Genomic DNA, 95,730 nt, shown 5'->3' with positions numbered 1-95,730 from the left:
CCCGAAGGGCCTTTCCGCTCGACTTGCATGTGTTAAGCACGCCGCCAGCGTTCGTCCTGAGCCAGGATCAAACTCTCCAAACAATGCTTGGAAAAGTGGTTGAATCCCAACCAAAAAGGAATCCGTCCATCCGAAGATGTGACGGGGTTATGCATGGTTTTCATGCACTGGCTTTTAAACACACTGTTGAGTTCTCAAGAAACGGACGCGTACTTCCTCACCAGAACCCGTTCCCGGATCCTCGTTCAGAGGCGTTCGTTCGTGTTCTTAATCTTAGCAGACCCGGTGATTTCGTGTCAAATCCGGAGACTTGAACAAAACCAACCAAACCTGTCTAGGATTGGATGCCTCGCTTCCGAGGCAACCCTCGTAACTTACCGTGTCATCCGGCACCTGTCGAATCAACCGATTATTCGGCGTGGTTCGGGCGCCCGAGGACAACCCATGCCAAAGCGCGTGGAAGCGCCTCGGCCGAGGTGGCTTGTCATCTCAAGGGGCTTGCCCTGGGGGCCCGTCCGCCTGGTGGGCGTCCGGCTCACTCCCGGGGCGAAGTGAAAGATTAGGTCGCGATCCACGACACGTCAAATCGCCGGGCGCGAGCATGGCGCAACAGGGACGGAACGGCGACCGACCGTGCCCTGCCGCAGCGCCCCGCACGCCGTCGCTGCGCCCCGCGCGGGCCAAGCGCGCAAGCGGGGCTTCCCGCCCCGACGAGCCATGATGCGTGGGGGCACATATGGGGATCGGCCGGCTCATGGTGGCGGGTGGTCGGCCTTCCGTGGCTCGCGCATGCCTGGGCTCGCATGCCTGGGCTCGCATGCCTGGGCTCGCGCGCCAACGCTCATGGGCCAAGGCTCGCGGGACGGGGCTGGCCGACAGGGGCTGGCCTACAGGGGCTGGCGTTCGGGGTTTGCGTGCCGGCAGGAACGGTGTCGGCGGGTGGGGTTGCTGCGTGGCTGTCCGGAGTGGGGGACGGCGTAGGCCAAGGACTTGCCGCTCCCAATGCGCCGGCGGGAGGAGCCCTCGCGGCATGGCCCACTGCATCGCGGTGTCGTACGAGGCCGGGACGGGCTCGTACGGACTGAAAGGGGCGGTGGGGGCGCGTATTCTGCCCCGGTGACCACTGCCGCCACAATTGTTCCCCCCGCCCCACCGGCGACCCGCACTCGCGCCTCGACCCCCTGGTGGATGGCCTTGGCCGCAGGGGCGGCGGCGTTCTCGGGGTCGGGGGCGGCCACCCTGAACGGTGACGAACTGGCCACCATCAGCGCGGCCTCCCGGTCGATGGCGGGATTGTGGGAGCTGGCCCGGAACATCGACGGTCACTTCCTCCCCTACTACCTGTTCATGCACTTCTGGGTGAAAGCCGGCACGTCCGAGCTGTGGTTGCGGCTGCCTTCGGCGGTGGCGATCGGCGTGGCGGCCTGGTTCCTGGTCGAGCTGGGGAGGCGGCTGCACAGTACGCGGGCTGGGGTCATCGGGGCGGCGCTGTTCGCGATCCTGCCCTCGGTCTCCTATTACGGGGCTTTCGCCAGGTCATACGCCTTCGCGGCGGCCGCGGTGGTCTTCTCGTTCTGGGCACTTCACCGGGCGGTGGAGCGGCCGGGCGGGCGGCGCTGGGTGACCTACGGCGTGGCGGTGGCGCTGGTGTGCTGCACGCACCTGTTCGCGGTGCTGGTGTTGCCCGCGCATCTCGCGCTGGCCCGGCGCGGGCTGCTGCTGCGGATGGCGGCGGCGCTGGCCGTCGGAGGTCTGCCCGCGGTCGTGCTGGGGGTGGTCGGGTTCGGGGAGCGGCATGCGATCAGCTGGATCCCGCAGCGGGGTCCGGAGGTGTGGCTGAAGTTCCCCAAGATGGCGGCGGGCGCGACCGGGCTCGGGGTGTTGCTGTTCGCGGTCGCGCTGGCCGGGGTGGCGGTGTTGTGGAGGTCGGAGGGGCGTGGCGAGGGAGGCCGGTGGGCCCTGGCGGCGCTGGGGTGGCTGGTATTGCCGCCGCTGCTGCTGCTCGCGGTCTCGCATCTGGTGACGCCGGCGTACGTGGACCGGTACCTGTTCGTGACGGCTCCGGCGCTGGCGCTCCTGGCGGGGGTGGCCGTGGCGGGCGTGCCGCGCTTCCCGGTGCCGGCCGGGGTGGCGATCGTGCTGGTGGGGGGCCTGCTCGGGGTTTCCGACCACATGACGGTACGCGAGGAGAACGGCCGGTTCGACAACGTCCCGTGGGCGTTGCGGGTGGTACGGGCCGAGCCCGGGGACGCCATCGTGTACGGGCAGAGCCAGCTGCGCGCCGGGTTCGGCTACTACGCGGACTCGGCGATGCCCGACGACGTGCTCAAGGCCGCTGACGCGCCCGAGCCCGACGGCTTCGGCTACCCGGAAAGGTCGGATGTCGCGGCGGCGTTGAAGGGGCGCGAACGGGTGTGGGTGGTGTGGCGCGGCACCAAGCAGTCGGGGCTCCAGGGAAACTCCGTGCCGCGGGTGGGGCAGGTCGAGCGGGCGGGGTTCGAGGCCGTGTCGGTCAAGCACTCGGCGGATCTGCCGGGGCTGACGGTGGCCCTGTTCGTACGTAAATGAGCGGAGAGGCGGGCTCATCACGGAGAGCCCGCCTCGCCGGTCAGCCGACCTCGACCCCGCCGATCGACTTCTTGCCGCGGCGCAGGACCATGAACCGGCCTGCGAGCAGGTCGGAGACCGCGGGCACGTACGACTCGTCGGTGATCTTGACGTTGTTCAGGTACGCGCCGCCCTCCTTGACCGCGCGCCTGGCCGCCGACTTCGACTCCACCAGGCCGCTGTCGGCCAGCAGGTCGACGAAGGCCGCGCCGAGCTCGGGGACGGCGGCCTTGGGGACCTCCGCCAGGGCGGCCGCCAGGGTTGCGGCGTGCAGCTCGTCCAGCGAACCCTGGCCGAACAGCGCCTTGGACGCGGCCACCACGGCGTCGAGCTCCGCCCGGCCGTGCAGCAGCTCGGTGAGGTCTTCGGCCAGCGTGCGCTGGGCCTCGCGGGCGAAGGGCCGCTCGGCGACCGCCTTCTCCAGCTCTTCGATCTCCTCGCGGCTCCGGAACGTGAACACCTTCAGGTAGTGGATCACGTCACGGTCGTCGGAGTTGAGGAAGTACTGGTAGAAGGCGTACGGCGAGGTCATCTCGGGGTCGAGCCAGAGCGCGCCGCCCGCGGTCTTGCCGAACTTGGTGCCGTCGGCCTTGGTGATCAGCGGCTGCGTGAGGACGTGCACGTGACCGCCCTCGACGCGGCGGATCAGGTCGGCGCCCGCGGTGATGTTGCCCCACTGGTCGCTGCCGCCGATCTGCAGGGTGCAGTCGTAACGGCGGAACAGCTCCAGGTAGTCGTTGGACTGCAGGATCTGGTAGCTGAACTCGGTGTAGCTCAGCCCCTCCCCCGCCAGCCGGGCGGAGACCGACTCCCTGGCCAGCATGCGGTTGACCGGGAAGTGCTTGCCGATGTCGCGCAGGAAGTCGATGGCGCTCAGCTCGCCGGTCCAGTCGAGGTTGCTGACCAGGCGGGCCGGGTTGGCCTCGGCGTCGAAGTCGAGGAACTTGCCGACCTGGCCGCGCAGCCGTTCCACCCACTCCGCGACGATCTCGGCGGAGTTGAGCGAACGCTCGGTGTTGCGTCCGCTGGGGTCGCCGATCAGGCCGGTGGCGCCGCCGACGAGCCCGATCGGGTGGTGGCCGGCGTCCTGGAGGCGGCGCAGCGTGAGCAGCGGCACGAAGTGACCGATGTGCAGGGACGGCGCGGTGGGATCGAAGCCGGAATAGACCGTGATCGGCGCCTTGGCCATGGACGCGCGCAGGGCGTCGAGGTCGGTGGACTGGGCGATCAATCCTCGCCACGCGAGGTCGTCGATGATGTCGGTCACGGTGATGGCTTCCCTGGGTCGGATGTCGGTGCCTTTAGCCTGCCCGATCGGTGCGTGTGCGCGCCACTTGGATACGCTCGGTGTCCATGTGGAGGGTCCGTCGCGAGCTGGCCGTTTTCAAGATCTTAGGGGCTCTGGTGTGCGCCGGGCTCGCCGTGTTCTGGTGGGCCGCCGGGGACGTGCGCGGGGTGATCCTGGCGGTGCCCGCCGCCGTGCTGGTGGGCGGGATGGGGCTGCGTGACCTGCTGGTGCCGGTGCGGCTGGCCGCCGACGCGAGCGGCATCACGGTCGTGCACGGGTTCGCCGGACGGCGGCACGTGCCGTGGGAGGCGGTCGAGGACGTCAAGGTGGACGTGCGCAGGCGGTACGGGCTGCGCAGCGAGATGCTGGAGATCGACACCGGCGACCATCTGCACGTCTTCAGCGCTCACGAGCTGGGCGCCTCCCCGACGGAGGTGGCCGCGGAGCTGCGCCGGCGCGGCACGTGAACGCGGTACGGCGAGACGGTCGGGTCGTCGCCGACCCAGAACCGCCACGGGGTGTCCTTGGCGGTCGACACGCCGGTGCGCGGGCCTGACCTGATCGTGCCGGGGCCGGCGGGGCGGCCTTCGAGGACGGCCGCGAAACCGTGGGGCAGTCCGGTGAGCCAAGCGGCGTGCCCGGTGCCGTGCCCGGTCCCGTCTTCGGTCCCGTGCCCGGTCCCGTCTTCGGCGAGGGGTGGGAGGGCGGCGGGTGAGCCTTCCCAGATCGCGTCGAGGCCGTTGTGCTCGCGCAGCAGGCCCAGCGCGACGGCCAGCCTGGCGGGGCCGCGGGCCAGGTCGCGGTCCGGCACCACCTTCGCCTTGCCGGTCGCGGGCCCGCGGCCGTCGGGAGCGAGGGCGGGGGCGCGCCGGGCGCGGGCCTCGTCGAGACCGGTGATGATCTCGCCGGCGCGAAGCAGCACGGCCGAGCCGGACCCCTCGGGCAGGCAGACGAGGTTCGCGCAGAAGTGCATGCCGTAGGTGAAGTAGACGTACAGGTGGCCGGGCGGGCCGAACATGACGGCGTTGCGAGGGGTCCTGCCGCGGTAGGTGTGGGCCGCCGGGTCCTCGCCGGGGCCGCCGTACGCCTCGACCTCGGTGAGGCGTACGGCGACCGGCCCGTGCACGAGGACGCGGCCGAGCAGGTCGGGCGCGACCTCGTGCGAGGGCCGGTCGAAGAAGCTCCGCGGCAGCGGCGCGGCGCTCAGCTCCCCGCGGCCCATGCCGCCTGCGCGTCGACCGCCTCGCGCAGCGCGACGAGCTGGTCGCGTACGCGGTCGGGCGCGGTGCCGCCGTGGGCCTTGCGGGCGGCCAGCGCGCCGGGCACGCTCAGCACGTCGCGTACGTCGGGCGTCAGGTGCGGCGAGACCTTGGCCAGCTCGTCGTCGGTGAGGTCGCCGAGGTCCTTGTCGTTGACCTGGCACCAGACCACCAGGTGGCCGACGGCCTCGTGCGCCTCGCGGAACGGCACCCCACGCCGCACCAGCAGCTCGGCCAGGTCGGTGGCCAGGGCGAAGCCGTCGGGCGCGGACGCCTCCATGCGGGCGGTGTTGACGCGCATGGTCGCGACCAGGCCGGCCATCGCGGGCAGGACGAGCAGCAGCGTGTCGACCGAGTCGAACACCGGCTCCTTGTCCTCCTGAAGGTCACGGTTGTAGGTCAGCGGCAGGCCCTTGAGCGTGGTCAGCATCGACATCAGGTTGCCGATGAGCCGCCCGGACTTGCCGCGGGCCAGCTCGGCGACGTCGGGGTTCTTCTTCTGCGGCATGATCGACGAGCCGGTGGAGTAGGCGTCGTCCATCTCGATCCAGCGGAACTCCTGCGAGGCCCACAGGACGATCTCCTCGCCCAGCCGCGACAGGTGCACGCCGACCATGGCCGCGTCGAACAGGAACTCGGCGGCGAAGTCGCGGTCGGCGACGGCGTCCATCGAGTTGGGCGCGGCGGCGGAGAAGCCCAGCTCGTCGGCCACGGCCTGCGGGTCGAGCGGCAGCGAGGAGCCCGCCAGGGCGCCGGCGCCGAGCGGGGAGACCGCGGCGCGCTTGTCCCAGTCGGTGAGCCGGTCGACGTCGCGGGTGAAGGCGTGCACGTGGGCCAGGAGCTGGTGGCCGAAGGAGACCGGCTGGGCGTGCTGCAGGTGGGTCATGCCCGGCGCGGCGGTCTCGGCGTGCTGCTCGGCCTGGGCCATCAGCGCGGTCTCCAGCTCGACCAGGCGGGAGACGATGGTGCGCACGTGGTCGCGGAGGTAGAGGCGCAGGTCGGTGGCGATCTGGTCGTTGCGGCTGCGGCCGGCGCGGAGCTTGCCGCCGAGCGAGCCGAGACGCTCCAGCAGGCCGCGTTCCAGCGCGGTGTGGACGTCCTCGTCGGCCACGGTCGGGCGGAACTCGCCCGCCTTGCAGGCGGCCTCCAGGTCGTCGAGCGCACCGATCATGCGCTCCAGCTCCTCGTCGGTCAGCAGCCCCGCCCTGTGCAGCACGCGGGCGTGCGCCCTGGACGCCGCCAGGTCGTACGGCACCAGCCGCCAGTCGAAGTGCACACTCACCGAAAGCCGGGCCAGCGCGTCGGACGGACCGCTCTCGAAGCGTCCGCCCCACAGCCGCATCGGCTTGCCATCACTCACCGTCATCTCCTCCATTTCCCACGCGACCATAGTGCAACTCAGTCCTTCTTGGCGTCAGGGCAGGCCGTGATCCCGGCCGGGTCAACCACGTCGGTCCGCCACGCGCAGCAGCGCCTCCGCGACGGCCTGGCCGCCCGACGGGTCCCGGCTGATGACCAGGATCGTGTCGTCGCCCGCCACCGTGCCGAGGATCGACTCCCAGTCGGCGTGGTCGATGGCGGAGGCGAGGAACTGGGCGGCGCCCGGCGGGGTTCTGACGATGACCAGGTTGGCCGAGGCCTCGGCGGCGACCAGCAGTTCCTCGGCGATGCGGTGCAGCCGTGCCGCCGGGGTCTCGCCGCCGCCGCCGGTCCTGGTGAGGGGGATGCGGTCGCCGCCCTCGCCGGGCAGCGCGTACACCAGGGAGCCGTCGTCGGCGCGCAGCTTGAGCGCGCCGAGCTCGTCCAGGTCGCGGGAGAGGGTGGCCTGGGTGACCTCGACGCCGCTCTCGGCCAGCAGCTTGGCCAGCTCGGGCTGCGAGCGCACCGCCTTCCGCTGCAGCAGGTCGGTGATCCTCGCCTGCCGCGCGGCCTTGGTCATCGGGATGGTCATCCGCGCGTCACCAGCCAGTGGAGCAGGGCCTTCTGGGCGTGCAGCCGGTTCTCCGCCTGGTCCCACACGACGCTGCGCGGGCCGTCGAGGACGTCGGCGGTGATCTCCAGGCCGCGGTAGGCGGGCAGGCAGTGCAGGACGATCGCCTCGGGCGCGGCGTGCTCCAGCAGCTCGGCGTTCACCTGGTACGGCATGAGCGCGGCGACCCGCTCGTCCTTGCCGCTCTGTCCCATCGACACCCACGTGTCGGTGGTGACCACGTGCGCCCCTTGGACGGCGGCGGCCGGGTCGGTCAGCGCGACCACCGAGCCGCCGGTCCTGGCCGCGATGGCGGCGGCCTGGCCGAGGATCACGGCGTCGGGCTGGTAGCCGGCGGGGGCGGCGATCCGTACGTGCATGCCGGCCGTGGCGCCGCCCAGCAGGTAGGAGTGGGCCATGTTGTTGGCGCCGTCGCCCACGTACGTCAGGGTCTGCCCCGCGGCGCTGCCCAGCCGCTCACGGACGGTCTGCAGGTCGGCGAGGATCTGGCAGGGGTGGAAGTCGTCGGTGAGCGCGTTCACGACGGGCACCGACGAGGCGGCGGCCATCTCCTCGACGAGGTGCTGGCCGGTGGTGCGCCAGACGATGGCGGCCACCTGCCGGTCGAGCACGCGGGCGATGTCGGCGGCCGGTTCGCCCCTGCCCATCAGCACCGAGACGTTGTCCACGACGAGCGGCAGGCCGCCGAGCTCGCCGATGCCGGTGTGGAAGGAGACGCGGGTCCTGGCCGACGGCTTGTCGAACAGGACGGCGACACTGCGCGGCCCCTCGAACGGCCGGTAGCCGAGCCGGTCCTTCTTCATGGCGGCGGCCAGGTCGAGGACCTCCGCCTGCTCCTCGGGTGTCAGGTCGTCGTCGCGCAGGAAGTGTCTGGTCACGCCGCGGCCTCCGAGAGGATCGCGGGGAACGCCTCGACGAAGGCGTTGACCTCCTCGTGGGTGACCACCAGTGGGGGCGCGAGGCGTACGGCGTCCGGCTGGAGGGCATTGACCAGGAAGCCCGCCTCGGCGGCGGCCTGCTGGACCTGCGCCGAGCGCTCCTCCTTCAGGACGGCGGCCAGCCACAGGCCGCGCCCGCGCACACCCTTCAGCAGCGGGTGGCGGATCGCCTCCAGCCCGCCGCGCAGCCCGGCGGCCACCGACTTGACGTGGCCGAGGTCGAGGTTGTCCAGGACGGCCAGCGCCGCCGCGCACGAGACCGGGTTGCCGCCGAAGGTCGAGCCGTGGTCGCCCTTGTCGAACAGCCGGCCGGCCTCGCCGAACCCGACGCACGCGCCGATCGGCAGGCCGCCGCCCAGGCCCTTGGCCAGGGTCAGGATGTCGGGCGTGACGCCGTCGGCCTGGTGGGCGAACCAGTGGCCGGTACGGCCGATCGCCGACTGGATCTCGTCGGCGACCAGCAGCGCGCCGGTCGCGTCGCAGATCTGGCGGGCGGCCTCGAAGTAGCCGTCGGGCGGCGGGACCACGCCGGCCTCGCCCTGCGTCGGCTCCAGGAACACCGCGATGCAGTCGCCGGTCACGGCCTCCTTGAGCGCGTCGGCGTCGCCGTACGGGACGAAGCGCACGTCCACCGGGAACGGGCCGAACTGGTCGCGGATGGCCTTCTTGCCGGTCAGCGACAGGGCGCCGATGGTACGGCCGTGGAAGCCGTTCTCGGCGGCGACGAAGTAGGAGCGGCCCTCGCGCTTGCCGTACTTGACGGCGAGCTTGTAGGCGGCCTCGTTGGCCTCGGTGCCGGAGTTGGCGAAGAAGATCCTGGCGGGGGCGTCGAGCAGGCCGAGCAGCCGCTCGGCGAGCAGCACCTCGGGCTCGTGCAGGAACAGGTTGCTGGTGTGGGCGAGCGTGGCGACCTGCTTGGAGACCGCCTCGACCAGGGCGGGGTGGGCGTGGCCGAGCGAGCTGACCGCGATGCCGCCGATGAAGTCGAGGTACTCCCTGCCGTCCACGTCCCACACGCGGGTGCCCTCGCCGCGGGCCAGGGCGATCGGGGGAACGCCGTAATTGGGCATGAACGCCTGCTCGAACCGCTTGTGGAGGCTCATCAGGGCATCACCATGGTTCCGATTCCTTCGTTGGTGAAGATTTCCAGCAGCATCGAGTGGGGCACCCGGCCGTCGAGGACGTGCGCCTGCGGCACTCCCCCGCGTACGGCCGTCAGGCACGCCTCCATCTTGGGCACCATGCCGCTGGACAGGGCGGGCAGCAGCTTCTCCAGCTCGCCGGCGTCGAGCTGGTCGATCACGTCGGTGTCGTCGGGCCAGTTGGCGTACAGGCCCTCGACGTCGGTGAGCACGATCAGCTTCTCGGCCTGCAGGGCCACGGCCAGCGCGGCGGCCCCGGTGTCCGCATTTACATTGTAGATTTCTCCGTTTTCGCCGGTGGCGACGCTGGAGACGACCGGGATGCGGCCGTCGTCGATCAGCGCGCGCACGGCTCCGGGATCGACCTTGACGATCTCGCCCACCTGGCCGATGTCCACGGGCTCGCCGTCGACGATCGCGGGTTTGCGCTCGGCGGTGAACAGGCGGGCGTCCTCGCCGGACATGCCGACGGCGAACGGGCCGTGCCGGTTGACCAGGCCGACGATCTCGCGGCCCACCTGGCCGACCAGGACCATCCTGACGACCTGCATGGCCTCGGGCGTGGTGACCCGCAGGCCGGCGGTGAAGGTGGACTCGATGCCGAGCCGGTCGAGGGCGCTGCTGATCTGCGGGCCGCCGCCGTGCACGACCACCGGGCGCAGGCCGGCGTGGTGCAGGAACACGACGTCCTCGGCGAAGCCCTCCTTGAGCGCCTCGTCGGTCATGGCGTTGCCGCCGTACTTGATGACGACGGTCGCGCCGTGGAAGCGGGTCAGCCAGGGCAGGGCCTCGATCAGCGCCTCGGCCTTGGTCGCGGCGGTGACGGCCCTCACGAGGAGTACGCCGAGTTCTCGTGGACGTACTCGGCGGTCAGGTCGGTGGTGTGGATCGTGGCGCTGTGGCGGCCGGCCGACAGGTCGATGGTGATCGTCACGTCCCTGGGGCGCATGTCCACCTTGGAACGGTCGTCGCCGACGGCGCCGTCGCGGCAGATCCAGATGCCGTTGATGGCGACGTTGACGCGGTCGGGCTCGAAGACGGCCTTCGTCGTGCCGACGGCGGCCAGGACGCGGCCCCAGTTGGGGTCCTCGCCGTGGATGGCGCACTTGAGCAGGTTGGAACGGGCGACGGTGCGGCCGACCTCGACGGCGTCGTCCTCGGAGGCGGCGCCGACGACCTCGACGGCGATGGCCTTGGAGGCGCCCTCGGCGTCCACGAGGAGCTGCCTGGCCAGGTCGGCGCAGACCTCCTGCACCTTCTGCCCGAACTCCGCCAGGTCGGGCCTGACCCCGGCGGCACCGCTGGCCAGCAGCAGCACGGTGTCGTTGGTGGACATGCAGCCGTCGGAGTCGAGCCGGTCGAACGTCCTGGCCGTGGCGGCGCGCAGGACCGTGTCCAGCTCCTCGCTGGTCAGGTCGGCGTCGGTGGTGATCACGCAGAGCATGGTGGCCAGGGCGGGGGCGAGCATGCCGGCGCCCTTGGCCATGCCGCCGACCATGTAGCCGTCGGCCCGCTTGAAGGAGATCTTGGAGACGGTGTCGGTGGTGCGGATGGCGTCGGCCGCGGCCAGGCCGCCGTCGCGGCTGAGCTGGCCCGCTGCGGTCTGTACGCCGGTCAGCAGGGCCTCCATCGGCAGCCGCTCGCCGATCAGGCCGGTGGAGCAGACCGCGATCTCGCCCGCGCTGTCGTCGAGGACCTCGGCGACCTTCTCGGCGGTGGCGTGGGTGTCCTGGAAGCCCTCGGGGCCGGTGCAGGCGTTGGCGCCGCCGGAGTTGAGCACCACCGCGCGCAGCCGTCCGCCCGACAGGACCTGCTGCGACCACAACACGGGGGCGGCCTTGACGCGGTTGGCGGTGAAGACGCCCGCGGCGGCGCGGCTGGGCCCGTCGTTGACGACGAGGGCCAGGTCGCGCGCGTCGCCGGACTTGATGCCCGCGGCGATGCCGGCGGCCCGGAAGCCCAAGGGGGCGGTGACACTCATGGTGCAACTCCTGTCAGGGGAAGGCCGAGCTCTTCCGGCAGGCCGAGGGCGAGGTTGACGCTCTGGATCGCGCCTCCGGCCGTGCCCTTGGTGAGGTTGTCGATGGCGATGACGGCGACCACGCGGCCCGCGCGCTCGTCGAGCGTCACCTGAAGGGCGGCGGTGTTGGCGCCGTACGTCATGGAGGTGGCCGGCCAGACGCCCTCGGGCAGCAGCCGGACGAACGGCTCGGCCTTCAGCGCGACCTCGTAGGCGGTGCGCAGCGACTCGCGGGTGAGGCCGGGGGCGGCGGGGGCGGTGCAGGTGGCCAGGATGCCGCGGCTCATGGGGGCCAGGGTGGGGGTGAAGGAGACGCGTACGGGGGCGCCGGCGACGGCGGACAGGCCCTGCTCCATCTCGGGGGTGTGGCGGTGGACGCCGCCCACGCCGTACGCGCTGACCGAGCCCATCACCTCGCTGCCGAGCAGGTGGGTCTTGGCCGACCTGCCCGCGCCGCTGGTGCCGCTGGCGGCCACCACGACGACGTCGGGCGCGGCCAGGCCCGCGGCGAAGGCGGGCGACAGGGCCAGCAGGACCGAGGTCGGGTAGCAGCCGGGTACGGCGATGCGCCGGGCCGTCTTCAGCACCTCGCGCTGGCCGGGCAGCTCGGGCAGGCCGTAGGGCCAGGTGCCGGCGTGGTCGCCGCCGTAGAACTCCTGCCAGGCGGCGGGGTCGGCGAGCCGGTGGTCGGCGCCGCAGTCGACCACGATGGTGTCCTCGCCGAGCTGGGCGGCGACGGCGGCCGAGTGGCCGTGCGGCAACGCGAGGAAGACCACGTCGTGCCCGGCGAGCACGCCGGGGGTGGTCTCCTCCACGACGCGGTCGGCGAGTTGCGGCAGGTGGGGCTGGTGGGCGCCGAGCCGGCTGCCCGCGCTGGAGGCGGCGGTGAGCGCGCCGATCTCGAACTCGGGATGGCCGAGCAGGAGGCGGAGCAGCTCACCTCCGGCGTAGCCGCTGGCTCCCGCGATCGCTGCCCTCATTCGACCCTCCTGCATATTTATGCACCCTATCTCATGACTTTACTTGTGAAGATGATGCACTCAAGAGGATGATTATGCAAGCTGAGACGGCCCGCGCCGCCGAAGGGGCCATATCCCAGTGCCTTCCAGGCCAGCCCCAAGTGGCGGGCGGGATGCTGGCGGGCATGAGCGACTTCCTGCCCGATCTCACGTTCGTCACCCCCGCGCGCGGGCGCGGCCCCGGGCCGTTCGGGCGTGCCGTCCTCGTCCTGCTCTGGGTGGGGATGTGCGTGTTGCCGGCCGTGCTCGCGGTGCCGGACCTGCGGCTGGCCACCGGCCGTACGGGCACGCCGGGGACGCTGACCGTGCTCTCCTGCGCCGACCTCGGCCACGGCCGTTACGACTGCAAGGGACGTTTCACCCCCGACTCCGGCGGCCCGGCCGTCGCGGTGGACGCCTCCCCCGACTCCGAGGCGGGCGACGTGCTGCGGGCGCGGCTCACACCCGAGGGCGACCGGGCGGCGCCGGACGGGACCAAGGGCGTGCTGGCCGCGCTGGCGCTGCCCGCGGTGGGCCTGGGCGGGATCGGGTTCCTGCCCTACGTGCTGCTGTACTGGTCCGGGGCACGGCGGCGGGCCAGGCGGACCGCCGTCGCGGCAGGCTGCGTGATCACCGCCGCCGGGGCGCTGCTGACGGTCGTGGGGATGGTCGCGGCCTACTCGTGAGGACGTCGCCATGGACCGGTGACGGCGAAGACGTGGCCGGGGGACTGGACGCAGGCGTACAGGGTCGAGCCGCCGGCGTCGAAGGTGGGGCCGGTGAACTCGCTCTCGTTCAGCTCGTTGCGGGCCAGGGGGTAGGGCGTGCCCCGCCTGGTGACGCCGACCAGGTGGCTGACGCCCTCGCCGTCCTCGGCCAGGATCACGCCGCCGTACGGGGAGACGGTGATGTTGTCGGGGCCGTCGAAGGCGGTGTCCTGGGCGGGGTCGGGGTTGAGGCCGAAGACGGTCTTGAGCGTGACCGTCCGCGCGTGGGGGTCGTAGAACCACACCTGGCCGTCGTGCTCGTTGAGGCTGCCGTCGGCGGCGCGGGCGTAACTGGCCACGAAGTACGCGCCGCCGTCGCCCCAGTAGGCGCCCTCCAGCTTGCGTGAGCGGGTCACCTGGCCCTCGGCGAACTGGGAACGCACCGAGACCGTACGGGCGTCGCGGTCGGGGACGTCCACCCAGCGCACCCCGTACCGGGTGCCGGGGGCGGTGGCCTGCGACAGGTCGGCGATCTGGCGGGAGCCGTCGTAGCAGCTCATCGCCTGGAAGCGGCCCGCCGTGTCGCCGCCGGGCGCGGTGGCAAGGGCCCGCAGCGCGCCCTTGCCGCCGCGGAACCCGGACGGCGGGGTCCAGCGGAAGTACAGGCCGTGCGGGGTGTTGGCGTCCTCGGTCAGGTAGATCGCGGAGGTACGGGGGTCCACGGCGACGGCCTCGTGGGAGTAGCGGCCCAGGAACTTCAGGGGGACCGGGTCCTGGTTGGCGCGCTGGTCGAAGGCGTCCACCTCGAAGACGTACCCGTGGTCGCGCTGGAAGGCGCCGCCGGCGCGCTGCTCGGTCTCCTCGCAGGTCAGCCAGGTGTTCCAGGGGGTTCGGCCGCCGGCGCAGTTGTTGTGGGTGCCGGCCAGGCTGACGTACTCCCTGAGGCGTGCGCCCCGGCGGCTCACCTCGATGGTGGTGGTGCCGCCGCCCGCGCCGGGGTCGTAGGTGAGGCCGGGCAGGGCGGGCACCCGGTACGGCTCGCTCCCGCCGATCTCGTGGTTGCAGACCAGGGCCGTGCCGTTCCGGCCGGTGAAGCAGGCCATGCCGTCGGGGTCGCTGGGGGTGGGCTCGCCGCTGTCCAGGAGGGTGCGGCCGCTCTCGGCGACGAGGGTGTAGGAGAACCCGGCGGGCAGGGCCAGCAGGCCGGCGGGGTCGGGGACGAGCGGGCCGTAGCCGGCCTCGCCGCGGGTGGCGGCGCGGGCGGGGCCGGGGCCGGCGATGGCCTCCACGCTGCCCGCCAGGGCCAGGCCCAGGCCGCCGGCCGTGCTTCGGTGGAGGAACGTGCGACGGGACAGCGGTGCTGACACGAGGGTTCGCCTTCTCTGTGCGGGGCTGGGGGGCACTTCTCATGTCTCGCACAGATGCGGGGGTGAATCCACGGTTTACGCATTTCGGCTATTTCGGTTATTTCCCCTTCGTACGGCAGTGCAGGAACGGCGGGGGTGAAGGTCCCTTTGAGAGGAAGGGCGCGCGGGCGGCGGGGTGGCGGGCCCTTTGAGGAGGGTCTTCGCGGCCCGCCGCCCGGCGGTTGGTGGAGGGGTACGTCAGCGGAGGAAGGCGGCGGGGACGCCGGCGTCCACGGGGATGTGCAGGCCCGTGGTGTGGGTGAGGTCGGCGCCGGTGAGGGCGTAGACGGCGGCGGCCACGTGGTCGGGCAGCACCTCGCGCTTGAGCAGGGTGCGCTGGGCGTAGAACTCGCCCAGGCGCTCCTCCTCCACCCCGTACACCGCCGCGCGGTTGGCGCCCCAGCCGGAGGCGAAGATGCCGGAGCCGCGTACCACGCCGTCGGGGTTCACGCCGTTGACGCGGATGCCGTGCTCGCCCAGTTCGGCGGCCAGGAGGCGGACCTGGTGGGCCTGGTCGGCCTTGGCCGCCCCGTACGCGAGGTTGTTCGGCCCGGCGAAGACGGCGTTCTTGGAGGAGATGTAGACGATGTCCCCGCCCATCCCCTGCTCGACGAGAACGCGCGCGCACTCCCGGGAGACCAGGAACGAGCCCCGCGCCATCACGTCGTGCTGGAGGTCCCAGTCGTCCAGGGTGGTCTCCAGCAGGGAACGCGACAACGACAGGCCGGCGTTGTTCACCACCAGGTCCACGCCCCCGAAGGCGAGTACGGCCGCCCGTACGGCCCCCACGACCCCCTCCTCGGACGTGACGTCCACCCGTACGGCCACGGCCACGTCGGACGTCCGGTACGCCCCGGCGCCGATCTCGGCGGCGACCTTCTCGGCGGCGGCCAGGTCGCGGTCGGCGAGCACCACGCACGCGCCCTCGGCCGCCAGCCGCCGCGCGGTCGCCGCGCCGATGCCCGACCCGGCCCCGGTGACCAGCGCCACCCGGCCGGCCAGCGGCTTCGGCCGCGGCATACGCCGCAGCTTGGCCTCCTCCAGCTCCCAGTACTCGATGCGGAACTTCTCCGACTCCGGGATCGGCTCGTAGGCCGAGACGGACTCGGCGCCGCGCATGACGTTGATCGCGTTGACGTAGAACTCGCCGGCCACGCGGGCGGTCTGCTTGTCCTTGCCGAAGGAGAACATGCCGACGCCGGGCACCAGCACGATCGCCGGGTCCGCGCCGCGCATCGGCGGCGAGTCCGGGGCGGCGTGGCGCTCGTAGTAGGCGGTGTAGTCGGCGCGGTAGGCGGCGTGCAGCTCGCGCAGCCGCTCGACGGCCCGGTCCAGGGGCGCGTCCGGCGGCAGGTCCAGGACCAGCGGGGCGACCTTGGTCCGCAGGAAGTGGTCGGGGCAGGACGTGCCGAGCGCGGCCAGGCGCGGGTGCTCGGCCCGCGACAGGAAGTCCAGCACCTCCGGGGTGTCGGTGTAGTGGCCGACCTGCCGGACGTCGGAGGAGGCCAGCCCGCGTACGACGGGGAGCAGCGCGGCGGCGCGCTCGTGCCGTACGGCCTCGGGCAGCGGCGCGGAGAGCACCGGCCCGAACGGGTCGGGGCGGCCATGGGCGGCCAGGTACTCCTCGGCGGTACGGATGATCTCCAGGGAACGGGCCTCGCACTCCTGCGAGGTGGCGCCCCAGGCGGTGATGCCGTGGCCGCCGAGCACGCACCCGATGGCCTGCGGGTTGGCCTCCTTGACGGCGGCGATGTCCAGGCCGAGCTGGAAGCCGGGCCGCCGCCAGGGCACCCACACCACGCGGTCGCCGAAGACGCGCCGGGTCAGCTCCTCGCCGTCGCGGGCGGTGGCCAGGGCGATCCCGGCGTCGGGGTGCAGGTGGTCCACGTGCGCGGCCTCGACCAGGCCGTGCATGGCGGTGTCGATCGAGGGGGCCGCGCCGCCCCGGCCGTGCAGGCAGTAGTCGAAGGCGGCGACCATCTCGTCCTCGCGCTCGACGCCGGGGTAGACGCCGGCGAGGGCGCGCAGGCGGTCCAGGCGCAGGACGGCCAGGCCGTCCTCCTTGAGCGTGCCGAGGTCGCCGCCCGAGCCCTTGACCCAGAGCAGCTCGACGTCCCGGCCGGTCACCGGGTCGGGGGCGTGGCCCTTGGCCGAGGTGTTGCCGCCGGCGTAGTTGGTGTTGCGCGGGTCGGCGCCCAGGCGGTGGGAGCGGTCCAGAAGTTCGTCGATGACGTGGTCCATGGTGGTCAGGCCCCCCAGCCGGCCTGCGTGCCGCCGACGCGCTCGGCAGCGATTTTCTCGAAATATCCGGACTTGGCGTACGCGGCCATCGGGTCGGGCGCGAGGCCCGCCTCCTCGCGCATCTCGGCGAGCAGCGGCCGCACGTCGGTGTTGTAGGCGTCCATGAGCACGGCGTTCGCGCCCAGTACGTCTCCCCCGGCCTGGGCCGCGGCCAGCGCGTCCCGGTCCACCAGCAGCGCCTTGGCCGTGGCCTCCTGGACGTTCATGACCGAGCGGATCTGGCCGGGGATCTTCGGCTCGATGTTGTGGCACTGGTCGAGCATGAACGCGACGCCCGCCTCCAGCCCGCCGCCGCGCGCGACCTCGTACATGATGCGGAAGAGCTGGAACGGGTCGGCCGCCCCGACCATGAGGTCGTCGTCGGCGTAGAAGCGGGAGTTGAAGTCGAAGCCGCCGAGCTTCCCCTCGCGCAGCAGGAACGCCACGATGAACTCGATGTTGACGCCCGGCGCGTGGTGGCCGGTGTCCACGACGACCTGCGCCTTGGGGCCGAGCCTGAGGCAGTGGGCGTACGCGGTGCCCCAGTCGGGCACGTCGGTGGTGTAGAAGGCGGGCTCGAACAGTTTGTACTCCAGCAGGAAACGCTGGTCGGCGCCGAGGCGGTCGTACACGGCGGACAGGGCCTCGGCCAGGCGGTCCTGGCGGGCGCGGATGTCGTCCTGGCCGGGGTAGTTGGTGCCGTCGGAGAACCAGAGCTTGAGCGTGCCGGAGCCGGTGGCGTCCATGATGTCGACGCATTCCAGCAGGTGGTCCAGGGCCTTGCGGCGGACGGCCGGGTCGGGGTTGGTGACGCTGCCGAGCATGTAGTCGTCGTCCTGGAAGACGTTGGAGTTGATCGCCCCGATGCCGACGCCCAGGTCGCGGGCGTGGGCGGCCAGGTCGCCGTAGTCGGCCACCTTGTCCCACGGGATGTGCAGGGCGACCGTGGGGGCGGCGCCGGTATGGGCGTGCACCTGGGCGGCGTCGGCCAGCTTCTCGTACGGGTCGCGCGGCACTCCCCGCTGCGCGAACACCTTGAACCGGGTGCCGCTGTTGCCGTACGCCCAGGACGGCGTCTCGATGTGCAGCGCGCGCAGGGCGGCCTTGATGTCAGTGGTCATGACTTCCCGATCAGTCCAGGTGGAACACTTCGTCCAGCGGGCGCATGCCCTCGTCGGGGCGTCCGTCGAGGTCTTCGAAGAAGGGCGCCATCTCGGCCTGCCAGCGGGCGTTGACCTCGGTCGCGGCCATCGCCCGCTTCGCCGCCTCGAAGTCGGCGGTCTCCAGGTAGCCCACGAGCAGGCCGTCGTCCCGGAGGAAGAGGGAGTAGTTGTGCCAGCCGGCGCGGCGCAGCGCGTCGAGCATGTCCGGCCACACCGCCCGGTGGCGCTCGCGGTACTCCGCCAGCCGCTCCGGACGGACCTTGAGCAGAAAGCAGACACGTCGCACAGGCGCTCTCCTTCAAAACGTTTTAATGCGCTGCCGAGGAACCTACGATCAGCGCCGACCGCTGTCAATGCGTGACGTACGGCACGTAGCCGAACCGGCGCTGGCCATCCGATCGTTAGTACGTTTTAATGAGGCGCCATGGCCATGGTCAGCATCAAGGACGTCGCCGCCCGCGCCGGCGTCTCCCCCGGCACGGTCTCCAACGTCCTGAACCGGCCCGCGAAGGTCGCCCCCGACACCCGGGAACGGGTGGAGGCGGCGATCCGGGAGCTCGGGTTCGTCAGGCACGGCTCGGCCTCGACCCTGCGCGCCGGGCACAGCAGGACGATCGGCCTGAGCGTCATCGACATCGGCAACCCGTTCTTCACCGAGGTCGCAGCCGGCGTCGAGGACGTCGCCAGCGAGCTGGGCTACGCGGTGATCCTCGGCAACTCGGCGGGCTCCACGGACAAGGAGGAGCGCAACCTGCGGGTGCTGGCCGAGCACCGGGTGCGCGGCGTGCTGATCACGCCGTCCGACGAGGACCCGGCCCGCCTGGAACGGCTGCGCGAGCGCGGCATCAGCGTCGTGCTGGTCGACCACCCGGCCCACCGGCCCGACCAGTGCGCGGTCGCGGTGGACGACGTCGCCGGCGGGCGGGCCGCGATGGCCCACCTGCTGGCCGGGGGCGCGCGCGAGGTCGCGTACGTGACCGGGCCGCTGACCATCCGGCAGTGCGCCGAGCGGCGGCAGGGGGCGGCCGAGGCGCTCGCGGCGGCCGGGCTCGACCCGGCCGCGCTGCGGGTGGCCGAGACGGCCACGATGACGGCCCGCGCGGGCGAGCAGGCCGCGGCCGACCTGATGGCCCGGGGCCTGCCCGAGGCCGTGTTCTGCGCCAACGACCTGCTCGCGCTGGGCGTGCTGCGGGCGCTGCTGCGCGCCGGGGTGCGGGTGCCCGGCGACGTGGCGCTGATGGGCTACGACGACATCGACTTCGCCGCCGCCTCCGCCGTGTCGCTCAGCTCGATGCGGCAGCCGACGTACCAGCTCGGCCGCATCGCCACCGAGCTGCTGCTGGACGAGTGCGACAACCCAGACACACATCCGCATCAACACATCATGTTCCAGCCCGAACTGGTCGTGAGGGAGTCCACCCAGTGAGCCGATTCGCCGCCGTGGACCTGGGCGCCTCCAGCGGGCGCGTGCTGGTCGCCGACCTGTCGGAGGGCCTGGCCACGACCGAGGTCCACCGCTTCCCCAACGGGCCGGTCCGCCTGGCCGGCCGCCTCCACTGGGACATCCTGGGCCTCTACCGCGAGATCCTCACCGGCCTGCGCGCGGCCGGTCCGGTCACCTCGATCGGGGTCGACTCGTGGGCCGTCGACTACGGGCTGCTCGACGAGACCGGCGCGCTGCTGGGCAACCCGGTGCACTACCGCGACGACCGTACGCGCGGGGTGGCCGAGCAGGTCGCCGCCACGGTCGGGGCCGAGGCGCTGTACGAGGTGTCCGGGCTGCAGGTGCTCCCGTTCAACACGGTCTACCAGCTCCTGGCCGACCGGCTGGACGACGCCGCGACGATGTTGCTCGTCCCCGACCTGATCGCCTACTGGCTGACCGGCGAGATCGGCGCGGAGGTGACCAACGCCTCGACCACGGGCCTGCTCGACGTGCGCACGCGGTCCTGGGCGGTCCCGCTGATCGACCGGCTGGGCCTGCCCGCGGGGCTCTTCCCCCGGCTGCGGCAGCCCGGCGAGGCGATCGGCGGGCTGCGCCGCGACGTCGCCGGGGAGATCGGCTTCTCGGCGCCGGTACGGGCGGTGGCCTCGCACGACACCGCCTCCGCCGTGGCCGCCGTACCCGCCGCCGGATCGGCCTTCGCCTACATCTCGTGCGGCACCTGGTCGCTGGCCGGGGTGGAGCTGCCCGCCCCCGTGCTCACCGAGGCGGGCCGGGCCGCCAACTTCACCAACGAGGCCGGGATCGACGGCACCGTGCGCTACCTGCGCAACGTGATGGGGTTGTGGTTGTTGCAGGAGTGCCTGCGGGCCTGGCCCGGCTCCTCGCTCGGCGACCTGCTGGCGGCGGCGGCCCGGGAGCGGCCCTTCGCCGCCGTGGTCGATCCCGACGTGCCGGCGTTCCTGCCGCCGGGCGACATGCCCGCGCGCATCGCCGCCGAGTGCCGGCGTACCGGGCAGCGGCCGCCGTCCACTCCGGCGGGCTTCGTACGGTGCGTGCTGGAGAGCCTGGCGCTGGGGCACCGGCGGGCGGTGCGGCAGGCCATGGAGCTGTCGGGGCGCGAAGTGGAGGTCGTGCACCTGGTGGGCGGCGGGTCGCGCAACGAGCTGCTGTGCCGGTTCACGGCCGACGCGTGCGGCCTGCCGGTCGTGGCCGGGCCGGCCGAGGCGACCGCGCTCGGCAACGTCCTGACGCAGGCGCGGGCGGCCGGGCTGGTCGCCGACCTCGGCGCGATGCGCGACCTGGTCGCCTCCACACAGGAGCTGCGCCGGTACGAGCCGTCCGGTGACACCGCCGCCTGGGCGGAGGCCGCCGCCCGCCTCACCTGATCCCGGCCTGTCCCCAAAATGCGCCTTTGACCTGGGACTTCGGTTTTCCTGCCGCTCGCCAGGGGCAGGACCGAGACCAGGGGCACGGGCGCCGGGGGGAACGATGCCGAGCAAGGAGCAGGTGCTGCGGCTGCTGTCGCAGGGGCTGGACTACGCCGAGATCGCCAGGCTGCTGGGCGTGCCGCCGGGGCGCGCGTACCTGATCGCGACGGGCGTGCCGGCCGACGGGAGCGACGCCGTCGCGCGCCGCCGGGGACGGCCGGGCCTGCTGGCCGGGCGCACGCAGCAACTGGTCAACCCGCGCGAGGTCGGGCCGGTCGAGCGCGGCGACGTGCACGCCTGGATGCGCGAGCGGGCCTGGCGCGACCGGCGCATGCGCCAGGCGGGGGCGTGAGCGGCATGGAGTTCTCCTGGCCGCTGCTGCGGCAGCTCACGGGCAAGGACAGGCTCGGGCGGGCCGCCGCGGCGAAGTCCCCCCGTACGGGCTCCCGACCGGCCCGTACGGCCGCCGCCGACCGGGTGGTCAAGTCGGTGTGCCCGTACTGCGCGGTGGGCTGCGCCCAGAACGTCTACGTCCGGGACGAGAAGGTCGTGCAGATCGAGGGCGACCCCGACTCCCCGATCAGCAGGGGCCGGCTGTGCCCGAAGGGGGCCTCCAGCCTCCAGCTCACCACCGGCTCCGGCCGGCTGCGCAAGGTGCTCTACCGCCCGCCGCACGCCGCCGACTGGCAGGAGCTCGACCTGGACGCCGCCATGGAGATGGTGGCCGACCGGATCATCGAGACCCGGCGGGCGACCTGGGAGTGGGAGAACGCCGGCCGCCGGGTGGCCCGCACGATGGGCGTGGCCAGCCTGGGCGGCGCGACGCTGGACAACGAGGAGAACTACCTCATCAAGAAGCTGTTCACGGCGCTCGGCGTGGTGCAGATCGAGAACCAGGCGCGGGTGTGCCACAGCTCGACCGTGGTGGGTCTCGGCACGTCGTTCGGGCGCGGCGGGGCCACGACGTTCCTCCAGGATCTGCAGCACTCCGACTGCGTGCTGATCCAGGGGTCGAACTTCGCCGAGGCGCATCCGGTCGGGTTCCAGTGGGTGATGGAGGCCAAGGCGCGCGGCGCGGTGGTCATCCACGTGGACCCGCGGTTCACCCGTACGAGCGCGCTGGCCGACCTGCACGTGCCGATCAGGGTGGGCTCGGACGTCGCCTTCCTCGGCGCGATCGTCAACCACGTGCTGGAGAACGAGCTGTTCTTCCGCGACTACGTCCTGCACTACACCAACGCCTCGACCATCCTGCGCGAGGACTACCGCGACGCCGAGGACCTCGACGGCCTGTTCTCCGGCTTCGACCCCGAGACCCGCGACTACGACGACGACACCTGGCAGTACGAGGGCATGCGCACGGTCGCGGCCTCCGGCGAGCGGGACGAGCACTACGACCGCCCGGCGGGCACCATGCCGCCCGGCCGCGCCGAGGTGCAGGGCGGCACCGGCGTCCCGCTGCACGGCGAGCCGGTACGTGACGAGACGCTGCGGCACCCGCGCTGCGTGCTGCAGGTCCTGCGCCGCCACTTCGCCCGCTACACGCCGGAGATGGTGCAGCGGGTGTGCGGGGTGCCGCCGGAGCTGTTCGCCCAGGTGTGCCGCCACCTGACGGAGAACTCCGGCCCGGACAGGACCGCCGAGTTCGTCTACGCGGTGGGCTGGACCCAGCACAGCGACGGCGCGCAGTTCATCCGTACGGCCAGCATCCTGCAACTCCTGCTCGGCAACATCGGCCGGCCCGGCGGCGGCATCCAGGCGCTGCGCGGGCACGCCAGCATCCAGGGTTCCAGCGACATCCCGACGCTGTTCAACCTGCTGCCCGGCTACATCCCGATGCCGCACGCGCACGAGCACGAGCGCATGCGCGACTTCCTGCGCGCCGACTCGCCGTGCCGCGGCTTCTGGGCGAACATGCCCGCCTACCTGGTGAGCCTGCTCAAGGCGTGGTGGGGGCCGTCCGCGACGCGCGACAACGACTTCCACTTCGACTACCTGCCCCGCCTGACCGGCTCCCACAGCACGTACGACACGGTGCTGGCGCAGCTCGACGGCACGTGCAAGGGCTACCTGCTGCTCGGCGAGAACCCGGCCGTGGGGTCGGCCAACGCCCGGATGCAGCGCCTCGGCATGGCCGAGCTCGACTGGCTGGTGGTGCGCGACCTCAACCTGATCGAGAGCGCCACCTGGTGGAAGGACGGCCCGGAGATCGAGACCGGCGAGCTGACCACCTCCGAGATCGGCACCGAGGTGTTCTTCTTCCCCGCCGCGGCCCACACCGAGAAGAGCGGCAGCTTCACCAACACCAACCGCTGGCTGCAGTGGCACCACCGGGCCGTCGAGCCGGAGGGCGACGCGCGCAGCGACCTGTGGTTCATGTACCACCTCGGCCGGATCATCCGGCGGAAACTGGCCGGTTCCGGCGACCCGATGGACCGGCCCCTGCTCGACCTCACGTGGGACTACCCGGTCGAGGGCGAGAGCGCCGAGCCGGTCGCCGAGGCGGTGCTCGCCGAGATCAACGGCTGGGACGCCGAGGGCCGGCCGCTCGACGCCTACAGCCAGCTCAAGGACGACGGCTCGACGGTGTGCGGCTGCTGGATCTACTGCGGCGTGTACGCCGGCGGCGTCAACCGGGCCGCCCGCCGAAAGCCGGCCGCCGAGCAGGACTGGGTCGCCGCCGAGTGGGCCTGGGCCTGGCCCGCCAACCGGCGGGTGCTCTACAACCGGGCCTCGGCCGCGCCCGACGGACGTCCGTGGAGCGAGCGCAAGAGGCTCGTCTGGTGGGACGAGTCCGCCGGCCGGTGGACCGGCCACGACGTGCCGGACTTCGAGGAGGACAAGCCGCCGTCCTACCGTCCCGAGCCGGGGGCGCAGGGGCCGGCGGCGTTGTCGGGGATCGATCCGTTCATCATGCAGTCCGACGGCAAGGGCTGGCTGTTCGCCCCCTCCGGGGTGGTGGACGGCCCGCTGCCCAGCCATTTCGAGCCGCAGGACTCCCCCGTGGCCAACCCGCTGTACGGACACCAGCGCAATCCCGCCCGCAAGCTCTACCGGCACGAGGACAACCGGTACCAGCCGAGCGGCGAGGAGCCGGGCGCCTCGGTCTACCCGTACGTGGTGACCACCTATCGGCTGACCGAGCACTTCACGGCGGGCGGCATGAGCAGGCACACGCCGTACCTGGCCGAGTTGCAGCCGGAGATGTTCTGCGAGGTCTCGCCGGAGCTGGCCGCCGAGCGCGGGCTCGTGCACGGCGAGTGGGCCACGGTCATCACCGCGCGCAGCGCCATCGAGGCGCGGGTGCTGGTCACCGACCGGATCGCGCCGCTGCACCTGAACGGCAGGGTCATCCACCAGATCGGGTTGCCGTTCCACTTCGGGCCCAACGGGCTGGCCAGGGGCGACGCGGCCAACGAGCTGGTCTCGATCTCGCTCGACCCCAACTCCCACATCCAGGAGGTCAAGGCCCTGTCGGCCGACATCCGCCCCGGGCGCCGGCCGCGCGGCCCGGCCCTGCCGGAGCTGGTGCTGAGCTATCGGCGGCGGGCGGGCGTGACCGAGCACACCGGAACGGAGGTGTGAGCCGTGGCCTTCGACCTCGATCAGGCGCCGCTCGACGCCGGGTACGCCGACCCGCCCCCGCGCATGGGCTTCTTCACCGACACCAGCATCTGCATCGGGTGCAAGGCGTGCGAGGTGGCCTGCAAGGAGTGGAACGCCGTGCCGGAGGACGGGCTGTCCTTCACCGGCATGTCCTACGACAACTCCGTCGGGCTCGGCGCCGACACCTGGCGGCACGTCGCGTTCGTCGAGCAGCGCAAGCCGCTGGGCCACCAGGAGACCGGCGCCCGTGACCTGGACTTCCGCTGGCTGATGGCCTCCGACGTGTGCAAGCACTGCACGCACGCGGCCTGCCTCGACGTCTGCCCGACCGGCTCGCTGTTCCGCACCGAATACGGCACGGTCGTCGTCCAGGAGGACATCTGCAACGGCTGCGGCTACTGCGTGCCCGCCTGCCCCTTCGGGGTGATCGGCCGGCGCGAGGCGAGCGGCACGGCGGCCAAGTGCACGATGTGCTACGACCGGCTGGAGGTCGGCCAGGAGCCGGCCTGCGCCAAGACGTGCCCGACGGACTCCATCCAGTTCGGCGAGCTGGACGAGCTGCGCGAGCGCGCCGCCCGCCGCCTGGAGCAGGTGCACGCGGCGGGCACGTCCTCGGCCCGCCTGTACGGCCACGACCCCGCCGACGGCGTGGGCGGCACCGGCGCGCTCTTCCTGCTGCTGGACGAGCCGCAGGTCTACGGCCTGCCGCCCGACCCCGTGGTGACGACGGCGGACCTGCCGTCGATGTGGCGGCACGCGGGCGCGGCGGCGCTGGCCCTGCTGGCCGGGATCGCCGTGGCGGCCTGGAGGAGGGGCAGATGAGCAGCCAGACCGACGTTCGCCTGGACGACGCGCCCGACCTGCGCACCGAGCGCGAGGCGACGCCGGGCTCGGCGGGCCGCGGCAGCCGTTCCCTGCGGCCGGGCGAGCGGGACGCCGGCTCCTACTACGGCCTGCCGGTCCTGAACCGGACACCCTGGAGCGACCACGACATCGCCGGCTACCTGTTCCTCGGCGGCCTGGCCGGCGCCTCCTCCACGCTGGCCGCCGCCGCCGAGCTGACCGGACGCCCGGCGCTGGCCCGGGCCGCCAAGGTCGCCGCCCTGGGCGCGGTCGGCGGCTCGTTGTACGCGCTGATCCACGACCTGGGCAAGCCGTCGCGTTTCCTGAACATGTTGCGCGTGTTCAAGGTGACCTCGCCGATGAGCGTCGGCACCTGGATCCTGACCGCGTACGGGCCGCAGGCCGCGACGGCGGCGGCCACCGAGCTGACCGGACTGTTCCCCCGGCTGGGCCGGGCCGCGACCGTGGGCGCCGGGCTGGCCGGGCCCGCGCTGGCGACCTACACCGCCGCGCTGATCTGCGACACCGCCGTACCGGCCTGGCACGACGGGTTCAGGGAGATGCCGTTCCTGTTCGCCGGCTCGGCCGCCGCCTCGGCGGGCGGGCTCGGCATGCTGGCCGCCCCGGTCGCGCAGGCGGGCCCGGCCCGCCGGGTGGCGCTGGCGGGCACTGCCCTGGAGTGCGCGGCGACGGTCCGCATGCGGCGCCGCATGGGCATGACCGCCGAGCCGCTGCGGCGCAGCCGCCTGCTCAAGGCGGGCATGGCGCTGTCGGTGACGGGCGCCCTGCTCGGGCAGGCCCTCGGCCGCCGCAGCCGGGTCGCGGCGATGGCCGCGGGCGCGGCCCTGCTGGCCGGGTCGGCGTGCACCCGGTTCGGGATCTTCCACGCCGGGATCGCCTCGGGCGACGACCCCCGGTACACCGTCGAGCCGCAACTCGCGCGGCTCGCCACGTCGAGAGCGGAGCGTGATCTCAGATGAGAAGAGTCGCCGAATACCTGCCGTTCATGGGCATCGTGCTGGTCATCTGCACGGCGTCGTGGTTCGCGGGCCGCGGCCGGCCGCCCAGACGCGGCTGAGCGCCCCGGCGGACCCGGTCGCGCCGGGCCCGCCGGTACGTGACCGGCCGGTGGGGCGTACGGCGCCGGGGACGGTCGGGGGCATACGATCGGCAGATGACCGAAAAGACCGAAACCGCGCCTGGATGGCTGGCCCCCGAAGAGCTCGAATCGGTGCGCGGCCAGTTGCCGATCCTCTACCTCGACGCCGTGCCGGTGCGGGTGGACGAGACCGGCGTGGTGACCCGCGTGGGCCTGCTGCTGCGGATCGCGGCGGACGGGACGGTCAGCCGGGCGCTGGTCTCGGGGCGGGTGCTGCTGCACGAGCGCATCCGCGACGCGCTGCTGCGCCACCTGGAGAAGGACCTCGGCCCCGTGGCCCTTCCCCGCATCCCCGTCTCGCCGCAGCCCTTCACCGTCGCCGAGTACTTCCCGACGCCGGGTGTCACGCCGTACCACGATCCGCGGCAGCACGCGGTGTCCCTGGCCTACATCGTGCCCGTCGCCGGTGACTGCCGGCCCCGGCAGGACGCGCTGGACCTGGTCTGGTTCACCCCGGAGGAGGCGGCCTCGCCGGCGGTGCAGCAGGAGATGACCGGCGGGCAGGGAGTGTTGCTGAAGCAGGCGCTGGCGCACGTGGGCCGGCTGGTCTAGGGGCGTTCGGCGCCTCCTCGTACCCAGTGGTAGAGAGGGTCGCCGGGGCAGTCGGTGTCGTAGCCGTCCCGGTGGCCCTTGACCTCGTGACCGGCGTCGCCGTGCTCGCGCAGGTACTCGATGGCGTCGACGAGGGCGTTGAGCAGGTCGTCGTTGGGCTCGGTGAAGCCGGTGTTGCCGAGCAGGGCGAGCACGGCGTAGTGGCCGGAGTTGAGCCCGGGGCCGTTGGCGGCGGGCAGGACGTGGGGACCGCGGCCCATGAAGGTGCGCCGGTGCGGGCAGCACACCATGTTGTAGCCGAGGTCGATGTACGTCTCGCCGCGCCCGCCGGACATGTGCATACGCTGGATGTCCCGCACCAGGTCGACACATTTCTCGTGGTTGTCGGCGTCGGGCAGGTCGGCGGGCACCTTGCCGCCGGTGTAGTGGATCTTGACGCCTTTGGTGGAGGCCAGGCGCGTGTAGCTGGTGCTGGGCTTCTTCGCGTGCCAGTCGGCACGAGTGATCAGCTGCATGTGGTGTCTCTCCTGGTAGACGATGCCTCGCCACCAGAATGTCAACCTAAAGTAGCCGTGTCATCACTTTTTGTCACTAGATTCACGTGCCGTCAAAGTGAGACTTCTCTGCTGGTCAGGCCGCCGCGGACCACTGTGAAGGTGTGCGAGCGGCCCTCCGCCCGGAAGCGGGCCCGTACGGTGACCGGGCCGGCGATCGGGCCCGCGGCGGGCAGGGGGAAGGTCGCCTCGGCGGCCGTCCCGGGGTCCACGCGGGCGACCGGCGGGACCTCGTGCCGGTGGGGCGCCCGTACGCCGAGGCGCACGTCGTGCCAGGGCACGCCCGAGCCGTTGCGCAGGGTGACGACGAGCCGCCCGTCCCGTACGCGCGCCCGCAGCCCGTACGGGGTCCGCGGGTCGGCCCCGATCTCCCGGTCGAGCAGGGCCAGCAGCTCCCCCGCCAGGGCGGGCCGTACGGCGGCCAGGTCGTGGCGTTCGGCGGGGTCGGCGGCCAGGTCGTACAGCTCGGTCCGGCCGCCGGGCCCGGCGCCGGCGATGTGCGGGGCGAACCTGATCGCCTTCCACCGGCCGCGCCGGATCGCCTGGCTCTTGCGCGGCCGGTTCCACACCAGGTGGTCGTGGGCGGGCGCGCCGGCCCCGGTGAGCAGGCCGCGGAAGGAGCGGCCGTCCAGGTGGGCCGGGACCGGGATCCCGGCCAGGTCCGCCAGCGTGGGCAGCACGTCCCAGGAGGCCACCGGCTGCTCCTCCACGCGCGGGCGCAGCGCGGGCGACCAGGCGATCAGCGGGACGCGGATGCCGCCCTCGTACAGGTCGCGTTTGTCGCCGCGCAGCGGGCCGTTGGAGTCGAACAGCTCCGGCGTCACGCCCTTCTCGCTGTGGGGGCCGTTGTCGCTGGTGAACAACACGAGTGTGGAACGGGCGACGCCCTCCGCGCGCAGCGTGCGTACGAGGGCGGCGACGTCGGCGTCCAGGCGGGAGACCTGCGCGGCGTGCCGGCGGTTGGGGCCGCTCCAGGGCTCGTCGCGGTAGCGGCCCGCGTCGCCGGGGACCACGCTCGGCGAGTGGGGCAAGATGTCGGCGAGGTAGAGCAGGAAGGGCGCCCGGCCGCGCCGCCTGATGAAGTCGGCCGCCCGCTCGCGGAACAGGTCGGGCGCGTACGAACGGCCGCCGAGCCAGACCTTCCTGCCGTTGTGCCACAGGTAGCGGGGATAGTACTGGTGGGCGTGCTTGTGCCCGATGTAGCCGAAGAACTCGTCGAAGCCGCGGGCGTTGGGATGGGAGTCCTGGCCGGCCCGGTCGGGGCCGAAGCCCCACTTGCCGATGCAGGCCGTCCGGTAGCCGGCGAGCCGGAGCAGTTCGGCGAAGGTGAGGTCGGCGGCCGTCAGCGCGCGCTGCTCGCCGCCCTCGGGGTTCTCGCGGACCGTGCCGTGCCCGGCGTGCAGGCCGGTGAGCAGGGCGCAGCGCGAGGGCGCGCACAGCGGCGCGCCCGAGTACGCCGTCGTGAAGCGCACCCCCTCCCGGGCCAGCCGGTCCAGGTTCGGGGTGTGGATCAGGCGCTGCCCCTGGCTGCCGATCTCGCCCCAGCCCAGGTCGTCGGCCAGGATGACGACGACGTTGGGCCGGTGCGGGAGCCCGGCCTCCGCCTCAGCGGGAGGCGCGGGCACGGCGAGGGAGGCGAGGGTTCCGGCGAGCATGGCGCGACGCGAGGGCCCGGTGATCACGGGGGCAACCTATCGAGCCCGTGCCGGAACGCACGGCGAACGCGAGGCGAACTCTCGCCCCGGCCCGGCTACGCGAAGGGGCCGTAGCCCCACAACCGGCAGATCTCGTGCAGCTCGGCGGGCACCTCCTCCGGGGTGGGCAGCGGGCGCGCCTCGACGACCGTGCCCGCGCGGATCTTGTCCCGCCAGTCGCCGATGCCCTTGACGAACGCGCCGTGGTCCTGGGCGCCGTACTCCAGCATCGCGGGCTCCCACGGCACGCCGAGGAACGCGCACACCCGGCGCAGCTCGTCTTCGGGGCGGGCGACCAGGTCCTCGTAGCGCAGGGTCAGCCCGGTCAGATGCGTACGGGCCTCCTGGAGGTAGGTCATGTAGCTCAGCGTGCGCGGTACGGCCTCCTCCATGGGCCGCCGCCCGGGATCGGCCTCGTGCCAGGACTGCGTGATCGAGGCCGGGTGCCGCAGCAGGAACACGAACCTGGCGTCCGGCCAGCAGGTCGCGATGCGCCGCCAGGCGAACACGTTGCTCGGCGTCTTCTCCACCAGGATCGGCTTGCCGCTGCGGCCCAGCTCCCGGTGCAGCAGCCGGTCCCAGACCAGGTGTTCCAGGTCGCTGTGGGTGTGGCCGAGCAGTTGCGCGGCCTGCCGTACGGGCTCGGTGGGCAGGCCGACGGTCATCCGGCGGAAATGCGTCTCGATGGGCGAGTGCACCCGCGTGTGGCTGTTCAGCATGACCCGCAGCAGGGTCGATCCCGACCGTACCGACGACAGCAGGAAGACGGGCTCACGCAGCAAGCGGTCGTGAACCCCGTCCACCGGCCCTCTGACCACGTCCCCCGGCAGCCGTTGCAGTTCCAGCGGCACCTTGGGCGGCGGTTTGGGCGTCTCCCTGCGCAGCCGCCGGCTCAGGGTGTAGCCCGTCAGCCCTTCGAGCGTCGCGTTGGCCTTGTACCTCCAGCTCATGCGCCCTCAAGCTAGACAGACCCCGTGAACCGCAGGTGAATCCGGCCTGTGAACATCACCCCCGTTTGTGCACGGTCCGTTCGTGCACGACCGCGTACGTGTTGCGCAGGGCCGCCATCGACTCGTCGTAGCTGGCCTGGGCGACGCCGGTGAACAGGCAGTCGACGACCATGAGCTGGGCGATGCGGCTGCCGAGGGCGCCCGAGCGGAACTGCGTCTCGCGGGCGGCCGTCGTCAGCGTCACGTCGGCGGCGCCGGCCAGCGGCGAGTCGCGGAAGTTCGTGATCGCCACCGTGGCCGCGCCCGACCGGCGGGCGATGGCCAGGAACTCGACGGTGTCCACCGTGGCGCCGGTGTGGGAGACCGCGACGGTCACGCAGGAGGCGTCGAGCGTGGCCGCCGACGTCCAGGCGGAGTGGGAGTCGTGCCAGTTGATCGCGGTACGCCCGATGCGCGAGAGCTTCTGTTGCAGGTCGAGACCGACCAGGGCGCTGGCGCCCACGCCGAAGGTGTCGATCCGGCGCGCGGACAGCAGCAGCGAGACCGCGCGGGCCAGGGCGTCCATGTCGAGGGAGCGGGCGGTGTCGGCGATGGACAGGGTCTCGTTCGTCGCCACCTTGGAGACGATGCCCTCCAGGCTGTCGTGGCGGTCGATGTCGCCCGACACCTCCGGCAGGCTCGACGTGGTCAGCTCCTCCCGGGCGGCGGCCCTGGTCAGGGCGATCCGGAAGTCCTTGAAGTGGGCGTAGCCCATGCGCTGGTAGAAGCGCACGACCGAGGTGGTCGAGGTGTCGCAGCGGGCGGCCAGTTCGGCGATGGACAGATTGGCGGCGGCGGCCGGGTCGCCGGTGAACGTCTCGGCGATGCGCCGTTCCGAGGGCCGCAGTGCGGGCATGGCCGCGCGGATGCGGATCAACAGGCTGCCGTCGTCTTCCACCATGCGTCATCCATCCCTGTTGAGGAAAGTTAGTACCTGAGTGGTAGGGTCTGCGTAATTTTATGACCTACTGCCCTGAGGAGACCACATGCCCCGTGGCGCGCTCTCCGCGATCGGCGCCGCCGCTGTGCTGTCCATCGCCCTGACCAGTTGTTCATCATCCTCCGGGCCCGCGACCAGCACCGGTGAAACGGGCAAGTCCGGCGGACCGCTCGTCGTCGGCGTGACCTCCGACCCGGACACGCTCTTCCCGTGGAAGGCCACCCAGTTCACGGCCGTGAACGTGCTGCAGAACATCTACGGCACGCTCACCGAGTTCGACAAGGACCTGAACGTCGTACCGGGCCTGGCCGAGTCCTGGCAGGCGTCCGAGGACGGCAAGAAGCTGATCCTCACGCTCCGCAAGGGCGTGACGTTCGGCGACGGCAGCGCCTTCGACTCCAAGGACGTCAAGGCGTCCCTGGAGAAGATCATGGACGAGAAGACGGCCGCCGTGGCGCGGGCGTCGCTCGCCTCGGTGAAGTCCGTCGAGGCCCCTGACGAGAACACGGTCGTGCTGGAGCTGACCGGGCCCGACGCCGCGCTGCCGGCGAACCTGGCCACCGTCAACATGGCCATGCTCTCCTCCGACGACACCGAGGAGAAGCTCAACGCCACCCCCAACGGCACCGGCCCGTTCACCCTGGGCAAGCGTGTCCCGAGCCAGTCGCTGACGCTGGCCAGGAACGACAAGTACTGGGGCGCCGAGAAGCCGAAGGTGGCAAGCGTCGAGTTCCGGGTGATCCCCGACGAGTCGTCCATCGTCTCGGCCATGCAGTCGGGCAACGTGCAGCTCGCGGTCTTCAACGACCCGCTGGTCGCCCAGACCGCGCAGGGCGGCGGCACGATCACCGTCACCAAGACGCCGCAGCTCAGCTACCACGCCCTCCAGCTCAACGCGCAGCACGGCGACCTCAAGGACGTCAACGTGCGCCTGGCGATCCAGTGCGCGATCGACCGCAAGCAGGTGCTCGACACCGCCGCGCTCGGCGAGGGCGAGGTGACCGGGCCGATCACCGCCCCGGCCTTCAAGTCCGACCCGGCCAAGCGTCCCTGCCCGCAGCGCGACCTGGCCAAGGCCGCCGAGTACCTGGGCAAGGCGGGCAAGTCCGGCGGCCTGACCGTCAAGGCCATCGTCTCCCAGGGCGAGTACGCCACCTCGGTCAACGAGGCCCAGAACCTCAAGGCCCAGCTCTCCGAGGCGAAGATCAACCTGGACCTGGAGGTGCTGGAGTCGGGCGCGTTCGTGGACCGCTGGGTGGCGGCCGACTTCGACGCGGCCGTCGCGCTCAACGGCGGGCGTCCCGACCCCGACGGCTCCTACGGCCGCTACTTCACCAGCAAGGGCAACCTGAACAAGGTCGCCGGGTACAGCTCGCCGGAGCTGGACAAGCTGTTCGCCGAGGGCAAGGCCACGACCGACCCGGCCGCCCGCAAGGCGATCTACGAGAAGGTCTCGGCCGAGCTTGAGGCCAACGCGCCCTGGATCTGGCTGTTCACCAGCTACACCTACACCGGCACCACGTCCAACGTGTCCGGGTTCGTACCGATGGTCAGCGGGTCGCTGCAGTACCTGCGTACGACGTCCGTCGGCTGATGCGCCGGATCCTCGCCAACCGGGCCGTCCGGCGCGTGGCCGCGACGATCGGCACCCTGTTCGGGGTGGCCGTGTTCGTCTTCGTCATGCTCCGGGCGATCCCCGGCGACCAGATCACGGCCGGGCTCGGCACCGAGGCCGCCGCGCTCACCCCGGCGCAGCGCGCGGCCCTGGAGCAGTACTACGGGCTGGACCAGTCGCCGGTCACGCAGTTCTTCTCCTGGCTGGGCAACATGCTCACGGGCAACTTCGGCTACTCGGCGCGCTCGCAGCAGAGCGTGCTGGAGATGACGCTGCACTCGCTGCCGGTGACGTTCGAGCTGGCGGTGTTCTCGATCGTGCTGGCGCTGCTGCTGGGCGTGCCGCTCGGCATGTTGTCGGCGTCCAGGACGAACTCGCCGCGGGACGCCTTCGGCCAGGTCGTGAGCCTGGCCGGGTTGTCGGTCCCGGCGTTCCTGCTGGCCACGACGCTGCTGTCGGTCTTCGCGGCGTCGTTCGGCTTCAACCCCAACGGCCAGGGCTTCGCCTCGCTCACCGAGAACCCGCTGCTGAACCTCCAGCAGATGTTCCTGCCCTCGCTCGTGCTCGGCTTCGGCATCGCCGCGCCGATCCTGCGCACCACCCGTACGGCGGTGCTGGAGGTGCGCTCGGAGGACTTCGTGCGCACCGCCCGCGCCAAGGGCGTGCCGCCGCGCCGGTTGCAGGTCAGGCACGTGCTCGGCAACGCGCTGGTGCCGATCGTGACGATGACCGGGCTGCAGTTCGGCTACCTGCTCGGCGGCGCGGTCGTGGTCGAGCAGATCTTCTCCGTGCCCGGCGTGGGCCGGCAGGTGCTGCTCGGCATCCAGCAGAAGGAGTACGCGGTCGTGCAGAGCACGGTCCTGGTCATCGCGCTGGCGTTCGTGCTGGTCAACCTGCTGACCGACGCGCTGTACCGGATCATCGACCCGCGGGTGAGGGCGTCGTGACCGCGCTGCGCAGGAGCCCCGCCATGCTGGCGGGCACGATCGTGCTGCTGGTCCTGGCCGTGCTGGCGGCGCTGTCGTACGCCGGGCTGCTCCCCTACGACCCGATCGCGCAGAACCCGCCCCAGCGGTTCCTGTCACCGTCGGGCGCGCACCTGTTCGGCACCGACCAGTTCGGCCGGGACGTCTTCTCCAGGGTGGCGGCCGGGGTCGGCAACTCGGCGCTCATCGCGGTGGTCGCGGTGGCCTTCGCCACCGTGGTCGGCACGCTGGGCGGTCTGGTGTCCGGCTTCTACCGCGGCTTCGCCGACGGCGCCATCGGCGGCGTGACGAACGTGTTGTTCGCGTTCCCGCCGCTGCTGCTCGCGCTCTCGCTGGCCTCGGTGCTGGACCGCAACTGGTTCACGGTGGCCGTCGCCATCGCGATCGTGTACGTCCCCATCTTCATCCGTGTCACGCGCGGCCCGGTGCTCTCGCTCAGGGAGATCGAGTACGTCAAGGCCGCGGTCTCCACCGGCCAGAGCCGCTGGCAGATCATGTTCAGGCACGTACTGCCCAACATCACCTCGATCATCGTCATCCAGGTGGCGCTGTCGTTGTCGTGGGCGGTGCTGACCGAGGCGTCGCTGAGCTTCCTCGGCCTGGGCACGCCGCCGCCCGCCCCGTCCCTGGGCTCGATGATCTTCGAGGCGCGCAGCCTGGTGTTCATCGCCCCCTGGACGCTGATCGCGCCCGGCGCGGTCGTCGTCCTGCTGGTGGTGGGCCTGAACCTGCTCGGCGACGGCCTTCGTGACACTCTCGACCCCAGAACCCGAGGCAAGCGGTGAACCTCTCAGAACTGACCACGGAATCGGCCGACCCGCGTTTCGCGGGCATCGACACCATGAGCGTGGCCGAGCTCGCGGAGACCATGAACACGGCCGACGCCACCGTCCCCGGCGCGGTCGCGGCGGCGCTGCCGCAGATCACCCGGGCTATCGAGGCCGCCGCCGAGCTCGTACGGGCCGGCGGCCGGCTGGTCTACGTGGGCGCCGGGACGCCCGGCCGGCTCGGCGTGCTGGACGCCTCCGAGTGCCCGCCCACCTTCAGCACCCCGCCCGAGCAGGTCTTCGCCATCATCGCCGGCGGTGAGCGGGCGATCGTGCACCCGTGCGAGGGGGCCGAGGACGACGCCGGGGCCGGCGCGGCCGCCGTGGACGCGGCCGGCATCGGACCGCTGGACACGCTGGTGGGCATCGCCTCCAGCGGGCGCACGCCGTACGTGCTGGGCGCCGTACGGCGGGCCCGCGAGCGCGGCGCGCTGACGGTCGGCCTGTCGTGCAACCCCGGCACCCCGCTCAGCGAGGCCGCCGAGCACGCGATCGAGGTGCTGGTCGGCCCCGAGGTGGTCAGCGGCTCGACCAGGCTCAAGGCGGGCACGGCGCAGAAGCTCGTGCTCAACATGTTCTCGACCATCGTCATGGTGCGGCTCGGCAAGACGTACGGGAACCTCATGGTCGACGTCAAGGCCAGCAACGGCAAGCTGCGCGAGCGGGCGATCAGGATCGTGCGCACGATCGCAGGAGTGGACCGCGAGGAGGCGGAACGGGTGCTCGACCAGCACGATTTCAACGTCAAGCAGGCCGTGCTCGGCGCCCGGCTCGGCCTCGGGCCGCAGGAGGCCGCAGCGATGCTGGCACGCAGCGGCGGACGGCTGCGCGCGGCCCTGGGAGAGTCGGCATGAGAGTTCTCGGCATGATCTCCGGCACCTCGCACGACGGCATCGACGTGGCCGTGGTCGACTTCGACCTCGGGTCCGGCGACGGGGGCGACGTCCTGACGGGCCGTGTGCTGCACACCGCGAGCACCCCGTACCCGGACGAGCTGCGCGCCCGGCTGGTGGCGGCGCTGCCGCCCGCGCCGGTGACGCTCGCCGAGGTGTGCGTGCTCGACACGCTCATCGGCCAGTGCTTCGCCGAGGCCGCCGAGGCCGCGGTCGAGCAGGCCGGGCCCGTGGACCTGATCGTCTCCCACGGCCAGACGGTGTTCCACTGGGTGGAGGGCACGCACGCGCGCGGCACCCTGCAGATCGGCCAGCCCGCCTGGATCGCCGAGCGCACCGGCGCGCCCGTGTTGTCGGACGTGCGCATCCGCGACATCACCGCGGGCGGGCACGGCGCCCCACTGGTCTCCGTGCTGGACGGCCTGCTGCTGGGCGGGCACGAGGGCGGCGCGGCGGCGCTCAACCTGGGCGGCATCTCCAACATGACCGTCGTGCGCGGCGCGAGCCTGAGCGCCTACGACATCGGCCCGGCCAACGCCCTCGTCGACGCCGTCGTGTCCGCCCGGGGCCTGAACCCGCGCGGGTACGACGAGGACGGCCGGATCGCGGCCTCCGGCCAGGTGGACGAGCGCCTGCTGGCCGTGCTGCTGGACGAGCCGTACTACGGGCTGCCGGCGCCGAAGAGCACCGGCAAGGAGCTGTTCCACCTGGCCTACGTCGAGGAGGCCGTCGCCAGGGCGGGCACCGGGCCCTCCGACGCCGACCTGGTGGCGACGCTGACCGAGCTGACGGTCCGCACGGTCGCCAGGGACGTCGCCGCGGCGGGCGTGGACGTGCTCGTCGCCTCCGGCGGCGGTTGCCGCAACCCGGTGATCATGGACGGCCTGCGTGCCGCCCTGCCGGGGGTGCGGGTGTCGCTCTCCGACGAGCTGGGCGCCCCGGCCGACGACAAGGAGGCCATCGCCTTCGCGCTCATCGGCTGGCTGACCGCCCACGGCCTGCCCGGCACGGCCCCCGGCGGGACGGGCGCGCGGGCCGCCCGCGTGCTCGGCACGCTCACGCCGGGCGCGGACCCGCTCGTCCTGCCCGCGCCGCTGCCCGCCCCGCCCCGCTCGCTGGTGCTGCGCCGATGACCCCGGCCCCCGGCGCCGCTGCCGCCCCGGCAGGCCCCGACGGGCCCGCCGGGCTGGTACGGGCGGCTCGTACGCCGTGGTTCGAGCTGACCGAGTGCACCGGCCACCGCACCGTGCGGTGGGCGGACGGCGTACGCGCCGGCGAGGCGCCCATGACGCTCGGCACATGGCACGACCTGGCCTCGGTCACCAAGGTCATGGCCACCACGACGGCCCTCATCCGGCTGGTCTCCGACCGCCTGGTGGACCTGGACGGGCGGGCGCGGGCGTACCTGGCGGCGGGTTGCCCCGAGGACGTCACCGTGCGCGACCTGCTCCTGCACCGGGCCGGGTTGTGGGAGTGGTGGCCGATGTACCTCGACCCGCACGTGCCCGCGCCGCGCTACCGGCCAGGCCGCGAACGGCACTACTCCGACCTGGGCTTCATCCTGCTCGGCCGGGTGGTGGAGGCCGTCACCGGAACGTCCCTGGAGCGGGCGGTGGCCGAACTGGTCACCGGCCCGCTCGGCCTGGCGGACACGACGTACGCGCGGCCCGCCGGGCCCGAGGTCGCCATGAGCGCCCTGGACGACCGGGTCGAGATGCGCATGCTGGACACCTCGGAGCCCTACCCGGTGCCCTTCCGCAGCGCCGGCTTCACCGGCTGGCGGCACGCGCCCGTGCTCGGCGAGGTCGCCGACGGCAACGCCTACCACGCCTTCGGCGGCGTGTCGGGCCACGCCGGGCTGTTCTCCACCGTGCCCGACCTGCTGCGCTGGGCCACCGCGCTGTCCCGCTACGAGGAGCACGACCGGCTGTGGCGGCCCGAGGTCGCCCGCGAGTTCTTCCGCCCCGGCCCCGACCCCGGCCAGGCGCTCGGCTTCCGCACGTACGAGCTCGCCCTGCGGGACGAGACCGTCACCGTGCTCGGCCACCCCGGCTACGTCGGCTGCGCCGTCGGGTTCGTCCCCGGCCGGGACGTCGCGATCGCGCTGGCGAGCAACCGGCTGCTGACCGAGGCCGCCCCCACGCCCACCGACGCCCTCTGGACCGGCCTGCTGCAGGCCATCACCCACCGATCGAGGACCGCATGACCCCGCTCCTGGAGATCCGCGACCTCTCGGTCGCCTTCCGTACCCGCAAGCAGGACGTCACCGTCGTGCAGAACGTCTCCATGGAGATCATGCCGGGACAGACCGTGGCCGTGGTGGGCGAGTCGGGCTCGGGCAAGTCCACCACCGCCGCCGCGGTCAACCGGCTGCTGCCCGCGGGCGGCCGCATCACGACCGGCCAGGTGCTGTTCGACGGCCGCGACCTGGCCGGGGTGAGCGAGCGGGAGATGACCGCCGTCCGGGGCGCGGGCATCGGCCTGGTGCCCCAGGACCCGATGTCCAACCTCAACCCGCTCATGCGCATCGGCGACCAGATCGCCGAGGCGCTGGAGGTGCACGGCATCGCCGCGGGCAGGTCCGCGCGGGCGCGGGTGACCGAGCTGCTGGAGATGGTCGGCATCCCTGACCCGGAGCGGCGGGCCGGGCAGTACCCGCACGAGTTCTCCGGCGGCATGCGGCAGCGGGCGCTCATCGCCATGGGCCTGGCCTGCCGCCCGAAGCTGCTCATCGCCGACGAGCCGACCTCCGCCCTGGACGTGACCGTCCAGCGCCGCATCCTCGACCAGCTCGAACAGCTCACCGCCGAGATGGGCACGGCCGTCTTCCTCATCACGCACGACCTGGCGCTGGCCGCCGAACGGGCCGACGTGGTGGCCGTCATGTACCGGGGCCAGATCGTGGAGACGGGCCCGGCGGCCGAGATCCTGGCCGACCCGCGGCACGAGTACACCCGGCGGCTGCTGAAGGCCGTACCCAGCCTGTCGTCGGTACGGGTGTCCGAGCCCCCGGCCGGGGAGCCGGCCGACGATCTGGTCGTGGTGGAGGACCTGCGCAAGGTGTTCCCGCTCAGGGGCGGCGCCGGGGAGTTCACCGCGGTGGACGGGGTCTCCTTCACGATCCCGCGCGGCCGTACCGTGTCGGTGGTGGGCGAGTCCGGCTCGGGCAAGTCGACCACCGCCAACCTGCTGCTCGGCCTGGACGGCATCACCTCGGGCCGGATCCTGTTCGACGGCACCGACCTGACCTCGCTCGGCCGGCGGGAGCTGTTCGCCTTCCGCCGCCGGGTGCAGCCGGTCTTCCAGAACCCGTACGCCTCGCTGGACCCCCGCTACACGGTGGAGAAGTCGATCGCCGAGCCGCTGCGCGTGCACCGCGTGGGCACCCCGGCCGAACGCGCGAGGACCGTGGCCGAGCTGCTGGAGAAGGTGTCGCTGCCCGCGTCGCTGGCCGAACGGCTGCCGCACGAGTTGTCCGGCGGCCAACGCCAGCGGGTGGCCATCGCGCGGGCGCTGGCGCTCTCCCCCGAGCTGGTCGTGCTCGACGAGGCCGTCTCCGCCCTGGACGTGCTGGTCCAGGCGCAGATCCTGGAGCTGCTCGCCGAGCTGCAACGCGATCTCGGGCTCAGCTACCTGTTCATCAGCCACGACCTGGCCGTCGTACGGATGATCTCCCACCGGGTGCACGTGATGCAGGCGGGCCGGATCGTGGAGAGCGGCACCGCGGCCGAGATCTTCGGCTCGCCGCGGGCCGACTACACCCGCGAGCTGCTCGCCGCCATCCCGGGGCAGGCCGCCTGATGGTAAGTTGGAAATCCGGACCTACCTGAGCGGAGGCGCTGTGTCCCGCCCGAGAGAGTGCTCGATCGCCAACGCGCTGGCCGTCGTGGGCGAGCGGTGGAGCCTGCTGGCGATGCGCGAGATCATGCTCGGGGTGCGCCGCTTCGACCAGATCGCCCGCAACACCGGCGCCAGCCGCGACATCCTCACCGCCCGCCTGCGCAAGCTGGTCGAGGTGGGCCTGCTGGAGCGGGTGCCGTACGAACGGCACCCGCCGCGCCACGAGTACGTGCTCACCGAGGCGGGCCAGGCCCTGCACACGGTCCTGCTCGCCCTCATGGACTGGGGCGACCGGTACGTCACCGAGGGCGAGCCGCCCACCGTGTGGCGCCACTCGTGCGGCGAGCCCCTGGAGCCGCTCACGGTGTGCGCGAGCTGCCGGGAGCCGGTACGCCCGGAGGACCTGACCGTCATCCGCGTGGACCAGCCACAGTAGAGGGGTGAACGTCCTCCTGGTCCAACCCCCCGCCTGGTCCCCCGACGGCCACGCCAACTTCGACGCCATCGAGGAGCTGGCCGCCCGCGAGCCCGTGCGCGGGGGCGTGCTGCTCCTGCCCGAGCTGGCCGGATCCTCCTTACCGCGCGCCGACTACCTGGCCCGGGTCGCCGCCCTGGCCGCGGGCACCGGCGCGACGGTCGCCGGCGGCTCCCACTACGACCGCACCGAGGCCGGCCTGGTCAACCGGGGCGCGGTGATCGACCCGTCCGGCGCGCTGGTGGCCGAGTACGACAAGGTCCACCCCTACGACGTCGAACGCCGCTCGGGCGTGGTGCCCGGCCGGGCCGGCGGCGCGTTCGAGCTGGCCGGCCGCCGCCTGCGCGTGCTGCTCTGCGCCGACCTGTGGTACTCGGCGACCCTGGCCGGCCAGGACGACCTCGACGCCGTGCTCGTCGCCGCCTTCTCCGTCACCCGCTGGGACGGCCCGGGACCGGCCCGCGCGCTGTGGCGGCACATGAGCGTGGCGCGGGCGTACGAGTTCATGACGTACGTCGCGGTCAGCGACTGGCATCACGAGGCCGCCTACCAGGGGCGGCCGTGCGCGGGCGTGACCGGGTTCGCCAACCCCTGCCCGGACACCGCCGACGGCTTCTTCACCGCCTGCCCGGACGAGCCGCTGTCCTCCTGCCGGCTCGACCTCGACCGCCTCGACGCCTTCCGGCTGGACCGCGCGCACCGGGGGTTCCGGTAGGGCAGGCCCTACCATGGACAGGGCCGCGGCCAGGATCGATCATGCCGCGCCGGATCCGTAACGTCATGGGCATGACATCCCTCCGGCACCGCGTCGCCGCCGACACCCGATACGTCCTGCTCGGCCTCCCCATGGCCGCCGCCTCCTTCACCCTCACCGTCGCCGGCGTCTCGGCCGGCCTGGGCTCGGCGGTCGCCTTCGTCGGACTGCCCGTCCTGGCCGCCACCGCCGCCATGGCCCGCAACTTCGCCGACCTGGAGCGCGCCGCGCTCCCCGGCGTCCTGGGCCACCCGATCGCCCGCCCCCGCTACGCGCAGGCCCCCGCGGGGGCGGGTACGTTCCGCCGCATGATGAACCCGCTGGCCTCCGGCCAGGCGGCGATGGACCTGCTGCATGCGATCATCACGTTCCCGGTCTCGCTGGCCGCCTTCGTCCTGGGGGCGGTGTGGTGGGCGGGCGCCGTGCTCGGGCTGACCTTCCCGCTGTACGGCTGGGCGATCGCCGCCATCCCCGGCGTGGACGGCGGCCTGCCCGCCCTGCTCGGCCTGGGCACCGGCACCGTGCCGTTCGTGGTGTTCAACACGCTGGCGGGCGTGCTGTTCGCACTCACGCTGATCCCGGTGTTGCGGATCGCGGCCCTCCTCAAAGCGGGCGTTTCCCAGTCCCTGCTGACCCGCGCTCACGACCCGGCCCTGGACTCCCCCTCCGCCGCCGCCTGGGTGACAGTCCGATAGGGACGGGGCTACCCTCCCAATTGCCGAATCTCCGATCTTGTGAGGGCAGGGAAGCCGTGTCGTCGTGGGCAGAGCTGCCGATCGGCCAGGTGGTACGGCTCGATGCCGACCCTGACGCCGTGGCGCTGGCCCTCGATCCCCTGCCGGACGACGCCCCGGCCGTCGTCACCTACTTCGCCGCCGAGGAACGTTCCGTCGCCGATCTGGCCGCCTCCGTCCTGCGTGAGCTGGACAAGGCGGCCATCGCGCTGTTCCCGGCCTGGTTGCCGGGCGCGGAGGGCATCGAGGGCCCGTCGGGGGTGAACATGGCCGCGGTCCAGGTGCTGGCACTGCGCAGATCCTCGGTCACCGGCCACTTCGGACCGTTCCTCGCCGAGCTGGCCCAGCGCGCTCTCGCGGGCGGCCCCAGCGTCTTCACGCCGGAGGTACGCGCGGCCGGGCTGGTGAGAGTGCTGGCCGACAGCTTCGGCCGGGCCCGGCTGGCGGTCCTTGTACGGGTGCCGGAAGGGCTGGGCACGGCGGGACAGGAGGTACTGGTCGCCGGGTGCGAGTGGCTGGCGCACCGGGGCAGAGCCGGCGTCTGGCTGACGGGCCCGCCCCTGCACGACGACGACCACGTGCGCACGCTCCCCGCCCCGGCCTCTTTCCCGGTGGGCACAGCCCCCGGCGCCCCGGAAACCGTCACGGCCCCAGTCCCGCTGCCCGCGACGGCCGATCGGGCTCCTGCGGTCGCGTACCCGCCGGTCGCGGGCAGGCCTCATCCGGGCAGCCCGAGCGAGCGGGCGTTGGAGGCGGCCTTGTCGTCCCGGGCGTGGGCCGGAGGACGGGCGTGGAACCAGACGTACCGGCCGCGTCCGCTGGCCGTCCCGATCCGGGTGGACCTGCTCTGGGAGAGCGAACGCTGCGTCGTGGAGATCGACGGCCCCGACCACCGGACGCCTGCCAAGTTCGCCGCCGACCGGCAGCGGGACGTGCTTCTGCAACTCGATGGTTACGCCGTGCTGCGCTTCACCGATTCTCAGGTGTTGACTGACATGGACACTGTGGTCCGTCAGATTGGCCGGCTTCTGCGGAACCACCGCAGAGCGGAAGGATGAGATATGCCAGAAAAAGGGCTGTCGCTGCCCGAGTTCACTGCCCTGCTGGTGCTGGCCGTCGAAGCTCGCGAGATGTCCAACAGCGAGCTCAAGGAGCACTACAGACTGACCATCGACGGAAAGAAGCGGCAGAGGCTCAACGACCTGAAGTTAGTCGAGAGCAGGCAGCCCAGGCGCGGGCGCGCTTTTGTGCACGTATTGACCGACTCTGGTTGGGCCAGACTCGCCGACGACCTGCGCTCCGGGACGATCCCGCCCCAGACCGGCTCCTCGGGCGCCATCGCGCGGGCTCTGCTCGCCTGGCTGCCCCGGTTCATGCGGCGTACCGACCAGCGATTGTCGGAGATCTTCGAGCCCGAGCCGGAAGCGCCGCCCGCGGGCCTGGAGTCCCGTGTCCGGGCCGCCTACGCCGAACTCGCCGCCGAGCCGGGGGCGTGGGTCAGCCTGACCCCGCTCCGGCGGCTGCTGCCCGGCGTGCCGAAGGCGGAGGTGGACGAGGCGCTCGTCCTCATGGAACGCCTGCCGGACGTGAACCTCGTCCCGGAGTCGAACCAGAAGACGCTCACGCCCGAGGACCGAGAAGCGGCGGTGATCATCGGCGAGCAGGACAAGCATCTGCTGTGGATCGGCAAGCCGTGAGCGGCGTCGCGGACCTGGCCGCGCTGACCTTCAACTACACCGAGGGCGCCGACGACGTGTGGCACCGCTCCCCCTTCCACGTCGAGGGCCTGCACGGCGCGTCCACGAAGATCCTCCTCGACGGTCTGGCCCAGGCCACGCACCGGCCGGACGCCAGCCCCATCGGCGTCGTCGTACAGGGCCAGCGTGGTACCGGAAAGACGCACCTGCTCGGCTGGCTGCGCGAGCGCGCCCAGCGCGAGGGAGGATACTTCGTCCTGGTCGGCCTGCTGGATGCCAAGGGCTTCTGGGAGAGCATCGTGGTCTCGCTCCTGGACAGCCTCTCCCGGCCCCGGTACGACGGGCAGACGCAACTCGCCGTGCTCCTGGACCGCCTGGCCATCATGGCGGGGCTGTCCCGCATGGCGCGTCGCTCGATCGCCGGCAAGCGCGGCCTCACCAGGGATGAACTGGACGCCTTCGTCACCGCGCTCCGCCGGGTCGGGGGTCAGGTCGGCCGCGACAGTCAGGACGCCGCGCGGGCCCTGGTCCTGCTGGCCGGCGACGATCCGGGCCTTCAGGACCTCGGGGAGGCGTACCTGTCGTCGGCTCCCGAAGGCGAACCGGGCGAGCGGAGCCGCTGGGGCATCCGGCAGCTCGGCAGGACGCCGCAGGAGATCGTCAGGGACGTCTCGCGCCTGATGGCCCTCACCGGCCCCACGATCGTCGCCGTGGACCAGATCGACCCGCTCGTCGCCCAGTCGCGGGTCTCGACCACCGGCGGCGCCGAGCATGACCCGGCCGAGCAGCTCATGATCGAGCGGATCGCGGGCGGGCTGATGGCCCTGCGCGAGGTCACGCGCCGGACGCTGACGGTCGTGACGTGCATCCCCGTCACCTGGACGCTCATCGAACGGGTGGCGGTCGACACCGTGCGCGACCGATTCCGCCAGGCGGTCCAGCTCAAGACCATCCCCGACGCGGCCACCGCTCGCGCGCTGGTCGCCACTCGTTTCGAGGTCCAGTACGGGGAGGCGGGCATCAAGCCGCCGTACCCGACCTGGCCGGTCCGGCCGGAGGCGTTCGAGCAGGCGCCCGGGTTCACCCCGCGGCAACTGCTCATACGGATCGACCGGCACGTCCACGCCTGCCTGCTGGACGGCGAGGTCAGGGAGCTGACCGGGTTCGCCGCGCAGCCGGCGCCGCATCCCCAGCCGCCCGCGCCGCCCGCCGACCTCGGCGCGCTGGACGCCCGATACGCCGAACTGCTGAAGGCGGCGCAGGCTCCGATGATCGACCAGGCGAACGAGGACACCGCGATGCCCGCGCTGCTGGCGGCCGGGCTGTACGCGTGGATCGCCGAGCAGGGTGAGCCCGGCCTGGCCTTCAGCGTGGACCCGCCGCCGAGCGCCAAGCCGCCGCTGCACGCCCGGCTGCGCCGCACGCTCGACGAGAGCAGAGAGGACGAGGTGCACTGGGCCTTTCGCGCGGTCAGCGCCGGACACGGGAACGCGGCGCTGAACCGTGTCCGCAAAGCGTGCGTGGCTGCCGGGCTGGACGCGGAGGTGCCCAAGCGGCGGCTGTTCCTGCTGCGCAACACCCCCTGGTCCCCGGGGACGGCGACCAAGGAGACGATCACGGCGTTCGAGCGGGCCGGCGGCAGGACGCTGCGGGTGAACCGGCAGGACCTGCTGGTCCTGTCCGCACTCCAGGCTCTGGTGGCGGCGAACCCGCCGGACCTGGCCGCCTGGCTCGCCGCCCGCCGGCCGGCATCGGGGATCGGCTTCCTGACCGAGGCCTTGGCCGATGCCGTGACCGAGACCTGGAGCGTTCCTGCAGGAGCGGGCCCGGCCAAACCGTCCCCGGCTCCCGCGAGTCCTCCGGTGCCGCCGGCCGTCGCTCCGCACGCGAGGGCCGGGGCCGAGGACGGCGGCGCACAGCCGCAATCCTTGGCGATAGGACGGCGGATGGCGGACGGCACACCGGTGCGGATCGAGCTGGAGGCGCTGCGGAAGCACACCGCGATCTTCGCCGGTTCAGGCTCGGGCAAGACCGTGCTGATCAGGCGGCTGGTCGAGGAGTGCGCGCTGCGGGGCGTCTCCTCCATCGTGCTCGACCCGAACAACGACCTGGCCAGGCTGGGCGAGCCGTGGCCCGAGCCGCCGCGCACGTGGGAGGAGGGGGACGCGCGCCGCGCCGAGGAGTATCTGGCGGCCACCGAGGTGACCGTCTGGACGCCGGGCCGCACGGGCGGACGGCCGCTGAGCTTCCAGCCGCTGCCCGACCTCGCGAGCCTGACCGGCGATCCCGACGAGTTCGCGGAGGCGGTCGAGGCGGCGGTGGCGTTCATCGTGCCGCGGGTGAGGCTGGATGCCAACACCGACAAGGCGCTGCGCGGGCAGGCGGTGCTCAGGAAGGCCCTGGCCTCCTACGGGCGCGGCGGCGCGACCAGCTTGAGGGGATTCGCGGCGTTCCTGGCCGACCTCCCGGACGGCGTGAGCGAGCTGGCCAGCGCCGGGCGCATCGGGGCGGACCTGGCGCAGTCGCTCACGGCGGCGATGGACAACGATCCGCTGTTCGGCGGGGCGGGCGAACCGGTCGACCCCGGGCTGCTGGTGACGCCGCCCCCTGGCCGGCGGGCCCGGGTCTCGGTGATCAGCCTGGCCGGGCTGCCGGGTCTGGAGCAGCGCCAGAGCTTCGTCAGCCGGCTGGAGATGGAGTTGTTCGTCTGGTTCAAGCGGCATCCTGCCCAGGATCGGCCGCTGGGCGCGCTGTTCGTCATGGACGAGGCGCAGACGTTCGCCCCCGCGGCCGGCGGCGCGTCGGTCTCCACGCGCAGCACGGTGATGCTCGCCTCCCAGGCCCGCAAGTACGGGCTCGGCCTCGTCTTCGCCACCCAGGCACCCAAGGGGCTGCACAACCAGATCCCCGGCAACTGCGCGACGCAGTTCTTCGGCCTGCTGAACGCCCCGATCCAGATCGGCGCGGCCAGGGAGATGGCCCAGGCCAAGGGCGGCGGCGACGTGCCGGACATCTCCCGGCTGGCGTCGGGCGAGTTCTACGTGGCGCGCGAAGGCGGCGGGTTCGCCAAGGCGCGGGTGCCGATGTGCCTGACCCACCACCCGGAGGCGCCGCTGACCACGGAGGAGGTCATCGCCAAGAGCCGCGGGCACCTGTGATCGCCGCGGTCCCGGCCGCGGGTGCCGGTGGACAGGACCGCGGGATCCGCATCAGGCGCTTCGCCGCCCGGCGGCCGGTCGCTCTCAGGAGCCCCGCCGGGTACGCCAGGGCGCCGAGGTGAGCAGGCGGCGGACGAGCACCGCCAGGTAGAGCGCCCAGCCGGCGCCCACCACGGCCAGTGTGGCGACCGGCTGCCAGCCCGGCGGCTCCGCGAGGGCCCGGCGGCACACCGCGACCGTCACCGGAACCGTGTAGAGGGCGAAGAAGGCCAGCCCGAGCACCCGCCCGACGACGAGGAACCAGGCGTAGACCCGTACGCTGCGCCGCGCCGTACGGGGCCGTTGTGCCCGCAGGTACGCCTGCGCGTCGGCCATGAGGTTCTTGTTCCCGCTGGCATTGGCGAAGGCGTAGTAGACGTCGGTCCGCATGAAGAACAGGAACTGCCAGGCGATCTGCGACAGGCAGATGACCATGACCAGCCGCGCCACGGGCACGTCGGCGACGTACAGGACGCACGACGCGGCGCAGACGAGGAACCAGTCCATCCGCATGCCGGCCAGATAGGCCCGGTACCTGGCACGTCTGGGCACACCCCAGATCCCGGTGATCCTGGTCTGCACGACGAGGAACTGCAGCCGGGTGCCGAGCGACAACTCGGCCCGTACGCCCAGGGACCGGGCCGCGGCGATGTGCCCGAGCTCGTGGACCAGCACGAGCAGCCACGAGCCGGCCGCGAAGGCGACGGTGAAGGCGAGGCTGTCCGACCACACCAGCGCGGCGAAGGACGGCAGCACGTCCGGCCTGGCGACCGCCGCGGCCAGGGCGCAGCCGGTCAGCACGGCCAGCGCGGCGTGCGCCGGGCGGGAGAACAGCCAGGCCACGTGGCCTGGACGGATCCGGTCCCACAGGTTGGGCGGGCGCATGGGCCGGCCGAGCAGCCCGGCGGCGTCCAGTCCGGTCACGAACTCGGCCACGTCCACGTCCACGCCGCGCTCGGCCAGCACCAGGGCGCGGGCCTGCACGGCCGTCCTGGTGCCGTCGAGCGCCTCGACCACGGCCGCCGCCACGCCCGGCACGTTGACGAACGTCTCGCCGTTGCCGATCACGTAGTCGTCCGGGCCGTCGGCCACCACACTCAGGTACGACAGGTCCGGCAGCGGCCCGGCCGTCACGCGCACACCTCGCAGCCGTCCAGGCGGTCGAACTCGTAGGCCGTGGTGGTCAGCGTCAGCAGGTCGAGCCAGACGGCGCGGCCCTCGACGGCCGGGGCGCCGGTGCCGGTCAGGAAGCGGATCACCTCGGCGGCGAGCATGCCCGAGACGATCCCGCACAGCGGCCCGAACGACGGGATGACGCGCCCGGGGTTGTCGCTCGCCGGCAGGACGGCCGAGTCGTACCGTTCGGCCAGGGCGGCCTCCTGGCAGGCCAGGCAGCCCGTTCCGCCGGGCACGACCAGCGGGCCGATCAGGCCGACGTGCTGGTTGAACCCGCCGGTGACGAACGGCGTGCCGGCCCGTACGCAGGCCCGGTTCACCCAGCGGCGGATGTGCGGCTGCGGGGTGTCGACGGTGTTGACCACGAGGTCGGCGTCGGTGACCACGTCGTCGGGGCCGGTGATGCGCCGTTCGACGCGGGTGACGCGCACGTCCGGGCAGTGCTCGCGCAGCCTGCGGGCCGCCGCGGCGGTCTTGGGCTCGCCGAGGTCGCGGACGGTGTAGAGGTGCTGGCGGTGCAGGTTGCCGAGTTCGACGCGGTCGTCGTCCAGGAGGGTCAGACGGCCGACGCCTGAGGTGGCGAGCTGGAGGGCGACCTGGCCGCCGATCGCGCCCGCGCCGAGCACCGCCACGTGCTTGCCGGCCAGGTCGCCGAGCGTGGCCACGGCCTGGTCCGCCGGGTGGAACATGGCCAGGAACAGGGCGAACCTGGACAACCTCGCGTCGGCGGCCAGCGCGTCGAGGTCGGCGTCCGTCACGAGGAAGCGGGCCGCGCGCAACTGCTCGACGGCCGAGTCGATCTCGGCGGGGGTGACGTCGTCGAGGAGGGCGTACAGGTCGGACTGCTCGACGGGGGTCTCGGCGCACAGCCGCAGCAATCGCCGCAGGGGCGGCGGCGCGGGGTCGAGGATCAGGCCGGTCGGGGGGAAGTCACCGAGCCGTACGCGCCCGCGGGCGTCGTCGATGAACAGGGGAAAGGCCGGATTCACCTGAATCCTGGGCATGGGGGATGCTCCCGGACGAGTCAGGGCCTCCCGCGGGGGTTGGCCACGCCGCGGGAGGCCCGAAGCGGTCAGCAGCTGTTGCTGTTACCGGTGGTCTCGACTTCTTCGACCTTCTTGATCTCGATCGTCATGAGCGATCCTTCCGTCGATCTTGATGGGCCGCTGCGATCATAAAGTAACGATCACCCCTTTTGATAGACCCAAGTACAAAATATCCGAAAAATGCCTTAAACCTGTGAAATAAAGTCGCGTGATCGTTTCCACATTAGCGACGCCGACTCCGCCGAGTATCCGGGGAGATCGGGATCGGCGAACAAGTGCACATTTCCCGGATAAATGAAGCACGCGAATATCGGCCCCAGCTCCGTACGCAGACTCCGCACGTCGTCGGCGTTCACCCACGGATCACCCTCGGCGTAGTGGAGCTGCATCGGGACCGTGACCGGCCACCCCCGGTCGCTCACCTCCGGCACCGCCGCGCACCCGTGATACAGCAGCGCCCCCCGGGCCAGCGGATGCGTGGCGGCCAGGACCTGCGCCCCGAATCCTCCCAGCGAGAACCCGGCGAACACGACCGGCCCGCGGGCCTGCTCGCCGATCGCCCGCCAGCGGCGTCCCAGTTCCTCGAAGCCGATCGTGTCCCGTTTGCGAAGCCCGGATTCGAGGTCGTCGAAGACCTCGCCGTCGTAGTAGTCGGGCGTGCGCACCACGTGCCCGCCCTCGCGCAGCGCCTCCGCCGCCCCCAGCACCCCCGGTCGCAGGCCCTGTGCGGAGTGCAACAGGATGATCTCTGCCATGTGCACTGTGTACCACCGCCCGCAGGCCCCACCAAGGGTCCCGCAGGAGGGTCCGCGGCATGGGAACCTGGTTGTCCCGCAGCGGGAAGGAAGACGAGCCCGACCTCCCTGCCCCTCCCGCACGCGCCCCGCCCCCGGCGGACACGTGGACGGCTTTTCATAAAATATGATTTAACAGGACCGGATGAGACAGGGAAGGGGAGGGGCCGCGTGAGCTATCCACGGCGAGGCATGCATGGTGAGGTCGTCGAAGATCTCGGCCGCCGGATCGTCGCCGGGGACCCCGGTGCCTCGGGCCAGCTCGACCCCGCCGAGCTGGGCCGCCGCTACCAGGTCAGCCATACCGTGGTCAGGGAGGCGCTCAAGACGCTGGCCGCCAAGGGGCTGGTCGACGCCCGGCCCAAGCGCGGCACGTACGTGCGGCCGCGCGGCGACTGGTCGCTGCTCGACGCCGACGTGCTGCGCTGGCGCTTCACCCAGCGCGGCGACGGCGACATGCTGCGCGACCTGGCCGAGGTGCGGGCCGTGGTCGAGCCGGCGGGCGCGCGCCTGGCGGCGGCCCGGCGTACCGACGACGACGTCGCGGCGCTGGAGAAGGCGTATGAGCACATGGCCGCGACGGCCGCCGACCCGGTGGCCCACACCGAGGCCGACGTCGCCTTCCACCGCCTGCTGCTCGCCGCCTCCCACAACGAACTGCTGGAATGCCTGGAGGTCGTGATCGCGGCGGCGCTGACGGCCCGTGACCGGCTGGTGCACTCGACCGGCGAGCGTCCCGGCTTCTCGGCCACCCACCGCGCGGTCCTCGACGCCGTACGCGCGGGCGAGCCCGAGGCGGCCGAGTCGGCCATGCGCGACCTGCTCGCCCAGGCCGAACGCGACGAGGAGAACCTCTGACCCCCGCCCCCTGACCGGCACGCCCGGTCGAGCGCGGCCGTCAGCGCGGGCCCGTGGGCGGCGGCCGCCTCCGCCTGCCACCGCGGGGAACGCGCGCCGGACCCCGGGCGGTGGCCATGTCCCGCCCGGGGCGCCTGGCCGGTCAGGCGCAGGTGTAGGAGGACGGCGTCGCGGTGTCGCCGTTCGGCCTGCTGACCTGGAACCCGAAGCTGGTGTTCGCGCCCGGCGCGAGCGTGCCGTTGTAGGCCGCGTTCCTGGCGGTGACGTTCTGCCCGCTGACGGTGATCGCGGCGTTCCAGGAGCCGGTCACGGCGTGCCCGGCGGGCAGGGTGAAGGTGACGGTCCAGCCGTTGATCGCCGAGGTGCCGGTGTTGGTGACGGTGACGGGCTGGATGACGTACCCACCGCTCCACTGCGTCTGTACGGTCCCGGCGGCGGTGCAGCCGCCGCCCCCGCCGCCGGTGAGGGTGGTGAAGGTGACCAGCGGGGAGTTTCCGGACAGGTTGCCCGCGCCGTCCCGTGCCCGTACGTAGACCTGGTACTGGGTGTTGGCGGTCAGGCCGGTCAGGTTGACGGTGTTGGAGGTGGACTGGCCGAGCTGGGGGTCGGTGCTGCCCTGCTCCCGGTAGACGTTGTAGCCGGCCAGGCCGCTGCCGCCGCTGTCGGTGGAGGCGGCCCAGGTCAGGGTGGCCGAGTTCGCGGTGATGTTGCTCGCCGCCGGGGTACCGGGCGTGGTGGGCGGCGTGGTGTCGGTCGTGGTGCCGCCCGCCAGCGCGTCGTGCACGGCCGTGTACGACGGTTTCTGCTGGTAGCTCTCGTTGTAGATCAGCGCGCCGCCCTGGCCGGGGAAGGTGTCGGGCACCCAGGAGTACTTGTCGGTGAAGCCCCAGATCGTCACGCCCTGGCAGGCGGTCACCGCGAGGCAGGCGTTGACGACGTTGCGGTAGTAGGTGGCTTGGGTGGCGTCCTTGGTGGCGTCCCTGGGGGTCTGTACGCGTACGTCCAGCTCGGTGATCCGGACCTGGACGCCGAGGGCGGCGAAGCGCTGCAGGTTCTGCTGGAAGTCGCCGGGGAAGCCGTACTGGATGGCCAGGTGGGACTGGAAGCCGACGCAGTCGATCGGCACGCCCTGCTGGCGCAGCGAGGAGACCAGGTTGTAGATCGCCGTGCTCTTGGCGTTGATCCCCTCGGTGTTGTAGTCGTTGATGCACAGCTTGGCGTCGGGGTCGGCGGCGCGGGCGGCGCGGAAGGCGTCGGCGATGTATCCCGAGCCGAGCGTGTTGTACCAGAACGACGTACGCAGGTTGCCGCTGTCGTCGAAGACCTCGTTGACCACGTCCCACGAGACCACGGCCGGGTTGTCGGCGAAGTGGCCGACGACGTTGGAGATGTGGTTCTGCATGGCCGCGCGCATCGCCGTCGCGCCCAGGTTCTGCACCCAGCCCGGCGTCTGGCTGTGCCACACGAGGGTGTGGCCGTGCACCTGCTGGTTGTTCTGGGTGGCGAAGTTGACGATCGCGTCGGCGCCGGAGTAGTTGAACTGGCCCTGGCTGGGCTCGGTGGCGTCCCACTTCATCGCGTTCTCGGCGGTGACCTGGCTGAACTCGGTCGCGGCGATGTTCTTGTAGGAGGTCTCGTTGGCCAGGGGGCCGGTGGCGAGCGCCGTGCCGATGAACTTGCCCTTGGCGGCCGCGTGCGTACGCAGGGGCGCCGAGGCGTCGGCGGAGGTGGCGGGGAGGAGGAATGCTGCGAGAATCCCCAGCAAGGCGAGGACTCTGACGAACAGGGACGAGAGCACGGGCATCTACCTCCGGAGGCAGGCACTCGATTCCGAAACTTTTCGATCCCACTCGGATCGCACCGCAGACGGTATTGACATGCAAGGAGACGGTCAATGCCAACCACGAACCACACCCAAACCAGCAGCTCGCAAGCTGAAAATATCGCCAGAATCATGAAACTTTCACAGCATCACTTGCGCCGGTTTCCGCTGCTCTAGCGCGACGTACCAGCCGGTCGGTACTGTGAAGTCCGGAATAATCGTCTGATGCGGGAGTTCTGCGTATGTCCCTTTCGCACGCCCAGGTCCAGGCCCAGCTCACCGGACCCGGCCAGCTGTTCGAGATCGAGGAGATCGGCGGGACCGGGGTCCGTACGTGGAAGCACGCGCCCGCCCACTTCCGCACCCTGCTGGAGACGAGCAGATTCCACGGCGAGCAGGTCTTCCTGGCCTACGAGGACGAGCACATCACGTTCGAGGAGCACTTCCGCCGCGCCGCCACCCTCGCCAACCGCCTGGTCGAGGAGTACGGCGTGACCAAGGGCGACCGCGTCGCCATCGCCATGCGCAACTACCCCGAATGGGTGGTCTCGTTCTCGGCCGCGCTGGCCGCCGGAGCCGTCGCCGTACCGCTGAACGCCTGGTGGACGGAGGCCGAGCTGGCCTACGGCGTGAGCGATTCGGGGGCCAAGGTCCTGATCGCCGACGGCGAGCGGGCGGCCAGGCTGGCCTCCACGGGCGTGCCGATGATCGTGACCAGGGGCGAGGCGCCCGAGGGCGCGCGCTCGTTCGCCGACGTGCTGGGTGAGGTCGGCGCCGACGTCAGGCTGCCCGACGTGGAGCTGTCCCCCGAGGACCCTGCGACGATCTTCTACACCTCCGGCACCACCGGACGGCCCAAGGGCGCGCTCGGCAGCCACCGCAACCTCGGCCAGTCCCCCATGACCGTGGCCTACGGCCTCATCCACTCGCTCACCATGGCCGGCAAGGACGCGGGGGCGGTGGCGGGCGTGCGCCGGGTGACGCTGCTGACCGTGCCGCTGTTCCACGTCACGGGCTGCTTCTCCGGCATGACCACCTCGATGTTCACCGGCGGCGGCCTGGTGCTCATGTACAAGTGGGACCCCGAGCAGGCGCTGCGCCTGATCGAACGCGAGCGCGTCACCACGATGATCGGCGTCCCGACCAACGCCTGGCAGCTCATGTCGCACCCCGACTTCGGCAAGTACGACCTGTCGTCCCTGACCACCCTCGGCTACGGCGGCGCCCCCGCCCCGCCCAAGCTGCTGGAGCGCATCACCTCGAACCTGCCCGACCGCGCCCCCTCCAACGGCTACGGCATGACCGAGACGACCGCCCTGGCCATCGGCAACGGCGGCGCCGACTACCGGGCCAGGCCCGACAGCATCGGCCGGCCCTCGGCCGTGGTGGACGTGCGTGTGGTGGACCCCATGGGCACGGAACTGCCACCCGGCGAGGTCGGCGAGCTGTGCGTACGCGGCCCGAACGTGATCATGGGCTACTGGAACCAGCCCGAGGCGACGGCGCAGACGTTCGTGGGCGGCTGGCTGCACACCGGCGACCTGGCCAAGATCGACGACGAGGGCTTCGTCTACATCGTGGACCGCGCCAAGGACATGGTGATCAGAGGCGGCGAGAACGTCTACTGCGCCGAGGTCGAGTCGGCCCTGTTCGAGCATCCGGCCGTGGACGACGCGGCGGTCATCGGCGTACCCCACGACGAACTGGGCGAGGAGGTCGGCGCGGTGCTGCGCCTGGCGCCCGGCCAGGCGGTCACGACCGAGGAGCTGCGCTCGTTCCTGGCGGACCGGATCGCCAAGTTCAAGATCCCGGTGCACGTGTGGTTCCGCGAGGGCGAACTGCCCCGCAACCCGGGCGGCAAGATCCTCAAGACCCACCTGCGCAGGGAGGTCCTGGGCTCCTGACGCACCTCCGGGGCGCCTCCGCAAGGGGGTGCCCCGTTTTCTTTTCCCGGCGGATCCGCAGGTCGGCGGCCTGGTCGCGGCGCTCATTACCTGGCGCGTAATCGCGGCCCCTACGCCTCGGCTGACATCGTTCAAGTGTCGCAACGACCACTTGAAGGAGACCGAGATGACCGCCCTCACCGTCACCGCCGACCGGACCAAGTTCCTGCGCCTCGCGCTGGCCGCCGACGCCGTCGTCACCGGCGTCAACGGGCTGGTCTACCTGGCCCTCGCCGCCCCGGTGAGCGGCCTGCTCGGCCCGGAGGCGGGCCTGCTGCGCGAGATCGGGATCTTCCTCCTCGTGTACGGCGTCGGCGTCGGCCTCGTGGCCGCGCGCCCCTCGATCAGCCAGGCCGCCGTCAAGGTCGTCATCGCCCTGAACATCGTCTGGACCCTCGGCAGCGTCGCCGCCGTCGTCACCGGCGCACTCGGGTTCACCACGATCGGCGCCGTCTGGGCGATCGCCCAGGCCCTGGTCGTGGCCCTGTTCGCCGAGCTGCAGATCACCGGCCTGCGCAAGGCCCGCCGCTGAACCCCCTGAGAACTCCTGAAGAGACCCTGGAAGAAAGAGGCACCGTCATGACCACCGAACTTGTCGAGCGCTACATCGCCGCCTGGAACGAGACCGACGCCGACGCCCGCGCCAAGGCCGTCGCCGAGTTGTGGACCGAGGACGCGACCTACACCGACCCCATGGCCGAGGTGGCCGGTCACGCCGGGATCGCCGCCGTGATCGAGGGCGCGCAGGGCATGTTCCCCGGCCTGGTGTTCACCGCCGGCGAGGTGTTCGACGCCCACCACAACATCGCCCGCTTCACCTGGCACCTCGGCCCGGCCGGCGAGGAGCCCCTGGCCGTCGGGTTCGACGTGGTCGAGCTGGCCGAGGACGGCAGGATCCGCAGGGTCCTCGGCTTCCTCGACAAGGTGCCCGCCTGACGGCCCTCCCCTCTGAGGCCCCCGGTCATCGCCGGGGGCCTTGTGCCGTTCCAAAATGGTTTGCCCGAGCCCTGCTGTTCACCGGACAATCAGACTTCGTGCCCGCTCGACTCATGCGCCTGCTCCGTCACCTCACCCCCGACCTGAGCCCGCTGCGCGACTCCCGCGACTACCGCCTGCTGTTCGGCGCCGGAGTCATCACCATGTTCGGCACGATGATCACCATGGTGGCGCTGCCGTACCAGATGAAGGAGCTGACCGGCTCCTACGTCGCGGTCGGGTTGATGAGCCTGGCGGAGTTCGTGCCGATGGTGGTGTGCGGGTTGTGGGGCGGCGCGATCGCCGACGCGCTCGACCGGCGCAGGATCATCGTGCTGAGCGAGCTGGGCCTGCTGGTGACCACCGCCGCCCTCATGGTCAACGCGCTGCTCCCGGACCCCCAGGTCTGGGTGCTCTACGTGATGGGCGCCCTGTCCACCGGCATCGCCTGCCTGCAGCGTCCGAGCCTGGAGGCCGTGATGCAGCAGGTGGTCAGCCACGACCAGCAGGCCGCGGCGGCGGTGCTGAACAGCCTGCGCTGGAACTTCGGCGCGATCCTGGCCCCGGCGCTGGGCGGCCTGCTGCTGGTCCAGCTCGGCACGCATGTCGCCTACGCCATCGACGCGGTGACCTTCGTGCTCTCCATGGCGCTGCTCTGGCGTATCAGGTCACTGCCGGCCGCCGAGGACGCCGCGCCCGCGTCACTGAAGTCGCTGGTCGAGGGGGTGCGCTACGCCACCGGCCGCAGCGACCTCATGGGCACGTACCTGGTGGACATCGCGGCCATGGTGTTCGCCATGGCCCAGGCGCTCTATCCGTTCCTGGCCGACGAGCTGGACTCGCCGGAGTCGCTCGGCCTGCTGTACTCGGCGGCCGCGGTGGGCGCCCTGGTCGCCTCGGTGACCGGCCGTTGGACGGCCCGCGTGCAGCGGCAGGGCCTCGGTGTGATCGTCGCGGCGGTGTGCTGGGGTGCGGCGATCGCCCTGACCGCCCTGGCCCCCTCCGTGTGGCTGGTCTTCCTGTGCATCGCGCTCGCCGGCGCGGCCGACATGATCAGCGGCATCTTCCGTACGACGATGTGGAACCAGACCATCCCGCAGGAGCTGCGCGGGCGGCTGGCGGGCATCGAACTGCTCTCGTACGCCAGCGGCCCGATGCTGGGCAACACCCGCGCGAGCCTGATGGCCAACCTGGGCGGCCTGCGTTTCTCGCTGGGCGCGGGCGGCCTGCTGTGCGTGGCCGCCGTCCTGGGCCTGAGCGCCGCCCTCCCCAAGTTCCGCCGCTACGACGCCACGACCGACGAACACGCCGTGGCCGAACGCGCCCGCCGTACGGCGTCCGATCCCGCGTCCGATCCCGCGGCCGGCCAGTCCGCCCCCGCCTGACCCACCCGGCCGGCGGGCGGCGGGTCACTCCGTCTCCCGCCAGCCTTCGTACCGCTCCACCAGCTCGTCCACCTTCAGCAGCGCGGCCTCGTCGAGCCCCGCCACGACGACGATCCACTGAGCGTCCTCGGCGTCGTCCTCGCCGGCGAGCGTCTCGCGCACCACCCTCGGCACGCCGAGCGCCGGGAACCACTCCCCCAGCGTCTCGGCGACCTCCTCGGCGTCCTCACGCCCGGCGAACACCAGCAACTCCCGCATGCCGCATCCCCTCCCGGAGCTGGAGGGGCCGAGTCCCCCCGATCACGTGGAAGGCCGGTACGGCGACCCGCCGTACCGGCCTTCTCCCTGGACGTCAGGCGCCGCGCAGATGCGCGCCCACGCGGTCGGCCGCCATCGCCACCGCCGCGTCCCTGGCCGCCGTCGTCTCCTCCACCGTCAACGTACGGCCGGGAGCCCGGAACCGCATCGTGTAGGCGAGCGACTTGTTCCCCTCACCCACCTGCTCCCCCGCGTACACGTCGAACAGCCGCACCGACTCCAGCAGCTCGCCGGCCCCGTCGCGCAACGCCGCCTCCACGTCGGCCACCGGCGTGAAGTCGGGCACGATCAGCGCGACGTCCTGCGTGGCCACCGGGTACGGGGAAACCGGCGGCGTCTCCACCGGCCCCGGCATCCTCGACTCCAGCCGCGACAGCTCCAGCTCCATGGCGGCCGTACGCGGCGGCAGCCCGTACGCCTCCACGACCCGCGGGTGCAGCTCACCGGCATGCCCCACCAGCGTGTCGCCCGCGTAGAGGGCGGCGCACCGGCCCGGGTGCCAGGGCTCGTGCTGGTCGGCGCTGATCGACAGCTCGACGCCCGACTCGGCGGCGACCAGCCGGGCGGCCTGCACCGCGTCGGCCCACGAGGCCTGGCGGCCGGAACCCCACCAGCCGGACCGCTCGAACTCCCCGGCCAGCACGACCGCGACCCGCAGCGGCTGGTCCGGCAGCGCCGCCTCGATGGAGGCCAGCTCCTCGGCGGTCGGCCGGCGCGAGACGCCGAGCACCGGCGCGACGGCGGGGGCGTTCTCCCGTGGCCGGTAGACCGCGCCCGTCTCGAACAGCGCGACGTCGCCGAAGCCGCGCCCGACGTTGCGGACCAGCGTCTTGAGCAGGCCGGGCAGCAGCGTCGTGCGCATCAGCGGCTCGTCCTCCGACAGCGGGTTGGCCAGGCGCATGGCCCGGCGGCGCGCGTCGTCGGCGGGCAGCTGCAGGTGGTCGAAGTCGTCGGCCCCGATGAACGGGTAGCTGAGCACCTCGACGTAGCCGCCCTCGGCCAGCGCCCGGCCGACCCGGCGGCGCAGCCGCTGCCCCTCGGTCAGCCCGGCGCCCGCCGGAGCGCTGGGCAGCACCGACGGCAGCCGGTCGTAGCCTTCGAGCCGGATGACCTCTTCGGCCAGGTCGTTGGGGTCGGTGAGGTCGGGCCGCCACGACGGCGGCGTCACCGTGATCATGTCGGGCCCGGTGACGGCCAGCCTGGCCGCCAGCTCGCCGCCGGTCACGACGCCGGTCGGGTCGACCCCGCCCGCGCGTACGGCCGGGTCGTCGCCGTCGGTCACGACGCAGCCCACCTGCTCCAGGCGGCCGACCACGACCTCCTTGGAGTAGGGCAGGCCCGCCACGGCCGCCGGGTGGCCCGCCGGGATCGCGATGCGCGCCGGGGTGACCTCCACCTCGGCGTGCGTGACACTGGGCTGCACGCTCGCGCCGCCCAGCTCGGCCAGCAGGCTCACCGCCCGCCAGGACGCGACCAGCGGCAGCTCGCGGTCGACGCCGCGCTCGAACCGCTTGGACGCCTCCGACACCAGCCCGTGCCGGCGCGACTCGCGCGAGATGCCGGTCGCCGAGAAGTGCGCGGCCTCGATGACGATGTCGGTCGAGCCGTCGGAGATCTCGGTCTCCAGGCCGCCCATCGTGCCCGCCATGGAGATCGGGCCCGACTCGTCGGTGATGAGGATGTCGTCGGGGTCGAGCTCGCGTACGACGTGGTCGAGCGTCTCCAGCCGCTCGCCCGCCCGCGCCCGCCGTACGACGATCTCGCCGGTCAGCTTCGACCGGTCGAAGGCGTGCAGCGGCTGGCCGAGCTCCAGCATCAGGTAGTTGGTGATGTCGACGGCCAGCGACACCGGGCGCATGCCGGACCGGCTCAGGCGCACCCGCATCCACAGCGGGCTCTGGGCGGCCGGGTCGAAGCCGCGTACCTCGCGCAGCACGAACCGGTCGCACGCCGTCGGGTCGCCGATCGAGGCCGGCCACGACGGCTCGGCCTCGGCGGGCACGTCGACGTCGGCGGGGTCGCGGAAGGCCACGCCGAACGCGGTCGCCACCTCGCGGGCCACGCCGCGGATCGACAGGGCGTAGCCGATGTCGGGGGTGATCTCCAGCTCGATCACGTCGTCGCGCAGGCCCAGCAGCTCGACCACGTCGGTGCCGATGGGCGTGCCGGCGGGCAGCACCATGATGCCGTTGTGGTCGTCGCCGAGGCCCAGCTCGCGCTCGGAGCAGATCATGCCCTCGGACATGCGCCCGTACGTCTTGCGCGCCCCCACCTCGAACCCGCCCGGCAGCACGCCGCCGGGCAGCACGACCGGGACCCGGTCGCCGGGGACGAAGTTCGTGGCGCCGCAGACGATCTCGCGCGGCGTGGCCTCGCCCACCTCGACCTTGCAGTGCCTGATCGGCTTCTTGAAGCCGGTGAGCTCCTCGATCTCCAGCACCTCGCCGACGACGACGTTCTTGACGTCGTGGCCGTAGGAGGTGATGGACTCGAGCTTGAGCCCGGCCATGGTGAGCCTGTCGGCCACCTCGTGCGCGGTGGCCGCCGGGAGATCGACGTACTCCCGCAGCCAGGAGAGCGGGACCTTCATCAGATCTCCATTCCGAACGGGAGCGTGAAGCGCACGTCCCCCTCGATCATGTCTCGCATGTCTTCGGCGTTGTGGCGGAACATCAGCGTGCGCTCGATCCCCATGCCGAACGCGAACCCGGAGTAGCGGGAGGGGTCGACGCCGCAGGCGATGAGCACCCGCGGGTTGACCATGCCGCAGCCGCCCCACTCGATCCAGCCCTCGGACTTGCAGGTGCGGCACGGCGGGTTGCCGGGGATCGCCGAGGCGCCGCGGCAGACGAAACACTTCAGGTCCATCTCGGCGGACGGCTCGGTGAAGGGGAAGTAGTTGGGCCGGAACCGGGTCGTGATGCCCTCGCCGAACATCACCTCGGCGAACCTGTCGAGCGTGCCCTTGAGGTGGGCCATGGTCAGGCCCTCGTCGACGGCCAGCCCCTCGGTCTGGTGGAAGACCGGGGTGTGGGTGGCGTCGAGCTCGTCGGTGCGGAACGTCTTGCCCGGCGAGATCACGTAGACCGGCAGGTCGCGCTGCAGCAGCGCGCGGATCTGCACCGGCGAGGTCTGGGTGCGCAGCACCATGCCCGACTCGGTGGAGTCCACGAAGAACGTGTCGTGCTCGGAGCGGGCCGGGTGGTCGGTGGCGATGTTGAGCGCGTCGAAGTTGAACCACTCGCCTTCGAGCTCGGGCCCCTCGGCCACCTCGTACCCCATGGCGACGAACGCGTCGGCGATGCGCTCCTGCAACGTGGTCAGCGGGTGGCGGGCGCCGCGCGGGCGGCGGTCCCAGGGCAGGGTGACGTCGACGGTCTCCTCGACGAGCACCCGGGCATCGCGCTCGGCCTCCAGCTCGGCCTGGCGGGCCGCCAGCGCCTCGTTGATCGCTCGGCGGGCGCCGCCGACGCGCTTGCCGGCCTCGGCGCGGGCGGCCGGCGGCAGGGCGCCGATCTCGCGGTTGGCCAGGGCGATGGGCGAGCGGTCACCCGCGTGCGCCAGCCTGGCCTGCTTGAGTGCGTCGAGGCTGTCGGCCGCCTTGATCGCCGTAAGGGCGTCGGCCTCCATGCGGGACAGCTCGTCGGCGTGCAACGGCGTCACCTCGACGGGGTCGTAGTCAGACAAGAGTGAGCTCCGTATCCAGGGCTTGAGCGGAAAAGAGTCTAGTGGGGGCCGCCCACCGGACCGACTTCGACGGGCTCAGGCTCCAAGCCGCTGGGGCTTCAGACCGTGGCGAAGTCGGGGGTGCCGGTGGGCACGGTAAATCGGAACTCCGCACCGCCCTCGGGCGCGCGCTGCACGATGATCGTGCCGCCGTGCGCCTCGACCAGGCCCTTCACGATGAACAGGCCGAGCCCGGTGCCGCCGCGCCGGCGGCTGTTGCCGCCGCGCCAGAACTGCCGGAAGACGCGCGGAGCCAGCTCGGGCTCGATGCCCTCGCCCTCGTCGCGCACCGACACGGCCACTCCCCATCCGACGGACTCGATCTCGATCGTCACGGTGCCACGACCGTGGCGCACCGCGTTCTCCACCAGATTACCCAGAATCTGGTCGATCTTGTCCTGGTCGAGCCACATCTCGGGCAGATGGTCGCCGACGATCAGGCGGTAGCGGTCTTCGGAGTCGCCCGCGGCGACCCGGCCCGCGACGAGCCGGCGCGCCCTGACCGGCAGATCGACGACCTGGCGGCGCACCTCCAGCCGCCCGGACTCGATGCGCGAGACGTCGAGCAGCTCGGTGATGAGCCGGGTGACGCGGTCGGCGTCGTTGTTGACGGTCTCCAGCATGACGCGCTTCTGCTCGTCGGTGAAGCGCGTCCACTTGGCCAGCAGGGTGGCGGTGAAGCCCTTGACGCTGGTCAGCGGCGAGCGCAGCTCGTGGGCCACGGTGGAGACCAGGTCGGCGCGGCTGCGCTCCAGCCGGGCGCGGGCGCCGCCGTCGCGCAGGGTGATCGTCACGCGTTCGACCTCGCCGCCGCGCTCGGGCTCGCGCGCCAGCCGGGCAGCGACGTAGAGCTCCTGCCCGCCGGGCAGGTGGAGCGGGCGTTCGGGCACCCTGGTCCTGGTACGCAGCCCGCCCTCGGGGTCGAGGCCCTTCCACCACTCGCGGCCGTCGTGGTCGCGGAAGGGGAAGACCTCGTTCATCTCCCTGCCGACCGCGCGCTCCATGGCGACTCCGGTGAGCCGGACGGCGGCCCGGTTGACGGCCAGCACGCACCCATATCGGTCGGTCACGATGAGGCCGTCGGGGAGGTCGTCGATGGAGATCGTGCACGCGGCGGCCACGACTCGCCCGTCGGTGTCTGCGCCGTGCACGACCTCGCCTCCTCCGCCTACAACGCCGACAATAGCGGGTTTCCAGCCGCCTAGGGCACTCGCTGGGACCTGGCGGAGGAGTAAAGGCACACGGCCGCGGCGGTGGCCAGGTTGAGACTTTCAGCCTGTCCGTAGATGGGCACTCTGACCACATCGTCCGCCTCGGCGCGTATCTCCTCCGGCAGTCCCCAGGCTTCGTTCCCGAAGATCCACACGGTCGGTCCGGAAAGATCCACGTCGTCGAGCGTGTGCTTGCCCGCGCCGTCTGCCGCCAGCACGCGCATGCCCCGCTCCTTCAGTTGACGCACGGCGGCGGCGACCGGTGCACCGATGACGACCGGCAAATGGAACAGGCTGCCCGCGCTGGCGCGTACGCACTTGCCGTTGTAGGGGTCGACGGAGGCGTCGGTGAAGACCACCGCGTCCGCCCCGGCGGCGTCGGCGGCCCGCATGACGGTGCCGGCGTTGCCCGGGTCGCGTACGTGCGCCAGCAGCGCGACCAGCTTCGGCTCCCCGGTCAGCGCCTCCTCCAGCGGCACGTGCACGAGCCGGCACACCGCCAGCAGCCCCTGCGGGGTCACCGTCTGGGTCAGCTCCGACATGACCTCGCCGCTGGCCCGGTGGACCGGCACGCCCTGCAGCCTGGCCTGGGTGATGAGCTCGGCGTGCCGCAGTTCGGCCTCGGCCGTGACGAACAGCTCCAGCGTCACCCCGTCGAGTTTGAGCGCCTCGCGCACCGCCTGCGGCCCTTCGGCCAGGAACCTGCGGTCCTGCTCCCTGAAGGCGCGCTTGGCGAGCCGGCGTGCGGCCTTCACCCTCGGCGACTTCACGTTGGTCAGCTCGGACCCGGCCATGCTCTCCCCCAGATCGTGCGTGAATACAGCAAAAGGGCCCACCGTTGCGGTGGGCCCTCTGTCAAAGGCGGCTGCCTCAGCTCGCGGCGGCCGGAGCGTTCACGTTCGCCGGGAGCGCCTTCTTGGCGGCCTCGACGAGCGCGGCAAAGGTGGCGCTGTCGTTGACCGCGAGGTCGGCGAGGATCTTGCGGTCCACCTCGATGTTGGCCAGGCGAAGGCCCTGGATCAGGCGGTTGTAGGTCATGCCGTTGGCGCGGGCAGCGGCGTTGATCCGCTGGATCCACAGACGGCGGAACGCACCCTTACGGTCCTTGCGGTCCCGGTAGGCGTACGTCATCGAGTGGAGCATCTGCTCCTTGGCCTTGCGGTACAGCCGCGACCGCTGGCCACGGTAACCGCTCGCCCTGTCGAGGACGACCTTGCGCTTCTTCTTGGCGTTGAGCGCCCGCTTCACGCGTGCCATGTTTCTTCTCCCCGGGGGTTCGCGCTACTTGGCGAGCAGCTTCTTGATCTTCTTGGTGTCTGCCGGCGAAACGACGACTTCACCCTTGAGACGACGCGTCAGCGTGGAGGACTTCCACTCGTTGTAGTGCGCGCGGCTGGCACGGCGACGCTTGAGCTTGCCGGTGCCGGTGAGCCGGAACCGCTTCTTCGCACCGCTGTGCGTCTTCATCTTCGGCATGTCGCCGTCTCTCCTCAATTCGGTCGTGCCGGTGGCCGGGCCGGTGCTGGCCGGCCCGGTCGCGGCTTGTTCGTCTGCCGGTGGCCGCTGGGGCGCGTGGTGCAAGGCCAACCCCAGCCGCGGGTCACGCTTCCTGTACGGAAGGCTCCGCTACGGAAGACTCCGCTTCCTGCACGGAAGACTCCGCTTCCAGCTCGGAAGGCTCCTCGCTGCCACGCTGTGCCTTGGCAGCGGCCTTTTCGGCCTTGGCCTCGGCCTTCTTCTTGTGCGGACCGATCACCATGATCATGTTACGGCCGTCCTGCTTCGGCTGGGACTCCACGAACCCGAGCTCCTGGACGTCCTCCGCGAGCCGCTGCAGCAGCCGGAAGCCGAGCTCCGGCCGGGACTGCTCGCGTCCACGGAACATGATCGTGACTTTGACCTTGTCCCCGGCCTTGAGGAACCGCACCACGTGACCCTTCTTGGTCTCGTAGTCGTGCGGGTCGATCTTCGGCCGGAGCTTGATCTCCTTGATGATCGTGTGCGCCTGATTCTTGCGCGCCTCGCGCGCCTTCATCGCGGACTCGTACTTGAACTTGCCGTAGTCCATGAGCTTGCACACGGGCGGTCGAGCCGTGGCCGCGACCTCGACGAGGTCAAGGTCGGCCTCCTGGGCGAGCTTCAGCGCGTCGTGAATGCTGACGATGCCGACCTGCTCGCCGTTCGGGCCCACGAGGCGAACCTCGGGAACTCGGATACGCTCGTTGATGCGGGGCTCAGTGCTGATGGGGCCTCCTAGGTTTGCGATCCCTACGTGCTCGTCGTGGCGGGGGCCTTCCGCGCAGAAGACGCGAAAAGCCCCGCACGTCGCGCATGCGGGGCCACTGAGCTCTGTGGCTTCGTGGCCTCGAGCTCCCCGGAGAGTCCGGCGTGATCCTGGACCCGGCTGCCTTTCGGCGACTCGGGTGGGAGGGAGACCTCCGCTTGCGCGTCCAGCAAGGCATGCCGGACCGATCAGAGAGCTACATTACCACAACCACGCAGGCGTCTCGAATCATCCCGCGGGCCCGGGTCAACCTCAGGAAGATCAGTGTGCCCCGGCCGCCGACCGTCTGGCGATCTCGGCCTCCCCCGCCGCGCGCATGGCCTCGACCGGCACGTCCGTGCGGCCGGTCATCAGTTCGACCTGGCGCACGGCCTGGTGCAGGAGCATCGCGAAGCCGCCGACGACCGTGCCGCCCGCCTCGCGGACCGCCGTCGCCGCTCTGGTGGGCCAGGGGGCGTAGACCACGTCGAACAGCGCCGGCACCCGTGCCAGCCGCCCGGCGAACACGTCGGCGGCCCCTCCGGGCAGCGTGGAGACCACCAGGTCCACCTCCGTGTACGCGTCGAGCTTGTCGAACGTCTCGACCGCCAGCGCCACGCCCAGCCGTCCGGCCACCTCCACGGTCTCCCCGGCCCTTGCCGGGTCGCGTACCAGCAGGGTGGTCGCGTGCAGCCCGAGGTTGCGCAGCGCCGCGAGCGCGGAGGCTGCGGTGGCGCCGCCGCCCAGGACGGTCGCCGAGCGCGGCGCGGGCACGCCCGCCTCGGCCAGCGCCCGTTCGATGCCGTGGACGTCGGTGTTGTGCCCGTGGCGCAGGCCCTCGCCGAACACCACGGTGTTGGCCCCGCCCACCTCGACGGCCAGGTCGGAGACGGTGTCGAGGAGCGGCAGCACGGCCCGCTTGAGCGGCATCGTCAGCGACAGGCCCGCCCAGGCGCGCTCCTCCTCGTGCTCGGCGCCGCCCTGGCCGCGTACGGGGACCAGCTCGGCGAGCAGGCCGGGCAGCCGCGCCTCGTCGCACTCGAACGCCTCGTAGCTCCACCCGTCGAGCCCCATCGCCGCGTAGGCGGCCCTGTGCAGGTGGGGCGAGAGCGAATGCCCGATCGGCGAGCCCATGACCGCAGCCCGCATCGACACTCCTTCCGGAAACACGGATCCCAAGAACTATCACGCCAGGAGGCGGGCGGGCCGCACGGGCGGCCCGCCGCGAGGGTCAGCCGCCGTTGCGCTGGTATTCGGCCAGCAGCGCCTGGCGTTCGGCCTCGGTGGTGGCGAACTTGGTGACGTTGCTGTTCTTGGGGTCGGTGGCGACGAAGTAGAGCCAGTCGCCCTTGGCCGGGTTGAGCGCCGCCTCGATGGCGTGCTGGCCCGGGTTCGAGATCGGGCCCGGCGGCAGGCCGAGGTACATGTACGTGTTGTACCGGCTCTTGGTCTTCGTCTCGGCGATGGTGGCGGCGGTGCGGTACTTGTTGAGGGCGTACATGACCGTGCTGTCCATCTCCAGCTTCATCTCCGGGTCGCGGTCGAGCCGGTTGTAGATGACGCGGGCGATCTTGGGCATGTCCTCGAACCGGCCGGCCTCGGCCTGGACGATGCTGGCGATGACCACGATGTCCTGGGGCTTGCGCCCGAGTTCCTTGGCGCCGCCTACCAGGTCGACCTCCTCGGCCGTCTGGTTGAAGCGCTTGACCATCGCGCCCAGGACCTGCTCAGGGGTGACGTTGGGCGGGAAGTCGTAGGTGGCCGGGAAGGCGTACCCCTCAAGCTTGCCCTTGGCGTAGGACGGCAGGTCGAGGTCGGCCTTCTTCGCCGCGGCGGCGAAGTCCTTGGCCGGCTTGCCCATCTCCTTGGCCAGCGTGGCGTAGGTGTCGGACAGGCGCAGGCCCTCCTTGATCGGCACCTTCTTCAGCAGCTTGTTCCCGGGGATCAGCATCGCCACCGCGCCGGCCGCCGACATCTTCTTGCGCATCTTGTACTGGCCGGGCTGCAGCGAGCCGCTCTTGCCGGCGTTGTCCACGGCGTTGCTGAACGCCTTGGCGCTGGCCACCACGCCCAGGCGTACCAGCTCCTCGGCCACCTCCGACGCGGTCTGGCCGTCCTTGATCTCGACGACCACCTCGCCGGTCCCCTGGCCGGTGTAGTCGTCGGGCACGAGGGCGTCGCTGAGCCACAGGTAGCCGTAGTAGCCGCCGCCGCCGATGATGCCCGCCAGCACGACGAAGGCGAGCAGCGGCGCGATGAAACCGCCCCGGTTGCGGCGTCTGCGCCGCCGGCGGTTGCCGCCGCGTTTGCCGGAACCACGAGAACGGCGCCGGGATCGACCCTCGTCGTCCTCGGTGCCGAGCAGGGAGTTCAGATCGAGATCGCTCATAGATGCGCTGGCCAATCTCCCGGTACGGCCCGTTCGGCGTCAAGCGGTAGTGCCGAACCGGCTGAGGTCACCGGGCGGAACGGGGGGATCCGCCGGGCATGCTCCCACGACCAGCGGAGATCACTCTGGGTAGCCATGCTAGGGGATGGGAAGAGGGCGCATGACCCAAGTTGGGACTTTTGCGCGGGTATGTGAGGGGTCCCGCCGCGCATCAGCCCGTCCCGAGGTTCTTGTTCAACTCTTCCCGGTATCTCACGAACTCGCTCTCTTTATTGGTGAATTTGGTGATTCTATGCGCCGGATCGGTCGTCACAAACCAGTGCCAATCACCTTGCGCTGGGTGCAGGGCCGCCAGCAGCGCCTTCTCACCAGGATTGGCGATGGGTCCGGGCGGCAGCCCGTGACGGCGGTAGGTGTTGTAGGGGGAGTTCACCTTGGTGTCGCGCTCCGTGACCTTCAGTGACCGGCGGTTCTGGGCGTACAGGACCGTGGTGTCGAGCTCCAGCGGCCTGTCGCTGCCGAGTCTGTTGTAGATCACTCTGGCGATCTTCGGGTAATCGGCGTCCGTGCCGCCCTCGGCCTGGACGATGCTGGCGACCGTGACGGCCTCCAGCGGGCTCAGGCCCAGCCGGGCGGCCCCCTCCGCCAGGCGCACCTGCCGGGCGGCGACGCCCCACCGTTCCACCATGGCGGCCAGCAGGTCCACGGGCTTGTCGCCGGGCTCGACCTCGTACGTGGCCGGGAACAGGAAACCCTCGATCCCGGGCGCGTACGAGGGCAGCCCGATGAGACTCTTGTCGACGCTCTGGAGCTCCTTCAGCGGCAGCCCGGCCAGCTGGGCGACACGTCGCAGCACCTCGCCCGCGCGCAGCCCCTCGGGCACCACCACGCGCCTGACCAGCCGGGAGGCGGGCGCCAGCAGCAGGTCGAGCGCCGCGCCCGCGGCCATGCCCTTGCGCAGCCGGTAGTGGCCGGGACGCAGCCGGTTGGCCACGGCGCGTTCCTGGGCCGCGTTCACGAACGAGCGCGAGCTGGCCACCACGCCGGCGTCGGCCAGCGCGGTGCCGATCTGCTCGGCGTTCGCGCCCGGCGGGATCCGTACGGTGACCGTCCCGCTGCCCGCGCCCTCGAAGTCATCGGGACTCAGGTACGGCCGGACCACCATGAGCATGCCCGCCCCCGCCGCCACCAGCGCCGCCACCAGCGCGGCGGAGATCAGCCCCGCCCTGCGCAGGGCCCGGCCGCGGCGCGGCGACAGCGGGATGACCTCGGCGGGCTCCCCGGGCTCCCCGCCCGCCGGGTCGCGGCGTCCTGTCTCCGGGCGTCCGGGCTCGGAGTGTGCCGGCTCGGGGTGTCCAGAATCCGGGTGTCCCGGCTCGGGGTGTCCCGGCTCGGGGGGCGGGGGCTCCTGGTCGGAGTCCGCCTGCCGGAAGGGGATCACCTCGCCGGCGTCGTCGTCAGGCGTGCCGGTCACGCGGCCACCTCGCCGGCCGGGCGCGCGCCGGGCGGCGTGCGGAACGGACGGCTGATGGCCTCGGCGCGGGCCTCGCGGTGCGGCCCGCTCATGAGGCAGGTCCGTCGGCCGCCGCGGGGGGCGGTTCGACGGGCCTGCCTGGTGGTCTTTCGGTGGCGCGTTCGGAGTCGATCGCGTCCTGCAACAACACGACGGCGGCCGCCTGGTCGACGACCCCGCGCTGCTTCTTGGCGCGTACGCCGCTGGCCCGCAGCCCGTGCTGGGCCGCGACCGTGGTGAGCCGTTCGTCGAACAGCCGCACGGGCGTGGGCGCGAGCCGCCCGGCCAGCTCGGCGGCGAACGCGCGGGCCAGCCCCGCCGCCTGGCCCTCACGGCCGGACAGCGAGGTGGGCAACCCCACGATCACCTCGATCGCCTCGTGCTCGGCGACGATCTCGGCGATGCGATCGAGGTCGCCCTTGCCCCTGCGCACGGTCTCGACCGGCGTGGCCAGCGTCCCACTGGGGTCGCTACGGGCCACGCCGATACGTACGGATCCGACGTCGACGCCGATCCGCGAACCGAACCTCATGTCATCCGATCTGCTCGCCGATGGCCTGTTCGACCAGGCCGAGCGCGTCGCCGATCGCCTCGGGCCGCGTACCGCCGCCCTGCGCGACATCGTCCTTGCCGCCACCGCCACCCCCAAGAGCCTTGGCGGCGACGCCGACCAGCCTTCCGGCCTTGAGCCCCCGCTCGCGCCCCGCCTCGTTGACCGCGGCGACCACCACGGGCCGGTCGGAGGGGGCGCCGGCGATCACCACGACCGCCGGCCGGTCGGCCGGGAATCTGCCACGCACATCAAGCGCGAGCTTACGCAGGTCGTCGGCACCGGTGCCATCAGGCGCGCGGTGTGTCACCACGGAGACTCCGTGCAGGTCACGAGCCTGGGACGCCAGCTCGCCGGCGATCTGGAGCACCTGGGCCGAGCGCACCTTCTCCAGCTCCTTCTCGGCGGTGCGCAGGCGGGTGACGATGCCCTCGATGCGCTCGGGCAGCTCCTCGCGGCGCGCCTTGAGCTGCTCGGACAGCTGCGCCACCAGCACGCTCTCGCGAGCCAGGAAGCGGAAGGCGTCGATGCCGACCAGCGCCTCGACGCGGCGCACGCCCGCGCCGACCGACTGCTCGCCCAGCACCTTGACCAGGCCGAGCTGCCCGGAGCTGTGGACGTGGGTGCCGCCGCACAGCTCGCGCGAGTAGTCGCCGATCTCGACCACGCGGACCTCGTCGCCGTACTTCTCGCCGAACATCGCCAGCGCGCCCATCGCCCTGGCCTCGGCCTGGGAGGTGTAGAACGCGTTGACCTTGAGGTCGTTGATCAGCACCGCGTTGACCTCGTCCTCGACGTCGCGCAGCACGCTGGCCGGGACGGCGCCCGCCGCGGTGAAGTCGAAGCGGAAGCGGCCCGGGGAGTTCTCCGAGCCCGCCTGCGCCGCCGTCTCGCCCAGCGCGTTCTTGAAGCCGCGGTGGACCAGGTGGGTGGCGCTGTGGCTGCGCGAGATCGCCCGGCGGCGCTCAAGGTCGATCTCGGCCTGCGCCTCGTCGCCGACCTTCAGCTCGCCGCTGCGGATCTTGCCGCGGTGGACGATCAGGCCCTTGAGCGGCGACTGCACGTCGAGGATCTCGACCTCGGCGCCGGATGTGCGGATCACGCCCTGGTCGGCGAGCTGGCCGCCGCCCTCGGCGTAGAACGGGGTGCGGCCGAGCACGATCTCGACGGTCGTGCCCGCGCCCGCCGCCGGCACGCTGACGCCGTCGACCAGGATGCCGACGACCGAGGTGTCGGCCTCGGTCTGGTCGTAGCCGAGGAAGTCGATCTTGCCGGCCTTCTCCAGCAGGTGGCCGAAGACGGAGATGTCGGCGTTGCCGGTCTTCTTCGCCGCCGCGTCGGCCTTGGCGTTCTGCCGCTGCTCCTTCATGAGGCGGCGGAAGCCCTCTTCGTCGACCTTGAGCCCCTGCTCGGCCGCCATCTCCAGGGTCAGGTCGATCGGGAAGCCGTAGGTGTCGTGCAGCTTGAACGCCTGGTCGCCCGAGAGCGTCGTGCCCGACTTGCGCTTGGTCTCCTCGACGGCCACGTCGAAGATCGCGGTGCCGGTGCGGAGCGTCCCCAGGAAGGACGCCTCCTCCGCGTCGATGATCCCGTGGATCTGCGGCGCGTCGACCTTGAGCTCGGGGTACTGCTCGCCCATCACGTTGATCGCGACGTCGGTCAGATCGTGCATGTAGCGCTCGTCGCCGGAGCCGAGCAGGCGCAGGTTGCGCACCGAACGGCGCAGGATGCGGCGCAGCACGTAGCCGCGGCCCTCGTTGCCGGGCATGACGCCGTCGGCGACCAGCATCGTGCCGGTGCGCACATGGTCGGCGATCACGCGCAGGCTCACGTCGGCGCGGTGGTCGCGGCCGTAGCGGGTCTTGGTGAGCTCGGCCGCCTTGTCGAGGATCTTGTAGGTGGTGTCGATCTCGTAGAGGTTGTCGACGCCCTGCAGGATCGTCGCCATGCGCTCAAGGCCCATGCCGGTGTCGATGTTCTTGGCCGGCAGCTCGCCGGAGATGTCGAAGTCGACCTTGGTGCGGACCTGGCTGAGCTGGTACTGCATGAAGACGAGGTTCCAGACCTCGAGGTAGCGGTCCTCGTCGGCGACGGGGCCGCCCTCCTTGCCGTACTCGGGGCCGCGGTCGTAGTAGATCTCCGAGCAGGGGCCGCCGGGGCCGGGCACGCCCATGTGCCAGTAGTTGTCCTCCAGGCCGCGGCGCTGGATACGGCTCTCGGGCACGCCGACCTTGTTGCGCCAGATGTCGTAGGCCTCGTCGTCCTCGAGGTAGACGGTGGCCCAGAGCCGGTCTTCGGGGAAGCCGAAGCCGCCGTCGGACTCGGAGCGGGTGAGCAGCTCCCACGCGAACGGGATCACTTCGGACTTGAAGTAGTCGCCGAAGGAGAAGTTGCCGAGCATCTGGAAGAAGGTGGCGTGCCGGGTGGTCTTGCCGACCTCTTCGATGTCGGGGGTGCGCACACACTTCTGCGCGGTTGCCAGCCGTGACGCCGGAGGCTTGCGCTGCCCCAGGAAGTACGGCTTGAACGGCACCATACCGGCAGGAACCAGGAGCAGCGTCGGGTCCTCAGCGATCAGGCTGGCCGAGGGCACGACCTTGTGCCCACGCTCCTCGAAGAAGCGCAGGAAGCGGCGGGCTATCTCTGCCGACTCCATTGTGGCCATCCTTTGCTGGGTAGTCAGTTGTCGATTTCAGCGTTGTCGAGCCCGAAGCGCGCCCGCAACTGGGTTTCGCGCTCGGCGGCCTCGCCGAGCGCGTCAGAGGTAAAGTCTCTCACCCGCGCGAGCATCCCCGCCGCGCCGTCGGCCGTGCGCCGGACGACGTGGTTCGGGTGCAGCGCCTGCAGCCTGCGCATCACCCAGAAGGCGAGGAACGCGCCGAGCGAGAGGTAGAACAGCCGTCTGATCACCGGGACCGCCTCGCCTTGGGCGGTCTGCGGGCCTCGATGGCGCGCCGCACGCCGTAGCCGAGCGACGACACCTTGATCAACGGGCCGGTGAAGATGGTCTGCGTCACCGCGCTGAGCTTGGCGGCGTGGGCGCTGACCTGCTTGACGTCCTGGGCGATGGCCTCGACCACGACCAGTTGCCTGTTGGTCTCGTTGACCGTGACGCTCACGTCGTCGAGCAGCGGCGCCAGGCGGTTGTTCAGGTCGGAGACCGCCTTGGTCGTCTCGGTGAGCAGCCTGGCGAGCTTGACGAGCACCATGGCGAGAACGCAGACCAGCACGATCCATCCCGTGGCGGCGATCAGCCCGGCGACCTCTCCAGCGGTAAGCATCCGCTCATCTCCCTCGTACGCTGGGCCGGAACGGCATGAACCCTATCGCGTCCGGGCGACAACCCTGGTGAGGAAAACGGGCCCGAACCGGCATCGAGGTCGCCTCCGGACACTTCCGTGACCGGCCGCATGAGCACACGCGCCACTCCGCCCCCACTCCGACCAGGGGTTGCGCGGCCGGCTCAGCTCTCGGGCACGCGGGCGAAGGCGCGTACGGGGACCCGCGCGACGCCCGCGAGACGCGCGGGCGCGGCCGTGAACAGGGCGCCGGTCGGCGGGAGCCGGTCGAGCCCGGTCAGCCGCTCCACGACCGGCACACCCGCCTCCAGCAGCGCGTCGAGGGCCGGGCTGCCCTCGTGCGCGGCGTCGTCGAGCGCGTCGGCGTCGGTGCCGACCAGGGCGACGCCGTGCTCGGCCAGCCACGCGGCGGCCGCCGCGGTGAGCTGCCGGCCCTCGCGCGCGCCGGTGTGCAGCAGCACGGCCCTCCCGCGTACGTCGAAAGCGGCCAGCGCGCCCACGCCGACGGTCCGCCCCTCGGCCCCTGTCACGCGCACCACCACGGCGGGCAGGTCGGCGACGCGCGCCAGCGGGAGCGCGGCCAGGTCGCCGCCGGGCGCCACCAGGTACGTGCCGCCCTCGTGGGGCAGGTGGTCGAGCTCGGCCAGCGCTCCCCCGGCGCCGGGCGCGGCCGCGGCGGCGCGGTCGGACGGGCCGCCGCGGGTGCCCTTGTGCGGCTCGGCGAAGATCTCGACGCCGCTCAGCTCGACCGCGTCGGTCATCAGCAGGCCGAGCGAGGCCACGAACAGCGCGGCGATCTCGTCCTCGGTGGCGTCGGGACCCGGCAGGTCGACGCGGAAGCCGTGGACGGTGAGGTCGCCGCCGTTGCCGAAGGTGATGGAGGCGTCGAAGGCGGCGCGGTAATCGGTCATGGTGGCGATCAATCTAGCGGGCGGGGCGGTCAGGAGCCGCGCAGGAAGTCGCGGATCCGGGTCCAGCGGTCGGCCACGGGGGCCTCGGCGCCGTGTCTGGTGGGCTCGTAGTAGCGGCGCTCGCGCACCTGCTCGGGCGCGTAGTCCTGGCGCACGAGCCCGTGGTCGAAGTCGTGCGGGTACTTGTAGCCGTCGCCGTGGCCGAGCTTGGCCGCGCCGGGGTAGTGGGCGTCGCGCAGGTGGCCGGGGACCTGGCCGATCAGGCCCTTGCGCACGTCGCCGACCGCCGCGCCGATGGCCTTGACGACCGCGTTGGACTTGGGCGCCATCGCGCAGTGGATGACGGCGTGGGCCAGGTTGATCTGGCCTTCGGGCAGCCCGATGAGCTGCACCGCCTGGGCCACGGCCACCGCCGTCTGCAGGCAGGTGGGGTCGGCCATGCCGACGTCCTCGGAGGCGAAGATGACGATGCGGCGGGCGATGAAGCGCGGGTCCTCACCGGCCTCGATCATGCGGGCGAGGTAATGGAGCGCCGCGTCGGCGTCGGAGCCGCGCATCGACTTGATGAACGCGCTGATCACGTCGTAGTGCTGGTCGCCCTGGCGGTCGTAGCGCACGGCCGCCTTGTCGGCGGCCTTCTCCACGACCTCGACGGTGATGTCGTCGGCCAGCAGGGCGGCGGCCTCCAGGTAGGTCAGCGACCTGCGCGCGTCGCCGCCGGCCAGGCGTACCAGGTGGTCGAGGGCCTCGGGCGCGAGGGTGGCCCGGCCGCCCAGGCCGCGCGGCTCGGACACCGCGCGTTCCAGGACCGCGCGTACGTCGTCGTCGGACAGCGACTCCAGCGTGAGCAGCAGCGAGCGCGACAACAGCGGCGAGATGACCGAGAAGGACGGGTTTTCGGTGGTGGCGCCGATGAACGTGACCCAGCGGTTCTCCACTGCCGGGAGCAGCGCGTCCTGCTGGGCCTTGTTGAAGCGGTGGACCTCGTCGACGAACAGCACGGTCTGGCGGCCGCTCATGCCCAGCTCGCGGCGGGCGTTGTCGATGGCGGCACGGACGTCCTTGACACCGGCGGAGACGGCGGAGATCTCGACGAAGCGGCGTTTGGTGACGTTGGAGACCACGTAGGCCAGGGTCGTCTTGCCGGTGCCGGGCGGGCCCCACAGGAACAGCGACATGGGGGCCTCGCTCTCGACCAGCCGCCGCAGCGGGGTGCCGGAGCCCAGCAGGTGTCGCTGGCCGATCACCTCGTCGAGGGTGCGCGGGCGCATCCGCACCGCGAGGGGCTGCGGGGTGGCCTCCTCAGCCGCCGAATCGAACAGGCTATCCACAACGCGAGATTACACGCCGTGCAGGGGCGTCATGCCCGCCGATGCCCATACGGCCCTGGCCCCGGAGTCGCCCGCGCGGAAGCAGAAGTAGCCCGCCACGGCGGCCAGGACGACCGTCAGCGCCGACAGGACGATCGTGACGGGCCTGCCGAACCGGTCGGAGGTGAGCGAGCCGCGTCCGGGGGTGGTGGCGTACACGAGGGCCAGGGTGACGGCCGCCAGGCCGGCCGCCGACAACAGCAGCGGGCTCGCGTAGCTCTCGTGCGCGGCGACGCGGGCGCCGAGCGGGCCCTCGACCTCGGCGAAGCGGGCCCGTTTCAGGCTCTCGCCGCTCTCCTTGGCCGCGAACACCGCCACGGGCGCGGCCACGGCGAGCAGCACCACCGCCCACGCCGCCGGCGTCCGTACGCGGGGCACCAGCGCGTACGCCGCCGCCGCGAGGACGAGCAGCGGCGTCAGCACCACGGCGAAATGGACGATCAGCGGATGGGCCGGCAAACCGAGGATCTGATCGAACACGGTCACTCCTTAAGGGGCCTCACCAGGACTACGAATCCTCGCGCGAAAAGGTTCTTGATCACACTTGCCCCAGTCAACGGCTTTCGTCACTTACGCCCGGCACATATCGGAGGCCGGTAGCATTCGCGGAGTTGTTTGGTCATGTGTCGGCAAAGATGAAGGAGACAACCGGTGAGCGGCGACGACCGCCAGAGCGAGCTGGCTCGGGAGCACAAGGAGCGGCAGGCGAAGCGCGCGGCCGAGCAGACCGCCAAAGCCAGGCGGAACACCTTCATCGGCGCGGGCGTGGCCGTCGTGGTGGTGGCGGGCGGCGTCTTCGCCGCGACCACCCTGATGGGCGACGACGACAAGACCGCCGCGGCGGCGAGCACGCCCACGCCCTCCGCCAGCACCAGCTCCCCCGCGCCGACGGCGCTGCCGAGCACCGCGCCGCCGAAGAACGCGAGCAAGGTGTCGTGCACGTACAAGCGTGACGACTCCGCGCCCAACAAGTTCGTCGGCCTGCCGGGCAAGCGGCCCAACCTGAAGCTCAAGACGATGACCGTGAGCACCAACCACGGCGACATCGTGATCGACGTCGACGCGAACGCGACCCCGTGCTCGGTCAACTCGATGGCGTTCCTGGCCAGGAAGGGCTTCTACGACAACACCAAGTGCCACCGCCTGGCGACGCCGGAGACGGCCGGCCTGTTCCTGCTCCAGTGCGGCGACCCGCAGGCCAAGGCCGACGGCAGGAACCCGACCGACGGCCAGGGCACGGCCGGCTACGTGTACGCCGACGAGGCCGCCGGCGGCATGTCCTACACCAAGGGCGTGGTGTTCCTGACCCAGCCCGACGGCGCCGCCGGGCAGAACAGCAGCCAGTTCGCCATCTCGCTGTCGGACGAGAACGGCCAGCTCGAACCGCAGTACTCGGTGCTCGGCATCGTCCGCTCGGGCCTGGAGATCATCGAGAAGGTCGCCAAGGACGGCGTCATCGTCAACGGCGACGACATCGTGGGCGACGGCGGCTCGACCGCCCCCAAGAACCCGATCATCATCAAGCGCGTCACCGTGAAGTAGCGGCCGGCACGACGACGGCGGGCGCCCCCGGGGAAGGGGCGCCCGCCGTCGTCATGTGCGGGTCAGGACTCGTTCTTGAGCTGGGCCTCGTTCTTGGACTGGGCCTCGCTCTTGGGCTGGGCGTCGACGCCCGCCTCCTTGCGCTGGTCGGCCGTGATCGGCGTGGGCGCGCCGGTCAGCGGGTCGAAGCCGGAGGCGGTCTTCGGGAACGCGATCACGTCGCGGATCGAGTCGCCGTCGGACAGCAGCATGCAGATCCGGTCCCAGCCGTAGGCGATGCCGCCGTGCGGGGGCGGGCCGTACTTGAACGCCTCCAGCAGGAAGCCGAACTTGCTCTCGGCCTCCTCCTTGGAGATGCCGAGCACGTCGAAGACCCGCTGCTGCATCTCGGCCCGGTGGATACGGATCGAGCCGCCGCCGATCTCCATGCCGTTGCAGACCATGTCGTAGGCGTAGGCCAGGGCCTCGGCCGGGTGGTCCTGGAAGTTGTCGGCCCACTCCGGCTTGGGGCCGGTGAACGGGTGGTGCACGGCCGTCCAGCCGCCCTCGCCGTCCTCCTCGAACATGGGGGCGTCGACCACCCACAGGAACGACCACTGCGACTCGTCGATCAGGCCGCAACGGCGGCCGATCTCCAGCCGGGCCGCGCCCAGCAGGTCGCGCGAGGCGCCGCGGGCTCCGGCGGCGAAGAAGATCGCGTCGCCGGGGGCGGCGCCGACCTTGGCCGCCAGGCCGGACAGCTCCGCCTCCGACAGGTTCTTGGCGACCGGGCCGCCGAGCGTGCCGTCCTCCTGGACCAGCACGTACGCCAGGCCCTTGGCGCCGCGGCTGCGCGCCCACTCCTGCCAGCCGTCGAGCTCCTTGCGGGTCTGCGAGGCGCCGCCCGGCATGACCACGGCGCCGACGTAGTCGGCCTGGAACACGCGGAAGGAGGTGGCGGAGAAGTAGTCGGTCATCTCGACGAGCTCCTGGCCGAAGCGCAGGTCGGGCTTGTCGGAGCCGTAGCGGGCCATGGCGTCGGCGTAGGTCATGCGCGGCAGCGGCATGGGGATCTCGTAGCCGAGGATCTCCCGCCACAGCCGGCCGACCAGCTTCTCGCCGACCTCGATGACGTCCTCCTGGTCGACGAAGGACATCTCGACGTCGATCTGGGTGAACTCGGGCTGGCGGTCGGCCCGCAGGTCCTCGTCGCGGTAGCACTTGGCGAGCTGGTAGTAGCGCTCCAGGCCGGCGACCTGGAGGAGCTGCTTGAACAGCTGGGGCGACTGCGGCAGGGCGTACCAGTTGCCGGGCTGCAGGCGGACCGGCACCAGGAAGTCGCGCGCGCCCTCGGGGGTGGAACGGGTCAGCGTCGGGGTCTCGACGTAGACGAAGCCGAGCTCGTGCATCACCTCGTTGGCCAGGTAGGTGGCCTTGGAACGGGTGCGCATGGCGCTCGCGACCTGCTGGCGGCGGATGTCGAGGTAGCGGTACTTGAGCCGGGCCTCCTCCGACACGCCCACGTTGCCCTCGATGGGGAACGGCAGCGGCGCGGACTCGCTCAGCACCTCGACCCGCTCGGCCACGACCTCGATCGCGCCGGTGGGCAGCTCGGGGTTCTCGTTGCCCTCCGGGCGCACCCTGACCTGGCCGACGACCTTCACGCAGTATTCGGCGCGCAGGTCGTGGGCGTGGTCCTCCTCGCGGAAGACCACCTGCGCCGAGCCGGAGGCGTCGCGCAGGTCGATGAAGACAACGCCGCCGTGGTCACGGCGGCGGGCCACCCATCCTGCGAGCGTCACCTGCTGCCCGGCGTGCTCCTCACGGAGCGACCCGGCCGTATGCGTGCGGATCACTGCACTTTCCCTTTCAAAACGTCGGCGACCTGGGCCAGCGGCACCTCGGTCTGTTCAGCGGTGGTCAGGTCCTTCAGTTGCACGGCCTCGGCCGCGAGGTCACGCTCGCCCAGGATCAGCGCGAATCGGGCGCCGGAACGGTCCGCGCCCTTCATCGCGCCCTTGAGCCCCTTGCCGCCGAAGGCCATGTCGGCGCTGATGCCCGCCTCGCGCAGCTCGGAGACGAGCAGGAACATGCGGCGGCGGGCGTCGTCACCCAGCGGGACACCGTACACCTGCACGCGGCCCGGCGCGGCCTCGTCGAGCAGACCCTCGGCCTCCATCGCCAGGTACGTGCGATCGACGCCGAGCGCCCAGCCGACGCTGGGCAGCGGCGGGCCGCCCAGCATCTCGCTGAGCCCGTCGTAGCGGCCGCCGCCGCCGACGGCCGACTGGGAGCCGAGCCCGCCGTGCACGAACTCGAACGTGGTGCGCGTGTAGTAGTCGAGCCCGCGCACCAGCCGCGGGTCGTCCTCGAACGCCACGCCCGAGGCGGTCAGCAGCGAGCGGACCTCCTCGTGGTAGCTCTTGCACGCCGCGCACAGGTGGTCGACCACCAGCGGCGCGCCGGTGAGCTGGGCCTGCACCTCGGGCCGCTTGTCGTCGAGCACCCGCAGCGGGTTGATCTCGATGCGGGCCCTGGTGTCCTCGTCGAGGTCGAGCCCGCGCAGGAACTCCTGCAGCGCGGCCCGGTAGGCGGGCCGGCAGTTCTTGTCGCCGAGCGAGTTGACCAGCAGCCTGACCTGCCTGAGCCCGAGCGAGGCGAAGCCGCGCGCGCCGAGCACGATCAGCTCGGCGTCGAGCGCCGGGTCCTCGGAGCCGAGGGCCTCGGCCCCGACCTGCCAGAAGTGGCGGTAGCGGCCCTTCTGGGCACGCTCGTAGCGGAACTGGCTGCCGGAGTACCACAGTTTGACCGGGAGCTGGCCGGTGTGGAGATTGTGCTGGAGCACGGCGCGCACGACCGAGGCGGTGCCCTCGGGGCGCAGGGTCAGCGACCTGCCCGCCCTGTCGGGGAAGGTGTACATCTCCTTGGAGACCACGTCGGTGGACTCGCCCACGCCCCGCTTGAACAGCTCGGTGTCCTCGAAGACGGGGGTCTCGACGTAGCCGTAGCCAGCCAGCCTCAGGGGCGCGACCAGCGCCTCGCGCACGGCCAGCACGCGCTCGGAGCGCGGCGGCAGCCAGTCGAAGGTGCCTTTCGGTGCTTGGAAGCTCATTAGATCCCTCGTGTGGGACCGGCCTGCGGCGCCGCTTCCTTCAGGTACGGGTTGGTAGCGCGCTCGCGGCCGATCGTGGTCTGTGGTCCGTGGCCCGGCAGGACGACCGTATCGTCAGGCAGCGGCAGGCACTTGGTGGCCAGGCTGCTCAGGAGGGTCGCGTAGTCGCCGCCGGGAAGGTCGGAACGGCCGATGGAGCCGGCGAACAGCAGGTCGCCCGAGAACATGATCTCGTCGCCGGGCAGCCGGAAGCTCACCGACCCCCTGGTATGGCCGGGCGTGTGGTCGACCACGAGATCGAGGCCCGCCAGGCTGAGCTCCGCGCCGTCGGACAGCTCGCGCACGTCGTCGGGCTCGCTCAGCCTGATGTCGCCGAACAGCGAGACGCCGCCGCCCCAGCCGGCGGAGGGGTCGCTCAGCAGGTGGCGGTCGTCGGGGTGGATCCACGCGGGGACGTCGCGCGCGCCGCAGACCGGGGCGACCGACCACACGTGGTCGAGGTGGCCGTGCGTGAGCAGCACCGCGACCGGCTTGAGCCGGTGCTCGCGCAGCAGCTCGTCGACGCCTCCGGCCGCGTCCTGGCCCGGATCGACGATCACGCACTCCTCGCCGGCCGCGGGCGCGACGACGTAACAATTGGTCTGGAGGGCCCCTGCGGGGAAGCCTGCGATGAGCATCTGCCTCAGGTGATCTCGTCGAAAAGCCAATGGGAATGTAACCGAAGGGTACCGGTGCGGGTCGCCGGGCTGCGAATCATTACCCATTGGCCGATACGATTCGCCCACCTCAGTTGATTGACTATGGGAGGCAAAGCGGTGGCCACGGGCAAGGACCGGCAGAAGCAGCTGGCACGTGAGCACTACGAGCGGCAGATGCAGCGCCGCATCGAGCGCGAGCAGAAGGCCAAGCGCACCGCGATCATCGGCTCCACGGTCGGCGTGGTCGTCGTGGTGGGCGGCGTCGTGGCGGCGGTCGCGCTGCTCGGCGGCGGCGGCTCGCAGACCGAGGCGACCGCCTCGCCCTCGGCCTCGGCGCCGCAGGACACCGCCTCGGCCCAGGCCAGCACGGGGCCGAAGCCGTACAACGCGGCGGCCGGCACGTGCGACTACGTCAAGGAGGCGGGCGGCGGCCAGGTCAAGGACGTCGGCATGCCCCCGGCCGAGGTCAAGACCGAGCCGGCCAAGAAGGCGATGACGCTCAAGACCAACCTGGGCGACATCGTGGTCGAGCTCGACAACGCCAAGGCGCCGTGCACGACCAACTCGCTGGCCTTCCTGGCCGCCAAGAAGTTCTACGACGGCAGCAAGTGCCACCGTCTCGGCAGCGACAAGTTCCCGATGCTGCAGTGCGGCGACCCGACGGCCAAGGCCGACGGCAAGAGCCAGGACGGCGCGGGCGGCCCCGGCTACGTGATGGCCGAGGAGAACCTGGAAGGGGCCACGTACAAGCGGGGCACGATGGCGATGGCGAAGACCTCGGCGCCGGGCAGCACGGGGAGCCAGTTCTTCCTCGTTTACGGCGATCTCGGACTCACCCCGGATTACACGCCGGTGGGTACGATCACCAAGGGGCTCGACATCCTGGACAAGGTGAACAAAGCGGGCATCATCGCGGACATGGGAGATGGGACCGGGGCACCGAAGCAAACCCTCGAAATCAAAGACGTGACAATCGCCGGCAAGAGCTGACGTAATACAAACTAGGGACGAAGTAGTCCCGAAGGGTCTGATGGATAGTGCGGGAGGACACGGTGAGCACCGACCCGTGGGGCCGGGTAGACGACGACGGCACCGTCTACGTGCGTACGGCTGAGGGAGAGCGAGCCGTCGGCTCCTGGCAGGCCGGTGAACCCGAAGAGGCACTGGCCTACTTCCATCGCAAGTACGACGAGCTGTCCGGCCAGGTACAGCTCCTCGAACAGCGGGTCAAGGGCACCGACCTGGCCCCCGCGCAGGCCGAGGCGAGCATCGCCAAGCTGCGCGAGGCCGTCGCCGACGCCCACGCCGTGGGCGACCTGGCCGCGCTGACGGCCCGCCTCGACGGCCTGACCGAGCTGGTCGGCCATCGCCGCGAGGAGGTCAAGGCCGCCCGCGACCAGGCGCGCGTCGAGGCCAGGGGCGTCAAGGAACGTATCGTCGCCGAGGCCGAGCGCATCGCCGACGAGACCACCCATTGGAAGTCGGGCGGTGAGCGGCTGCGCCAGCTCGTGGAGGAGTGGAAGGCCGCCGACCGCATCGACCGGGTCACCGAGGCCGCGCTGTGGAAGCGCCTGTCGGCCGCCCGCACGTCGTTCGCCAAGCGCCGCAAGCAGTACTTCGCGGGCCTGGACGAGCAGCGCGAGGGCGTACGTTCGGCCAAGGAGCGCATCGTCGCCGAGGCCGAGGCCATCGCGGACTCGACCGACTGGGGCACGACGGCGGCGATCTACCGCGAGCTGATGCAGCAGTGGAAGACCGCCGGGCGCGCCTCGCGCGAGGTCGAGGACGAGCTGTGGGGCCGCTTCAAGGCCGCCCAGGACCAGTTCTTCCAGGCCCGTTCGGCGGTCTTCGCCGAGCGCGACGCCTCGCTCGCGGCCAACGCCGAGGTCAAGGAGGAGCTGCTGGCCGAGGCCGAGAAGATCCTCCCGATCACCGACGTGCGCACGGCCAGGGCCGCGCTGCGGCACATCCTGGAGCGCTGGGAGGCCGCCGGCCCGGTCCCGCGTGAGCAGCGCGACCGGCTCGAAGGCGGGCTGCGCAAGGTCGACGAGGCCGTGCGCAAGGCCGAGGACGCCGAGTGGAAGCGCTCCAACCCCGAGGCCAGGGCGCGTGCCCAGAGCACGGTCGACCAGCTCCGCACCTCCATCGAGCAGTTGGAGAAGCGGCTGGCCAAGGCGCAGGCCGCCGGCCGGGCCAAGGACGTCAAGGAGGCCGAGGAGGCGCTGGTCGCCCGTCGTTCGTGGCTGGAGGAGGCCGAGCGCACGCTGACCGAGTTCAGCTGAACCGATCTTCGGAGGGCGGCCGGGGTCCTAGGCTGACCGCATGGACCCCGTCAGCGTCGCGCGCGCCCTCGTGGACGAGCTGTTCCCCGGCGCCCTGTACGCCTTCGTCGGCGGCAGCGTGCTCACCGAGCGCCGCACCAGCACCTCCGACCTCGACGTGGTGGTGGTGCTCGACGGCCTGGCCGTGCCGTACCGGGAGTCCCTGCGCTGGCACGGCTGGCCGGTCGAGCTCTACGTGCACAGCGAGACCAGCCTCAACGCCTACGTCGACCGCGACCTGGCCGAGCGCAAGCCGGGCGTGGCCCGTATGTGCGCCGACGGCGCGGTCCTGGTCGACCGTACCGGCGGCCGGGCCAGCGACCTGCAGACGGCGCTCGGCGAACGCCTGGCCGCCGGTCCCGGCGACCTGGCCGGCACGCGCGCCGAACGCGCCCGCTACGGCCTGTCCGACCTGCTGGACGACCTGGCGGGCGCGACCGACCCCGGCGAGCAGCTGTTCATCCGCTGGCAGGTGGTCCAGGAGACCGCCAGGCTGGCGCTCGACGTGGGCGGCAGGTGGCGGGGCAACGGCAAGTGGCTGCTGCGCGAGCTGCGTGAGCACGACCCGGCGCTGGCCGACGACCTCCTGACGGCCCACTCCGACCCGGCGCTCCTGACCACGGTGGCCCTGGGCGTCCTGGAACGGGCGGGAGGGCGCCTGTGGGAGGGTTACCGGGCCGAGGGGGACTCCTTCCACCTCCCCTTGCGTCACATCGCCTCAGACGCGCTCTCAGGCGACACGACGCAGAGCGCGGGCATGCGCAGGATGGCCGCGATCAGCGGCGTCACGGCCGGGTCGGCGAACCTGTGGATGGGCCAGACGCACGTCGCGCCCGCCACCCGCTCCTCCGACCACCACCACGGCGCCTCCGAGACCGCCATCTACGTCGTCAGCGGCAGCCCGCGCTTCGTCTTCCTCCAGGACGGCCGCGAGCGGCGCATCGAGGCGGCCCCCGGCGACTACGTCTACGTGCCGCCCTACACCCCGCACCGGGAGGAGAACCCCGACCCCGAGCGGGAGGCGGTCGTCGTGATCGCGCGCAGCACCCAGGAGGCGATCGTGGTCAACCTGCCGGACCTGAAGGGCTGAACGTCAGCCGCTCGCGCCGCTCACCCGGTAGACGTCGAAGACGCCCTGGATGCTGCGTACGGCCTTGAGCACGTGGCCCAGGTGCTTGGGGTCGCCCATCTCGAAGGTGAACTTGCTGATCGCCACCCGGTCGCGCGAGGTCGTCACGGAGGCGCTGAGGATGTTGACGTGCTGGTCGGACAGGGTGCGGGTGACGTCGGAGAGCAGGCGCGGGCGGTCGAGCGCCTCGACCTGGATCGCCACCAGGAAGACGCTGTCGTCGCTCGGCGACCAGCTCACCTCGACCAGCCGGTCGGGCTGCTCCCTGAGCTGCTGCACGTTGGTGCAGTCGGCGCGGTGGACGGACACGCCGTGGCCGCGGGTGACGAATCCGACGATCTCGTCGCCGGGCACCGGGGTGCAGCACCTGGACAGGCGTACCCACACGTCGGCGTCGCCCGCCACGACCACGCCCGCGCCGCCACCGCGGGGGCGGCCGCGCAGCCGGGTCGGCAGGGACGTCTCGGCGATGTCCTCCTCGGCGCTCTCCACGCCGCCGATCGAGGCCACGAGCTTCTGCACGACCGCCTGCGCGGCGATGTGCCCCTCCCCCACGGCGGCGTAGAGCGCCGACACGTCGGGATAACGCAGGTCGCGGGCCAGCGCCAGCAGCGACTCACCGGACATCAGGCGCTGCAGCGGCAGGCCCTGCTTGCGCATGGCCCGGCCGATGGCCTCCTTGCCCGCCTCGATCGCGGTCTCGCGCCGCTCCTTGGAGAACCACTGCCGGATCTTGTTACGGGCCCGGCCGGACTTGACGAACTTCAGCCAGTCGCGCGAGGGCCCGGCGTCGGGCGACTTGGAGGTGAAGATCTCGACCGTGTCGCCGTTGCCGAGCCGCGACTCCAGCGGCACCAGCCGGCCGTTGACCCGCGCGCCGATGCAGCGGTGGCCCACCTCGGTGTGGACGGCGTAGGCGAAGTCGACCGGGGTGCCGCCCTCGGGCAGGGCGATGACCTGGCCCTTCGGGGTGAAGACGTAGACCTCGGAGACCGACAGGTCGAACCGCAGCGACTCCAGGAACTCGCCCGGGTCGGCGGTCTCCTTCTGCCAGTCGAGGAGCTGGCGCAGCCAGGCCATGTCGCTGCCCGGCTTGACCTTGCCGGTCGGGCCCGGCGCGCCGACCTCCTCCTTGTACTTCCAGTGGGCGGCAACGCCGTACTCGGCCCTGTGGTGCATCGCGTGGGTGCGGATCTGCAGCTCGACAGGCTTGCCCTCGGGACCGATCACCGTGGTGTGCAGCGACTGGTACATGTTGAACTTGGGCATCGCGATGTAGTCCTTGAACCGGCCGGGGACCGGGTTCCAGCGCGCGTGGATCGTGCCCAGCGCCGCGTAGCAGTCGCGCACGCTGTCGACCAGGACCCGGATGCCCACCAGGTCGTAGATGTCGTCGAAGGCGACGTCGCGGGCGATCATCTTCTGGTAGACCGAGTAGTAGTGCTTGGGCCGGCCCTTGACCACCGCGCGGATCTTCGCCTCGCGCAGGTCGCCGGAGACCTTCTCGATGACCTCCTGGAGGAACAGGTCGCGCCGCGGCGCTCGCTCGGACACCATGCGCGCGATCTCGTCGTAGCGCTTGGGGTAGAGCATCGCGAAGGCGAGGTCCTCCAGCTCCCACTTGATCGTGTTCATGCCCAGCCGGTGGGCCAGCGGCGCGAAGATCTCCAGCGTCTCGCGCGACTTCTGGTGGCGCTTGTGTTCGGGCAGGTAGCGCATGGTGCGCATGTTGTGGAGCCGGTCGGCGAGCTTGATGATGAGCACGCGGATGTCGCGCGACATCGCCACGACCATCTTGCGCACGGTCTCGGCCTGGGCCGCGTCGCCGAACTTGACCTTGTCGAGCTTGGTGACGCCGTCGACCAGCGAGCCGATCGTGTCGCCGAAGTCGGCCCGCAGCTCGTCGAGGCTGTAGGCGGTGTCCTCGACGGTGTCGTGCAGCAGCGCGGCGCACAGCGTCTCGTCGTCGGTGCCCAGCTCGGCCAGGATCGTCGCCACGGCCAGCGGGTGGGTGATGTAGGGGTCGCCGGACTTCCGCTTCTGGTCGCGGTGGTGGTAGGCGGCGACGTCGTAGGAGCGCTCGATCAGGCGCAGGTCGGCCTTGGGGTGGGTGGCCCGGACCGTGCGGAACAGCGGCTCCAGCACCGGATTCATGGCCCCACCCCCAAACCGTCGTCGACGCACCGCAGGAACGCCGGGCGCCTCGGCATTACCAGCGTCGGTTACGTCGGGCACGACCACATCACGGGGCACTCAGACTCCTCACGTTCGAGTCCAGATCCCCCCAGTGTATCCAGGTCGCGAACCCGGACTCGCTCGGCCCGCTCTCAGACGATCACCAGGGAGTGCAGGTCGACCTCCGGCAGGCGCTCGCGTCCCTTGAGGAAGGCCAGCTCCATCAGCACCGCGATGCCGACCACGTGGCCGCCGGCCCGTTCGACGAGATCGATCGTGGCCCTCGCGGTGCCGCCGGTCGCCAGCACGTCGTCCACGATGAGCACCCGGTCGCCCGGCTTGAACGCGTCACGGTGCACCTCGATGGTGGCCGAGCCGTACTCCAGGTCGTAGGACTCCTCCAGCGTCGCCGCCGGCAGCTTGCCCTTCTTGCGCACCGGTACGAACCCCGCCGCCGCCCGATAGGCCACCGGGGCGGCCAGGATGAAGCCCCTGGCCTCGATCCCGACGATCTTGTCCACCTCGGCGAGCCCGGCCAGCTCGTCCACCACGGCGGCCATCGCGACCGGGTCGCCGAGCAGCGGGGTGATGTCCTTGAACAGCACGCCCGGCTGGGGGTAGTCGGGCACGTCCCTGATCCGGTCAAGGATCAACTGGCTGAGCTCGCTCATCGTGTCTTCCGTCGCCTTCCTCATGGATGCCGCGCTCCATGATGGCCTACTCCGGCCCCTCCTCGAACCGGGCGTACGTCCCGGAAGCCCTGTGACGTGCCCCAGACGCCCGCCCCGGGCCAGGGCGCCCTGATGGCCCGGCGACGTCCCCGAACGCCGCAGAGGGCCCCTGAACGCGACGGCGCCCCCACCCGTGGACGGGTGGGGGCGCCGGTGGGCCGTGCGGGCTCAGCCCTTCGCTACCGCTGCGCTTTTGGAACCCTTCGCCCCCTTGCCGGAGGTGGAGGCGAGGCGGCGGGCGATGGCCTGGTACTTCGGCTCCCGCTCCTTGAGCGTGACCAGCATCGGCGTGGCCACGCACAGCGAGGAGTAGGTACCGACGATCATGCCGACGAACAGGGCCAGCGACAGGTCCTTCAGCGTGCCCGCGCCGAGCAGCGTGGTGCCGATGAACAGGATGGCCGCCACCGGCAGGATCGCGACCAGCGAGGTGTTCAGCGACCTGATCAGCGTGTGGTTGAGCGCGTTGTTGGCCGCCATCGAGTACGTCATCTTGGAGGTCGTGCCCAGCTTGGCCGTGACCTCCTTGATCATGTCGAACACGACGACCGCGTCGTAGAGCGAGTAACCGAGGATGGTCAGGAAGCCCAGCAGGGTCGCCGGGGTGACCTCGAAGCCCGACCAGGCGTAGACGCCGGCCGTGATGACGAGGTCGTGGATGAGCGCGACGATCGCCGACAGGGCCATCTTCGGCTCGAACGCCATCGACAGGTACAGGATGATCGCGAGCATGAAGACGCCCAGGCCGATCCAGGCCTTCTGGGAGACCTCACCGCCCCAGGACGCGCCGATCGACTGGACGCTGACGTCCTTGACCGGGACCTTGTAGTCCTTGGCGATCGTGGTCTGCATCTGGTTGAGCGTCGACTCCGTCAGGGTCTCGGTGGTGACCCGCCAGTTGTCACGGGCCCGCTGCACGATCACCTGGTGGGCGCCCTGCGAGCGGAAGTCCTCGCGGACCTCCTCGACGGTGCCGGTCGTCGCCGGGAAGGTGAAGACGGTGCCGCCCTTGAACTCCACGCCCAGGTTGAGCCCGTTGAAGAGGATGCCTGCGAGCGAGATGAGCAGCAGGAGGCCGGACAGGCTGTACCAGAGCCTCCACTTGCCGACGAAGTCGACGTCGATCTCGCCGCGGTAGAGGCGACGCCCCAGTCCCATGTCAGGCCTCCTGCGGAGTGGTCGTGCGGGCCGGCTCGGTGCTCATGCGCTCGGCGTCGAGACCGGACAGCGGGTGCCCCTTGGCGAAGAACTTCAGCCTCGCCAGCAGGGCGATGAACGGCTTGGTGAACAGGAACACCACCACGATGTCGATCAGCGTGGTCAGGCCCATCGCGAAGGCGAACCCGGCCACACCGCCCACCGCCAGGAAGTACAGCACGATCGCGGCGATGAACATGACGGCGTCGGCGATCAGGATCGTGCGCCGGGCACGCACCCAGGCCACCTCGACGGCCGCCCGCAGCGTCCGCCGGCCTTCCTTCATCTCATCACGTATGCGTTCGAAATACACGATGAAGGAGTCGGCGGTGATGCCGATCGAGACCACCAGGCCGATGATGTGCGGCAGCGAGAGCCGGAAGCCGGCGTTGTGGCCGAGCACCACCACCGCCGTGTACGTCAGGATCGAGGCCACGACGAGGCTCAGCACCGCGACGAGGCCGAGGCCCCGGTAGTACAGCAGCGAGTAGAGCACCACCAGGCCGAGGCCGATGATGCCGGCGATCAGGCCGCCTTCGAGCTGGTCGGAGCCGAGCGTCGACGACACGGTGTCGATCGAGCTGCGCTGGAACTTCAGCGGAAGGGCGCCGTACTTGAGCTGGTCGGCCAGCTGGGTGGAGGTGACCTGGTCGAAGCCGCCGGTGATCTCGGCGCGACCGCCGGGGATCGGGCTGATGATGTTGGGCGCCGTGATGACCACGCCATCGAGGACGACCGCGACCTTGTTGCGCGGCTCCTGGGCGTTGTAGGCGGTGGTGGTGAGCTTGCTCCACTCGCCCGCGCCCTTGCTCTTGAAGTCGAGCTGGACGATCCACTCCACGGTGCCCTGGCGCACGCCCGCCGAGGCGGTGTCGATGTCGGTGCCGACGACCTTGGCGACGTCGAGGACGTACTTGGCGCTGCCGTCGCTCTCGCAGGCCGCGTACTGCTTGTTCGGGTCGTCCTGGACGCCCTGGCCGCGGTTCTTGGGGTCGGCGCAGTCGAGCTTCTGGAACTGCTGCAGGACCGCCGGGTCGATGCCCTGGGTGTTGATGCCCGCGTTGGGGTCCTGGTTGGGCGGCGCCGTGGGCGGCGTGCTCGGAGCCGGCGTCGGCGTCCCGTTCTTGCCCTTGTTGTTCTGCTTCTGGCCGGTCTGGTCACGGCCGGTCCCGGTCTGCGTGGCCTCGGGCGTGGCGCCCGGCGTCGGCGCGGTCAGCGCGGACGACAGCGCCTTGCCCGTCGGGGACGCGCTCGGCGTGGTCGCCGACTGCCTGCCGGACGGCCTGGCGGTCGAGGACGGCTTCGCGGTCGACGACGGCTGGGCCGACGGCGAGGCGCCCGGCGTGGGCGCCTCGGTGGACAGGTTCTGCGGGACCTGCGTGGCCTCCATGGCGAGCACCTGGCGGAAACGCAGCTCCGCCGTGGTGGCGACCAGCTTGATCGCCTCGCTCTGTCCGACGCCCGGGATGGAGATGATGATGTTGTCGCCGGACTTGGCGACCTCCGCGTCGGAGATGCCGGTGCCGTTGACCCGGTCGCGGATGATGTTGACCGCGCGGTCGAGGATCTCTTCAGGCGGAGACTGACCGGTCTGGGTCACGGGTGACAGCGTCACCGTCGTTCCGCCGGCGAGGTCGAGTCCCAGCTTGGGCGTGAACGCCTTCTGCAGGAACATCGTCCCGCCCAGGGCGAGGATGAGCGCCAGCAGCACCAAGAGCGTGCGCCCTGGTCGGCTGTGGCGGCTGGTCGGTCGGGCCACTGGTCGTCGATTCTCTCAGATAGGGGTTTGTCGCAGAGCTTAGTCAGGACTGCTTGGTGCTGGAGTCCTGATCGCCGTTGCGCTCCACAGGCGCGTCGGACTCCTTGGCGTCACTCTCGGCGATCTCGGTCTCGGCGACCGGCTCGTCGTCCACCGGGGCGTCACCGGGCTGGACGACACGACCGATCGCGGCCTTCACCCAGCGCGTCTCGATGCCGGGCGCGACCTCGAGCACGACGTCCTCGTTCTCCACCGCGACCACCGTGGCGAACAGGCCGGTCGTCGTCATGACGCGGGCGCCCGGGGTCAGGGAGTTCTGCATCTGTTGCGCTTCCTGCTGACGCTTGCGCTGCGGACGGATCAGCAGGAAGTAGAACACCACCACCAGAAGGATCAGCGGCAGGATACTTCCGAGTTGTCCCATGTCCATAGGGGCGACCTTCCATAGTCGTTCAAGAATTTGACGCTGGCCTCGCGCCGGAAATTCCGTTGCGTAGCTCTCGGGCCGCGCCGCTCAGCCCGTCAGCCTACACAGCCAGCCAAGCCACGGAGTGTAGGCCGTTGTTATGAAACGCGGCAACGAGGCAGCGATTCGGCGCGCGGGGAAGTTCCCAATTTGAAATGGTTGCAACCGTTTCGTGATCACGGCGAAACAGTGGCTCCGAACGCGTCCGGCGGTGGGGTCATACCCATATGTGTCCAGGCCGACGCGGTCGCGACCCGGCCGCGCGGGGTCCTGGCCAGCAGCCCCTGCCGGACGAGGAACGGCTCGGCCACCACCTCGACGGTCTCGGGCTCCTCCCCCACGGCGACGGCGAGCGTGGAAAGGCCGACGGGACCGCCGCCGAACTTGCGCAGCAGCACCCCGAGCACCGCCCGGTCGAGCCGGTCGAGCCCTTCGGCGTCCACTTCGTAAAGGTTGAGTGCGGCGGAGGCGATATCTCGGTCGATCGTCCCGTCGGCACGCACGTCGGCGAAGTCGCGTACGCGGCGCAGCAGCCGGTTGGCGATGCGGGGCGTGCCGCGCGAGCGCCGGGCGATCTCGTGGGCCGCCTCCTCGGGCATGGTGACGCCGAGCAGCCTGGACGAGCGGTGGAGCACCTGCTCCAGCTCGCCGACCTCGTAGAAGTCCATGTGGGCGGTGAAGCCGAACCGGTCGCGCAGCGGCGCGGGCAGCAGACCGGCCCGCGTGGTGGCGCCGACCAGCGTGAACGGCGCGATGTCGAGCGGGATCGCGGTCGCGCCGGGGCCCTTGCCCACGACGATGTCGACCCGGAAGTCCTCCATGGCCAGGTAGAGCATCTCCTCGGCGGGCCTGGCCATGCGGTGGATCTCGTCGATGAACAGCACCTCGCCCTCCGTCAGCGTGGACAGGATGGCGGCGAGGTCTCCGGCCCGTTCGAGGGCGGGGCCGGAGGTGATGCGGAGCGGCATGTTGAGCTCGGCCGCGATGATCATGGCCAGCGTGGTCTTGCCGAGGCCCGGCGAGCCGCTCATCAGCACGTGGTCGGGCGGACGCTGCCGTCGCAGGGCGCTCTCCAGCACCAGGGAGAGCTGCTCGCGCACACGCCCCTGGCCGATGAACTCGCCCAGCCGCTTGGGCCGCAGCGCCGCCTCGATCTGAAGCTCGTCGCCGCCGGCGTCCGGCGAGACCAGCTCGCGCTCAAAGTCCATGGCCACCGCTCCTCACCTTGTGCGAGGCGGACGTCGCAGGGCGGGTCATCGGATGCTGAGGGATCGGAGGGCGGCCTTGAGCAGCGCGGCGACCTGGGGCTGGCGGCCGGCGGCGACGTCGGCCTCGGCCTCGGGCGCGACCCCGGCCACGGCCTCGTCGGCGTCCTTGCTCGAATAGCCCAGCCCCACCAGGCCGGAGTGCACCTGGTCGCGCCACAGCGCGGCCCGCCGCTCTCCGCCGATCGCCGCGTTGACGGCCTCCTCGGGGGTGCCGAGCCGGTCCTTCAGCTCCAGCACGATGCGCTGGGCGCCCTTCTGCCCGATGCCGGGCACCCGCGTGAGCGCCTTGAGGTCGGCGGCGGCCACGGCCACCCGCAGCGCGTTGGGCGGGTGGACGGCGAGCATCGCCAGTGCCAGCTTGGGGCCGACGCCGCTGGCCGTCTGGAGCATCTCGAAGACGGCCCGCTCGTCGTCGTTGGCGAAGCCGTAGAGGGTCAGCGACTCCTCGCGCACCACCAGCGACGTGGCCAGCCTGGCCTGCTCGCCCACCCGCAGCGTGGCCAGCGTGCCCGGGGTGCAGTGGGTGAGCACGCCCACGCCGCCCACCTCGATCACGGCTCCGTCGGGCGCGACCGACGCCACCCTGCCCGCCACCGACGCGATCACGACTCGATCTCCCTTTCCACGAAACGGTCAGCACGCGCGGCCCGCACGGGTCAGCGCCCCTTGCCGGCGCGGGCCATGGCCTCGGCCAGGCGGTGCTGGGCGCCGCCACGCCAGATGTGGCAGATGGCCAGGGCGAGGGCGTCGGCGGCGTCGGCGGGCTTGGGCATCTCGGCCAGCCGCAGCAGCCGGGTGATCATCGTGCCGACCTGCTTCTTGTCGGCCGTGCCGCTGCCGGTGACGGCGGCCTTGACCTCGGAGGGCGTGTGCAGCGCGACGGGCAGCCCGCGCCGGGCCGCGCACAACACGGCGATCCCCGCCGCCTGCGCGGTGCCCATGACCGTGCGGACGTTGTGCTGGCTGAAGACGCGCTCGACGGCCACGGCGTCGGGGCGCACGTCGTCGAGCCACTGCTCGATCCCGGCCTCGATGCCGACCAGCCGCGTGCCGAGCTCCTCGTCGGCGCCGGTGCGCACCACCCCGACGGCCACCAGCGACAGCGGCGCGCCCGGCCGCCCCTCGACCGCGCCCAGGCCGCACCGGGTCAGCCCCGGATCGACGCCCATCACCCGCACCGGCTTGCCTCCCGCGCCGCCGAACATCTGTTCGGCACGAGACTCTACCCCGGCTGAGCAGGCCGCGCACCGCGAATCGCCCGCCGCGAACGGCGGGCGGTCCCGTCAGAAGTAGTCGAGCATGTACGGCTTGGCGGCGAAGGCCGCGTCGAGCAGCTCGTCGTCCCGGTCGTCGCCGGACATGAGGCCGCTCCTGCGCAGGGTCGCGGTGGGGACGCCGGCGTACAGGGCCGAGAAGCCGCCCGCGGTCAGCGCCGCTCCCCCGTCGGCCGACGGGGCGGCCGTGCCGGAGCCGCCGGAGAACTCCAGCCGGAAGGAGCCGCCGCCGCGCAGCGGGTCGTGCACGGTGACCGCGGCGCCGCCCGCGACGGCGGTGGGGAAGCCCCTGCGCCCGACGGCCGCGGTCACGTCGAGCACCCTGAACATCCACCGCACCTGCGTGACCCGGTCCGTCGAACGTTCGCCGAGCAGCCAGAGCACCGGGTCGTCGGGGGCGACCGGCGCGGTGACCTTCTGGGCGATGGACGACGAGGTGCCCACCATCGACCACAGCGCCCTGCTGGTCTCCTCCGACCCGGCGACGAGGTTGTCGACGTGGATGTCGTCGCCGTTCCAGCGGTAGACGAGGTAGCCGTCGGGGGCCAGGTAGAGGAAGTCGTCCTCGTTGGACAGCCAGATGCTCCAGGTGGCCTCGTCCCAGGAGACGGGGCCGCTGGAGCGGGCCGCGCCGTGCACCCGGTGGAGCAGGGAGACGACCTCGGCGGCGTCGCCGGGGCCCATCCTGCGCAGCTCGACCTGGCCGGAGGGCCGGATGCGGCGCAGCGACTCGGCGGGCAGGGTGATCATGTGCCGGGCCCCGGCGTGCTCGTAGCCGAGGGAGCGGTAGAGGGGCGTGGTGGCCGGGTAGAGCGACGAGACGGCGTCGCCGTGGCCGGCCGACCGGTCGATGACGGCGCGCATGATGGCGGTGCCGACGCCGTGGCCGCGATCCTCCGGGTTGACGGTGACCCCCGCGATGCCGGACATGGTCTGCGGGCGGCCGTGCCACCACTGGGTGAAGCGGCGCAGCCGGGCCGAGGCGGCGAGCCTGCCGCCCTCGAACGCGCCCAGGTAGCGGCCCTCGCCGAGGGTGGGCGTCACCGTACGGCGCCACCGCTCGACCTCCGCGCCGGAGATCGGGCCGAACGAGCGCTTACGCAGGTCAAGGACGTCGTCGAGGTCGTCGGGAGTAAGATCACGAATTTCCACAACCCCTCAACCTATGGGGTGGTCCGGGGGGATCGCGAACCGTTCACGCTGATGGCGAGCCTGTCGAGGTACAGGAGCTGGGCGGCCACGACGGCGGCCAGCGCGACCGCGACGGCGACCAGCGGGGTGCCCGCGCCGACGTCGGGAGCGGCGCCGGAATAGCCGCCGAGCCGGGAGAGCAGCGTCACGGGCACGGTGAACAGCTCCGGGCTCTGGGCCACGAGCAGCGGCCACAACACGTCGTGGGCGTTGACCAGCGTGACCGCTCCGGCCAGCACGGCCGCCATGGGCAGGGACGGCAGCAGGACGCCGCCGAAGAAGTCCCGGTCATTCCGCTCGGCCAGGCCCTTGCACAGCAGGGTCAGTACCAGCAGCGCCGGCACGCTGACCAGCAGCGGCGGGAAGAGGGCGACGAAGGTGTCGACGAGGCCGAGGTTGCGCATGTTCTGCCAGTCGGCGACGCCGAGGACGCCGGTGCCGGCGAACAGCCAGGGGGCGAACGGCAGCAGCAGCCACTCGCTGCGCGCGCCCAGGGGACGCAGGCCGCCGATGCCGAGCGCGCCCAGGTAGGCGACGCCGACCGACACCAGCGCGCCCGCGACGGCGGGGATCCAGGTGTTCACCTGGGCGCGCGGGCCGCCCGCCGCCGGGTCGCCGCCGGCGAGCACGCCGGAGATCCACGGCCAGGCGCAGACGACCGCGACGGCCACCACGAGCACCAGCGCGACCCCGCCGACGACCACACCCCCGAGCCCCCGACGCCCCGGACCGCCCGATCCGGACGGCCCGGACGGCTCCTCCGGGGTCGCGGGCCGGTCGGAGAAGGCGGAGGGGAACGCTCCATCCGCGGATCGCGGGGACCTGACGGGCTTGGGGAGAAGGGTGAGGCGCAGGCGGGTGGTCACGGCGACGACCACGGCCACGACACCGAGCGCGCCGAGAAGCACGCCTGTCAGGGCCGCGACGGCCGCACCAGGGCCGAACTGGGCCATCCGGAAGGCGTAGTCGTACTGGAGGCCCGCGAGCGTCTGTGTGGCGCGCTCAGGGCCGCCGCGGGTGAGCACCATGCCCATCGAGAACGCCTGCGCCCCCACGGCGACGGCCGCGAGCGCGACCAGCACCGCCACGACCACCGATGCTGCCCCCGGGCTGCCGCCGCGCAGCGCCGGCAGGAACGCCGTCAGCGCCAGCGCGCACACCACCCCGAACGTGGCCGCCACGACGACGAGCCGCAGCGTCCCAGGCGCGCCGGCGGGATCGCGCAGGCCCTCGGCCAGCGTGGCCAGGCCCGTCGCGTCGGGCAGCGTCCCGCGCAGCCAGGCCGCCGCCACGCCGACCGGCGAGAACGTCACGACCGCCAGCGACAGCGTGACCAGGCCCGCGCGCCGGAGCAGCGCGCCGCCCCGGTCGAGGGCCAGCGCGAGCAGCGGCCCGACCGCCACGGCCACCAGCAGCGGCCCGACGGTCAGCGAGAGCGTGAGGCCCAGCGCCCGCCAGAACTCCTCGCCGCCCAGCACCTTGGTGTAGTTCTCCGCCCCCACGAACCTGCTCTCCCGCAGCACGCCGCCGCTGTGCAGGCTGAGCACGACGGTCTGGACCGTCGGCAGGACCAGCGTGATCAGGGTGCCGAGCAGCGCGGGAACGGCCAGCAGCCAGCCCAGGGCGCGGTAGGACGCCGGGGGCCGGGCGGCGCGCGGGTGCGCCGGGACGGAGGTCGGTGGGATGGGGGAATTCACGTCGCCCGACCCTAGCCGCGCCGGGCCGCGGGCGCACGCGTAAAGGACCGGTTCGGGTCTGATGTCGTACGGCCCGGCGTCCGGCACGGGACGAACAAAGGATGCGGCCGGACCTTGACCGGGCTTTTGGGCGCGACACGACCGGGCTTTCGGCGCGACACGACCGGGCCCGGGCACGCGCGAGGGCCCGGGGGTCTCCCGGGCCCTCGTGTCGGCGGATCAGTCCAGGGCGGCCAGGACGTCGTCGGAGACGTCGAAGTTGGCGTAGACGTTCTGGACGTCGTCGCTGTCCTCCAGCGCGTCGATCAGGCGGAACACCTTCTTGGCGCCCTCCTCGTCGAGCGGCACGCTCATGGTCGGCAGGAAGCTCGACTCGGCCGAGTCGTAGTCGATGCCGGCCTCCTGCAGCGCCTTGCGGACCGGCACCAGGTCACCGGCCTCGGAGACGACCTCGAAGGAGTCGCCCATGTCGTTGACCTCTTCGGCGCCCGCGTCGAGCACGGCCATCAGGACGGTGTCCTCGTCGAGCCCGTTCTTGGGCACGATCACGACGCCCTTGCGGTTGAACATGTACGACACCGAGCCGGGGTCGGCCAGCGAGCCGCCGTTGCGGGTCAGGGCGACGCGGACCTCGGAGGCGGCGCGGTTGCGGTTGTCGGTGAGGCACTCGATGAGCACCGCGACGCCGCCGGGCGCGTAGCCCTCGTACGTGATGGTCTGCCAGTCGGCGCCGCCGGCCTCCAGGCCGCCGCCACGCTTGCGCGCCCGCTCGATGTTGTCGTTGGGCACGGAGTTCTTCTTGGCCTTGAAGATGGCGTCGAAGAGGGTGGGGTTGGCGTCCGGGTCAGGGCCACCGGTCCGTGCCGCCACCTCGATGTTCTTGATGAGCTTCGCGAACAGCTTGCCGCGCTTGGCGTCGAGCGCGGCCTTCTTGTGCTTCGTCGTCGCCCATTTGGAGTGGCCGGACATTACCTAGAGCTCCCTCACCATGTCTACGAAGTAACGGTGCACGCGAGTGTCCCCGGTCAGCTCGGGGTGGAACGAGGTCGCGAGCAACGGCCCTTGACGGACCGCGACGATCCTATCCCCAGGCTCGGCGGTGCCCAGCACCTGAACCTCAGGACCGACCGATTCCACCCACGGCGCACGGATGAACACGGCATGTACGCGTTCGCCGGAGAAATCCAGATCCGACTCGAACGAGTCCACCTGGCGGCCGAAGGCGTTGCGCCTGACCACCATGTCGATGCCGCCGATCGTCTGCTGGCCCTCGATGCCGTCCTCGATCCGGTCGGCCAGCATGATCATGCCGGCGCACGAGCCGTACGCGGGCATGCCCTCCTTGATCCGCATCCTCAGCGGTTGCAGCATGTCGAAGGTGTCGGCGAGCTTCCACATGGTCGTCGACTCGCCGCCGGGGATCACCAGGCCGTCGACCGCGTCGAGCTCGGCCGGGCGGCGTACGGCGGTGGCCGTGGCGCCGGCCTCCTGGAGCATGCGCGCATGCTCACGCACGTCCCCCTGGAGAGCGAGTACACCGATCGTGGGCACAGCGATCCTTCCGTTAAGGGGCGGTTTCCGACAATTCAACACCAAGATGGCCCGGCATCTTCCT

86 protein-coding genes and 1 rRNA gene are annotated in these 95,730 nt (G+C 71.7%); 32 read left to right on the top strand and 55 right to left on the bottom strand.

Annotated features, from left to right (window positions below; genetic code table 11):
- Nucleotides 1-83 (bottom strand): 16S ribosomal RNA (locus IEZ27_RS39840); the annotation flags it as partial.
- A 1,105-nt stretch (nucleotides 84-1,188) separates the two neighbouring features.
- Between IEZ27_RS39840 and IEZ27_RS39835 the strand changes: the two genes are divergently transcribed.
- Nucleotides 1,189-2,568, top strand: coding sequence for a glycosyltransferase family 39 protein (locus IEZ27_RS39835; protein WP_189652003.1), 1,380 nt, complete (start codon nucleotides 1,189-1,191; stop codon nucleotides 2,566-2,568).
- A gap of 40 nt (nucleotides 2,569-2,608) precedes the next feature.
- Here the strand turns inward: IEZ27_RS39835 and tyrS are convergent, their stop codons facing one another.
- Nucleotides 2,609-3,874, bottom strand: a complete 1,266-nt coding sequence (gene tyrS / locus IEZ27_RS39830) for a tyrosine--tRNA ligase (RefSeq protein ID WP_189652002.1) — start codon at nucleotides 3,872-3,874, stop codon at nucleotides 2,609-2,611.
- 86 nt (nucleotides 3,875-3,960) lie between these two features.
- Here tyrS and IEZ27_RS39825 point away from each other — a divergent pair, with 86 nt between their 5' ends.
- Nucleotides 3,961-4,362 (top strand): PH domain-containing protein, encoded by a 402-nt coding sequence (locus tag IEZ27_RS39825; protein WP_125635749.1) that lies wholly within the window; start codon nucleotides 3,961-3,963, stop codon nucleotides 4,360-4,362.
- Here IEZ27_RS39825 and IEZ27_RS39820 read toward each other — a convergent pair.
- The 8 genes from IEZ27_RS39820 to argC form a co-directional block, all read right to left on the bottom strand.
- On the bottom strand, nucleotides 4,302-5,117 hold the full coding sequence (locus tag IEZ27_RS39820) for a DNA-3-methyladenine glycosylase (RefSeq protein ID WP_189652001.1): 816 nt from the start codon (nucleotides 5,115-5,117) through the stop codon (nucleotides 4,302-4,304). The two genes, IEZ27_RS39825 and IEZ27_RS39820, sit on opposite strands and share 61 nt — an antisense overlap.
- A complete protein-coding gene (argH, locus tag IEZ27_RS39815) occupies nucleotides 5,099-6,520 on the bottom strand; it encodes an argininosuccinate lyase (protein ID WP_189652000.1) in 1,422 nt (473 codons plus the stop codon). The genes IEZ27_RS39820 and argH overlap by 19 nt, the downstream gene beginning before the upstream one ends.
- Nucleotides 6,521-6,595: 75 nt before the next feature.
- Nucleotides 6,596-7,105: an arginine repressor gene (locus tag IEZ27_RS39810; protein WP_125635743.1), complete on the bottom strand. Its 510-nt coding sequence runs from the start codon at nucleotides 7,103-7,105 to the stop codon at nucleotides 6,596-6,598.
- Nucleotides 7,102-8,022 (bottom strand): ornithine carbamoyltransferase, encoded by a 921-nt coding sequence (argF, locus tag IEZ27_RS39805; RefSeq protein WP_189651999.1) that lies wholly within the window; start codon nucleotides 8,020-8,022, stop codon nucleotides 7,102-7,104. The genes IEZ27_RS39810 and argF overlap by 4 nt, the downstream gene beginning before the upstream one ends.
- Nucleotides 8,019-9,185: an acetylornithine transaminase gene (locus IEZ27_RS39800; RefSeq protein WP_189651998.1), complete on the bottom strand. Its 1,167-nt coding sequence runs from the start codon at nucleotides 9,183-9,185 to the stop codon at nucleotides 8,019-8,021. Before IEZ27_RS39800 ends, argF begins: the two co-directional genes overlap by 4 nt.
- Nucleotides 9,185-10,057: an acetylglutamate kinase gene (gene argB, locus IEZ27_RS39795; protein WP_189651997.1), complete on the bottom strand. Its 873-nt coding sequence runs from the start codon at nucleotides 10,055-10,057 to the stop codon at nucleotides 9,185-9,187. Before argB ends, IEZ27_RS39800 begins: the two co-directional genes overlap by 1 nt.
- Nucleotides 10,054-11,205 (bottom strand): bifunctional glutamate N-acetyltransferase/amino-acid acetyltransferase ArgJ, encoded by a 1,152-nt coding sequence (argJ, locus tag IEZ27_RS39790; RefSeq protein ID WP_189651996.1) that lies wholly within the window; start codon nucleotides 11,203-11,205, stop codon nucleotides 10,054-10,056. The genes argB and argJ overlap by 4 nt, the downstream gene beginning before the upstream one ends.
- Complete coding sequence (gene argC / locus IEZ27_RS39785; RefSeq protein ID WP_189651995.1) at nucleotides 11,202-12,224, bottom strand: N-acetyl-gamma-glutamyl-phosphate reductase; 1,023 nt, start codon at nucleotides 12,222-12,224, stop codon at nucleotides 11,202-11,204. The genes argJ and argC overlap by 4 nt, the downstream gene beginning before the upstream one ends.
- 164 nt (nucleotides 12,225-12,388) lie before the next feature.
- Here argC and IEZ27_RS39780 point away from each other — a divergent pair, with 164 nt between their 5' ends.
- Nucleotides 12,389-12,928, top strand: coding sequence for a hypothetical protein (locus IEZ27_RS39780; RefSeq protein WP_189651994.1), 540 nt, complete (start codon nucleotides 12,389-12,391; stop codon nucleotides 12,926-12,928).
- Here the strand turns inward: IEZ27_RS39780 and IEZ27_RS39775 are convergent.
- The 4 genes from IEZ27_RS39775 to IEZ27_RS39760 form a co-directional block, all read right to left on the bottom strand.
- Complete coding sequence (locus tag IEZ27_RS39775; protein ID WP_229824766.1) at nucleotides 12,919-14,316, bottom strand: alkaline phosphatase PhoX; 1,398 nt, start codon at nucleotides 14,314-14,316, stop codon at nucleotides 12,919-12,921. The genes IEZ27_RS39780 and IEZ27_RS39775 overlap by 10 nt on opposite strands.
- Before the next feature lie 237 nt (nucleotides 14,317-14,553).
- Nucleotides 14,554-16,596, bottom strand: coding sequence for a bifunctional aldolase/short-chain dehydrogenase (locus IEZ27_RS39770; protein WP_189651993.1), 2,043 nt, complete (start codon nucleotides 16,594-16,596; stop codon nucleotides 14,554-14,556).
- A gap of 5 nt (nucleotides 16,597-16,601) precedes the next feature.
- Nucleotides 16,602-17,756 (bottom strand): L-rhamnose isomerase, encoded by a 1,155-nt coding sequence (rhaI, locus tag IEZ27_RS39765; RefSeq protein ID WP_189651992.1) that lies wholly within the window; start codon nucleotides 17,754-17,756, stop codon nucleotides 16,602-16,604.
- Nucleotides 17,757-17,766: 10 nt separating this feature from the next.
- A complete protein-coding gene (locus tag IEZ27_RS39760; protein ID WP_125635726.1) occupies nucleotides 17,767-18,084 on the bottom strand; it encodes an L-rhamnose mutarotase in 318 nt (105 codons plus the stop codon).
- 138 nt (nucleotides 18,085-18,222) lie between these two features.
- On the opposite strand from IEZ27_RS39760, the gene IEZ27_RS39755 reads away from it, so the two are divergent.
- The 7 genes from IEZ27_RS39755 (at nucleotide 18,223) to IEZ27_RS39725 (ending at nucleotide 26,832) form a co-directional block, all read left to right on the top strand.
- Nucleotides 18,223-19,224 (top strand): LacI family DNA-binding transcriptional regulator, encoded by a 1,002-nt coding sequence (locus tag IEZ27_RS39755; protein ID WP_189651991.1) that lies wholly within the window; start codon nucleotides 18,223-18,225, stop codon nucleotides 19,222-19,224.
- A complete protein-coding gene (locus tag IEZ27_RS39750) occupies nucleotides 19,221-20,630 on the top strand; it encodes a rhamnulokinase (protein WP_189651990.1) in 1,410 nt (469 codons plus the stop codon). The genes IEZ27_RS39755 and IEZ27_RS39750 overlap by 4 nt, the downstream gene beginning before the upstream one ends.
- Nucleotides 20,631-20,733: 103 nt before the next feature.
- A complete protein-coding gene (locus IEZ27_RS39745) occupies nucleotides 20,734-21,024 on the top strand; it encodes a hypothetical protein (RefSeq protein WP_189651989.1) in 291 nt (96 codons plus the stop codon).
- 5 nt (nucleotides 21,025-21,029) lie between these two features.
- Nucleotides 21,030-24,257 carry a formate dehydrogenase gene (fdh, locus tag IEZ27_RS39740; protein ID WP_189652016.1) on the top strand — a complete coding sequence of 1,076 codons (3,228 nt, stop codon included), beginning with the start codon at nucleotides 21,030-21,032 and terminating at the stop codon, nucleotides 24,255-24,257.
- 63 nt (nucleotides 24,258-24,320) lie between these two features.
- Nucleotides 24,321-25,100 carry a 4Fe-4S dicluster domain-containing protein gene (locus IEZ27_RS39735; RefSeq protein ID WP_189652015.1) on the top strand — a complete coding sequence of 260 codons (780 nt, stop codon included), beginning with the start codon at nucleotides 24,321-24,323 and terminating at the stop codon, nucleotides 25,098-25,100.
- Entirely contained in the window at nucleotides 25,097-26,101 is a 1,005-nt protein-coding gene (gene nrfD, locus IEZ27_RS39730; protein ID WP_189651988.1) for an NrfD/PsrC family molybdoenzyme membrane anchor subunit, read from the top strand. Before IEZ27_RS39735 ends, nrfD begins: the two co-directional genes overlap by 4 nt.
- 194 nt (nucleotides 26,102-26,295) lie before the next feature.
- Entirely contained in the window at nucleotides 26,296-26,832 is a 537-nt protein-coding gene (locus IEZ27_RS39725) for an NUDIX hydrolase family protein (protein ID WP_189651987.1), read from the top strand.
- On the opposite strand, the gene IEZ27_RS39720 is transcribed toward IEZ27_RS39725, so the two are convergent.
- The 4 genes from IEZ27_RS39720 to IEZ27_RS39705 form a co-directional block, all read right to left on the bottom strand.
- Nucleotides 26,829-27,347 (bottom strand): peptidoglycan recognition protein family protein, encoded by a 519-nt coding sequence (locus IEZ27_RS39720; protein WP_189651986.1) that lies wholly within the window; start codon nucleotides 27,345-27,347, stop codon nucleotides 26,829-26,831. The two genes, IEZ27_RS39725 and IEZ27_RS39720, sit on opposite strands and share 4 nt — an antisense overlap.
- Before the next feature lie 92 nt (nucleotides 27,348-27,439).
- Nucleotides 27,440-29,068: an arylsulfatase gene (locus IEZ27_RS39715; RefSeq protein WP_229824765.1), complete on the bottom strand. Its 1,629-nt coding sequence runs from the start codon at nucleotides 29,066-29,068 to the stop codon at nucleotides 27,440-27,442.
- 68 nt (nucleotides 29,069-29,136) lie between these two features.
- Nucleotides 29,137-30,030 carry a sulfotransferase family protein gene (locus tag IEZ27_RS39710; protein WP_189651985.1) on the bottom strand — a complete coding sequence of 298 codons (894 nt, stop codon included), beginning with the start codon at nucleotides 30,028-30,030 and terminating at the stop codon, nucleotides 29,137-29,139.
- Nucleotides 30,031-30,085: 55 nt separating this feature from the next.
- Nucleotides 30,086-30,970, bottom strand: coding sequence for a MurR/RpiR family transcriptional regulator (locus IEZ27_RS39705; RefSeq protein ID WP_189651984.1), 885 nt, complete (start codon nucleotides 30,968-30,970; stop codon nucleotides 30,086-30,088).
- Between the two features lie 85 nt (nucleotides 30,971-31,055).
- Here IEZ27_RS39705 and IEZ27_RS39700 point away from each other — a divergent pair, with 85 nt between their 5' ends.
- The 13 genes from IEZ27_RS39700 (at nucleotide 31,056) to IEZ27_RS39640 (ending at nucleotide 45,988) form a co-directional block, all read left to right on the top strand.
- Entirely contained in the window at nucleotides 31,056-32,603 is a 1,548-nt protein-coding gene (locus tag IEZ27_RS39700) for an ABC transporter substrate-binding protein (RefSeq protein ID WP_189651983.1), read from the top strand.
- Nucleotides 32,603-33,571, top strand: a complete 969-nt coding sequence (locus tag IEZ27_RS39695) for an ABC transporter permease (RefSeq protein WP_189651982.1) — start codon at nucleotides 32,603-32,605, stop codon at nucleotides 33,569-33,571. The genes IEZ27_RS39700 and IEZ27_RS39695 overlap by 1 nt, the downstream gene beginning before the upstream one ends.
- Complete coding sequence (locus IEZ27_RS39690) at nucleotides 33,568-34,395, top strand: ABC transporter permease (RefSeq protein WP_125635705.1); 828 nt, start codon at nucleotides 33,568-33,570, stop codon at nucleotides 34,393-34,395. Before IEZ27_RS39695 ends, IEZ27_RS39690 begins: the two co-directional genes overlap by 4 nt.
- A complete protein-coding gene (gene murQ / locus IEZ27_RS39685; RefSeq protein WP_125635703.1) occupies nucleotides 34,392-35,291 on the top strand; it encodes an N-acetylmuramic acid 6-phosphate etherase in 900 nt (299 codons plus the stop codon). Before IEZ27_RS39690 ends, murQ begins: the two co-directional genes overlap by 4 nt.
- Nucleotides 35,288-36,463 (top strand): anhydro-N-acetylmuramic acid kinase, encoded by a 1,176-nt coding sequence (locus tag IEZ27_RS39680; RefSeq protein WP_189651981.1) that lies wholly within the window; start codon nucleotides 35,288-35,290, stop codon nucleotides 36,461-36,463. Before murQ ends, IEZ27_RS39680 begins: the two co-directional genes overlap by 4 nt.
- Nucleotides 36,460-37,536 (top strand): serine hydrolase domain-containing protein, encoded by a 1,077-nt coding sequence (locus IEZ27_RS39675; RefSeq protein WP_189651980.1) that lies wholly within the window; start codon nucleotides 36,460-36,462, stop codon nucleotides 37,534-37,536. Before IEZ27_RS39680 ends, IEZ27_RS39675 begins: the two co-directional genes overlap by 4 nt.
- Entirely contained in the window at nucleotides 37,533-39,131 is a 1,599-nt protein-coding gene (locus tag IEZ27_RS39670) for an ABC transporter ATP-binding protein (protein WP_189651979.1), read from the top strand. The genes IEZ27_RS39675 and IEZ27_RS39670 overlap by 4 nt, the downstream gene beginning before the upstream one ends.
- A gap of 40 nt (nucleotides 39,132-39,171) precedes the next feature.
- Nucleotides 39,172-39,606, top strand: coding sequence for a winged helix-turn-helix transcriptional regulator (locus tag IEZ27_RS39665; RefSeq protein ID WP_125635695.1), 435 nt, complete (start codon nucleotides 39,172-39,174; stop codon nucleotides 39,604-39,606).
- 4 nt (nucleotides 39,607-39,610) lie between these two features.
- A complete protein-coding gene (locus IEZ27_RS39660) occupies nucleotides 39,611-40,360 on the top strand; it encodes a carbon-nitrogen hydrolase family protein (RefSeq protein ID WP_189651978.1) in 750 nt (249 codons plus the stop codon).
- A gap of 71 nt (nucleotides 40,361-40,431) precedes the next feature.
- Nucleotides 40,432-41,094 (top strand): sensor domain-containing protein, encoded by a 663-nt coding sequence (locus IEZ27_RS39655; protein ID WP_189651977.1) that lies wholly within the window; start codon nucleotides 40,432-40,434, stop codon nucleotides 41,092-41,094.
- 56 nt (nucleotides 41,095-41,150) lie between these two features.
- Nucleotides 41,151-42,191 (top strand): endonuclease domain-containing protein, encoded by a 1,041-nt coding sequence (locus IEZ27_RS39650; RefSeq protein WP_189651976.1) that lies wholly within the window; start codon nucleotides 41,151-41,153, stop codon nucleotides 42,189-42,191.
- Nucleotides 42,192-42,194: 3 nt separating this feature from the next.
- The gene (locus IEZ27_RS39645; protein ID WP_189651975.1) at nucleotides 42,195-42,830 is read left to right on the top strand and encodes a hypothetical protein; all 636 of its coding nucleotides are present in this window, start codon (nucleotides 42,195-42,197) and stop codon (nucleotides 42,828-42,830) included.
- Nucleotides 42,827-45,988 (top strand): helicase HerA domain-containing protein, encoded by a 3,162-nt coding sequence (locus IEZ27_RS39640; RefSeq protein WP_189651974.1) that lies wholly within the window; start codon nucleotides 42,827-42,829, stop codon nucleotides 45,986-45,988. The genes IEZ27_RS39645 and IEZ27_RS39640 overlap by 4 nt, the downstream gene beginning before the upstream one ends.
- An 84-nt stretch (nucleotides 45,989-46,072) precedes the next feature.
- Here IEZ27_RS39640 and IEZ27_RS39635 read toward each other — a convergent pair whose 3' ends face one another.
- The 3 genes from IEZ27_RS39635 to IEZ27_RS39625 form a co-directional block, all read right to left on the bottom strand.
- Complete coding sequence (locus IEZ27_RS39635; protein WP_189651973.1) at nucleotides 46,073-47,161, bottom strand: hypothetical protein; 1,089 nt, start codon at nucleotides 47,159-47,161, stop codon at nucleotides 46,073-46,075.
- Nucleotides 47,158-48,207 carry a TOMM precursor leader peptide-binding protein gene (locus tag IEZ27_RS39630; RefSeq protein ID WP_189651972.1) on the bottom strand — a complete coding sequence of 350 codons (1,050 nt, stop codon included), beginning with the start codon at nucleotides 48,205-48,207 and terminating at the stop codon, nucleotides 47,158-47,160. Before IEZ27_RS39630 ends, IEZ27_RS39635 begins: the two co-directional genes overlap by 4 nt.
- Before the next feature lie 227 nt (nucleotides 48,208-48,434).
- The gene (locus IEZ27_RS39625; protein WP_189651971.1) at nucleotides 48,435-49,004 is read right to left on the bottom strand and encodes a dienelactone hydrolase family protein; all 570 of its coding nucleotides are present in this window, start codon (nucleotides 49,002-49,004) and stop codon (nucleotides 48,435-48,437) included.
- 231 nt (nucleotides 49,005-49,235) lie between these two features.
- Between IEZ27_RS39625 and IEZ27_RS39620 the strand changes: the two genes are divergently transcribed.
- The gene (locus IEZ27_RS39620; RefSeq protein WP_189651970.1) at nucleotides 49,236-49,901 is read left to right on the top strand and encodes a FadR/GntR family transcriptional regulator; all 666 of its coding nucleotides are present in this window, start codon (nucleotides 49,236-49,238) and stop codon (nucleotides 49,899-49,901) included.
- A gap of 142 nt (nucleotides 49,902-50,043) precedes the next feature.
- Here the strand turns inward: IEZ27_RS39620 and IEZ27_RS39615 are convergent, their stop codons facing one another.
- Complete coding sequence (locus tag IEZ27_RS39615) at nucleotides 50,044-51,666, bottom strand: endo-1,4-beta-xylanase (RefSeq protein WP_229824764.1); 1,623 nt, start codon at nucleotides 51,664-51,666, stop codon at nucleotides 50,044-50,046.
- A gap of 299 nt (nucleotides 51,667-51,965) precedes the next feature.
- Here IEZ27_RS39615 and IEZ27_RS39610 point away from each other — a divergent pair, with 299 nt between their 5' ends.
- From IEZ27_RS39610 to IEZ27_RS39595, 4 genes are all read left to right on the top strand, one after another.
- Nucleotides 51,966-53,627 (top strand): class I adenylate-forming enzyme family protein, encoded by a 1,662-nt coding sequence (locus IEZ27_RS39610; RefSeq protein WP_189651968.1) that lies wholly within the window; start codon nucleotides 51,966-51,968, stop codon nucleotides 53,625-53,627.
- Nucleotides 53,628-53,793: 166 nt separating this feature from the next.
- Nucleotides 53,794-54,198 (top strand): hypothetical protein, encoded by a 405-nt coding sequence (locus IEZ27_RS39605; RefSeq protein WP_189651967.1) that lies wholly within the window; start codon nucleotides 53,794-53,796, stop codon nucleotides 54,196-54,198.
- 47 nt (nucleotides 54,199-54,245) lie between these two features.
- On the top strand, nucleotides 54,246-54,602 hold the full coding sequence (locus tag IEZ27_RS39600) for a nuclear transport factor 2 family protein (RefSeq protein WP_189651966.1): 357 nt from the start codon (nucleotides 54,246-54,248) through the stop codon (nucleotides 54,600-54,602).
- A gap of 98 nt (nucleotides 54,603-54,700) precedes the next feature.
- Complete coding sequence (locus IEZ27_RS39595; protein WP_229824763.1) at nucleotides 54,701-56,026, top strand: MFS transporter; 1,326 nt, start codon at nucleotides 54,701-54,703, stop codon at nucleotides 56,024-56,026.
- 24 nt (nucleotides 56,027-56,050) lie between these two features.
- Here the strand turns inward: IEZ27_RS39595 and IEZ27_RS39590 are convergent, their stop codons facing one another.
- The 18 genes from IEZ27_RS39590 to IEZ27_RS39505 all read right to left on the bottom strand — a co-directional run bounded on the left by IEZ27_RS39590 (nucleotide 56,051) and on the right by IEZ27_RS39505 (nucleotide 74,056).
- Nucleotides 56,051-56,284, bottom strand: coding sequence for a hypothetical protein (locus tag IEZ27_RS39590; protein WP_189651965.1), 234 nt, complete (start codon nucleotides 56,282-56,284; stop codon nucleotides 56,051-56,053).
- Between the two features lie 94 nt (nucleotides 56,285-56,378).
- The gene (locus IEZ27_RS39585) at nucleotides 56,379-58,934 is read right to left on the bottom strand and encodes a phenylalanine--tRNA ligase subunit beta (protein ID WP_189651964.1); all 2,556 of its coding nucleotides are present in this window, start codon (nucleotides 58,932-58,934) and stop codon (nucleotides 56,379-56,381) included.
- Entirely contained in the window at nucleotides 58,934-59,974 is a 1,041-nt protein-coding gene (gene pheS, locus IEZ27_RS39580; protein WP_229824770.1) for a phenylalanine--tRNA ligase subunit alpha, read from the bottom strand. The genes IEZ27_RS39585 and pheS overlap by 1 nt, the downstream gene beginning before the upstream one ends.
- A 155-nt stretch (nucleotides 59,975-60,129) precedes the next feature.
- On the bottom strand, nucleotides 60,130-61,221 hold the full coding sequence (locus tag IEZ27_RS39575; protein WP_189651962.1) for a sensor histidine kinase: 1,092 nt from the start codon (nucleotides 61,219-61,221) through the stop codon (nucleotides 60,130-60,132).
- 50 nt (nucleotides 61,222-61,271) lie between these two features.
- On the bottom strand, nucleotides 61,272-62,075 hold the full coding sequence (locus IEZ27_RS39570; RefSeq protein ID WP_189651961.1) for a TrmH family RNA methyltransferase: 804 nt from the start codon (nucleotides 62,073-62,075) through the stop codon (nucleotides 61,272-61,274).
- A gap of 76 nt (nucleotides 62,076-62,151) precedes the next feature.
- Nucleotides 62,152-62,538 carry a 50S ribosomal protein L20 gene (gene rplT, locus IEZ27_RS39565; RefSeq protein WP_125635664.1) on the bottom strand — a complete coding sequence of 129 codons (387 nt, stop codon included), beginning with the start codon at nucleotides 62,536-62,538 and terminating at the stop codon, nucleotides 62,152-62,154.
- Nucleotides 62,539-62,562: 24 nt separating this feature from the next.
- Nucleotides 62,563-62,757 carry a 50S ribosomal protein L35 gene (gene rpmI, locus IEZ27_RS39560; protein ID WP_125635662.1) on the bottom strand — a complete coding sequence of 65 codons (195 nt, stop codon included), beginning with the start codon at nucleotides 62,755-62,757 and terminating at the stop codon, nucleotides 62,563-62,565.
- Nucleotides 62,758-62,881: 124 nt separating this feature from the next.
- Nucleotides 62,882-63,472, bottom strand: coding sequence for a translation initiation factor IF-3 (gene infC / locus IEZ27_RS39555; protein ID WP_229824762.1), 591 nt, complete (start codon nucleotides 63,470-63,472; stop codon nucleotides 62,882-62,884).
- Nucleotides 63,473-63,826: 354 nt separating this feature from the next.
- Nucleotides 63,827-64,693, bottom strand: a complete 867-nt coding sequence (locus IEZ27_RS39550; protein WP_189651960.1) for a shikimate dehydrogenase — start codon at nucleotides 64,691-64,693, stop codon at nucleotides 63,827-63,829.
- A gap of 82 nt (nucleotides 64,694-64,775) precedes the next feature.
- Nucleotides 64,776-65,933, bottom strand: coding sequence for an endolytic transglycosylase MltG (mltG, locus tag IEZ27_RS39545; protein ID WP_189651959.1), 1,158 nt, complete (start codon nucleotides 65,931-65,933; stop codon nucleotides 64,776-64,778).
- Between the two features lie 211 nt (nucleotides 65,934-66,144).
- On the bottom strand, nucleotides 66,145-67,407 hold the full coding sequence (gene mltG / locus IEZ27_RS39540; protein WP_229824761.1) for an endolytic transglycosylase MltG: 1,263 nt from the start codon (nucleotides 67,405-67,407) through the stop codon (nucleotides 66,145-66,147).
- A gap of 88 nt (nucleotides 67,408-67,495) precedes the next feature.
- Nucleotides 67,496-67,978, bottom strand: a complete 483-nt coding sequence (gene ruvX / locus IEZ27_RS39535) for a Holliday junction resolvase RuvX (RefSeq protein WP_125635655.1) — start codon at nucleotides 67,976-67,978, stop codon at nucleotides 67,496-67,498.
- Between the two features lies 1 nt (nucleotide 67,979).
- Entirely contained in the window at nucleotides 67,980-70,652 is a 2,673-nt protein-coding gene (gene alaS, locus IEZ27_RS39530; protein WP_189651958.1) for an alanine--tRNA ligase, read from the bottom strand.
- A gap of 23 nt (nucleotides 70,653-70,675) precedes the next feature.
- Nucleotides 70,676-70,906 (bottom strand): hypothetical protein, encoded by a 231-nt coding sequence (locus IEZ27_RS39525; protein WP_125635651.1) that lies wholly within the window; start codon nucleotides 70,904-70,906, stop codon nucleotides 70,676-70,678.
- Nucleotides 70,903-71,277 carry a DUF948 domain-containing protein gene (locus IEZ27_RS39520; RefSeq protein WP_125635649.1) on the bottom strand — a complete coding sequence of 125 codons (375 nt, stop codon included), beginning with the start codon at nucleotides 71,275-71,277 and terminating at the stop codon, nucleotides 70,903-70,905. Before IEZ27_RS39520 ends, IEZ27_RS39525 begins: the two co-directional genes overlap by 4 nt.
- Before the next feature lie 182 nt (nucleotides 71,278-71,459).
- Entirely contained in the window at nucleotides 71,460-72,206 is a 747-nt protein-coding gene (locus IEZ27_RS39515; RefSeq protein WP_189651957.1) for a cyclase family protein, read from the bottom strand.
- A gap of 29 nt (nucleotides 72,207-72,235) precedes the next feature.
- On the bottom strand, nucleotides 72,236-73,477 hold the full coding sequence (locus IEZ27_RS39510) for a replication-associated recombination protein A (protein WP_446686180.1): 1,242 nt from the start codon (nucleotides 73,475-73,477) through the stop codon (nucleotides 72,236-72,238).
- Between the two features lie 69 nt (nucleotides 73,478-73,546).
- Nucleotides 73,547-74,056 carry a DUF2231 domain-containing protein gene (locus tag IEZ27_RS39505; RefSeq protein ID WP_189651956.1) on the bottom strand — a complete coding sequence of 170 codons (510 nt, stop codon included), beginning with the start codon at nucleotides 74,054-74,056 and terminating at the stop codon, nucleotides 73,547-73,549.
- 171 nt (nucleotides 74,057-74,227) lie between these two features.
- Between IEZ27_RS39505 and IEZ27_RS39500 the strand changes: the two genes are divergently transcribed.
- Nucleotides 74,228-75,118, top strand: a complete 891-nt coding sequence (locus IEZ27_RS39500) for a peptidylprolyl isomerase (protein WP_189651955.1) — start codon at nucleotides 74,228-74,230, stop codon at nucleotides 75,116-75,118.
- 62 nt (nucleotides 75,119-75,180) lie between these two features.
- On the opposite strand, the gene aspS is transcribed toward IEZ27_RS39500, so the two are convergent.
- From aspS to IEZ27_RS39485, 3 genes are read right to left on the bottom strand one after another with little or no spacing between them, the layout of a single operon-like run.
- Nucleotides 75,181-76,953: an aspartate--tRNA ligase gene (gene aspS, locus IEZ27_RS39495; RefSeq protein ID WP_189651954.1), complete on the bottom strand. Its 1,773-nt coding sequence runs from the start codon at nucleotides 76,951-76,953 to the stop codon at nucleotides 75,181-75,183.
- Nucleotides 76,950-78,209 (bottom strand): histidine--tRNA ligase, encoded by a 1,260-nt coding sequence (gene hisS / locus IEZ27_RS39490; protein WP_189651953.1) that lies wholly within the window; start codon nucleotides 78,207-78,209, stop codon nucleotides 76,950-76,952. Before hisS ends, aspS begins: the two co-directional genes overlap by 4 nt.
- Nucleotides 78,209-78,886, bottom strand: coding sequence for an MBL fold metallo-hydrolase (locus tag IEZ27_RS39485; protein WP_189651952.1), 678 nt, complete (start codon nucleotides 78,884-78,886; stop codon nucleotides 78,209-78,211). The genes hisS and IEZ27_RS39485 overlap by 1 nt, the downstream gene beginning before the upstream one ends.
- Nucleotides 78,887-79,009: 123 nt before the next feature.
- On the opposite strand from IEZ27_RS39485, the gene IEZ27_RS39480 reads away from it, so the two are divergent.
- The 3 genes from IEZ27_RS39480 (at nucleotide 79,010) to IEZ27_RS54435 (ending at nucleotide 82,318) form a co-directional block, all read left to right on the top strand.
- On the top strand, nucleotides 79,010-79,897 hold the full coding sequence (locus IEZ27_RS39480; protein ID WP_189651951.1) for a peptidylprolyl isomerase: 888 nt from the start codon (nucleotides 79,010-79,012) through the stop codon (nucleotides 79,895-79,897).
- A gap of 62 nt (nucleotides 79,898-79,959) precedes the next feature.
- Nucleotides 79,960-81,189, top strand: a complete 1,230-nt coding sequence (locus IEZ27_RS39475; protein WP_189651950.1) for a DUF349 domain-containing protein — start codon at nucleotides 79,960-79,962, stop codon at nucleotides 81,187-81,189.
- A 40-nt stretch (nucleotides 81,190-81,229) separates the two neighbouring features.
- Nucleotides 81,230-82,318 (top strand): cupin domain-containing protein, encoded by a 1,089-nt coding sequence (locus tag IEZ27_RS54435; RefSeq protein WP_229824760.1) that lies wholly within the window; start codon nucleotides 81,230-81,232, stop codon nucleotides 82,316-82,318.
- A gap of 3 nt (nucleotides 82,319-82,321) precedes the next feature.
- Here IEZ27_RS54435 and IEZ27_RS39465 read toward each other — a convergent pair whose 3' ends face one another.
- The 12 genes from IEZ27_RS39465 to pdxT all read right to left on the bottom strand — a co-directional run bounded on the left by IEZ27_RS39465 (nucleotide 82,322) and on the right by pdxT (nucleotide 95,666).
- Nucleotides 82,322-84,511, bottom strand: a complete 2,190-nt coding sequence (locus IEZ27_RS39465) for a RelA/SpoT family protein (RefSeq protein ID WP_189651949.1) — start codon at nucleotides 84,509-84,511, stop codon at nucleotides 82,322-82,324.
- Nucleotides 84,512-84,684: 173 nt separating this feature from the next.
- A complete protein-coding gene (locus IEZ27_RS39460; protein ID WP_125635871.1) occupies nucleotides 84,685-85,203 on the bottom strand; it encodes an adenine phosphoribosyltransferase in 519 nt (172 codons plus the stop codon).
- Nucleotides 85,204-85,431: 228 nt separating this feature from the next.
- The gene (gene secF / locus IEZ27_RS39455; protein WP_189651948.1) at nucleotides 85,432-86,421 is read right to left on the bottom strand and encodes a protein translocase subunit SecF; all 990 of its coding nucleotides are present in this window, start codon (nucleotides 86,419-86,421) and stop codon (nucleotides 85,432-85,434) included.
- Nucleotide 86,422: 1 nt separating this feature from the next.
- Nucleotides 86,423-88,171 carry a protein translocase subunit SecD gene (gene secD, locus IEZ27_RS39450; RefSeq protein ID WP_229824769.1) on the bottom strand — a complete coding sequence of 583 codons (1,749 nt, stop codon included), beginning with the start codon at nucleotides 88,169-88,171 and terminating at the stop codon, nucleotides 86,423-86,425.
- A 91-nt stretch (nucleotides 88,172-88,262) separates the two neighbouring features.
- On the bottom strand, nucleotides 88,263-88,649 hold the full coding sequence (gene yajC / locus IEZ27_RS39445; protein WP_189651947.1) for a preprotein translocase subunit YajC: 387 nt from the start codon (nucleotides 88,647-88,649) through the stop codon (nucleotides 88,263-88,265).
- A 212-nt stretch (nucleotides 88,650-88,861) separates the two neighbouring features.
- On the bottom strand, nucleotides 88,862-89,893 hold the full coding sequence (ruvB, locus tag IEZ27_RS39440; RefSeq protein ID WP_189651946.1) for a Holliday junction branch migration DNA helicase RuvB: 1,032 nt from the start codon (nucleotides 89,891-89,893) through the stop codon (nucleotides 88,862-88,864).
- Nucleotides 89,894-89,938: 45 nt separating this feature from the next.
- A complete protein-coding gene (gene ruvA, locus IEZ27_RS39435; RefSeq protein ID WP_189651945.1) occupies nucleotides 89,939-90,559 on the bottom strand; it encodes a Holliday junction branch migration protein RuvA in 621 nt (206 codons plus the stop codon).
- Between the two features lie 50 nt (nucleotides 90,560-90,609).
- A complete protein-coding gene (ruvC, locus tag IEZ27_RS39430) occupies nucleotides 90,610-91,131 on the bottom strand; it encodes a crossover junction endodeoxyribonuclease RuvC (RefSeq protein ID WP_189652008.1) in 522 nt (173 codons plus the stop codon).
- Nucleotides 91,132-91,236: 105 nt separating this feature from the next.
- Nucleotides 91,237-92,379 carry a GNAT family N-acetyltransferase gene (locus IEZ27_RS39425; protein ID WP_189651944.1) on the bottom strand — a complete coding sequence of 381 codons (1,143 nt, stop codon included), beginning with the start codon at nucleotides 92,377-92,379 and terminating at the stop codon, nucleotides 91,237-91,239.
- Between the two features lie 11 nt (nucleotides 92,380-92,390).
- The gene (locus tag IEZ27_RS39420; protein WP_189651943.1) at nucleotides 92,391-94,115 is read right to left on the bottom strand and encodes a sugar ABC transporter permease; all 1,725 of its coding nucleotides are present in this window, start codon (nucleotides 94,113-94,115) and stop codon (nucleotides 92,391-92,393) included.
- Nucleotides 94,116-94,334: 219 nt separating this feature from the next.
- Nucleotides 94,335-95,084 (bottom strand): YebC/PmpR family DNA-binding transcriptional regulator, encoded by a 750-nt coding sequence (locus IEZ27_RS39415; protein ID WP_125635615.1) that lies wholly within the window; start codon nucleotides 95,082-95,084, stop codon nucleotides 94,335-94,337.
- 3 nt (nucleotides 95,085-95,087) lie between these two features.
- On the bottom strand, nucleotides 95,088-95,666 hold the full coding sequence (pdxT, locus tag IEZ27_RS39410) for a pyridoxal 5'-phosphate synthase glutaminase subunit PdxT (protein WP_189651942.1): 579 nt from the start codon (nucleotides 95,664-95,666) through the stop codon (nucleotides 95,088-95,090).
- Nucleotides 95,667-95,730 lie beyond the last annotated feature (64 nt).

The sequence above is a fragment of the Nonomuraea spiralis genome, from assembly GCF_014648435.1.
GTDB lineage: Bacteria > Actinomycetota > Actinomycetes > Streptosporangiales > Streptosporangiaceae > Nonomuraea > Nonomuraea spiralis.
Note: the sequence above shows the minus strand (reverse complement) of the source record. Positions and strands in the feature narration are given on the sequence as shown.

What these genes read in the sequence shown, in the direction of transcription:
- IEZ27_RS39710 (WP_189651985.1), bottom strand. Translation starts at nt 30,030, where the DNA reads ATGAGCTGGAGGTACAAGGCCAACGCGACGCTCGAAGGGCTGACGGGC.
- nrfD (WP_189651988.1), top strand. Translation starts at nt 25,097, where the DNA reads ATGAGCAGCCAGACCGACGTTCGCCTGGACGACGCGCCCGACCTGCGC.
- IEZ27_RS39630 (WP_189651972.1), bottom strand. Translation starts at nt 48,207, where the DNA reads ATGCCCAGGATTCAGGTGAATCCGGCCTTTCCCCTGTTCATCGACGAC.
- IEZ27_RS39480 (WP_189651951.1), top strand. Translation starts at nt 79,010, where the DNA reads ATGGGAGGCAAAGCGGTGGCCACGGGCAAGGACCGGCAGAAGCAGCTG.
- alaS (WP_189651958.1), bottom strand. Translation starts at nt 70,652, where the DNA reads ATGGAGTCGGCAGAGATAGCCCGCCGCTTCCTGCGCTTCTTCGAGGAG.
- IEZ27_RS39780 (WP_189651994.1), top strand. Translation starts at nt 12,389, where the DNA reads ATGAGCGACTTCCTGCCCGATCTCACGTTCGTCACCCCCGCGCGCGGG.
- IEZ27_RS39465 (WP_189651949.1), bottom strand. Translation starts at nt 84,511, where the DNA reads ATGAATCCGGTGCTGGAGCCGCTGTTCCGCACGGTCCGGGCCACCCAC.
- IEZ27_RS39695 (WP_189651982.1), top strand. Translation starts at nt 32,603, where the DNA reads ATGCGCCGGATCCTCGCCAACCGGGCCGTCCGGCGCGTGGCCGCGACG.
- IEZ27_RS39625 (WP_189651971.1), bottom strand. Translation starts at nt 49,004, where the DNA reads ATGGCAGAGATCATCCTGTTGCACTCCGCACAGGGCCTGCGACCGGGG.
- IEZ27_RS39720 (WP_189651986.1), bottom strand. Translation starts at nt 27,347, where the DNA reads ATGCAGCTGATCACTCGTGCCGACTGGCACGCGAAGAAGCCCAGCACC.
- IEZ27_RS39485 (WP_189651952.1), bottom strand. Translation starts at nt 78,886, where the DNA reads ATGCTCATCGCAGGCTTCCCCGCAGGGGCCCTCCAGACCAATTGTTAC.
- IEZ27_RS39520 (WP_125635649.1), bottom strand. Translation starts at nt 71,277, where the DNA reads ATGCTTACCGCTGGAGAGGTCGCCGGGCTGATCGCCGCCACGGGATGG.
- IEZ27_RS39645 (WP_189651975.1), top strand. Translation starts at nt 42,195, where the DNA reads ATGCCAGAAAAAGGGCTGTCGCTGCCCGAGTTCACTGCCCTGCTGGTG.
- IEZ27_RS39655 (WP_189651977.1), top strand. Translation starts at nt 40,432, where the DNA reads ATGACATCCCTCCGGCACCGCGTCGCCGCCGACACCCGATACGTCCTG.
- IEZ27_RS39585 (WP_189651964.1), bottom strand. Translation starts at nt 58,934, where the DNA reads ATGAAGGTCCCGCTCTCCTGGCTGCGGGAGTACGTCGATCTCCCGGCG.
- IEZ27_RS39510 (WP_446686180.1), bottom strand. Translation starts at nt 73,477, where the DNA reads ATGCGCCCGCGCACCCTCGACGAGGTGATCGGCCAGCGACACCTGCTG.
- IEZ27_RS39835 (WP_189652003.1), top strand. Translation starts at nt 1,189, where the DNA reads ATGGCCTTGGCCGCAGGGGCGGCGGCGTTCTCGGGGTCGGGGGCGGCC.
- rpmI (WP_125635662.1), bottom strand. Translation starts at nt 62,757, where the DNA reads ATGCCGAAGATGAAGACGCACAGCGGTGCGAAGAAGCGGTTCCGGCTC.
- IEZ27_RS54435 (WP_229824760.1), top strand. Translation starts at nt 81,230, where the DNA reads ATGGACCCCGTCAGCGTCGCGCGCGCCCTCGTGGACGAGCTGTTCCCC.
- ruvB (WP_189651946.1), bottom strand. Translation starts at nt 89,893, where the DNA reads ATGGACTTTGAGCGCGAGCTGGTCTCGCCGGACGCCGGCGGCGACGAG.
- IEZ27_RS39670 (WP_189651979.1), top strand. Translation starts at nt 37,533, where the DNA reads ATGACCCCGCTCCTGGAGATCCGCGACCTCTCGGTCGCCTTCCGTACC.
- IEZ27_RS39610 (WP_189651968.1), top strand. Translation starts at nt 51,966, where the DNA reads ATGTCCCTTTCGCACGCCCAGGTCCAGGCCCAGCTCACCGGACCCGGC.
- rhaI (WP_189651992.1), bottom strand. Translation starts at nt 17,756, where the DNA reads ATGACCACTGACATCAAGGCCGCCCTGCGCGCGCTGCACATCGAGACG.
- argC (WP_189651995.1), bottom strand. Translation starts at nt 12,224, where the DNA reads ATGAGGGCAGCGATCGCGGGAGCCAGCGGCTACGCCGGAGGTGAGCTG.
- rplT (WP_125635664.1), bottom strand. Translation starts at nt 62,538, where the DNA reads ATGGCACGCGTGAAGCGGGCGCTCAACGCCAAGAAGAAGCGCAAGGTC.
- IEZ27_RS39460 (WP_125635871.1), bottom strand. Translation starts at nt 85,203, where the DNA reads ATGAGCGAGCTCAGCCAGTTGATCCTTGACCGGATCAGGGACGTGCCC.
- argJ (WP_189651996.1), bottom strand. Translation starts at nt 11,205, where the DNA reads ATGAGTGTCACCGCCCCCTTGGGCTTCCGGGCCGCCGGCATCGCCGCG.
- IEZ27_RS39570 (WP_189651961.1), bottom strand. Translation starts at nt 62,075, where the DNA reads ATGGCCGGGTCCGAGCTGACCAACGTGAAGTCGCCGAGGGTGAAGGCC.
- IEZ27_RS39745 (WP_189651989.1), top strand. Translation starts at nt 20,734, where the DNA reads ATGCCGAGCAAGGAGCAGGTGCTGCGGCTGCTGTCGCAGGGGCTGGAC.
- IEZ27_RS39600 (WP_189651966.1), top strand. Translation starts at nt 54,246, where the DNA reads ATGACCACCGAACTTGTCGAGCGCTACATCGCCGCCTGGAACGAGACC.
- secF (WP_189651948.1), bottom strand. Translation starts at nt 86,421, where the DNA reads ATGGGACTGGGGCGTCGCCTCTACCGCGGCGAGATCGACGTCGACTTC.
- pheS (WP_229824770.1), bottom strand. Translation starts at nt 59,974, where the DNA reads ATGGAGGCCGACGCCCTTACGGCGATCAAGGCGGCCGACAGCCTCGAC.
- IEZ27_RS39515 (WP_189651957.1), bottom strand. Translation starts at nt 72,206, where the DNA reads ATGACCGATTACCGCGCCGCCTTCGACGCCTCCATCACCTTCGGCAAC.
- IEZ27_RS39770 (WP_189651993.1), bottom strand. Translation starts at nt 16,596, where the DNA reads ATGGACCACGTCATCGACGAACTTCTGGACCGCTCCCACCGCCTGGGC.
- IEZ27_RS39705 (WP_189651984.1), bottom strand. Translation starts at nt 30,970, where the DNA reads ATGGTGGAAGACGACGGCAGCCTGTTGATCCGCATCCGCGCGGCCATG.
- IEZ27_RS39700 (WP_189651983.1), top strand. Translation starts at nt 31,056, where the DNA reads ATGCCCCGTGGCGCGCTCTCCGCGATCGGCGCCGCCGCTGTGCTGTCC.
- fdh (WP_189652016.1), top strand. Translation starts at nt 21,030, where the DNA reads ATGGAGTTCTCCTGGCCGCTGCTGCGGCAGCTCACGGGCAAGGACAGG.
- hisS (WP_189651953.1), bottom strand. Translation starts at nt 78,209, where the DNA reads ATGAGCTTCCAAGCACCGAAAGGCACCTTCGACTGGCTGCCGCCGCGC.
- IEZ27_RS39675 (WP_189651980.1), top strand. Translation starts at nt 36,460, where the DNA reads ATGACCCCGGCCCCCGGCGCCGCTGCCGCCCCGGCAGGCCCCGACGGG.
- ruvX (WP_125635655.1), bottom strand. Translation starts at nt 67,978, where the DNA reads ATGAGGTTCGGTTCGCGGATCGGCGTCGACGTCGGATCCGTACGTATC.
- IEZ27_RS39550 (WP_189651960.1), bottom strand. Translation starts at nt 64,693, where the DNA reads ATGCGGGCTGCGGTCATGGGCTCGCCGATCGGGCATTCGCTCTCGCCC.
- IEZ27_RS39620 (WP_189651970.1), top strand. Translation starts at nt 49,236, where the DNA reads ATGCATGGTGAGGTCGTCGAAGATCTCGGCCGCCGGATCGTCGCCGGG.
- IEZ27_RS39735 (WP_189652015.1), top strand. Translation starts at nt 24,321, where the DNA reads ATGGGCTTCTTCACCGACACCAGCATCTGCATCGGGTGCAAGGCGTGC.
- IEZ27_RS39725 (WP_189651987.1), top strand. Translation starts at nt 26,296, where the DNA reads ATGACCGAAAAGACCGAAACCGCGCCTGGATGGCTGGCCCCCGAAGAG.
- IEZ27_RS39680 (WP_189651981.1), top strand. Translation starts at nt 35,288, where the DNA reads ATGAGAGTTCTCGGCATGATCTCCGGCACCTCGCACGACGGCATCGAC.
- IEZ27_RS39605 (WP_189651967.1), top strand. Translation starts at nt 53,794, where the DNA reads ATGACCGCCCTCACCGTCACCGCCGACCGGACCAAGTTCCTGCGCCTC.
- IEZ27_RS39800 (WP_189651998.1), bottom strand. Translation starts at nt 9,185, where the DNA reads ATGAGCCTCCACAAGCGGTTCGAGCAGGCGTTCATGCCCAATTACGGC.
- mltG (WP_189651959.1), bottom strand. Translation starts at nt 65,933, where the DNA reads ATGAGCGATCTCGATCTGAACTCCCTGCTCGGCACCGAGGACGACGAG.
- IEZ27_RS39755 (WP_189651991.1), top strand. Translation starts at nt 18,223, where the DNA reads ATGGCCATGGTCAGCATCAAGGACGTCGCCGCCCGCGCCGGCGTCTCC.
- IEZ27_RS39415 (WP_125635615.1), bottom strand. Translation starts at nt 95,084, where the DNA reads ATGTCCGGCCACTCCAAATGGGCGACGACGAAGCACAAGAAGGCCGCG.
- argH (WP_189652000.1), bottom strand. Translation starts at nt 6,520, where the DNA reads ATGACGGTGAGTGATGGCAAGCCGATGCGGCTGTGGGGCGGACGCTTC.
- IEZ27_RS39590 (WP_189651965.1), bottom strand. Translation starts at nt 56,284, where the DNA reads ATGCGGGAGTTGCTGGTGTTCGCCGGGCGTGAGGACGCCGAGGAGGTC.
- yajC (WP_189651947.1), bottom strand. Translation starts at nt 88,649, where the DNA reads ATGGACATGGGACAACTCGGAAGTATCCTGCCGCTGATCCTTCTGGTG.
- IEZ27_RS39810 (WP_125635743.1), bottom strand. Translation starts at nt 7,105, where the DNA reads ATGACCATCCCGATGACCAAGGCCGCGCGGCAGGCGAGGATCACCGAC.
- IEZ27_RS39820 (WP_189652001.1), bottom strand. Translation starts at nt 5,117, where the DNA reads ATGGGCCGCGGGGAGCTGAGCGCCGCGCCGCTGCCGCGGAGCTTCTTC.
- IEZ27_RS39825 (WP_125635749.1), top strand. Translation starts at nt 3,961, where the DNA reads ATGTGGAGGGTCCGTCGCGAGCTGGCCGTTTTCAAGATCTTAGGGGCT.